96 protein-coding genes and 1 other RNA gene are annotated in these 96,790 nt (G+C 65.9%); 54 read left to right on the top strand and 43 right to left on the bottom strand.

Annotation, left to right across the window (positions count from 1 at the left end):
- The first annotated feature begins 55 nt into the window (after positions 1–55).
- The 3 genes from NLI89_RS11740 to NLI89_RS11730 all read left to right on the top strand — a co-directional run bounded on the left by NLI89_RS11740 (position 56) and on the right by NLI89_RS11730 (position 5,807).
- Complete coding sequence (locus NLI89_RS11740) at positions 56–1,114, top strand: homocysteine S-methyltransferase family protein (RefSeq protein WP_254687241.1); 1,059 nt, start codon at positions 56–58, stop codon at positions 1,112–1,114.
- 133 nt (positions 1,115–1,247) lie between these two features.
- On the top strand, positions 1,248–3,962 hold the full coding sequence (gene metH, locus NLI89_RS11735; protein ID WP_254687240.1) for a methionine synthase: 2,715 nt from the start codon (positions 1,248–1,250) through the stop codon (positions 3,960–3,962).
- 69 nt (positions 3,963–4,031) lie between these two features.
- Positions 4,032–5,807 carry an SLC13 family permease gene (locus NLI89_RS11730; RefSeq protein WP_254687239.1) on the top strand — a complete coding sequence of 592 codons (1,776 nt, stop codon included), beginning with the start codon at positions 4,032–4,034 and terminating at the stop codon, positions 5,805–5,807.
- Positions 5,808–5,976: 169 nt separating this feature from the next.
- On the opposite strand, the gene NLI89_RS11725 is transcribed toward NLI89_RS11730, so the two are convergent.
- Entirely contained in the window at positions 5,977–7,437 is a 1,461-nt protein-coding gene (locus NLI89_RS11725) for an aldehyde dehydrogenase family protein (protein ID WP_254687238.1), read from the bottom strand.
- A gap of 106 nt (positions 7,438–7,543) precedes the next feature.
- On the opposite strand from NLI89_RS11725, the gene NLI89_RS11720 reads away from it, so the two are divergent.
- From NLI89_RS11720 to NLI89_RS11710, 3 genes are all read left to right on the top strand, one after another.
- Complete coding sequence (locus NLI89_RS11720) at positions 7,544–8,518, top strand: quinone oxidoreductase family protein (RefSeq protein ID WP_254687237.1); 975 nt, start codon at positions 7,544–7,546, stop codon at positions 8,516–8,518.
- A 222-nt stretch (positions 8,519–8,740) separates the two neighbouring features.
- Positions 8,741–9,421, top strand: a complete 681-nt coding sequence (locus NLI89_RS11715; protein ID WP_254687236.1) for a response regulator transcription factor — start codon at positions 8,741–8,743, stop codon at positions 9,419–9,421.
- The gene (locus NLI89_RS11710; RefSeq protein WP_254687235.1) at positions 9,421–10,758 is read left to right on the top strand and encodes a sensor histidine kinase; all 1,338 of its coding nucleotides are present in this window, start codon (positions 9,421–9,423) and stop codon (positions 10,756–10,758) included. The genes NLI89_RS11715 and NLI89_RS11710 overlap by 1 nt, the downstream gene beginning before the upstream one ends.
- 143 nt (positions 10,759–10,901) lie before the next feature.
- Here the strand turns inward: NLI89_RS11710 and NLI89_RS11705 are convergent, their stop codons facing one another.
- Positions 10,902–13,460: a TonB-dependent receptor gene (locus NLI89_RS11705; protein WP_254687234.1), complete on the bottom strand. Its 2,559-nt coding sequence runs from the start codon at positions 13,458–13,460 to the stop codon at positions 10,902–10,904.
- Positions 13,461–13,724: 264 nt separating this feature from the next.
- Here NLI89_RS11705 and NLI89_RS11700 point away from each other — a divergent pair, with 264 nt between their 5' ends.
- Positions 13,725–16,811 carry a TonB-dependent receptor gene (locus NLI89_RS11700; RefSeq protein ID WP_254687233.1) on the top strand — a complete coding sequence of 1,029 codons (3,087 nt, stop codon included), beginning with the start codon at positions 13,725–13,727 and terminating at the stop codon, positions 16,809–16,811.
- The gene (locus NLI89_RS11695) at positions 16,811–17,845 is read left to right on the top strand and encodes a phytase (protein WP_254687232.1); all 1,035 of its coding nucleotides are present in this window, start codon (positions 16,811–16,813) and stop codon (positions 17,843–17,845) included. The genes NLI89_RS11700 and NLI89_RS11695 overlap by 1 nt, the downstream gene beginning before the upstream one ends.
- 3 nt (positions 17,846–17,848) lie before the next feature.
- Here the strand turns inward: NLI89_RS11695 and NLI89_RS11690 are convergent, their stop codons facing one another.
- The 7 genes from NLI89_RS11690 to aroQ all read right to left on the bottom strand — a co-directional run bounded on the left by NLI89_RS11690 (position 17,849) and on the right by aroQ (position 24,961).
- Entirely contained in the window at positions 17,849–19,186 is a 1,338-nt protein-coding gene (locus tag NLI89_RS11690; RefSeq protein WP_254687231.1) for an ABC1 kinase family protein, read from the bottom strand.
- 937 nt (positions 19,187–20,123) lie between these two features.
- Complete coding sequence (glnA, locus tag NLI89_RS11685; RefSeq protein ID WP_254687230.1) at positions 20,124–21,536, bottom strand: type I glutamate--ammonia ligase; 1,413 nt, start codon at positions 21,534–21,536, stop codon at positions 20,124–20,126.
- 144 nt (positions 21,537–21,680) lie between these two features.
- On the bottom strand, positions 21,681–22,019 hold the full coding sequence (locus NLI89_RS11680) for a P-II family nitrogen regulator (RefSeq protein WP_055875939.1): 339 nt from the start codon (positions 22,017–22,019) through the stop codon (positions 21,681–21,683).
- Positions 22,020–22,203: 184 nt separating this feature from the next.
- The gene (locus NLI89_RS11675) at positions 22,204–22,539 is read right to left on the bottom strand and encodes an arsenate reductase family protein (RefSeq protein WP_254687229.1); all 336 of its coding nucleotides are present in this window, start codon (positions 22,537–22,539) and stop codon (positions 22,204–22,206) included.
- A gap of 132 nt (positions 22,540–22,671) precedes the next feature.
- Positions 22,672–24,024: an acetyl-CoA carboxylase biotin carboxylase subunit gene (gene accC / locus NLI89_RS11670; RefSeq protein ID WP_254687228.1), complete on the bottom strand. Its 1,353-nt coding sequence runs from the start codon at positions 24,022–24,024 to the stop codon at positions 22,672–22,674.
- Positions 24,024–24,512: an acetyl-CoA carboxylase biotin carboxyl carrier protein gene (accB, locus tag NLI89_RS11665; RefSeq protein WP_254687227.1), complete on the bottom strand. Its 489-nt coding sequence runs from the start codon at positions 24,510–24,512 to the stop codon at positions 24,024–24,026. The genes accC and accB overlap by 1 nt, the downstream gene beginning before the upstream one ends.
- A 14-nt stretch (positions 24,513–24,526) precedes the next feature.
- Positions 24,527–24,961 carry a type II 3-dehydroquinate dehydratase gene (gene aroQ, locus NLI89_RS11660; RefSeq protein WP_254687226.1) on the bottom strand — a complete coding sequence of 145 codons (435 nt, stop codon included), beginning with the start codon at positions 24,959–24,961 and terminating at the stop codon, positions 24,527–24,529.
- A gap of 133 nt (positions 24,962–25,094) precedes the next feature.
- On the opposite strand from aroQ, the gene thiS reads away from it, so the two are divergent.
- The 3 genes from thiS to NLI89_RS11640 all read left to right on the top strand — a co-directional run bounded on the left by thiS (position 25,095) and on the right by NLI89_RS11640 (position 27,356).
- On the top strand, positions 25,095–26,102 hold the full coding sequence (gene thiS, locus NLI89_RS11650) for a sulfur carrier protein ThiS (RefSeq protein WP_302675737.1): 1,008 nt from the start codon (positions 25,095–25,097) through the stop codon (positions 26,100–26,102).
- Between the two features lie 124 nt (positions 26,103–26,226).
- Positions 26,227–26,409 carry a CsbD family protein gene (locus NLI89_RS11645; RefSeq protein ID WP_056050734.1) on the top strand — a complete coding sequence of 61 codons (183 nt, stop codon included), beginning with the start codon at positions 26,227–26,229 and terminating at the stop codon, positions 26,407–26,409.
- 284 nt (positions 26,410–26,693) lie between these two features.
- Complete coding sequence (locus NLI89_RS11640) at positions 26,694–27,356, top strand: HAD-IA family hydrolase (RefSeq protein ID WP_254687225.1); 663 nt, start codon at positions 26,694–26,696, stop codon at positions 27,354–27,356.
- Positions 27,357–27,362: 6 nt separating this feature from the next.
- Here the strand turns inward: NLI89_RS11640 and NLI89_RS11635 are convergent, their stop codons facing one another.
- The 5 genes from NLI89_RS11635 to NLI89_RS11615 form a co-directional block, all read right to left on the bottom strand.
- Entirely contained in the window at positions 27,363–27,590 is a 228-nt protein-coding gene (locus NLI89_RS11635) for a hypothetical protein (protein WP_254687224.1), read from the bottom strand.
- Positions 27,591–27,617: 27 nt separating this feature from the next.
- Positions 27,618–28,622 (bottom strand): alpha/beta hydrolase, encoded by a 1,005-nt coding sequence (locus NLI89_RS11630; protein WP_254687223.1) that lies wholly within the window; start codon positions 28,620–28,622, stop codon positions 27,618–27,620.
- Between the two features lie 75 nt (positions 28,623–28,697).
- Entirely contained in the window at positions 28,698–29,123 is a 426-nt protein-coding gene (locus NLI89_RS11625) for an MAPEG family protein (RefSeq protein WP_254687222.1), read from the bottom strand.
- Between the two features lie 334 nt (positions 29,124–29,457).
- Positions 29,458–30,522, bottom strand: coding sequence for a 1,9-bis(guanidino)-5-aza-nonane synthase (locus NLI89_RS11620; RefSeq protein ID WP_254687221.1), 1,065 nt, complete (start codon positions 30,520–30,522; stop codon positions 29,458–29,460).
- Positions 30,523–30,684: 162 nt separating this feature from the next.
- The gene (locus tag NLI89_RS11615) at positions 30,685–31,920 is read right to left on the bottom strand and encodes a type III PLP-dependent enzyme (RefSeq protein ID WP_254687220.1); all 1,236 of its coding nucleotides are present in this window, start codon (positions 31,918–31,920) and stop codon (positions 30,685–30,687) included.
- Between the two features lie 137 nt (positions 31,921–32,057).
- Between NLI89_RS11615 and NLI89_RS11610 the strand changes: the two genes are divergently transcribed.
- Together NLI89_RS11610 and NLI89_RS11605 are read left to right on the top strand one after the other, a co-directional pair.
- Positions 32,058–33,020, top strand: coding sequence for a threonine ammonia-lyase (locus tag NLI89_RS11610; RefSeq protein WP_254687219.1), 963 nt, complete (start codon positions 32,058–32,060; stop codon positions 33,018–33,020).
- Complete coding sequence (locus NLI89_RS11605; protein WP_254687218.1) at positions 33,017–33,196, top strand: hypothetical protein; 180 nt, start codon at positions 33,017–33,019, stop codon at positions 33,194–33,196. Before NLI89_RS11610 ends, NLI89_RS11605 begins: the two co-directional genes overlap by 4 nt.
- A gap of 146 nt (positions 33,197–33,342) precedes the next feature.
- On the opposite strand, the gene NLI89_RS11600 is transcribed toward NLI89_RS11605, so the two are convergent.
- On the bottom strand, positions 33,343–33,999 hold the full coding sequence (locus NLI89_RS11600) for an alpha/beta hydrolase (protein WP_056048342.1): 657 nt from the start codon (positions 33,997–33,999) through the stop codon (positions 33,343–33,345).
- A 144-nt stretch (positions 34,000–34,143) separates the two neighbouring features.
- Between NLI89_RS11600 and NLI89_RS11595 the strand changes: the two genes are divergently transcribed.
- The 9 genes from NLI89_RS11595 to NLI89_RS11555 all read left to right on the top strand — a co-directional run bounded on the left by NLI89_RS11595 (position 34,144) and on the right by NLI89_RS11555 (position 40,501).
- Entirely contained in the window at positions 34,144–35,169 is a 1,026-nt protein-coding gene (locus tag NLI89_RS11595) for a cysteine desulfurase family protein (RefSeq protein WP_254687217.1), read from the top strand.
- The gene (locus NLI89_RS11590; protein WP_254687216.1) at positions 35,166–36,401 is read left to right on the top strand and encodes a cysteine desulfurase family protein; all 1,236 of its coding nucleotides are present in this window, start codon (positions 35,166–35,168) and stop codon (positions 36,399–36,401) included. The genes NLI89_RS11595 and NLI89_RS11590 overlap by 4 nt, the downstream gene beginning before the upstream one ends.
- Entirely contained in the window at positions 36,398–36,703 is a 306-nt protein-coding gene (locus NLI89_RS11585; protein ID WP_254687215.1) for a 2Fe-2S iron-sulfur cluster-binding protein, read from the top strand. The genes NLI89_RS11590 and NLI89_RS11585 overlap by 4 nt, the downstream gene beginning before the upstream one ends.
- A gap of 124 nt (positions 36,704–36,827) precedes the next feature.
- Complete coding sequence (locus NLI89_RS11580; RefSeq protein ID WP_254687214.1) at positions 36,828–37,142, top strand: hypothetical protein; 315 nt, start codon at positions 36,828–36,830, stop codon at positions 37,140–37,142.
- 121 nt (positions 37,143–37,263) lie between these two features.
- Complete coding sequence (locus tag NLI89_RS11575; RefSeq protein WP_254687213.1) at positions 37,264–37,503, top strand: hypothetical protein; 240 nt, start codon at positions 37,264–37,266, stop codon at positions 37,501–37,503.
- A gap of 56 nt (positions 37,504–37,559) precedes the next feature.
- Positions 37,560–37,653: signal recognition particle sRNA small type (gene ffs / locus NLI89_RS11570), an RNA gene on the top strand.
- A gap of 411 nt (positions 37,654–38,064) precedes the next feature.
- A complete protein-coding gene (locus tag NLI89_RS11565; RefSeq protein ID WP_254687212.1) occupies positions 38,065–39,759 on the top strand; it encodes a DNA polymerase III subunit gamma/tau in 1,695 nt (564 codons plus the stop codon).
- Positions 39,756–40,079: a YbaB/EbfC family nucleoid-associated protein gene (locus NLI89_RS11560; RefSeq protein WP_254687211.1), complete on the top strand. Its 324-nt coding sequence runs from the start codon at positions 39,756–39,758 to the stop codon at positions 40,077–40,079. Before NLI89_RS11565 ends, NLI89_RS11560 begins: the two co-directional genes overlap by 4 nt.
- A 179-nt stretch (positions 40,080–40,258) precedes the next feature.
- Entirely contained in the window at positions 40,259–40,501 is a 243-nt protein-coding gene (locus NLI89_RS11555) for a hypothetical protein (protein ID WP_254687210.1), read from the top strand.
- 191 nt (positions 40,502–40,692) lie between these two features.
- Here the strand turns inward: NLI89_RS11555 and mtgA are convergent, their stop codons facing one another.
- The 4 genes from mtgA to NLI89_RS11535 all read right to left on the bottom strand — a co-directional run bounded on the left by mtgA (position 40,693) and on the right by NLI89_RS11535 (position 44,581).
- The gene (gene mtgA, locus NLI89_RS11550) at positions 40,693–41,370 is read right to left on the bottom strand and encodes a monofunctional biosynthetic peptidoglycan transglycosylase (protein ID WP_254687209.1); all 678 of its coding nucleotides are present in this window, start codon (positions 41,368–41,370) and stop codon (positions 40,693–40,695) included.
- A gap of 9 nt (positions 41,371–41,379) precedes the next feature.
- Positions 41,380–42,648: a flavin monoamine oxidase family protein gene (locus NLI89_RS11545; RefSeq protein WP_254687208.1), complete on the bottom strand. Its 1,269-nt coding sequence runs from the start codon at positions 42,646–42,648 to the stop codon at positions 41,380–41,382.
- A gap of 4 nt (positions 42,649–42,652) precedes the next feature.
- Positions 42,653–43,555, bottom strand: a complete 903-nt coding sequence (rpoH, locus tag NLI89_RS11540) for an RNA polymerase sigma factor RpoH (protein WP_056048373.1) — start codon at positions 43,553–43,555, stop codon at positions 42,653–42,655.
- A gap of 78 nt (positions 43,556–43,633) precedes the next feature.
- Positions 43,634–44,581, bottom strand: coding sequence for an RluA family pseudouridine synthase (locus NLI89_RS11535; protein WP_254687207.1), 948 nt, complete (start codon positions 44,579–44,581; stop codon positions 43,634–43,636).
- Between the two features lie 17 nt (positions 44,582–44,598).
- Between NLI89_RS11535 and NLI89_RS11530 the strand changes: the two genes are divergently transcribed.
- The 7 genes from NLI89_RS11530 (at position 44,599) to NLI89_RS11500 (ending at position 51,264) form a co-directional block, all read left to right on the top strand.
- The gene (locus tag NLI89_RS11530) at positions 44,599–44,994 is read left to right on the top strand and encodes a M67 family metallopeptidase (RefSeq protein WP_254687206.1); all 396 of its coding nucleotides are present in this window, start codon (positions 44,599–44,601) and stop codon (positions 44,992–44,994) included.
- A gap of 271 nt (positions 44,995–45,265) precedes the next feature.
- Positions 45,266–45,910, top strand: coding sequence for a histidine phosphotransferase family protein (locus NLI89_RS11525; RefSeq protein WP_254687205.1), 645 nt, complete (start codon positions 45,266–45,268; stop codon positions 45,908–45,910).
- 228 nt (positions 45,911–46,138) lie between these two features.
- Entirely contained in the window at positions 46,139–48,424 is a 2,286-nt protein-coding gene (locus tag NLI89_RS11520; RefSeq protein ID WP_254687204.1) for a chemotaxis protein CheA, read from the top strand.
- A complete protein-coding gene (locus tag NLI89_RS11515; RefSeq protein WP_254687203.1) occupies positions 48,421–48,849 on the top strand; it encodes a chemotaxis protein CheW in 429 nt (142 codons plus the stop codon). The genes NLI89_RS11520 and NLI89_RS11515 overlap by 4 nt, the downstream gene beginning before the upstream one ends.
- 75 nt (positions 48,850–48,924) lie before the next feature.
- On the top strand, positions 48,925–49,290 hold the full coding sequence (locus tag NLI89_RS11510; protein WP_187504579.1) for a response regulator: 366 nt from the start codon (positions 48,925–48,927) through the stop codon (positions 49,288–49,290).
- Positions 49,291–49,366: 76 nt separating this feature from the next.
- On the top strand, positions 49,367–50,425 hold the full coding sequence (locus tag NLI89_RS11505) for a chemotaxis protein CheB (protein ID WP_254687202.1): 1,059 nt from the start codon (positions 49,367–49,369) through the stop codon (positions 50,423–50,425).
- Entirely contained in the window at positions 50,422–51,264 is an 843-nt protein-coding gene (locus NLI89_RS11500) for a CheR family methyltransferase (protein ID WP_254687201.1), read from the top strand. The genes NLI89_RS11505 and NLI89_RS11500 overlap by 4 nt, the downstream gene beginning before the upstream one ends.
- A gap of 30 nt (positions 51,265–51,294) precedes the next feature.
- Here NLI89_RS11500 and NLI89_RS11495 read toward each other — a convergent pair whose 3' ends face one another.
- Genes NLI89_RS11495 through NLI89_RS11485 form a run of 3 tightly spaced genes read right to left on the bottom strand, consistent with a single transcriptional unit; the run spans position 51,295 to position 52,908 of the window.
- Entirely contained in the window at positions 51,295–51,744 is a 450-nt protein-coding gene (locus NLI89_RS11495; RefSeq protein ID WP_254687200.1) for a cytidine deaminase, read from the bottom strand.
- Positions 51,741–52,418, bottom strand: coding sequence for a glycoside hydrolase family 25 protein (locus NLI89_RS11490; RefSeq protein WP_254687199.1), 678 nt, complete (start codon positions 52,416–52,418; stop codon positions 51,741–51,743). The genes NLI89_RS11495 and NLI89_RS11490 overlap by 4 nt, the downstream gene beginning before the upstream one ends.
- A 7-nt stretch (positions 52,419–52,425) precedes the next feature.
- Positions 52,426–52,908, bottom strand: a complete 483-nt coding sequence (locus tag NLI89_RS11485) for a UPF0262 family protein (protein ID WP_254687198.1) — start codon at positions 52,906–52,908, stop codon at positions 52,426–52,428.
- Between the two features lie 345 nt (positions 52,909–53,253).
- Between NLI89_RS11485 and NLI89_RS11480 the strand changes: the two genes are divergently transcribed.
- On the top strand, positions 53,254–54,744 hold the full coding sequence (locus NLI89_RS11480; RefSeq protein ID WP_055878981.1) for a replicative DNA helicase: 1,491 nt from the start codon (positions 53,254–53,256) through the stop codon (positions 54,742–54,744).
- A gap of 168 nt (positions 54,745–54,912) precedes the next feature.
- Here the strand turns inward: NLI89_RS11480 and NLI89_RS11475 are convergent, their stop codons facing one another.
- From NLI89_RS11475 to NLI89_RS11445, 7 genes are all read right to left on the bottom strand, one after another.
- Positions 54,913–55,665 carry a phosphoadenylyl-sulfate reductase gene (locus tag NLI89_RS11475; protein WP_254687197.1) on the bottom strand — a complete coding sequence of 251 codons (753 nt, stop codon included), beginning with the start codon at positions 55,663–55,665 and terminating at the stop codon, positions 54,913–54,915.
- Positions 55,658–56,098 carry a DUF934 domain-containing protein gene (locus tag NLI89_RS11470; RefSeq protein WP_056050673.1) on the bottom strand — a complete coding sequence of 147 codons (441 nt, stop codon included), beginning with the start codon at positions 56,096–56,098 and terminating at the stop codon, positions 55,658–55,660. Before NLI89_RS11470 ends, NLI89_RS11475 begins: the two co-directional genes overlap by 8 nt.
- Positions 56,091–57,722 carry a nitrite/sulfite reductase gene (locus NLI89_RS11465; RefSeq protein ID WP_254687196.1) on the bottom strand — a complete coding sequence of 544 codons (1,632 nt, stop codon included), beginning with the start codon at positions 57,720–57,722 and terminating at the stop codon, positions 56,091–56,093. The genes NLI89_RS11470 and NLI89_RS11465 overlap by 8 nt, the downstream gene beginning before the upstream one ends.
- Position 57,723: 1 nt before the next feature.
- A complete protein-coding gene (locus tag NLI89_RS11460; protein ID WP_187504587.1) occupies positions 57,724–58,020 on the bottom strand; it encodes a DUF2849 domain-containing protein in 297 nt (98 codons plus the stop codon).
- A complete protein-coding gene (gene cobA, locus NLI89_RS11455; protein ID WP_254687195.1) occupies positions 58,017–58,808 on the bottom strand; it encodes a uroporphyrinogen-III C-methyltransferase in 792 nt (263 codons plus the stop codon). Before cobA ends, NLI89_RS11460 begins: the two co-directional genes overlap by 4 nt.
- A 250-nt stretch (positions 58,809–59,058) precedes the next feature.
- The gene (gene astD, locus NLI89_RS11450) at positions 59,059–60,471 is read right to left on the bottom strand and encodes a succinylglutamate-semialdehyde dehydrogenase (protein ID WP_254687194.1); all 1,413 of its coding nucleotides are present in this window, start codon (positions 60,469–60,471) and stop codon (positions 59,059–59,061) included.
- Positions 60,472–60,641: 170 nt separating this feature from the next.
- Entirely contained in the window at positions 60,642–62,003 is a 1,362-nt protein-coding gene (locus tag NLI89_RS11445; RefSeq protein WP_254687193.1) for a protein adenylyltransferase SelO family protein, read from the bottom strand.
- A 37-nt stretch (positions 62,004–62,040) separates the two neighbouring features.
- Between NLI89_RS11445 and NLI89_RS11440 the strand changes: the two genes are divergently transcribed.
- The 3 genes from NLI89_RS11440 to NLI89_RS11430 all read left to right on the top strand — a co-directional run bounded on the left by NLI89_RS11440 (position 62,041) and on the right by NLI89_RS11430 (position 65,029).
- Complete coding sequence (locus NLI89_RS11440; protein ID WP_254687192.1) at positions 62,041–62,922, top strand: alpha/beta fold hydrolase; 882 nt, start codon at positions 62,041–62,043, stop codon at positions 62,920–62,922.
- A 58-nt stretch (positions 62,923–62,980) separates the two neighbouring features.
- On the top strand, positions 62,981–63,739 hold the full coding sequence (locus tag NLI89_RS11435) for an SDR family oxidoreductase (RefSeq protein ID WP_254687191.1): 759 nt from the start codon (positions 62,981–62,983) through the stop codon (positions 63,737–63,739).
- A 180-nt stretch (positions 63,740–63,919) separates the two neighbouring features.
- Positions 63,920–65,029: a glycosidase gene (locus NLI89_RS11430; RefSeq protein WP_254687190.1), complete on the top strand. Its 1,110-nt coding sequence runs from the start codon at positions 63,920–63,922 to the stop codon at positions 65,027–65,029.
- A 48-nt stretch (positions 65,030–65,077) separates the two neighbouring features.
- Here the strand turns inward: NLI89_RS11430 and NLI89_RS11425 are convergent, their stop codons facing one another.
- On the bottom strand, positions 65,078–65,434 hold the full coding sequence (locus NLI89_RS11425; protein ID WP_254687189.1) for a hypothetical protein: 357 nt from the start codon (positions 65,432–65,434) through the stop codon (positions 65,078–65,080).
- A 291-nt stretch (positions 65,435–65,725) separates the two neighbouring features.
- On the opposite strand from NLI89_RS11425, the gene NLI89_RS11420 reads away from it, so the two are divergent.
- The 4 genes from NLI89_RS11420 to NLI89_RS11405 all read left to right on the top strand — a co-directional run bounded on the left by NLI89_RS11420 (position 65,726) and on the right by NLI89_RS11405 (position 69,682).
- Positions 65,726–66,874, top strand: a complete 1,149-nt coding sequence (locus NLI89_RS11420; protein WP_254687188.1) for a glycosyltransferase — start codon at positions 65,726–65,728, stop codon at positions 66,872–66,874.
- Positions 66,875–66,943: 69 nt separating this feature from the next.
- On the top strand, positions 66,944–68,347 hold the full coding sequence (locus NLI89_RS11415; protein ID WP_254687187.1) for an NAD(P)H-dependent flavin oxidoreductase: 1,404 nt from the start codon (positions 66,944–66,946) through the stop codon (positions 68,345–68,347).
- A gap of 245 nt (positions 68,348–68,592) precedes the next feature.
- On the top strand, positions 68,593–69,219 hold the full coding sequence (locus NLI89_RS11410; RefSeq protein ID WP_254687186.1) for a LysE family translocator: 627 nt from the start codon (positions 68,593–68,595) through the stop codon (positions 69,217–69,219).
- Positions 69,220–69,376: 157 nt separating this feature from the next.
- Positions 69,377–69,682, top strand: coding sequence for a hypothetical protein (locus NLI89_RS11405; protein ID WP_254687185.1), 306 nt, complete (start codon positions 69,377–69,379; stop codon positions 69,680–69,682).
- A 72-nt stretch (positions 69,683–69,754) separates the two neighbouring features.
- On the opposite strand, the gene NLI89_RS11400 is transcribed toward NLI89_RS11405, so the two are convergent.
- Both NLI89_RS11400 and NLI89_RS11395 read right to left on the bottom strand, forming a co-directional pair.
- Complete coding sequence (locus NLI89_RS11400; RefSeq protein ID WP_254687184.1) at positions 69,755–69,946, bottom strand: hypothetical protein; 192 nt, start codon at positions 69,944–69,946, stop codon at positions 69,755–69,757.
- A gap of 88 nt (positions 69,947–70,034) precedes the next feature.
- On the bottom strand, positions 70,035–71,033 hold the full coding sequence (locus tag NLI89_RS11395; RefSeq protein WP_254687183.1) for a 2-hydroxyacid dehydrogenase: 999 nt from the start codon (positions 71,031–71,033) through the stop codon (positions 70,035–70,037).
- Between the two features lie 126 nt (positions 71,034–71,159).
- Between NLI89_RS11395 and NLI89_RS11390 the strand changes: the two genes are divergently transcribed.
- Positions 71,160–71,657 carry an SH3 domain-containing protein gene (locus tag NLI89_RS11390; protein ID WP_254687182.1) on the top strand — a complete coding sequence of 166 codons (498 nt, stop codon included), beginning with the start codon at positions 71,160–71,162 and terminating at the stop codon, positions 71,655–71,657.
- A 166-nt stretch (positions 71,658–71,823) separates the two neighbouring features.
- Here the strand turns inward: NLI89_RS11390 and NLI89_RS11385 are convergent, their stop codons facing one another.
- The gene (locus tag NLI89_RS11385; protein ID WP_254687181.1) at positions 71,824–72,207 is read right to left on the bottom strand and encodes an endonuclease domain-containing protein; all 384 of its coding nucleotides are present in this window, start codon (positions 72,205–72,207) and stop codon (positions 71,824–71,826) included.
- A 75-nt stretch (positions 72,208–72,282) separates the two neighbouring features.
- Entirely contained in the window at positions 72,283–73,476 is a 1,194-nt protein-coding gene (locus tag NLI89_RS11380; protein ID WP_368077274.1) for an acetyl-CoA C-acyltransferase, read from the bottom strand.
- 88 nt (positions 73,477–73,564) lie between these two features.
- Here NLI89_RS11380 and NLI89_RS11375 point away from each other — a divergent pair, with 88 nt between their 5' ends.
- The 9 genes from NLI89_RS11375 (at position 73,565) to NLI89_RS11335 (ending at position 87,974) form a co-directional block, all read left to right on the top strand.
- Positions 73,565–73,816, top strand: a complete 252-nt coding sequence (locus NLI89_RS11375) for a hypothetical protein (protein WP_254687180.1) — start codon at positions 73,565–73,567, stop codon at positions 73,814–73,816.
- The gene (locus NLI89_RS11370) at positions 73,809–74,564 is read left to right on the top strand and encodes a prepilin peptidase (protein WP_254687179.1); all 756 of its coding nucleotides are present in this window, start codon (positions 73,809–73,811) and stop codon (positions 74,562–74,564) included. The genes NLI89_RS11375 and NLI89_RS11370 overlap by 8 nt, the downstream gene beginning before the upstream one ends.
- Positions 74,561–74,995 (top strand): hypothetical protein, encoded by a 435-nt coding sequence (locus NLI89_RS11365; protein WP_254687178.1) that lies wholly within the window; start codon positions 74,561–74,563, stop codon positions 74,993–74,995. Before NLI89_RS11370 ends, NLI89_RS11365 begins: the two co-directional genes overlap by 4 nt.
- Positions 74,996–75,089: 94 nt before the next feature.
- Positions 75,090–77,279, top strand: coding sequence for an autotransporter assembly complex protein TamA (locus tag NLI89_RS11360; RefSeq protein WP_254687177.1), 2,190 nt, complete (start codon positions 75,090–75,092; stop codon positions 77,277–77,279).
- The gene (locus NLI89_RS11355) at positions 77,279–81,547 is read left to right on the top strand and encodes a translocation/assembly module TamB domain-containing protein (RefSeq protein ID WP_254687176.1); all 4,269 of its coding nucleotides are present in this window, start codon (positions 77,279–77,281) and stop codon (positions 81,545–81,547) included. Before NLI89_RS11360 ends, NLI89_RS11355 begins: the two co-directional genes overlap by 1 nt.
- Positions 81,548–81,616: 69 nt before the next feature.
- Positions 81,617–83,107 (top strand): flavin-containing monooxygenase, encoded by a 1,491-nt coding sequence (locus tag NLI89_RS11350; RefSeq protein WP_254687175.1) that lies wholly within the window; start codon positions 81,617–81,619, stop codon positions 83,105–83,107.
- A gap of 568 nt (positions 83,108–83,675) precedes the next feature.
- Positions 83,676–85,034, top strand: coding sequence for an EAL domain-containing protein (locus tag NLI89_RS11345; RefSeq protein ID WP_254687174.1), 1,359 nt, complete (start codon positions 83,676–83,678; stop codon positions 85,032–85,034).
- A 5-nt stretch (positions 85,035–85,039) separates the two neighbouring features.
- On the top strand, positions 85,040–87,517 hold the full coding sequence (locus NLI89_RS11340) for an ATP-binding protein (RefSeq protein ID WP_254687173.1): 2,478 nt from the start codon (positions 85,040–85,042) through the stop codon (positions 87,515–87,517).
- Positions 87,518–87,581: 64 nt separating this feature from the next.
- The gene (locus NLI89_RS11335; protein ID WP_254687172.1) at positions 87,582–87,974 is read left to right on the top strand and encodes a response regulator; all 393 of its coding nucleotides are present in this window, start codon (positions 87,582–87,584) and stop codon (positions 87,972–87,974) included.
- 4 nt (positions 87,975–87,978) lie between these two features.
- On the opposite strand, the gene NLI89_RS11330 is transcribed toward NLI89_RS11335, so the two are convergent.
- Positions 87,979–88,836, bottom strand: coding sequence for a class I SAM-dependent methyltransferase (locus NLI89_RS11330; protein ID WP_254687171.1), 858 nt, complete (start codon positions 88,834–88,836; stop codon positions 87,979–87,981).
- Between the two features lie 119 nt (positions 88,837–88,955).
- Here NLI89_RS11330 and NLI89_RS11325 point away from each other — a divergent pair, with 119 nt between their 5' ends.
- Genes NLI89_RS11325 through NLI89_RS11310 form a run of 4 tightly spaced genes read left to right on the top strand, consistent with a single transcriptional unit; the run spans position 88,956 to position 91,220 of the window.
- Positions 88,956–89,678 carry a ComF family protein gene (locus NLI89_RS11325; protein ID WP_254687170.1) on the top strand — a complete coding sequence of 241 codons (723 nt, stop codon included), beginning with the start codon at positions 88,956–88,958 and terminating at the stop codon, positions 89,676–89,678.
- A 32-nt stretch (positions 89,679–89,710) separates the two neighbouring features.
- Entirely contained in the window at positions 89,711–89,965 is a 255-nt protein-coding gene (grxC, locus tag NLI89_RS11320) for a glutaredoxin 3 (RefSeq protein WP_187502832.1), read from the top strand.
- Positions 89,965–90,792 (top strand): carbon-nitrogen hydrolase family protein, encoded by an 828-nt coding sequence (locus NLI89_RS11315; protein ID WP_254687169.1) that lies wholly within the window; start codon positions 89,965–89,967, stop codon positions 90,790–90,792. The genes grxC and NLI89_RS11315 overlap by 1 nt, the downstream gene beginning before the upstream one ends.
- Positions 90,789–91,220, top strand: coding sequence for a DUF1178 family protein (locus NLI89_RS11310; protein WP_254687168.1), 432 nt, complete (start codon positions 90,789–90,791; stop codon positions 91,218–91,220). The genes NLI89_RS11315 and NLI89_RS11310 overlap by 4 nt, the downstream gene beginning before the upstream one ends.
- Before the next feature lie 126 nt (positions 91,221–91,346).
- Here NLI89_RS11310 and NLI89_RS11305 read toward each other — a convergent pair whose 3' ends face one another.
- From NLI89_RS11305 to NLI89_RS11270, 8 genes are all read right to left on the bottom strand, one after another.
- Positions 91,347–91,610, bottom strand: coding sequence for a helix-turn-helix transcriptional regulator (locus tag NLI89_RS11305; RefSeq protein ID WP_254687167.1), 264 nt, complete (start codon positions 91,608–91,610; stop codon positions 91,347–91,349).
- Positions 91,611–91,674: 64 nt separating this feature from the next.
- Positions 91,675–91,902 carry a hypothetical protein gene (locus NLI89_RS11300; protein ID WP_254687166.1) on the bottom strand — a complete coding sequence of 76 codons (228 nt, stop codon included), beginning with the start codon at positions 91,900–91,902 and terminating at the stop codon, positions 91,675–91,677.
- Between the two features lie 387 nt (positions 91,903–92,289).
- Positions 92,290–92,478 (bottom strand): hypothetical protein, encoded by a 189-nt coding sequence (locus NLI89_RS11295; RefSeq protein WP_254687165.1) that lies wholly within the window; start codon positions 92,476–92,478, stop codon positions 92,290–92,292.
- Complete coding sequence (locus tag NLI89_RS11290; protein ID WP_254687164.1) at positions 92,478–92,630, bottom strand: hypothetical protein; 153 nt, start codon at positions 92,628–92,630, stop codon at positions 92,478–92,480. Before NLI89_RS11290 ends, NLI89_RS11295 begins: the two co-directional genes overlap by 1 nt.
- On the bottom strand, positions 92,627–93,052 hold the full coding sequence (locus NLI89_RS11285) for a hypothetical protein (RefSeq protein ID WP_254687163.1): 426 nt from the start codon (positions 93,050–93,052) through the stop codon (positions 92,627–92,629). Before NLI89_RS11285 ends, NLI89_RS11290 begins: the two co-directional genes overlap by 4 nt.
- Positions 93,053–93,193: 141 nt before the next feature.
- On the bottom strand, positions 93,194–93,520 hold the full coding sequence (locus NLI89_RS11280) for an ogr/Delta-like zinc finger family protein (protein ID WP_254687162.1): 327 nt from the start codon (positions 93,518–93,520) through the stop codon (positions 93,194–93,196).
- Positions 93,517–94,014 (bottom strand): hypothetical protein, encoded by a 498-nt coding sequence (locus tag NLI89_RS11275; protein WP_254687161.1) that lies wholly within the window; start codon positions 94,012–94,014, stop codon positions 93,517–93,519. Before NLI89_RS11275 ends, NLI89_RS11280 begins: the two co-directional genes overlap by 4 nt.
- Positions 94,011–94,298 (bottom strand): transcriptional regulator, encoded by a 288-nt coding sequence (locus NLI89_RS11270; RefSeq protein WP_254687160.1) that lies wholly within the window; start codon positions 94,296–94,298, stop codon positions 94,011–94,013. Before NLI89_RS11270 ends, NLI89_RS11275 begins: the two co-directional genes overlap by 4 nt.
- Before the next feature lie 84 nt (positions 94,299–94,382).
- On the opposite strand from NLI89_RS11270, the gene NLI89_RS11265 reads away from it, so the two are divergent.
- The 3 genes from NLI89_RS11265 (at position 94,383) to NLI89_RS11255 (ending at position 96,622) form a co-directional block, all read left to right on the top strand.
- Positions 94,383–94,868 (top strand): helix-turn-helix domain-containing protein, encoded by a 486-nt coding sequence (locus NLI89_RS11265; protein WP_254687159.1) that lies wholly within the window; start codon positions 94,383–94,385, stop codon positions 94,866–94,868.
- 405 nt (positions 94,869–95,273) lie between these two features.
- Positions 95,274–96,119, top strand: a complete 846-nt coding sequence (locus tag NLI89_RS11260) for a hypothetical protein (RefSeq protein ID WP_254687158.1) — start codon at positions 95,274–95,276, stop codon at positions 96,117–96,119.
- A gap of 119 nt (positions 96,120–96,238) precedes the next feature.
- Entirely contained in the window at positions 96,239–96,622 is a 384-nt protein-coding gene (locus tag NLI89_RS11255; protein WP_254687157.1) for a hypothetical protein, read from the top strand.
- Positions 96,623–96,790: the final 168 nt, after the last annotated feature.

Genomic DNA, 96,790 nt, shown 5'->3' with positions numbered 1-96,790 from the left:
TAGCGGGCGCCCACCCCCGACCCCTCCCGCTTGCGGGAGGGGAGGAGTCCAGTCGATGACACCACGTGAACGTTTCAACGCGGAAGCCGCCAAGCGCATCCTGATCACCGACGGCGCGTTCGGCACCGAGATCCAGAACTGGAAGCTCGACGAAGCAGCCTATGCGGGGTCGCTCGGGCTGAGCCACGACCAGAAGGGCAACAACGACATCCTGGCGATCACCAAGCCGGAAGTCCCCGAGACGATCACGCGCGAATATCTGGAGGCCGGGTCGGACATCGTCTCGACCAACACGTTCAGCGCCAACGTGATCTCGCAGGCCGATTACGGCGCCGAGCATCTGGTGCGCGAGATCAACGTCGAGTCCGCGCGGATCGCGCGCGCGCTCGCCACCGAATATGAGGCGAAGGACGGCCGCCCGCGCTTCGTCGCCGGCGCGATCGGCCCGACCAACAAGACGCTGTCGCTTTCGCCCGACGTCAACGATCCCGGCTTTCGCGAGATTGATTTCGATTACCTCAAGGGCGTGTACCGCGAGCAGATCGACGCATTGCTCGAAGGCGGCGAGGGGGTCGGCGTCGACTTCATCCTGATCGAGACGGTGTTCGACACGCTCAACGCCAAGGCAGGCATCATGGCGGCGATCGAGGCGGGAGACGCGCTCGGCCGCGACGTGCCGATCATGCTGTCGATGACGCTGACCGATCTGTCGGGGCGCAACCTGTCGGGACATACGGTCGAGGCGTTCTGGCACGCGGTGCGGCACGCCAAGCCGATCACGATCGGGCTCAACTGCTCGTTCGGCGCGGAGCAGCTGCGCCCGCATGTGAAGACGCTGAGCGCGATCGCGGATACGCTGATCATGATCTACCCGAATGCGGGCCTGCCCAACGAACTCGGCGAGTATGACGAGCAGCCCGAGACGACGGCGGGGCTGGTCGGCGAGTGGGCGGTGGCCAAGCAGGTCAACGTGCTCGGCGGCTGCTGCGGGTCGACGCCGGCGCATATCAAGGCGATGGCCGATGGCGTGCGCGGGCTCGAACCACGTGCGGTCTCGCGGCCGGAAGTGCGGACCAAGCTCGCCGGCCTAGAACCGTTCACGATGGCGGCATGACTTCTTTCCCCTCCCGCAAGCGGGAGGGGCAGGGGGTGGGCTCGCGCTCTCCTCCAACGATTAAGCCCGCGGATGGCGGGCGCCCACCCCCCGACCCCCTCCCGCTTGCGGGAGGGGGGGAAGAAACGAACCGATGACCACTTCCTCCTCCTCCTTCGTCAACATCGGCGAGCGCACCAACGTCACCGGCTCGGCGCGCTTCAAGAAGCTGATCATGGCGGGCGACTATCCCGCCGCGGTCGAGGTCGCGCGCCAGCAGGTCGAGAGCGGCGCGCAGGTGCTCGACGTCAACATGGACGAGGGGCTGCTCGACGCGCACCACGCGATGACGACGTTCCTGAAGCTGATCGCCGCCGAACCCGACATCGCGCGCATCCCGTTCATGGTCGACAGCTCGAAATGGAGCGTGATCGAGGCCGGGCTGAAGTGCGTCAGCGGCAAGCCGATCGTCAACTCGATCAGCATGAAGGAAGGCGAGGAGCAGTTCCTCGCGCAGGCCAAGAAGTGCATGGCGTACGGCGCGGCGGTGGTCGTGATGGCGTTCGACGAGGTCGGGCAGGCCGACACCAAGGACCGGAAAGTCGAGATCTGCGAGCGCGCCTACAAGCTGCTCGTCGGGATCGGCTTCCCGCCCGAGGACATCATCTTCGATCCCAATGTCTTCGCGGTCGCCACGGGGATCGAGGAGCACAACAACTACGGCGTCGACTTCATCGAGGCGTGCAAGGAGATCAAGGCGCGCTGCCCGCATGTCCACATCTCGGGCGGGCTGTCGAACCTCAGCTTCTCGTTCCGCGGCAACGAGCCCGTACGCCGCGCGATGCACAGCGTGTTCCTGTACTATGCGATCCCCGCGGGCATGGACATGGCGATCGTCAACGCCGGCCAGCTCGATATCTACGACGACATCGATCCCGAATTGCGCCAGGCGGTCGAGGACGTCGTGCTCAACAAGGATCCCGAGGCCGGTGATCGGCTGGTCGCGCTCGCAGAACGTTATCGCGGCACCGACGTGGTCGCCGAGAAGGCGGCGGCGGAATGGCGTTCGCTGGGGGTGAACAAGCGGCTCGAATATGCGCTGGTCAAGGGCATCGACCTCCACGTCGTCGAGGATACCGAGGAAGCGCGGCTGATCATCGCCGGCAATGGCGGACGCCCGATCGAGGTCATCGAGGGCCCGCTGATGGACGGCATGAACGTCGTCGGCGACCTGTTCGGCAGCGGCAAGATGTTCCTGCCGCAGGTGGTGAAGTCGGCGCGCGTGATGAAGAAGGCGGTCGCGCATCTGCTGCCGTATATCGAGGCGGCCAAGGAGCCCGGCGCGCGCGGCAAGGGCAAGATCATCATGGCGACCGTCAAGGGCGACGTGCATGACATCGGCAAGAACATCGTCGGCGTGGTGCTCCAGTGCAACGGCTTCGACGTGGTCGATCTCGGCGTGATGGTGCCGTGGTCGAAGATCCTCGAGGCCGCGAACGAGAACGACGCGGACATGATCGGGCTGTCGGGGCTGATCACGCCGAGCCTCGACGAGATGGTGACGGTCGCCGAGGAGATGAAGCGCGCTGGCATGACGATGCCGCTGCTGATCGGCGGCGCGACGACCTCGAAGGTGCACACCGCGCTCAGGATCGCGCCGGCCTATGACGGCCCGGTGGTGCACGTGCTCGATGCGAGCCGTGCGGTGGGTGTCGCGTCTACTTTGGTGTCGGACACGATCCGCGATGAGTTCGTGGCCAAAACCGCGGACGAGTATGAGGCGGTGCGGATCTCGCGCGCGAACAAGGGGCAGAGCGAGTTGCTGCCCCTGGCGACCGCGCGGGAGCGCAAGTTCGTGGCGGACTTTTCGCTCAAGCCTGCCGCACCGGCCAAGCCCGGCGTGCACGTGTTCGCGGACTGGGATCTGTCCGACCTGCGCGACTATATCGACTGGACGCCGTTCTTCCGCGCGTGGGAGCTGGCGGGGAACTTCCCGGCGATCCTGACCGACGAGGTCGTCGGCGAGAGTGCGAGTGCGCTGTACGCGGATGCGCAGGCGATGCTGGATACGATCGTCGCTGAGAAGTGGCTGACGCCGCGGGGCGTCGCGGGGCTGTGGCCCGCGCGGCGTGAAGGTGATGATGTGGTCGTCACCGCTTCCCCCCTCCCGCAAGCGGGAGGGGCCGGGGGTGGGCACGCGCTCCCCTCCACCGGCACGCCTGCGGATGGCGCGAGCCCACCCCCCAACCCCCTCCCGCAAGCGGGCGGGGGGGAAGAAATCCGCCTCCCCATGCTTCGCCAGCAGATCGCCAAGCGCGAAGGCCGCGCGAACATGTGTCTCGCCGACTTCATCGACACGCAGGACGACTGGTTCGGCGGGTTCGCGGTCGGCATCCACGGGATCGACGAGCACATCGCGCGCTTCAAGGCGGGGCATGACGATTACAACGACATCCTGCTGAAGGCGCTCGCCGACCGCTTCGCCGAAGCCTTCGCCGAGCGTCTCCACAAGCATGTCCGCCAGAAGCTATGGGGCTATGCGCCCGAGGAACAGCTCACCAACGACGCGCTGATCAAGGAGCAGTATCGCGGCATCCGCCCCGCACCGGGTTACCCCGCGTGCCCCGACCACAGCCTCAAGCCGATCCTGTTCGACCTGCTCGACGCCGAAACCGCGACCGGGCTGGAACTGACCGAGAGCTTCGCGATGTTCCCGACCGCCGCGGTCTCGGGCTTCTATTTCGGCCACCCGCAGGCCGAGTATTTCGGCGTCGCGCGCGTCGGCCGCGACCAGCTCGAGGATTACGCCGCACGACGTGGTGCGGATCTGAAGACCGCCGAACGCTGGCTTCGTCCTAATCTCGACTAAGGTCCGGGCTCGCGCGCGGAACAACCGCCGCGAGCCCGCGCTTATTATGGGTCCATATACGGAGACCCGATGACCGTTCCCCAGTATCTCTCGATCGCCACGCTGATCGGCATGATGGCGCTCTTCATCTGGGGCAGGTTCCGCTACGACGTCACCGCGATCCTCGCGCTGCTCGCCAGCATCGCGCTCGGCATCGTCAGCCCGAAGGAGGCGTTCAAGGGCTTCTCCGACGATATCGTCATCATCGTCGGCTCGGCGCTGGTGATCTCGGCGGCGGTGCAGCGCTCAGGGATCATCGAACGCGCGCTCGCCAAGTTCGCCAAGCGGGTGACCCGGGTCCGTTCGCAATTGCTGCTCCTGACCGCGTCGGTCGGGTTCGCCTCCGCGCTGGTCAAGAATATCGGCGCGCTGGCGATGCTGATGCCCGCCGCGTTCCAGATGGCGAAGAAGAACGACACCTCGCCCTCGGTCTTCCTGATGCCGATGGCGTCCGCGTCGCTGCTTGGCGGGCTCATCACGTTGGTCGGCACGTCGCCCAACATCATCGTCAGCCGCGTGCGCGAACAGATGACCGGACACCCGTTCGGGATGTTCGACTATGCCCCGGTCGGGCTCGGGCTGACTCTGATGGGGCTGATCTATCTGCGGTTCGCCTACCGGCTCCTGCCGCGCGATCGGCGGGCGGCGCCGACGATGGGCGAGGCGCTCGACATCAAGGGCTATGTGACCGAGGCGATGATCCCCGACGTCTCGCCCGCGGTCGACGAGACGGTCGACGCATTTCTCGACCGCCATGACCGCGAGGTGACCATCATGCGGATCCTCCGCGCCGGCATGCGCAGCGCGCCGCACGACCACACGCATCTGCGCGCCGGCGACACGCTGATCCTCGGCGGCGATCCCGACGCGCTCGAACGCGTGATCGCGCGCGATCGGCTGAAGCTGGAGGGCGAGGACCGCGAAAAGGCCGACGAGGACGACGACGACGAGGTCGGCGTGATCGAGGCGGTGATCGGGCTCGGCTCGGCGCTGGTCGGCAAGACCGCGGCGCGTCTCGCATTGCAGGCGCGCTACGGCGTCAACCTGATCGCGATCTCGCGGCAGGGCGAGCATCTCTCGCGCCGTCTCGCCAACACCGAACTGCGCGCCGGCGATGTGCTGGTGTTGCAGGGCCCGCTCGAGCAACTGCCGAGCAAACTGCGCGATCTCGGCTGCCTGCCGTTGGCGCAGCGCGAGATGCGGCTCGGCGTGTCGAAGCGGAGCTGGCTGCCGATCGCCATCCTCGCGGTGGCGATGAGTGCGACCGCATTGGGGTTCGTGCCGGTGGCGGTCGCGTTCTTCGCCGCGGCGGGGCTGATCATGGCGACCGGCGTGCTGCCGGTGCGCGAGGCGTACGACCATGTCGAATGGCCGATCCTGATCATGCTCGGCGCGCTGATCCCGGTCAGCGATTCGCTGCGTACCACCGGTGCGTCGGAGGTGATCGCGACCTGGCTGTCGTCGACCGCGGCGACCTTGCCGCCCTGGGGCGCGGTCGCGCTGATCCTGGCGGCGGCGATGGCGGTGACGCCGTTCCTCAACAACGCCGCGACCGTGCTGGTGATGGCGCCGATCGCCGCGACCTTCGCCGGCGATCTCGGGTTTCGGCCCGAGGCGTTCCTGATGGCAACCGCGGTCGGGGCAGGGTGCGATTTCCTCACCCCGATCGGCCACCAGTGCAACACGCTGGTGATGGGGCCGGGCGGGTACAGGTTCAGCGACTACGCGCGTTTGGGCGCACCGCTGTCGCTGCTTGTGTTGCTAATAGGCACCCCGCTGATCGTCGCGGTCTGGCCGATGCACTGAGCCCACCTGAATCCTCCCCCGCCAGGGGGAGGTGGCTGGCCCTTGCCAGTCGGAGGGGGAGGAAAGGGTAACTATTGTTGCGAGTTCCGCCCCCTCCGTCGCCTACGGCGCCACCTCCCCCTTGCGGGGGAGGATCAGAAGAAGATTTCGCCTCCCTCCGAGAAAGGGATTACGCGCCAGCCTCGGCCGGCTTTCCCTCGCGCACGTCACCCGGCAGGCCGGTGATCGTCTTCACCTCCATGAAGTCCGTCAGCCCATAACGCCCATTCTCGCGCCCATTCCCCGACTGCTTATACCCACCGAACGGCGCGCCGATGTCCGGGCTCCACGAGTTGATCGTCACCAGCCCCGCGCGCAACCGCGGCGCGACCTTCGCCGCCTCCGCCGGATCGCCCGAGATCGTCGCCGACAGCCCGTATTCGGTGGCGTTGGCGATGCGGATACCTTCGTCCTGATCGGTATAGGACGTAATCGTAGCGACCGGCCCGAACGTCTCCTCCTGCGCGATCCGCATGTCCGGCCGCACGTCGGTGAACAGCGTCGGCTGGATATAATAGCCGGCGTTGCGCCCGTCCGGCCGCCCCACACCGCCGGTCACCAAGGTCGCACCCTCGTCGATCGCGGACTGGATCAGCCCCTGGATCTTGTCGAACTGCGCCTTGTTGACGACCGGGCCGATATGCTGGCCCATCTCGGCAGGATCGCCGACCTTGGTCTGCTCCATCATCGACTTCACGATCGCGGTCGCCTCCGCGACCTGGCTCGCATGCACCAGCAGCCGCGTCGGCGCGATGCAGCTCTGGCCCGAATTGGCGAGCACGCCGGCCACCGTCGGCGGCAAGACGGCCGCGAGATCCGAGCCCTCCAGCACGAGGTTCGCCGCCTTGCCGCCAAGCTCCTGATGCACGCGCTTGACCGTCGGCGCCGCCGCTAACGCTACGGCGATCCCGGCGCGCGTCGAGCCGGTAAAGCTCACCATGTCGACGTCGCGGTGCGCGCACAGCGCCGCGCCGACGCCCGGCCCGTCGCCGTTGACCAGGTTGAACACCCCCGCCGGCACGCCCGCCGCGTCCATGATCTCCGCCAGGATCACCGCGCACGATGGCGCCTCCTCGGACGGCTTCAGGATCATCGTATCGCCTGCCGCGAGCGCCGGGGCGACCTTCGCGCAGATCTGGTTCAGCGGCCAGTTCCACGGCGTGATCATCGCGACGACGCCGAGCGGCTCGTGCACGACGGTCGCCTTGCCGATGACCTCCGAGAACTCGAACGCCGCCAGCGCCTTCGCGGTCGCCGAGAAATGCGCGAGGCCAGTGGGCGCCTGCGCCATCGACGCGAGCGCCATCGGCGCGCCCATCTCCTGCGACATCGCCTTGGCCAGATCGGGCATCCGCGCCTTGTATTCGGTCATGATCCGGCCGAGCACGTCCAGCCGCTCCTGCACGCTCGTCTGGCTCCAGCTCTCGAACGCCGAGCGTGCCGCGGCGACCGCCTTGTCGACGTCGGCGGCGGTGCCCAGCGTGATCTCCGTACACGGTTGCTCGGTCGACGGGTCGATCACCTGATAGACGGTGCCGCCCTCGCTCTCGACCCACGCGCCATCGATATACTGCTTCAAATAGCTTTTCATCGTGCCTCTCCGCATCTTGTCTCGCCAAGGAATGGGCTCGGCGGAGATCGGTTGCAACCCGAAACGCATGCCGTAGGGTAACCCGGATATTCATCAGGAGGCCGGCATGGCGAGAGTGGCATTCTTCGAACAGACCGGCGGCCCGGAAGTCATCCAGTGGCGCGATATGACGCTGCCGCCGCCGGCCAAGGGCGAGGTCTGGATGCGCAACACCGCGGTCGGGCTGAACTATATCGACACCTATCATCGCAGCGGCGTGTACCCGGTCGACCTGCCCTCCGGTCTCGGCAGCGAGGCGGCGGGCGTCGTGATGGCGGTCGGCGAGGGCGTCACCGACTTCGCGCCCGGCGACCGCGTCGGCACCTTCGGCCCATCGCGCGGCGCCTATGCGACCGAACGCAACGTGCCCGCGAGCCAGCTGTTCAAACTCCCCGACACGCTCGACGACCGCACCGCGGCGGCAATGCTGCTCAAGGGCACCACCGCCGAGTTCCTCGTCGAACGCTGCGCCAAGGTGCAGCCAGGCCAGACCGTCCTCGTCCACGCGGCGGCGGGGGGAGTCGGCCACATCCTCGTCGGCTGGCTGAAGGCGGTCGGCGCGACCGTCATCGCCAGCGTCGGCAGCGAGGACAAGGCGACGCGCACCCGCAAAGCCGGCGCCGACCACGTCATTCTCCACAAGTCCGAGGACATCGCGGCCCGGGTCCGCGAGATCACTGAGGGCAAGGGCGTCCCCATCATCCTCGACGGCGTCGGCGGCGCGACGTGGGCGGCATCGCTCGACAGCGCGGCGCGACGTGGCCTGATCGTCAGCTACGGCAACGCGGGCGGGGTGGTCGACGGCGTCAACCTCGGCGTCCTCGCGCGCAAGGGGTCGCTGTTCGTGACGCGCCCGACGCTGTTCGATTACTACGTCACGCCCGAGGAAAGGCAGGCCGGCATCGCCCGCCTCTTCGCGATGCTCGACAGCGGCGCGATCACCCCCGAGATCGGCCAGACCTTCGCCCTCGAAGACGCTGCCGATGCGCACCGCGCGGTCGAAAGCGGCGAGACTTCTGGCAGCACGCTGCTGCTGCCGTGATCCCTGAGTTAGCGAAGAAGAAGGTTTGTTCGCGCGGAGCCGCGGAGATGTTGTGATGGAGAGGGACCGTTGGTCCCGTAGTCGACACCTCCGCGTCTCCGCGTCTCCGCGCGAACCCATTCTTCTATCCTCTTCGCGCCTTCGCGCCTTCGCGTGAATCCATGCTAGGCTACGGCCTCCGCGCGTTAAGATGGCGCAAGCGCTTCCCCGAGTGAGACGACGATGAGCCTGAACCTGTTGCTGGTCGAGGACGATGCGGTGTTCGCGCAGGCGATGGCGGAGGAGCTGCGCGGGCTCGATCACTGCGTCACGATCGCGGTCGACGGGCGCGAGGCGCTGGCCGCGGTCGACAGCGCGCCGTTCGATGCGGTGGTGCTCGATCGGATGCTGCCCAGGATCGACGGCATGACGGTGCTCGAACGGCTGCGCGGCAGCAACATGACCCTACCAGTGATCATGCTCACCGCCCTCGGCCGCTCGGTCGAGAAGGTCGAGGGACTCGAGGCGGGCGCGGACGATTACGTCGTCAAGCCGGTCGCCGCCGCCGAACTCAGCGCGCGCCTTGCCGCCGTCGTTCGCGGACGCGGCTGGACCGGAGGCAGCGCCGACACGATCCGCGCGGGCGACATTACCGTCAGCCCGACCAAGTTCCGCGCGTGGCGCGACGGCATCGCGCTCGACCTCGGCAAGCTGGAGTTCAAGCTGCTCGCCGAGTTCGTCGCCAATGCCGATGCGGTGCTGACCCGCGCGATGCTGGTCGAGCGCGTCTGGGGGTATGACTTCGCACCGACCACGAACATCGTCGACGTGTATGTCCGCCACCTCCGCGTGAAACTCACCGCGGCGGGGGGCGAGGACCCGATCGTGACGATGCGCGGCGTCGGTTACATGTTGCGCGGCTGATGCGGTTCCGGTCGCTGCGCGCGCTGACGCTGGCGTTCCTGCTCGCGTTTCTCGTCGCGACGATCGGCACCGGCTTCGCGATCCACGGCATCACGCTGCAGACGATCGAGCGGCTGGTCGACCGCCGCATCCTGGTCGTCAGCGACGCCATCGCAGGCGCGCCGGGCGATCGCCGACCGGCCGACGTCTTCCGCCGCATCGACGCGGCGATGCGCGAGCGCGACACCGGCGATATCGGCCTGCTGCTGGTCGACGCGAACGGAAATCGGCTCGGCGGCAATATCGCCCTGTCGCGGCGCCTGCCGCTCGGCTTCTCGACGATCGCCCGTGACGATCGGATCGCCGGACTGTCCGCCGGCCGCGCGCTGGTCCGCGACGTCGGCTGCGGCATGACGCTGACGACCGTCGCCGAGACCGAGCCGTTCGACGACTACAACGCCGCACGCACGCGGATCTACCTGATCGGGTTCGGCTCGATCGTCCTGATCGTGGTCGGCGGCATGGTCTTCTTCGTCGTCACGATCGGCCGGCGGATCGGCGAGACCCGGCGCACGGTCGAGGCGATCATCGACGGCGACATGACGCGACGCGTGCCGATCCACCCGTCGGGCGGCGAGTTCGCGCAGCAGGCGATGGCGTTCAACCGGATGCTCGATCGCATCTCGGACCTGATGGCGAGCATCAGCAACGTCTCCAACGACATCGCCCACGACCTACGCACGCCGCTCGCCCGACTGCGCAGCCAACTCGCGCTGGCGCTGCGCCGGGCCGAGACCGAGGCGCAGCGCGACGATCTCGAGGCCGCGATCGCGATGAGCGACGAGTTGCTCGCGATGTTCGCGGCGATGCTGCGGATCGCCGAGGTCGAGGGTGGCGATCGTCGCGCCGCGTTCACGCAGTTCGATCTCGCCGATCTGGTGCGGGAGGTCGGCGACATGATGCAGCCGGTTGCAGCGGATAGCGGTCGGCAACTCGACATTGCCGTCGATGGACCGACCAGGATAGTCGGCGACCGGCAGTTGCTGGGGCAGGCGATGGTCAACCTGATCGAGAACGCGATTCGCCATACGCCAGCTGGTACGCGGATCGAGATCGGAATCCTCGCGAACGCCGCCGCGACGATCCTGACCGTTACCGACGACGGCCCCGGTATCCCCGCCGACCGGCGCAAGCTGGCGCTTCGCCGTTTCGGACGTCTCGATCCGAGCCGTCACGACGCCGGGCACGGCCTGGGCCTCGCGCTGATCGATGCGATCGTCCGCCTGCACCGCGGCACGTTGTCGCTCGAGGACGCAGTACCCGGGTTACGCGTCGTGATCACGCTGCCACGCAACTGAGCAAACAAGCAATCCTCCCCCGCCAGGGGGAGGTGTCTGGCCCTTGCCAGACGGAGGGGGAGGATAGGGAGAACTGCTGCTCCGTATCCTCCCCCTCCGTCGCCTTCGGCGCCACCTCCCCCTTGCGGGGGAGGATCTTCAGGTCAGAACTTGACCGAAGCCTCCATGCCGTAGGTCCGCGGCGCGTTGAAATTGCCGTAGTCGCCCAGCACGTTGCTGATGCTGCCCGACGTGGTGCTCGTCGTCGGCGAGCCCGGCAGGCTGTTCGACGGATCGCGGCGGAACACATATTGCTTGTCGAACAGGTTACGGACCCAGGCGGAGATCGTCACCGCATTGCTGCCGCCCACCCGGATGTTGGCCAGTGCAAGGCGCGCATTGGCGAGGAACGCCGAGTCGTTCTTGGTCGCATATTGATCGAAGGTCTGCGTGGCCTGTGAATAGTTGCCGTCAAGGTGGAACTTCAGGTCCATGTCACCGATCGGCATCGTATAGTCGATCGCGCCGTTGGCGGCATTGCGCGGCGTGAAGACGATGTAGAAGTTCTGGTACACGCCGGTCGACTCGATCAGCACCGGCGGGATCTTGGTGTAGGTGTAGGCATAGCCCGCGGTCAGCGTCAGGCCGGTGACCGGCTGCACCGTCAGGTCGGCCTCGATGCCGCGGATCTTGGTGATGCCGGGCGCATTGATCGTCACCAGGTTGTTGAAGCTGCCCGTCGAGGTCGTCTGGATCGAGCTGATATCGACCTGGCTGTTCTTGCGATCCATGATGTAGCCAGCCAGGTTCAGGCGGGCGCGGTGATCCCAGAAATCGGTCTTCGCGCCGATCTCGTACGACTTCACGTCCTCGGGGTTGAACGTCTGGTAGTTCGACGTCCGCGAGCTGGCACCGCCGGCGCGGTAGCCGGTCGCGTATTTGGCGTACAGGTGGAGCGAATCGCTGGCGTCATAGGCCAGCGTCGCCATCGGGTTGAACCGGTTCCAGCTCGCGTCGAGCGGCTTGTAGCCCGCCGCCGTCAGCTGCGCGGCGGTTGCCGTGTCGTAGTTCAGGTTGCGCGAATAATGCAGCACGCCCTTCTTGTCGTCGTGCGTGTAGCGGCCACCTGCGGTCAAGTGGATCCGATCGGTCGCGTTCCAGGTGACCTGGCCATAGCCGGCATAGCTCTTCGACCAGACTTCGGACGCCCGATCGATCGAGCGGCAACCCTCCTGCGAGCCGTATCCGCCCGAGCCGGTGCAGGGATCGAGCACGGTGATCGTCGACAGCGTGGAATCGAACGCCAGCGAGTTCGGTGTCGCGGCGTCGTCGCTGACGTGCTCGTTGAAGTAATACAGGCCGGCGACGTAGTCGAACTGGCCGACCGTGCCGACCGCCTGGAATTCCTGGCTGAACTGGTTCTGGTGCAGGTTGGCTAGGCTGTAGCGGCTGAAGTTGCAGGCGGTGCCGGTGCAGCCGGCCGCGACGACGGGCACGCGGTGATAGCCGCCGCTATTGTCGTACTGGGTCGCATTCACGCCGCGCCATGCGGTGATCGAGCGGAGTTCGATCTCGGGCGATACGTCCCAGCGGATGTTCGAGGTGAAGCCGTGCGTCTTGTCGACGCTCGGCTGCTGCGGCACGCCGATGTCGGCGACCTTCGCGCGGCTGGTGCCGTTGACGACGACCTGGCTCGGCAGCGGCTTCACGCTGCCGGTGAGCGTCGTGTAGTTGGTGCCGGGCAGGGTGCAGGCGGACGATGCGGACTGCGCACCCGCCTTGCAGCCATTGGGGTTCACGTTCAGCAGCTGGCTGTAGAACGGGCTGTTCGAGTCATAGCCGTTGTCATAGCTGAAATCGGCGGTCATGCCCGAGATCGGGTGGACCCTCGCGGTCGCTTTGAAGCCGCGGCGATGATAATAGTTGAAGCCCGTCTGGCCTTCGAGCGGGTTCTTGGTGGTCGCATCCTGATGCTGGATGACGCCGTCGAGCTTCAGCGAAACGCCGTAGGTTTCGGGCAGGTCGAGATGCAGCGCGCCGTTATAGCTGCCATAGTTCGCGATCCCGCCGGTCGCGCTCCCGCCCCATTTGCCGCTCGGGCCCTTGGTGACGATGCTCAGCGCGCCGCCCTCGGTGTTGCGGCCGAACAGCGTGCCCTGCGGGCCCTTGAGGACTTCGATCCGGTCGACGTCGAACAGCGCGGCGTTCAGGCCGTGCTGGCGACCGAGGTACACGCCGTCGATATAGACGCCGACGCCCTGCTCACGCGCGGGCTGGTTCGCATCGAGCGGGACGATGCCGCGGATACCGATCGTCAGCGCGGACTGGCGTGCCTCGAACGTCGCGACGCGCAACGACGGCACCGCGCCGTCGGCGAGATCGTACAGGCTCTGCACATGGCGATCGGTCAGCGCCTGGCTGCTGAGCACGCTGATCGCGATCGGCGTCTTCTGGAGGTTGGTCTCGCGCTTGGTCGCGGTCACGACGATCTCGCCCAGACCTGTCTGGTCGGCGGGGGCAGCCGCGGGATCTGTTGGCGCGGGATCAGCCGGCGTGGGGTCGGCAGCGGCAGTCGGTGCCGGGTCCTTGGCGGCGGTCGGCGTAGTGGTGGTCGGCGTGGCAGTCGTCGGCGTGGCGGCGGCGGCGAAGGCGGGCGAGGCGATCGCGACCGTCAGGGCGGCGCCGGCCAGCAGCCGCAAGCGCAGGCTTGCTGAATTCAACATCGAGGGGTTCCCTTTTTCGGCAGTGTTTGCCTTGAGGGGCGCGATAAGCGGCGGTCGTGGCACGTCCGTTACGAATATAAGAATCGCGTGTCCGGCGTTTTTAACGTTGGTTTAATGTGGGATATTCGGCGCGATCGCATGATTGGATTGCCGCCGACGCGGCTGTCACCGCGCTGTCACGCTGACGTAACGGCGCTGCCATGCGCGACCGCTACCGCGCCTCCCAAGCCGGCTGAAGAAGCCGGGATCACCCGGGGGAATACCATGAAATCGAACCTGTCGAACCGCGTCCGCGGTCGCGTCCTCGCGCATGCGCTACTCGCCGGCTGCGCGCTGAGCCCGCTGACCATTGCGAGCGCCCATGCGCGTCCCGACGCGGCAACGCCGGCCGGTGCACCCCGCGCGCCCGGCGCGATCACCGGCACCGTGTCGCAGGCCGGCAGCGGCGACTATCTCGATGGCGCCTCGGTCTCGATCCCCGCACTCGACCAGTCGACGGTCGTCGATCGCACCGGTCGCTTCTCGCTGGTCGGCGTCCCCGCTGGCACGCACGAGCTCGTGATCCGCTATGTCGGCTTTCCCGATGCACGCCGGACCGTGACGGTCGCCGACGTCCCAGTGACGCTCGACGTCGCGATGACCACCGAAGTCGGCGCAGGCACAGGCGAGGGCGCGGAGATCGTCGTCTCCGGCTCGCGCCCGATCGCGGAATCCGAGGCGGCCGCACTCCAGATCCAGCGCACCAGCCCTTCGCTCGTCTCGGTCATCGCCTCGGACTCGATCGGTCGCCTGCCCGATCAGAACGTCGCACAGGCGGTCAGCCGCTTGCCCGGCGTCGGCGTCCAGCGCGACCAGGGCCAGGCGCGCTACATCACGCTGCGCGGCGCCCCGATCAACTGGACCACACTGTCGATCGACGGCATCAACGTCGTCAGCCCCGAAGGCCGCGATGCCCGCTTCGACTCCATCCCATCGGCGATCGCTTCGCAGATCATCGTGCGGAAAGCCGTCACCCCCGACATGACCGGCGAGACGATCGCCGGCAATGTCGACATCATCACCCGCTCGGCGTTCGACTATCCGGGCATGAAGGTCCAGGCCAAGGGCGGCCTCGGCCATGTCGAACTCGGCAAGAAGACGGAATATGAGGGCTCGCTCGTCATCTCCGATCGGATCGACACCGGCATCGGGGAATTCGGCATCGTCTCGTCCGCCAGCCTGTATCGGCGCGGCATGGTCACCGACAATTTCGAGACCGACTTCGAAGCGGTCAAGGAAGACAAGCGCCCCGGCTACCAGACGCGCAACTGGGCGCGCGAGACCGAGAACAAGCTGTATCGCCTGACGCGGAAGAACTACTCGCTGTCGACCCGGCTCGACTGGCGCCCGGCGCCCGGCCACAAGCTGTTCGCGGAAACGATCTACTCGGCGTTCGCGGATGACGAGCAGCGCAACAACTACATCTTCGATCTCGACGATCAGCAGTCGCGTGCGCCGACCGGCAGCGCCAGCTGCACCGTCAACGCACGCCCCGCGTCGGGCACCACCGGCTATGCCGACGTCTGCACCGGCAACACGCCCTTGCTCGGCACCGTCTACGGCGTCGATCTCAACGCGAACTTCACGGTGCGCAAATACAAGCAGTCGGTATTCACCAACACGGTCGGCGGTGACCACGAACTCGGCGAATGGAAGGTCGCATGGCGCGGCAACTTCACCCGCTCGATCGACGACCGGACGCAGCCGGCGCAGCTGAACTACGAGAGCCCCAGCTTCGCGAACGCCACCAACCGGCTGACCGTCGGCTATGACCTGACCGACCCGCAGCTTGCCAAGGTCCAGCTGTTTCGCACGATCCGCAATGCCGACGGGACGTTCTCGCGCGGTGCACAGGTGACCGCGATCGAGGATTTCCCGACGTCGCTGACCCGCCTGCGCTCGCTGAAGGCGCAGGACGTGACCGAGGCCTACACCGCCAAGCTCGACGTCAGCCGCGAGGCGTCGCTGTTCGGCGCGCAGACGGTGTTCACCGCCGGCGTCCGCTACGACGATCGCACCAAGACCGCGAACGAGAATCTGCTCGACATCAACAGCGCGGCGCAGTTCGCCGCCGCGGGGATTTCCACCAACTATTCCGCGATCGCCCAGTCCGGCGGGTTCCAGGGCGAGATCCCGCTCGGCTACACCTTCCAGTATTTCGACCGCGACAAGGTGCTCGGGCTGGTCGACCAGGCCAAGAGCGTCGCCAGCTACCAGCCGGTCGACGCCAATTTCTACGAGGTCGGCGAGCGGGTCTATTCGGCCTATGCGATGGCCACCACGACGACCAACTGGGGCAGCATCGTCGGCGGCGCCCGCGTCGAGCATATCCGCAACGACGCGCGCGCTTTCTCGATCGGGACCGTCGTTATCGACGGGGTGACCAAGACCGTGACTAGCCCACTCGAGGCGAAGTCGAACCAGACGCTCGTCTATCCGAGCCTCCACCTCAACTGGGACGTCAACGATCGGATGAAGGCGCGCCTGTCGTTCAACACCGGCGCCGCACGACCCGATTACGATCAACTGCGCCCGAACCTGACCTATAACGACGCCAACCTGACCGTGTCCGGCGGCAACCCCGATGCGAAGCCCGAAAAGGCCAAGGGCGTCGATCTCTACGTCGAATATTACACGATGCCGCGCGGCTTCCTGTCGATCGGCGCCTATTACAAGGACGTCACCAATGTCCTCTTCGACTCCGTGCAGACCTTCGGCAGCAATATCCTCAACAGCGGCGGCAGCGATCGCTCGCAATATCAGTTCTCGACCGTCCTGAACGGCGGCAAGGGCTACATCATGGGCATCGAGGGCGCGATCCAGCAGCAGCTCGATCCCTTCACCGCCGATCTCGGCCTGCCGGACTGGATGGGCGGCTTCGGTATCCAGCTCAACGCGACGATCAACAAGAGCCGCGCGGACACGCCCGGCACGAGTGATATCCCGTCGCGAAAGGTGCCGCTGCCCGGTGCATCGGACGCGATCTACAATCTGATCGCCTATTACGAGAAATACGGCTTTTCCGCGCGCGTCTCGTATCAGAACCGCTCGGCATGGCTCGACGCGATCGGGTCGGTCGCGAAGGTCGGCGACACCGTCCGCGGCGTCGATGGCGGCGATTTCTACTGGGCGAAGGACAACGAGCTGGACGCATCGGTCCGCTACGCGATCAACGGCAATTTCGAGATATACGCCGATTTCGCCAACCTGCTGAATGGCCCGGGCCGTCGCTATGTCGGGACGTCGACGTACACGATCGAGCATGAGACGTTCGGGCGGCGCTACACCGGCGGTGTGCGGGTGACGTTCTGATGCGGGCGCTTTCCTTTGTGGCGCTGTTGCTGGCGGGCTGCGCGACGACCTCGACCCCGGTGGCGGTCGAGGCGCCGATGGTCGCTGCGACCGCGGAAACCGATCCGGTCGACACCGCCGCCGATGCCGCAGACGATCCCGCGATCTGGCGCAACGCCGTCGATCCGGCGAAGAGCCTCGTCATCGGCACCGACAAGAAGGCAGGCATCCACGTCTACAGCCTGGCGGGCAAACGACTGAGCTTCACCCCCGCCGCACGCCTCAACAACGTCGACCTGCGCGATCTCGGGACCAAATCTGGAGGACGCGTGATCGCAGCCGCGAGCGATCGTGCCGACGTCGATACCGCGCACGTCTCGCTGTTCACGCTCGACACCGCGGCGGCAAAGCTCGTGCCCCTCGGCCGCTTCCCGGTCGGCGCGGGCGAGGCGTACGGCATGTGCCTCTGGACCCGTGCCAGCGACAAGGCGCTGTTCGGCTTCGTCGTGCTGAAGGACGGCCGCATCGACCAGGTCGCGATCGACCTGTCCGGCGCATCGCCAAAGATCACGACGGTGCGTTCTATGAAGCTCGGTACCCAGTCCGAAGGCTGCGTCGTCGACGATCGTACCGGTCAGCTTTACGTCGCGGAAGAGGATGTCGGCCTCTGGCGCTTCGATGCCGACCCATCCGCACCGGTGACCGCAACGCCGATCGCCAAGGTCGACGGCAAGACGCTGGTCGCCGACGCCGAAGGCCTCGCGCTCGCACCGTCGGGCAGGAACGGCGGCTATCTCGTCGTGTCGAGCCAAGGCGACAACGCCTATACGCTCTACCGCCTGCCGGGCGTCACCTATGCCGGCCGCTTCCGGATCGGAAGCGGTGCGATCGACGGCACCAGCGACACCGATGGCATCGACCTGATGCTCGGCGATTTCGGCCCGGCCTATCCACGCGGCCTGTTGGTAGCGCAGGACGGCGACAACGCCCCTGCCACGCAGAACTTCAAATATGTCAGCTGGGACGCGGTCCGAAAGGCGCTCCGGTTGCGATAGGCGTCACGGTCGATCGTCCGCGCAATAGGCGGCAACCATCGTGCGGATATCGACCTGCGCCTTCAACCGCGCGGCGAGCAGCGCGGTGCCGCTGATCTTGCGCTGGACGAACAGCGTGTCGATCGGCGGCAGGTGCCACGTGTCGCGGTCGCGCGCGATCTCGGTGCCCTGTTCGCGCAAGATCCCGACGAACGCGCGGTCGCCGAAGTCGAACGGGCCGGGCTTGGCGAGTTCGACGAGGATGACGTCGATCATCCGGTCGACCAGCGCGCGGTGTTGCAGCACCGCCGCTTCGCCGAGGAACCCGGCGGCGATGGCGGCCTCGCGCACTGCGTCGCGGTCGCCTGCCAGCGCTGCGGTGAGCAGGCGGCGATAGCCTTCACCGGTTTCGGCGGGGAGGGGGCGGGCGGCGCCGAAATCGAGCAGGACGAGCTTCTCGGTCTCGGGCTGCCAGCGATAATTGGCGAAGTTTGGATCGGTCTGCATCAGCCGCCAGTCAAACAGTTCGCGCAGCACGAGCGAAATCAGATCGCGCATCACGCGGTCACGCACTACCTGCGGCGCGGTTTCCAATGTCTCGACCGGAACGCCGGTGACGAAGCTCATCGCGAGGACGCGCGGCGTGGTGAGATCGGAATGAAGCTTGGGGACGACGAACTGCGGCTGGTCGGCGAGCAGGTCGCCGTAGCGCGCGAGCATCTGCGCCTCGCGGAGGTAATCGGCTTCCTCGTGAAGCTGCTTCTTCGCCTCGTCCAGCAATGGCGCGATATCCAGCGATTTGGGCAGCATGCCGGACACGCGGAGCAGCGTCGCGACGTTGTCGACATCCGCGTCGATGCTCTCCTTCACGCCGGGGTACTGGACCTTGATCGCCAGCTCTGTCCCGTCCGGCAATCGAGCACGGTGAACCTGGCCGATCGAGGCGGCGGCAACCGGGTGCGCCTGGAAATGTGCGAAGCGGCGGCGCCAGTCCTTGCCCCATTCGGCGGCCAGCACGCGGTCGAGTTGCTGCGGCGGCATGTGGTGCGCGTTATTGCGCAGCCGCGCGAGGATCGTCGCGAGTTCGGGCGGGAGCATGTCGCCCGCGTCCATCGAGATCATCTGTCCCAGCTTCATCGCCGCGCCGCGGAGGTGGGAGAGCTGGTCGGCGACTCGCGTGGCGTTGGCGGGAGTGAGTAGGAGGTCACCGATTTTGGGGCGTTCGCCGCTGGCGAGCCGACGCGCGCCCTCGGCGACGACTCCGCCGGCGACCCCGCCTGCGAGTTTCCCGAAGACGCCGAGGCGGGCGAGACGGCCGCTCGGGATCGCGCGTCCGGCGCTGTTGCCGCTGTCTTCGGTCACGGGTGTTCCTTGGGTTTTTCGGGGGGAAGTCTCTCTGGAGGGATGTGGGTGGCGGGAGCAGTCGATCAATCCGAGCCCACCCGCGAAGTTAACCGAGGCTACCCTTGTTCTCTCGCAAAGCTTGTTCTCCCGCGAAGGCGGGAGCCCAGGGTTGCGAGCGCTATCGTCTAAGACTCCCGGACTCCCGCGTTCGCCGGAGAACCGGAGAACCGGAGAACCGGAGAACTTACCGAACCCTAGCGCCTTATCGTGTTGCACCATCTCGCCCGCCGCCGCCGCACCCCACGTCATCCCAGCGAAAGCTGGGATCTCACCGTGAGGCAGGCGTCCCGCGCCACGAGGGAGACCCCAGCTTTTGCTGGGGTGACGATTGCGGCTGAACTTGCTCGCCACAGTCTTCTCCCGCCGTCATCTCAGCGAGCGCCGGGATCTCCCGGTGAGGCGGGCGTCGCGCACCACGAGGGAGACCCCAGCTTTTGCTGGGGTAACGATTGCGGCTGAACGTGCTCGCCACAGTCTCCTCCCGCCGTCATCTCAGCGAGCGCCGGGATCTCCCGGTGAGGCAGTCGTCGCGTGCCACGAGGGAGACCCCAGCTTCCGCTGGGGTGACGATCGCGGTCGAACTTGCCCGCAATAGTCTCCACCCCACGTCATCCCAGCGAAAGCTGGGATCTCCCAATGGGGCAGACGTCGCATGCCATGAGGGAGACCCCCGCTTTCGCTGGGTCACGGGATAGCTGGGGTCACGGGATCGTGATCCAGCTGTCACATGGCTCAAGAATCTTGGCGTAACACCAGAAAAAAAGGGCACCCGGATTGCTCCGGGCGCCCTCTTCTCAATCAGCGACGTGGCGAAGCCACGCCGTCGGTCGTCGCTACACGCGACGCCGGCCGACAGCGGCTGTGCGCTCTCGCGCACCGCTGCCGGCCCGGCAGCTCAGCCGCTGTAATACATGTCATATTCAACCGGGCTCGGCGTCATCTCCCAGCGCGCGACCTCGGCGCGCTTGATCTCGACATAGCTCTCGATCTGGTCCTTCGAGAACACGTCGCCCTTCAGCAGGAAGTCGTGATCCGCGAGCAGGCAGTCGAGTGCCTCGCGGAGCGAACCCGCGACGGTCGGAACCTGGGCGAGCTCTGCCGGCGGCAGGTCGTACAGGTTCTTGTCCATCGCTTCGCCCGGATGGATCTTGTTGAGGATGCCGTCCATGCCGGCCATCATCAGTGCCGCATAAGCGAGATACGGGTTGGCGAGCGCATCCGGGAAGCGGACTTCGACGCGCTTCGCCTTGGGGCCGGTGCCGTACGGAATACGGCACGATGCCGAGCGGTTGCGCGCGGAGTATGCGAGCAGCACCGGCGCTTCGTAACCGGGGACGAGGCGCTTGTAGCTGTTGGTCGACGGGTTGGTGAACGCGTTGACCGCCTTGGCGTGCTTGATGATGCCGCCGATGAAATACAGGCACATGTCGGAGAGACCCGCATAGCCGTTGCCGGCGAACAGCGGGGTCTTGCCGTCCCAGATCGAGAAATGCGTGTGCATCCCCGAACCGTTATCCTCCTTGATCGGCTTCGGCATGAACGTCGCCGTCTTGCCGTAAGCGTGCGCGACCTGGTGGACGACATACTTGTAGATCTGCATGCGATCCGCGGTCTGCGTCAGCGTGCCGAAGGTCAGGCCCAGCTCATGCTGTGCGGCCGCGACTTCGTGGTGATGCTTGTCGCACGGCAGGCCCATCTCGATCATCGTCGAGACCATCTCGCCGCGGATGTCGACGGCCGAGTCGACCGGCGCGACCGGGAAATAGCCGCCCTTGGCGCGCGGACGGTGGCCGAGGTTGCCGCCCTCATATTCGCGACCCGAATTGCCCGGCAGCTCGATGTCGTCGATCTTGTAGTAGCTCGTCGAATAGCTGTTCTCGAAGCGAACGTCGTCGAACATGAAGAATTCGGCTTCGGGGCCGACATAGACGGTGTCGCCGACGCCGGTGGTCAGCAGATACGCCTCGGCGCGCTTGGCGGTCGAGCGCGGATCGCGCGCGTACAGCTCGCCGGTCGACGGATCGCTGATGTCGCAGATCAGGATCATCATCGGCGTCGCCGAGAACGGATCGACATAGACCGCGTCGAGATCGGGCTTGAGCGTCATGTCGCTCTCGTTGATCGCCTTCCAGCCCTCGATCGACGAGCCGTCGAACATCAGGCCGTCGGTCAGTTCGTCCTCACCGATCAGGCTGGCGACCATCGTCAGATGCTGCCACTTGCCCTTGGGATCGGTGAACCGCAGATCGACCCACTCGATCTCCTGGTCCTTGATCATCTTGAGAACGTCGGAGGCCGAATTCGCCATGATGCTTGCCCTTCGTTTTTGAGACTTCGCCCGCGTCATGCGGGGAATCTAATTGCGGTATGGATTAGGATTTCCACACAATGTTGCGCTGCGTCAAATGACGATGTCGTTACCTGCCGTCAACGCCCCATGCGTGGGTTTGAACTAGATTGCGTCGTCGTCGCGCTCGCCGGTGCGGATGCGCAATGCACTCTCAACCGGAATGACGAAGATTTTCCCGTCGCCGATCCGGCCGGTCTGGGCGGCCGCGGCGATCGCCTCGACGACGCGCTGCGCCAGCCCGTCCTCGACGACCACCTCGAGCTTCACCTTCGGCAGGAAGTCGACGACATATTCCGCGCCCCGGTACAGCTCGGTATGGCCTTTCTGCCGGCCGAAACCCTTTGCCTCGGTCACGGTGATGCCGCTCACGCCGATCTCGTGCAGCGCTTCCTTCACCTCATCCAGCTTGAACGGCTTGATGATGGCTTCGATCTTTTTCACAGGTACGCCCCCGATTGTCGTTGAAACCCTCGCCCTCGCGAGCGAGCCGTCCGCCCTGAAGGGCGCCTTGCACCAAGCGTGCCAGCCGCAGCGCCCTCGGGCAACCGCGGAATATCGTCGATTTCACTGCCCGAAATTGCGGCACCGTGGAGGTGCATGCGTAATGCGAGGGCAGGGGTGGCGATCACAGGATTTCGTGCAGCCGCGCGATCGGACGACCGAGCCGGACGCCCTTGTCGGTCTCGACCAGCGGGCGTTCGATCAGCAGCGGGTCGATCATCATCGCGTCGAGAATCGCCTCGGCGTCGCCGTGCTTGACCGCCTTGGCGCCGTCCTCGGCCATGCGCAGGCCTTGCCGCGGCGTCATGCCGGCGCGGTCGTAGAGGCGGACGAGCTCGGCGCGGGAGGGTGGGGTCTTCAGATATTCGACGATCGCGACGTCCGCCCCGGCCTCCTGCAGCAGGGCGAGCGCCTCGCAGGACTTGGAGCAACGCGGATTGTGGTAGATCGTCGCCTTCACGAATGCTCCGTCAAAACTCCCCTCCCTGGAAGGGAGGGGTAGGGGGTGGGTCGGTTTCGAGGGAACGTCCGGCCTGCCCCGAGCCGACCCACCCCCGGCCCCTCCCTTCCAGGGAGGGGTGAAGTCAGGCGTTCACGCCCCCTGCTTGGCCAACCACTCTTCCAGCCACTTGATCGTGTACGCGCCTTCTTGGAACTCGGGATCGTCGAGCAACGCGCGGTGCAGGGGAATCGTCGTCGTGACCCCCTCGATCACCATCTCCTCGAGCGCCCGCCGCAACCGGCGCAGCGCACCCTGCCGAGTCGTCCCGTAGACGATCAGCTTGGCGATCATCGAGTCGTAGTAAGGCGGCACGCGATAGCCCGCATACAGCCCGCTATCGACGCGCACATGCATCCCGCCCGGCGCATGATACACCTTCACCAGCCCCGGCGACGGCGCGAACGTGCGCGGGTCCTCGGCGTTGATCCGGCATTCGATCGCATGGCCGCGGAACTGGACGTCTTCCTGGCGGAGCGTCAGCGGATGACCCTCGGCGACGCGGATCTGCTCGCGCACCAGATCCAGCCCGGTGATCATCTCGGTCACCGGATGCTCGACCTGAAGCCGGGTGTTCATCTCGATGAAGTAGAATTCGCCCGCTTCCCACAGGAACTCGATCGTCCCCGCACCGCGATAGCCCATGTCGGCCATCGCCTTGGCGACGATCCCGCCCATCCGCTCGCGCTCTTCGGCGGTGATGATCGGCGAGGGCGCTTCCTCGAGCACCTTCTGGTGGCGGCGCTGCAACGAGCAGTCGCGCTCGCCCAGGTGGATCGCATTGCCGTTGCCGTCGCCGAAGATCTGGAATTCGATATGCCGCGGATTGCCGAGGTATTTTTCCATGTAGACGGTGGCGTCGCCGAACGCGGCCTTCGCCTCGCTGCCGGCCTGCTGCATCTGCGTTTCGAGGTCTTCGGCGTCGTTGACGACCTTCATTCCGCGACCGCCGCCGCCCGACGCCGCCTTGATGATCACCGGATAGCCGATCGATTCGGCGATCGCCTTAGCCTCGGCGATGTCGCTGATCGCGCCGTCCGAGCCGGGGACGAGCGGCAGCCCGAGCGCGCCCGCGGTGCGCTTGGCCTGGACCTTGTCGCCCATCGTGCGGATGTGCTCGGGCTTCGGGCCCACGAACAGGATGTTGTGCAGCTCGACGATCTCCGCGAACTGCGCGTTCTCGCTGAGGAAGCCGTAGCCCGGATGGATCGCGTCCGCGCCCGAGATTTCGGCAGCCGAGATGATGTTCGGGATGTTCAGATAGCTGTCGGTCGCCGACGGCGGTCCGATGCAGATCGCCTCGTCCGCGAGCCGGACGTGCATCGCGTCGGCGTCGGCGGTCGAGTGCACGGCCACCGTCTTGATGCCCATCTCATGGCAGGCACGGTGGATCCGCAGCGCGATCTCGCCGCGATTCGCAATGAGCAGCTTCTTGATTTGCGGCATTATTCGACCACGACGAGGGGCTGGTCGAACTCGACCGGCTGGCCGTTCTCGACCAGGATCGCGGTCACGGTGCCGGCCGAGGGCGCGACGATCGTGTTCATCACCTTCATCGCCTCGATGATCAGCAGCGTGTCGCCCGCCGCGACCTTCTGGCCGACCGTCGAGAACGGCTTCGCCTCGGGGTTGGCGGCGAGATAGACGGTGCCGACCATCGGCGACTTGACCGCGCTCGCGCTGGTCGCTGGAGCGGACGCGCCGACCTCGGCCTGCGGGATCGACAGCGGTGCGGAGACGGGGGCCGGGGCGGGCGCCGGCGCGTAATGCGCGACGGGCGCAGCCTGAGCGGCCTTCCGCGCGACGCGAATCCGGCGCGAGCCGTCCTCGACCTCGATTTCGGTCAGCTGCGTGGTGTCGAGCAGTTCGGCGAGCTGGCGCACCAGGGTCACGTCGACCTGCATTGCACCGGGGTTTTCTGTATTGTCGGTCATGGCGGGGCCTCCTGTCAGAACCGTGCGACGGCTTCAAGCGCGAGCAGATACGAAAGCGCGCCAAAACCCGCGATCGTTCCCTTCGCCGCCTGGCCGACCAGGCTTACGTGCCTGAACGATTCGCGCGTGTGGGGATTGGAAAGATGCACTTCGATCACCGGCGTCTTCACGCCCTTGATCGCGTCGTGGACCGCGACCGAGGTATGCGTGAACGCACCCGCGTTGAGGATCACGGCCTTCGCACCGCGCGCCTGCGCCTCGTGCAGCCAGTCGACGAGGTGCCCCTCGTGATTCGACTGGCGCATGTCGATCGTCAGGTCGAGTTCGCGCGCACGATCCTCCAGCATCCCGGCGATATCGTCGAGCGTCTCGTCGCCATAGATCTCCGGCTCGCGCGTCCCCAGCAGGTTGAGGTTGGGGCCGTTCAGGACGAAAACGGTATCTGGCAAGAGCGATAGCCTTTCGGTTGCAGGTCGGTTGCGGGGCCGGCGAAGCGATCCCTATATGCGCGTCACGGCATTCCTTACAGGCACGGCTCGCGACAAGTCGAGCCGTGCCGTCGCTATAGTGGACCACGCACCCATGCCCCATTCCGACGGCACCGTCTCGATCACCGTCAACGGCGAGCACAAGCGCGTCACCGCGGGGCTGAGCCTCGCCGAGCTCGCGACCGAACTCGGCCTCGTGCCTGAGAAGATCGCGGTCGAGCGGAACATGGAGGTCGTGCCGCGCTCGACGCTGGCTAACGTGATGGTCGAGGACGGCGACGACCTCGAGATCGTGCACTTCGTCGGCGGCGGCGACCATGGGGATAGCGGGCACGAGGACAGCTGGACGGTCGCCGGCAAGACCTTCAAGTCGCGACTGATCGTCGGCACCGGCAAATACAAGGATTTCGCGCAGAACGCCGCTGCGGTCGAGGCGTCGGGCGCCGAGATCGTCACGGTCGCCGTCCGCCGCGTCAACGTATCGGATCGCAACGCGCCGATGCTGACCGACTTCATCGACCCGAAGAAGATCACCTACCTGCCCAACACCGCCGGCTGCTTCGATGCCGAATCGGCGATTCGCACGCTGCGGCTGGCGCGCGAGGCGGGCGGCTGGGAGCTGGTGAAGCTCGAGGTGCTCGGCGAGGCGAAGACGCTCTATCCGGACATGGTCGAGACGCTGCGCGCGACCGAGATCCTCGCCAACGAAGGCTTCAAGCCGATGGTCTATTGCGTCGACGATCCGATCGCCACCAAGCGCCTGGAGAACGCCGGCGCGGTCGCGATCATGCCGCTGGGCGCGCCGATCGGCTCGGGACTCGGTATCCAGAACCGCGTGACGATCCGGCTGATCGTCGAGGGGGCAGGGGTGCCCGTGCTGGTCGATGCCGGCGTCGGCACCGCGTCGGACGCGGCTGTGGCGATGGAGCTCGGGTGCGACGGCGTGCTGATGAACACCGCGATCGCCGAGGCGAAGGACCCGCTGATGATGGCGGCGGCGATGAAGGCCGCGGTCGAATCGGGCCGGCTCGCCTACCGCGCCGGGCGGATGGGCCAGCGCCGCTATGCCGATCCGTCGAGCCCGCTGGCGGGGCTGATCTGATTCGCCCGGTTTCAAACCGCGTCATGACGCAAACGTCACGGAACCCACGGTAAAGACGGCCGTTATACCTTAGCAAGTTCAAGCGGCCCGGTTGGCGGGCCCGCAAAAGCAAGTGGAGGCTCTGATGGGCGAGTTCACCGACAAGGTCGCAGCAGCAGGCAACAAGGTTGCAGGTAACGTCAAGGAAGCCGTCGGCAAGGCGACCGACAACGAGAAGCTGGTAGCCGAAGGCGAGGCGCAGCAGGCCAAGGGCACTGCGCAGAATGTCAAGGGCAGCGTCAAGGGCGCACTCGGCGACGACATCTAAGCTTTAGCTTGATGTAGGAATATTGGCCGCTTCGGGAAACCGGAGCGGCCTTTTCTTTGTGCGACGTTGCCCACCACCACCACCACCACCACCCCGGCGAAGGCCGGGGCCCAATTGGGGGACGACTCTGATTAAGGGCAGCGCGTTGTTACCTCTGACATGCCAATTGGGCCCCGGCCTTCGCCGGGGTGGAAGATTGCCGGGGTGGTAGGTTGCCGGAGTGGTGCGGAGCACTGAACCAAACCGCCTTGCCCAATATCCAAACCTCCCCCACGAGCCTCCGCATGACTCTTCCCACCCGCCGCTACGCCGCGTTCCTGTTCGACATGGACGGCACGATCCTCACCTCGATCGCCTCCGCCGAGCGCACCTGGACCAAATGGGCGATCGCGCATGGCCTCGATGCCGCGACGTTCGTGCCGACGATCCACGGCGTGCAATCGGTCGAGACCGTCCGACGCCTGAACCTGCCCGGCGTCGACCCGGTCGCCGAAGCCGCCGCGATCACCGCTGCCGAGATGGAGGACGTCGACGACATCGAACCGATCGCCGGCGCCGCCGCTTTCCTCGCGAGCCTACCGCCCGAACGCTGGACGATCGTCACCTCGGCCCCCCGCGCGCTGGCCGAGGTCCGCCTCAAGGCGGCCGGCCTGCCGATCCCCGCCACGATGATCGCCGCGGACGACATTCCCAACGGCAAACCCGCACCGGATTGCTTCCTCGTCGCGGCCGAACGGCTCGGCGTCGCGGCCGGTGACTGCCTTGTGTTCGAAGATGCCGCCGCCGGGATCACCGCGGGAGAAGCGGCAGGAGCCGACGTGCTGGTGATTACCGCCACCCACGGCGCAGCCCATGATCTCGCCGCGCGGCATGTACGGATCGTCGACTATCGGGACGTATCCGTCGTGACGCAGCCCAACGGCGAATTGGTCCTCGCGCCCCGCTGAGCGGGCCTAGTTCGAAGCGGCCGACCGCTGCGCCCGCGCGATCAACTCATCGAGCGCCGCTTCATCCAGCCGCCCAGCGGTCCGCAGCGCCGCTTCGGGCGTCATCGCGATGATCTCCCCGTCCGGCCCGTCGATGATCACCTCGCCATTTTCATGGAAGACGTCGCGGGGTTGGGCATGCGGACGGGTCATCGCGCTCTCCTGATTTTTCAGGATCAACGTCAGCCGGCACATATAGGTCCGCGATGCTGGCCTACATCGTCACCCCGAGACCAGTTCGCCCATCCAGCGATCGAACAATTGCGGCCACAAGGATCCCGGCGACCGCGGCGACAGGCGCGTGCCGAAGCCGTGCCCGCCATGCTGGAGAAAATGCGCCTCAGCCGGGATGCCGGCGCGGCGCGCGGCGGCCAGCGTGTCGACGCTGTTCGCGACCGGGACCGTGGTGTCGTCCTCGGCATGGACCAGGAACAGCGGCGGGTCGCCAGCCTTCAACTGCCGGTCGATCGCAAAGCGAGCCTGCACGGCCGGCAGTGGATCGGGGCCCAGCAGGTTCGCGCGCGATCCGCCATGGCTGCGGCCCGGATCCATGTTCGATACCGCATACATGAGCCCGGCCCAGGCAGGGCGCGCCGAATGCCGATCGGCCGCATCGACGGTCCGGTACGCCTTGAAGTCGGGCAATATTGTCAGCGATCCGGCAAGGTGCCCACCGGCGGAAAAGCCCAGCACGCCGAGCTTCTCCGCCCGGATTCCATAGCTGCGGGCATTGGCGCGGATCAGCCGCATCGCACGCTGCGCGTCGGCGAGCGGCACGTCGGCCCGGTCGGCCCAGCCTTCGCCCGGCAGGCGGTAGCTCAAAACGAAGGCGGTGACCCCGAAACCGTTCAGCACGCGCGCGACGTCGATGCCCTCGTTACGCAGCGACGTGATCGAATAGCCGCCACCGGGCACGATCAGCACCGCGCGACCATCGGGCCGAGCAGGCCGGAACACGCCGACCTCGGGACGCACCACGCCGCGCATCTGGAAATCGCGATAGCCGTCGGGGTACCGCGGCATGCGCGGCTGCGGGACCGGCAAAGGGTTCGGCGCGCCTTGCGGGATGCCGGGCCAGAGCGCGAACCGCTCGGCCGGCGGCCAGACCGGCAGCTCCGATGCACGAGGCTGGCCGGCTGTCAGTTGCGCGCCACCCCGCGCGAATACGGCAGGCGCAAGGCCCGCAGCGAGGGGAAGGGCGAGGAGCGAGCGGCGGTCGAAGGTCATGCCGGATTTCTAGACGATCGATCGGGATCGGGGGAGGGGCGTATGACGCGAATGGCGATTATTCGCATCGACGCCTCAAAACACCGCCAAAGCCGCGTGCAGCGTCAGCGCGGCCAGCATCACGCTCGACATCATGAAGACCAGGAAGCGGATGCGGACGCGGTTGCTGGTAGCCTGCACGAGGCTGTGCACGATCCGCAGCCCGACATAGGCCCAGGCGATCCACGCGTTGACGCCGTTGCCCGTGCCGCTCAGCGCGAGTACGGCGCAGACCGCGTAGAACAGCGTCGGCTGTTCCATCAGGTGATTGTAATTGTGCGCCTTCCACTGCGCCTGAGGCGGCAACGACCGGTCGGCGTCGGACGCCTTGGTCCCGACTAGCTTTCCCATGTCGACCCCCGCCGCCTTCATCGCGGGTAGCCGCGTGACGAGCATCCAGACCAACATCACGAGCGTCCAAGCGATCAGCACGACCATCGGCCGCAGGATCTCACTATGCATGAAAAAGCCTCCCCCGGTTATCCGGCGGAGGCTGCAACAATTGCTCGATTGGAGCAACGCTATCTCTAATCCTCCCCCGCCAGGGGGAGGTGGCAGGCACTTGCCTGACGGAGGGGGAGGACACGGAACCGACGGTATCGCCGCCTCCCCCTCCGTCGCTTCGCGCCACCTCCCCCTTGCGGGGGAGGATCATAAAGCGCCCTCGCTACCCGTCACCCCGGACCTGTTCCGGGGTCCACCGTTCCGCGTACTCTCAACTCGGCGAGAATGCGGAGCGGTGGATGCCAGAACAAGGCTCTCCTGAGCTAGTCGAAGAGCCCGGCATGACGGAGGCTCAGTCGAAGCTCGCGCCCCACTTGCGGACCGGACGGTCCTTCCAGAGCCCACGATGATACGCGTCCGACGCCAGCAGCGGCATCACCGAACCGGCTTCCGCGAACACCATCTGCTCGATCCCCGTGTTCACCTTGCCCCACGAAGCCGCCTCCTGCAGCGTCGACGACGAGCACGCACCGTCACGCACGTCGGCAACCGTTATCTGCACCGCATACTTGTGGACCTGCACGTCGTCATGCCCGAGGATCTCGGCGCAAACCACGGTGTCCTGGATGAAGTTCTTCGGCACGCCGCCGCCGATCATGAGAAGCCCGGTGGTGCCCGCCTTGATCTTGATCTCGGTGAGCTCGCGGAAGTCGGCGATCGCGTCGAGGACCATGTACGGCTTGCCCGACTTCACCGCGTCGACCTGATGCTTGACCAGACCGAAGCCCGCCGAGCTGTCGACGAAAGCCGGACAGAAGATCGGCACATCATGCTCATAGGCGAGCTTGACGAGGCTGTTCTCCTTCTTGCCGTGCTCGACGAGATACTTGCCCATCTCGCGGATGAATTCGCGGCTCGAATAGGCGCGCGGCTCGAGCGTCTCGGCGATCTCAAAGATCGTGTGATCGACGTGCTGGAGCTCTTCCTCGTCGATATAGGTGTCGTAGATCCGGTCGATCATCAGCGAGCGCAGCACGTCGTCGTGCGGCACTTCGAGCGCCTGGTAATGCTTGTGGCCGAGGCCCTCGAAGAAATCCATGTCGACGATCGTCGCGCCGGTCGCGACGATGCCGTCGATCATGTTGTTGCGCAGCAGTTCGGCATACAGGTCCATGCACCCGCCGGCGCTCGTCGAGCCCGCGATCACGAGGAAGATCGTGCAGTCCTTGTCGGCCAGCATCTGGTTGTAGATGTCGGTCGCACGGCCGAGATCGCGGCTGGTGAACGACATCTTCTTCATCGCATCGACGATCGGCCGCGCGTCGAAGCTCTTGATGTCGATGTGCTCGACGGTGGTCGAGAGGAGTTCCGCCTTGCGCTGTGCGTCGATGCGGGTGTCGGAGGGGGCTTCGGTCATGTCTAATTTCTCCTGATCCCCCCTCCCGCCTGCGGGAGGGGGCTAGGGGGTGGGCGCGCGCTCACCGCGAACGCGCCGGATGTGGAAAACGCGCGCCCACCCCTCGGTCCCCTCCCGCGAGCGGGAGGGGAAGACGAAGAGCGAGCGATTACTGGGTGTTGGTTACAGCTTGACGACGTTCGACGCGAGGTCCTGGAACCGCTCGTCGTACAGCGAGACCATCGGCTCATCCGTAACGATCACCGTCTCATCCGATCCGAACCCGTTGAACGCGGTCCGCATCGCCGAGCCGTACGCGCCAAGCATGCCGATTTCGATATAATCGCCAGCCTGCGTGTCCGCGGGCAGCATGAACGGGCCGACCATATAGTCCATGTCGTCGCACGTCGGACCATAGAAGCTGAACTCCATGTCCTTCGCACGGCTGTCCGGCTCGCGGAGCAGCTCGGTCGGGAAACGCCAGCCGATATGCGCCGCATCGAACAGCGCGCCATACGCACCGTCGTTGATGTAAAGCTCGGTCCCGCGACGCTTTTCGACGCGCACGATGATCGACGAATATTCCGCACATAGCGCGCGACCCGGCTCGCACCACAGCTCGGACGAATAGCTGACCGGCAGCGATTCGAACGCACGGTGGATCGTCTCGAAGAAATGCTCGAGCGGCGGGGGCTCCATGCCGGGATACGAAGACGGGAAGCCGCCGCCGACGTCGATCACGTCGACCGTGACCGCCGCCTCGACGATCGCCGCACGGACGCGCTCCATCGCGTTCGAATAAGCCTCTGGAGTCATCGCCTGCGAGCCAACATGGAAGCAGATGCCGAGCGCGTCCGCTGCCTGGCGAGCCGCGAACAGCAGCTCCTTGGCTTCATGCGGGGCAGCACCGAACTTCGACGCCAGCGACAGCTTTGAATGCTCGGAAGACACGCGCAACCGAACGCAGAGCGTCAGATCCGAAGCTTCGCGGGTGGCGCGAACGACCTTGTCCAGCTCTTCCAAGCTATCGAGGCTGAAGGTGCGGACGCCGTGCGTGAAATACGCCTCGGCAATCGCTTCCTCGGCCTTGACCGGGTGCATGAAGCACAGGGTCGCCTGCGGCAGCGTCCGTGCGACCAGGCGCACTTCGGCGATCGACGCCACGTCGTAATGCGTGATGCCGTTATCCCACAGGATCTGCAGGAGTTCGGGAGACGGGTTCGCCTTCACCGCATACATCGAGCGGCCCGGGAACTTCTCGACGAAGAACCGAGCGGCGCGCGCAGCAGCGTGCGGACGAACGAGCGTGACCGGGTTGACCGGGCGCCCTTTAGCGATGTCGATGCCGCTCCCGATGCGGGAGGTGTCGGCGGTCGAATGGGCTTTCGCTAACCCCAGCGCGATATGATGCTTGACCAATTCAAGGGACCTCCAATGTCCTGAGACAAATTACGAAAACACTGCCTTGCGGTTGGAAGTCCCATGGGGCAGCGGAAGGGCGATCTACGGTCGCTTGCCCCCCATGTAAATAGGGTTGGGCGCATAGGAGCCAGTGTGTGACGATTTTGCGACAGCCGACGCGGGCGGGGGTACGGGACGCCGCGGAAAAGATCGCGCGGATCCTGCCGCCGACCCCGCTGTTTATAAGTGAAATCAAGGGTGTACCGGTCGCGTTCAAGGCTGAATCGTTGCAACCAATCGGCGCGTTCAAGATTCGCGGCGCATGGCATCGGCTCACCGCACTGGACGAAGCCGCGCGGAAAAAAGGTGTGGTCGCGTTTTCGTCGGGCAATCACGCGCAGGGCGTGGCCTGGGCGGCGAAGCGGCTGGGAGTCGCGGCGACCATCGTGATGCCCTCAGACGCGCCGCGCTTGAAGCGCGAGTCGACCCTGGCGCTGGGCGCGGAGGTAGTGACCTACGACCGCGCCACCGAAAGCCGAGAGGTGATCGCCGCGCAACTCGCCGAAGCGCGGGGCGCAACGCTGGTGCCGAGCTTCGACGACCCCTGGATCATCGAAGGACAGGGGAGCGCGGGCATCGAGGCAGCCGCGCAAATGGCGGCTCTGGGCATGGGCGTGCCAAGCCGGGTCGTGATCCCTTGCGGCGGTGGCGGCCTGTCGGCGGGCATCGCGCTGGCCTTGAAGGACAGCGCGATCACGGTCGTGGAGCCGGAGGGCTGGGACGACATGCGCCGTTCTCTGGAAGCATCGTGGATCGAACCCGTCGGCCCCAACCCGCCCCCGACCGCCTGCGATTCGCTCCAGACCTTGCGCGTGTCCCCGCTGACGTTCGACGTCCTATCCCGCCGCGACGCAACCGGGGTGGAAGTCAGCGAATCGGAGATCGCGGCGGCACAGCGCTGGGCGGCCGAGAAACTGCAGCTGGTGATCGAACCGGGCGGCGCGGTCGGGCTGGCGGCGGTGCTGTCGGGCAAGGTCACGCTCGAACCCGGCCTGCTCGTCATCCTCTCCGGCGGCAACGTCGATCTCGCTGCGTACGCAAAGGCAATGGCCGCATGAACCCCGTACTGACATCGATCGCCGCCGCGGCGCCCGCCATCGCCATGCTGGGGATGTTCGCCTGCCTGATCGGCGGCATCACGCTGATCGTGAAGAAGCGCGACCGCAGGAAAGGCGTGCTGATGCTCGTAATGGCGGCGGTACTGCTGGCCAACGTAGCGATCTGGACGCTCTAACTCCCTCGCCCCTGCGGGGAGAGGGAAGGGGCCCGCCGCACTTGCGGTGGGAAGGGAGAGGGGAGTTGGGACGCGCCAGCCTATCCCCAACTCCCCCTCATCCGACGCTGGCGCGCCACCTTCTCCCCATGGGGAGAAGGACAGGATCACCGGATCGGCGAGTTCGGGTCGAGGCGCATGTCGAGATACTTGTCCACGCTCCCCATCAGCTCCGGCATCTCATGCTCGAAGAAGTGGTTCGCCTTCGGGATCGTGTCGTGATGGATCGTGATGTGCTTCTGCGTGCGGAGCTTATCCACCAGCTTCTGCGTGGCACCCGGCGTCGCGACCTCGTCGGCCTCGCCCTGGATGATGATCCCGCTCGACGGGCACGGCGCCAGGAACGTGAAGTCGTACAGGTTGGCCGGCGGTGCCACCGAGATGAACCCGCGGATTTCCGGCCGGCGCATCAGCAGCTGCATGCCGATCCACGCGCCGAAGCTGACGCCGGCGATCCAGGTCGTCTGCGCCTCGGGATGGAAGCTCTGCACCCAGTCGAGCGCGCTCGCCGCATCGCTCAGTTCGCCGACGCCATTGTCGAACACGCCCTGGCTCTTGCCGACGCCGCGAAAGTTGAATCGCAGCGTCGCGAAGCCCCGCCGCTGGAAGGTCTTGTAGAGCTGCTGCACGATCGCGTTGTTCATCGTGCCACCGGCCGACGGATGAGGGTGCAGGATCATCGCGACGGGCGCGCGCGGACGCGGCCCCGGCGCAAAACGACCTTCGAGACGGCCTTCGGGACCGGGAAAAATGACTTCTGGCATGGGCACTCGCGAGCTGGGATACGCACTCGGGTGGAGTGCGGGATGATCTGCATTATATAGGCGACACGCCCCTTTTCGCAATTGGAACCGACCCTGGCCCGTCACGAGTCCCGTATCTACCTCGATCACGCCGCCACCACGCCGATGCGCCCCGAGGCGACCGCGGCGGTGATGGAGGGCATGGCGCGCTGGGCGAACCCGTCCTCGCCACATGCCGAGGGTCGCGCGGCTCGACGCGCGCTGGAGGATGCGCGAGCGAGGATCAGGTCCGTGTTGGGCTGGACGGGTGAGGTCATTCTGACCAGTGGCGCGAGCGAGGCGCTGGCGATCGGCTTGGGCCGATCTAAGACCCAGCGTCAGCTTGTTTCCGCCGTGGAGCATGACGCCGTATTTCGCGCCGCGCCTCAGGCTGACATTCTGCCGATAGTCGAAGGCGAATCGGATGAGGCCTTCCTTGCGAAGTATTTGGAAACCGGGCCCCCACCAGTCGTCGCGATCCAGGCAATAAATTCGGAGACGGGAACTGCCCTGCTCCCTTACGTTCGCTCGACTGCTATCAAAATGGTTCAGGACGCAGGCGGCTTGGTGCTGGCGGATTGTTCGCAATCGGCCGGAAAAATGCCGCTCCCCGACGCGGATATGGTCGTCGTGTCGGCGCACAAGCTCGGTGGCCCCCCCGGAGTAGGGGCGCTGCTGGTCCGGAATTTCGGGATGCTGGAGCCGACCGGCGGTCACGAGTCCGGATACCGTGCCGGAACCGAGAATCTCCCGGGCGTACTCGGATTTGCTGCCGCATTGGATGTCGCAGGCGCGTGGTCTACAGATGTCGAGCAGCGGTTCGATTTCAAGAATGCGCTATATGACGCGGCCGAAATCAACATGCCGGGCGTCCAGTGCTCGCACATCTTTTCCGTCGCGATGGAGCATCTGCCGTCGGCCGCCCAACTGATCCGCCTGGATGCCATGGGGTTTGCCGTTTCTGCGGGCAGCGCCTGTTCGTCGGGGACGTTGAAGACCAGCCGTTCGCTCGCAGCCTTTGGCGTTCCCGAAGCCGTCGCGGGAAGAACGATCCGTATCAGTCTTGGGTGGTCGACGACGGTCGAAGAACTGGACCTGTTCGCCAGCGCGTTTCGCAACCTTGCGCACGACGCAGCGATGCGCGCCGCATGACCTATCTCGACTACCAGGCGACCACCCCGCTCGCACTCGAAGCGCTCGCCGCGATGCTCCCCTGGCTGGAATCGCAACACGCCAATCCGCACTCCCCCCACCGCGAAGGCCGCCGCGCGAAAGCCGCCGTCGAAATCGCCCGCGACCAGGTTGCCGCGCTGCTCCCCCCCGGCGGCCGCGTCGCCTTCACCAGTGGCGCGACCGAAGCGCTGAACTGGGCGATCAAGGGCACGAGCGGCGCGATCGTCACGCTGGCTACCGAACATGCGGCCGTCCTCGACACTGTGGCAGCCGAATCGGCGAGGCGGCGCCACGTCACGATCCTCCCAGTCGGCGCAGACGGCCTTGGTTGGATCGACTCTTCCTCCCTCCCTGGAAGGGAGGGGTCGGGGGTGGGTCGGCTTCCGTATGATCGAACGTCGGCGGCAAAATCTGGCCAACCCACCCCCAGCCCCTCCCTTCCAGGGAGGGGGGAAGTTCAAAGTCGATCCACCCCAGTCGACCCCGACAAACCCTGCGCCGCGATCCCCCCGGGCACGGGCCTCGTCGCCGCGATGCTCGTCAACAACGAGATCGGCGTCATCCAGCCGATCGCCGCGATCGTCGACGCCGCCCACGCAGCCGGCGCGCTGATGCTGTGCGACGCGGTGCAAGGCTATGGCCGCGTTTCGATCCCCGCTACCGTCGACCTGATCGCGATCTCCGCGCACAAGATCCACGGCCCCAAGGGCATCGGCGCACTCTGGATCCGCGACGGCGTCGACCTCGCCCCGCTGCTGCACGGCGGCGGACAGGAAGCCCCCGGCCGCTCCGGCACGCTGTCGCCAGCCCTCTGCGCAGGCTTCGGCGCCGCCGCGCAGCTCATGGCGGATCGCAAGGACCAGGACGCCGCGCACATCGACCGCCTCTGGTCGCTCGCGCTCGACCGCCTCGGCCCCGGCTGGACGATCAACGGCGCCACCGACCCCCGCTATCACGGCAACCTCAACATCCGCCGCGAAGGCCTCGACGTGAACCGCCTGATGTCCGACCTCCGCGACATCGCTTTTTCCGCCGGCTCGGCCTGCGCGAGTGGATCGGGCCGCTCCAGCCACGTCCTCCGCGCGATCGGTCTCACCGAACCACAGGCACGCTCCAGCATCCGCCTCGGCTTCGGCCGCTGCACCACCGAAACCGAACTCCGCGACGCCATCGACGCGATCGTCGCCGCAGCCGAGGGACAATGGCCATGATCGTCCGCTTCATCGCCCGTGACGGCAGCGCGACCATTGTCGCCGCAAACCCCGGCGACCGGTTCCTGGATGCGGCACAGGCGCATGGCCAACCGCTCGAAGGCACCTGCGAAGGCCAGTTGTCCTGCGCGACCTGCCACGTCATCGTCGATCCCGCCGATTTTCCCCGCCTGCCGCCGGCAAGCGAAGACGAGGAGGACATGCTCGATCTCGCGCCCAACGCGACGCGCACCAGTCGTCTCGCCTGCCAGATCCGCCTGACCGATGCGCTCGACGGCCTGACCGTGCGGATCCCCGGTTAGGCCAATTCCACTAGGTCAGCAAAGCTTACAGGAAGACAACGGCCGGTTCATGGAACGTGCACGGCCGTAAGCGGATTATCCCCTCATCGCCTCAATGTACGAGGTCTTGAGAGGAGTACCGGACATGAAGATCATCGCAATGTTCGCCGCTGGCGCCTTGGCCGCGGGAACCGTTTTCGCCGCGGCCCCTGCCGATGCGCAGCGGCATGGATGGGACGGCCCGCGCGGTGGCCCCGGCTGGCATGGGCCCCGCGGCAACCGCGGCTGGCATGGCCGTCGGGGCTGGGATGGTCCCCGTCACGGCTATCGCGGCTACCGCGGCGGCTATCGTGGCGGCGGCTACGGCTATCGCGGACCGCGCGGCTACGGCCGCTCGCGCGTCGTATGCCGGATCCAGCGTGGCTATTACGGGCCGGTTCGTCGCTGTTTCCGCCGCTAAATCCGGCGTCGTTAAATTCGGGGTCAAATTCTGGGTCTGATACGGAACCGTAACGATCGAGCCTAGTTTATTAACATAGGTTGCAGGACTCAGCGGAGTTCAGACCCAGTAGGAGATTATCATGAAGTTGTTCACCCTCGCCGCCGCCGGTCTCGTCGCACTCACCGGGCTCGCACCGGTCGGCATCGCTGCCGAAGCATCGGCACAGCGCACCGTCGTCCATGAGCGCACCGTCGTGCGTCACAACGCCAACCGCCCCGGTTATCGCCGTCACGTGGTCCGCACGCGCCAGGTCTGCCGCAACGTGTACCGCAACCATCACCGCCAGCGCGTCTGCCGCACCGTCCGCATCCGCCGCTGATTTTAGTGCAGCAAGCTAACGCTTGATCATCCCGCCCGACCCCGCCATATGCGCCGCGGGAGTCGGGCGGACGTGGTCGTCGCCAACTTGGTCAGATCCGGAAGGAAGCAGCCACAACGACTAAGCCACGGGTCGTCCCGGCTCCCACCGCGAACGTTTGCAAGCAAACGTGAGCGCGGCCAGCGGCGCGGGAGCGCCGTCTGACGATGCGGCTGAGCCGCAGCGCACTTCCGCGAACGTTTGCAAGCAAACGTGAGCGCGGCCAGCGGCGTGGGAGCGCCGTCTGACGATGCGGCTGAGCCGCAGCGCACTTCCCTATCTTCTTCGGCAGCCGTGGAACCCCATGATCGGCGACGTACGCACTCAAACGTTCCCGATACGTTCCAAACCATTGTCCTACACGGTCACGCCGTGCCAAGCTCGGCTCATGCCTCACACCCCCGCCAAAACTACCCCGGCCAGCCACCGCGCCGACACAAGTGCAGACCCTTCCCAGCGTCTATACTTTCTATACTTCACTCCCCTTCGACAGCGCTCGCGACACCCGCTATGACGACCGCAATGTCAGATTCCTTCGACCTGGGCGAACCCCCGCAGCCCGCCAAAGCGGCAGACGCCGCCTACCGCGTGCTCGCGCGAAAATACCGTCCGCAGACCTTTTCGGAGCTGATCGGCCAGGATGCGATGGTCCAGACGCTCGGCAACGCGATCAAGCGCGACCGGCTCGCCCACGCCTTCCTGATGACCGGCGTCCGCGGTGTCGGCAAGACGTCGACCGCGCGGCTGATCGCCAAGGCGCTCAATTGCATCGGCCCGGACGGTGACGGCGGCCCGACGATCGACCCCTGCGGCGTCTGCGAGCCGTGCCGCGCGATCGCCGAGGGCCGCCATATCGACGTGATCGAGATGGACGCCGCCAGCCACACCGGCGTCGACGACGTCCGCGAGATCATCGACGCGTCGCGCTATTCGGCGGTCACCGCGCGATTCAAGATCTACATCATCGACGAAGTCCACATGCTGTCGAAGAATGCGTTCAACGCGCTGCTGAAGACGCTGGAGGAGCCACCTCCCCATGTGAAATTCCTGTTTGCGACCACCGAAGTGAACAAGGTGCCGGTGACGGTCCTGTCGCGCTGCCAACGCTTCGACCTCCGCCGCATTTCCGCCGAACAGCTTTCCAAGCATTTCGCGTGGGTCTCGGAGCAGGAGGGCGTGGTCGCCGATCCCGAGGCGCTGATGCTGATCGCGCGCGCCGCGGAAGGCTCCGCGCGCGACGGCCTGTCGATCCTCGACCAGGCGATCGCGCATGCCGGGCTCGAAGGTGGCGGCGTGACGGCGGACGCGGTGCGGCAGATGCTCGGCTTGTCGGACCGCGGTGCGGTCCGCGATCTGCTGACGTTGATCCTGGCCGGCGACGGGGCAGGGGCGCTCGCCTCGATGCGCCGGCAATATGATTACGGCGTCGATCCGCTGTCGGTGCTGCGGTCGCTGCTCGAAACCGTCCACGGCATCACGCTGACCAAGGTCGGCACGCCGCCCGACGCAGCGCAGCCGATGGAAGAGCGCGCGGCGCGCGAGGAATGGGCGGCATCGCTCGGCTATCCTGCGCTGCACCGCTTGTGGCAGCTGTTCCTCAAGGGCCATGACGAGGTCGCCAAAGCCGCGTTGCCGATCGAGGCGGCTGAGATGGCACTGCTACGCGCGATCTACGCCTCGACGCTGCCCGACCCCGGCGAGTTGGCTCGGCAGATTGCTAGTGGTGCAGCGCCCTCGGCCGCACCGACTTCACCGCCGCCGTCGCCTGCACCCCCGTCCGGCGAAGCGCCGCCCTGGAACGCGGGATCCGCCGCGAAGGCGACAGAACCTGTGTCGACCGGTCCGATCCTGCCGCCGACGTTCGAGGCGCTGGTCGATCTGCTCGACGAATCGGGCGGCCTCGCGATCGCCGCGCGGCTCCGCCACGGCGCGCGCGTCGTCAGCTATGCGCCGCCCGAACTCGCGCTCAGCGGCAGTCGCCCGGTCTCGGCCGATACGCTCGCCGAACTCAACACGCTGTTGAAGACGGTGACGCGGACCGCGTGGAAAGTGTCGATTGTCGACGCCCCCGGCGAGCCGACGCTGCGCGAGGCGCAGGATACTGCCGACGCCGCGGTGCGCCAGGCTATTCTCGAATCCCCCATCATGAAGGCCGCGGTGGCTGCGTTTCCGGACGCCCAGCTCGAATCGTGGCCCGGTCAAAGGAGCAACGCATGAAGAATATCGATGAAATCCTCGCCATGGCGCAGAACGTCCAGAGCGAACTCGAAAAGGCGCAGGCCAATCTCGACAACATCGAGGTCGAGGGCGCGTCTGGCGGCGGCCTCGTCAAGGTGAAGGCCTCTGCCAAGGGCCGCATCATCAACATCGCGATCGACGATTCGCTGATGCAGGTGAGCGAGAAGCAGATGCTCGAGGACCTGCTGACCGCCGCATTCAACGACGCGCGGGCGAAGGCGGATGCGGTGTCGGGCAGCGAAATGTCCAAGATGACCAGCGGTTTGCAACTGCCACCGGGCTTCAAGCTGCCGTTTTGAGTCGTAGTGCGCACGCCGCTCCAGCGGCGAGACGCACAAGACCGGCCGGCGTGGCCCCTGCCACGACCGACGCGGGCTTAGCCCGCGGCACCGGCTGATAGGGCGCGGTGGTCGTTTCGGCGTGGGAACAATCGCTCTTCGGCCGGCGTTGCGCTCTTTCAGTAATCAGGGAGAGTGAAATGGCCGAAGAGCGCATCGTCGAAACGCCGACCACGCACACCACGATCATCGAACGCCGCAGTGGCGGCAGCGGCATGCTGATCGGCATCGTCCTGCTGATCGCGGTGCTGATTGGCGGATTTTATCTTTTTAGCCGGTCGGGCGCGCAGAACAGTAAGGACGCCGCCATCACGTCTGCCGCGAAGAGTGTCGGCGGTGCCGCAGAAAAGGCCGGTGATGCAGTCGAGAAGTCGACGCAGTAATCGCGATAAGCGTGTTTTCCCCGCGAAGGCGAGGACCCATCCCGGGCTCCCGCCTTCGCGGGAAAGCAAGTACCGGAGCAGTACTTGGTCGCTGCTCAACCCGTCATCCCAGCGAAAGCTGGGATCTCCCTCAACGGCGCGCACCCTTCGCCACGGTGATACCCCAGCTTTCGCTGGGGTGACGAGGTGGGTCAGGATGCGCGCAAACAGCTATCCAACCCGTCGTTCCTGACGGTCGAAACCCGCCGCGACAGCGTATTCCCGTGCCGCCGCACAAACCCGTGCGGAGCAATCGCAGCCCGCTTCTTCGGCAGAGGCAGCACCGCCGCAATCCGCCCCGCCTCGGTCGGCGACAGCCGCGAAGCGTCATGATTGAAATACCGGATCGCCCCGGCATTCGCGCCGTACGTCCCGATCCCGGTCTCGGCGATGTTGAGATACACCTCCATGATCCGCCTCTTCGGCCACAAGGCCTCGATCAGCACGGTGAAATACGCCTCGAACGCTTTTCGCACATAGCCGCCGCCCTGGAACAGGAACGCGTTCTTCGCGGTCTGCTGGCTGATCGTCGAGCCGCCGCGGATCCGTCCGCCCTGCGCATTGCGCGCTGCCGCTCCCGCGATCGCCTTGAAATCGAAGCCGTGATGCGAGCAGAACCGCGAATCCTCGCCGGCGATCGCGGCGCGCGCCATGTCCGGGTCCATCTCCGACAGTGGCATCCAGTCCTTCGTCACGCCGCGGCCCGCGATCACGTCTCCCATCATCGTCCAGGTGAACGGCACCGGCACGAACCGGTACAGCCCGACCCAGGCGACCGTGACCAGCACGAACAGAAAGAAGATCTTGGCGAAGATGCGGAGGAAGCCCATCGGCGGTCCTTAAGCGATCGTCACGGCCTCGCCAATGACCGCCCGCGCCGCCGCAACGCCCGTTTCGTATGCCCCGTGCGCAGTGGAGAAGTCGAACGCATGGCAAGCCTCGCCGGCGAAATGAATGCGGCCATCGACCGGCGCGGCGAGGACGGCGCGTTGCCCAGCCCGGCCGATGCGCGCGTGGCTATAGCTGCCGCCGATATAGGGTTCGTGACGCCAGAGAGTCGCAGCTAGGGGCGTGAAGCGCTTGCGCCAGTCGCTGCCAAGCAACCCGACAAGTTCGTCGATCGCAAATTGCGCGGCATCGCGATCCTCCAGCATTTCCGCACAATCGCCGCCGAAGAAGCTCTCGACGATCGGCCAGCCGAACGGCGAGAGGCGATGGCTGGCGGTGCACGCGCTGTACGGGTTGCCGATCAAATGGGCATTGGTCGGCCATTCGGGGCGGTCGACGAGAAGGAACACCTTGTCCGCGAGCCCGAGCGGGAGGTCGGCGGCGGCGGCGTGCTTGTCGGGCAGGGGCGGGTCGAACACGAGCTGCGACGTCGCGAGAACGGTCGTGGGGACGCAGACGATGACGTGGTCCGCCTCGATCGTGCCGGCGGGGGTGTCGAGCTTGAGGACGCGGCCGTTATGGTCGATGCGCGTCACCGGGGTCGAGAGGCGGATTTTCAGGCCGGCCGCATGACTGGCAACCAGTGTGCCGTAGCCTTCCTTGACCGTCCAGTTGTCGTCAGTGGCGGCTTCTTCGTAGGCGGCCCAGTCATGGAGCGAGACTTGCGTGAGGTTCGCGCCGTTGGCGTAGCCGGAGATCGCGTCGATCTTCGGGCGCCATTTGTCGTTGGGGGCGATGAAGTCGGAGAGGGGGCGGTCTGGGCCTTCGACGGCGGCGAGGGCGCGCTCGTTCCAGTCTTGGTAAGCTGTGGCAGAGGCGGCCTGGTCTTCGGGGGAGAAGCCGAGGTCGCGCCATTGTGTGCGCCAGTTTGCATCGGAGCGGTCGACGGTGAAGCCGGTGGCCTCTGCTATCGACGTCCACGGATTCCGCCGGGCGGAGTGTAGCCAGCCGCAACCGGCGTCGACATGTTCCCCCGCGAAGGCGGTGGCCCAGTCTGCCCCCCCGCCTTCGCCGAGGAACAACGAGGCGAGGGGCAGGCTGTGGGCTCGGCCACCGAGCCGGTCGCTCGCCTCGACGAGCAACACGTCCTGCCCAGCATCATGCAGCGTTCTGGCCGCAGATATGCCGGCCGCACCGCCGCCGATGACGACGGTGCGCACCAACTTACGCCGCCAGCAGGCGCTTCTCGCCGGCAATCCGCATCATCGCCTTTTGCAGCTTCTCGAACGCCCGAACCTCGATCTGGCGGACGCGCTCGCGCGACACGCCGTAGACCTGCGACAATTCCTCGAGCGTCTTCGGATCATCCGTCAGGCGGCGCTCGGTCAGGATATGCTGCTCGCGCTCGTTGAGGTCGTCCATCGCCGACACCAGCATCGAGTGACGAACATCCGCCTCCTGCGCATCGGCGACGATCTTGTCCTGCAACGGCGCATCGTCCTGCAGCCAATCCTGCCACTGACCCTCCCCATCCTCACGCATCGGCACGTTCAGCGACGTATCGCCGCCCATCGCCATGCGGCGGTTCATGCTGACGACGTCTGTCTCGGCAACGCCCAGGTCGGTAGCGATCTTCGTGACGTGCTCGGGGCGCAGATCGCCATCCTCGAACGCGTCGAGGCGGCTCTTCATACGGCGGAGGTTGAAGAACAGCTTCTTCTGCGCGGCGGTGGTGCCCATCTTCACGAGGCTCCACGAGCGCAGAATGTACTCCTGGATCGACGCGCGAATCCACCACATCGCATAGGTGGCGAGACGGAAGCCACGCTCGGGCTCAAACTTCTTCACGCCCTGCATCAGGCCGATATTGCCCTCGGAGATCAGCTCCGACGTCGGCAGGCCATAGCCGCGATAGCCCATCGCGATCTTCGCCACGAGACGAAGGTGCGAAGTCACCAGCTGCGCCGCAGCCTCGGTATCGCCATGCTCCTGAAAGCGCTTGGCGAGCATGTATTCCTGTTCGGGTTTCAGCAGCGGGAATTTCTTGATCTCGGCGAGATAGCGATTGAGACCCGCCTCGCTGCCGAGCGCAGGTATCGTCGCTGGAACGTTGGAGCGGGCTGCCATGGTCGTAATCCCTTTCTGCTGACCCCGATTGCCGCACTGTGGCCCCCGGTTGCCGCGTTGCGGCATGGTGTCGATTATCTATACGTGAAGTTGGGTGAACAGTTCCTGCATGTCTGCGGGCATTTCGCTTTCGAACGCCAAAGCGACGCTTTTCACCGGATGGATGAACCCCAGATGCGCCGCGTGCAAGGCCTGCCGGCGGAAACCGAGCGTTTCGAGCAGCGACTTCTGAGCTTGCTTTGTTCTACCATAGACCGGGTCGCCCAACAAGGCGTGGCCGATCGACGCCATGTGCACGCGCACCTGATGCGTGCGCCCGGTCTCTAGCCTGCACTCGATCAGTGCGGCGTCGCGGAGGGTAGTGATCGTCGAGAAATGCGTCACCGCGCGCTTGCCGCCCTGCACGATCGCGATCTTCTTGCGGTTCTGCGGACTCCGCGCGAGCGGTGCGTCGACTGTCCCGCTCGGCGGACGCGGGATGCCGCCGACGATCGCTTTGTAGCGGCGGTCGATGCTGTGGTCGTGGAATTGCTTCGCCAAGCCCTCGTGCGCGCGGTCGGTCTTGGCGGCGATCATCAGCCCCGACGTATCCTTGTCGATGCGGTGGACGATGCCGGGCCGGGCGACGCCGCCGATGCCCGACAGATTGCCGGCGCAGTGGTGGAGCAGCGCGTTGACGAGCGTCCCGTCGAAATTGCCCGCGGCGGGATGGACGACAAGGCCCGCGGGCTTGTCGATCACGATCAGGTCGTCGTCCTCATACGCGACGACCAGCGGAATATCCTGCGCTTCGTTGTGCAGCGGCGTCGGCGGCGGGATCGCGACCGCGAACACCTGACCGGTCGCAGCCTTCTTCGCCGAATCGCGCCATTCTCGGCCATTGAGCGTCACTTGCCCCGCGACGATCAGCGCCTTTAATCGCTCGCGCGACATGTCGGGAAGCACTTCGGCGAGCGCACGGTCGAGCCTCCAGCCATCCGTGGCCGGCGTGATCGATGCTTCGACGATGGAAACCCCCCGGTCCATGTCGTAGCGATGTGGCGATGAGCGTGACGATTTCAAGCGAATTGCTGGGGCGATTGTTGGCCGAGGCGGCTGCGTCGCCGGATGTCGAGATTTGCGGGCTGTTGTTCGGGGCGGCGGGGTCGATCGAAGCGGCCGAGGCGTATGCGAATGTAGCGGCGAACCCGGCGCGGACGTTCGAGATCGATCCGAAGGCGTTGTTCGCGGCGCATCGCCGGGCTCGCGGCGGGGGGCTGGCGGTGATCGGACACTATCATTCGCACCCGTCTGGTTCGCCTATCCCGTCTCCGCGCGACGCGGCACAGGCGATGGGGGACGGCGCGGTGTGGATTATTCTCGGCGGCGGCATGGCGAGCGCGTGGCGATCGGTCGAGGTCGGCGCTTTCGTCGAAGAGGCAATCGATCCTATCGGATAGCCGTCCGAGCCTTCCCCCCTCCCTGGAAGGGAGGGGCTGGGGGTGGGTTGGCCGGTTTTATCCACGACGCCGTAAACATGCGGAAACCGACCCACCCCCAACCCCTCCCTTCCAGGGAGGGGGGAAGAAGTATCCTCAACCCTTCCCATCCGAGCAGGGGAAGAAGTTAGAGTCGCTCACCCCAACCATAAGAAGCGTCAAACTAAAGAGATGTGGCATTGCGCACTCGCCGCACCCTCGCCACAAGACGCTCCAGAATTAGGGGATTTTCATGACGGTCAGCCCGGTCGATTTCGCGAGCCTGCTGTGTTCGCGCCTGTGCCACGACCTGCTGTCGCCGGTGGGGGCGCTCAACAACGGGCTGGAGTTGCTCGCCGACGAGACCGATCCGGCGATGCGCGAGCGGGTCATGCAGTTGCTCGCCGACAGTGCGCGTGCGTCCGCCAGCAAGCTCAAATTCTTCCGACTGGCTTTCGGGGCGGCCGGCGGGTTCGGCGAACTGGTCGACACGCACGAGGCACGGAACGCGATCGAGGGGCTGGTCGCGGAGAACAAGCGGATCATTTTCGTCTGGGCGGTCGAGGCCTCGGCGATGCCCAAGTCCGCGGTGAAAGTGCTGCTCAACCTTGTGTTGGTCGCGACCGAATCGCTGGTCCGCGGCGGGACCATGGAGGTCGGCGGCGAGGAGAATGACGGGCAGCTGGAGATCGTCGTGAAGATCGAGGGCGCGCGGATCGTGCTGGACCCCGAAATCCGCCGCACGCTGGTCGAAGGCGAGGGCGCGCATACTGTCACGCCGCGCGCCGCCGCGGCGTACCTGATCAACACGGTCGTGGCGGAGGCGGGCGGCACGGTGATCGTGTCCGAGCCGGCCGAGGGGATCATGATCTTCGGCGCGGTGTTCAACGCGCGGTAAGGCGGAGGTTCGATCCTCCCCCGACAGGGGGAGGTGGCTGGCTCTTGCCAGACGGAGGGGGAGGTCAGCGACCACTTCTGTTCCGTGTCCTCCCCCTCCGTCACCTGCGGTGCCACCTCCCCCTGGCGGGGGAGGATCAGAGAGGCTCGGCCAGAACGTAGATCGCCACCAGAGCTAACGCGCCCTTAACCTCCGCCATGCATGACAGGCCTCGAACGCGGGGCCCGCATGGACGATCTGTTACAGGAATTCATTGCCGAGACGCGCGAAACGCTGGAGGCGATCTCCGGCGAGATCGTCGCGTGGGAAGCCGCACCGGCGGATAGCGGGCGCCTCGATGCGATCTTTCGCTTCGTCCATACCGTCAAGGGAAGCTGCGGCTTTCTCGACCTGCCGCGCCTCGCCCGACTGAGCCACGCAGCAGAGGACGTCCTCGCCGCGGTCCGCGACGGAAAGAGAACTCCCGATACCGCGCTCGTCAACGCGGTGCTCGGCATCGTCGACCGGATCGGCGAGATCGTCGAGGCGATCGACAGCGGCTCGCCGCTCGACGATTCGGGCGAGGACCTGCTGATCGCCGCGCTCGCGCCGGACGCGCAGCCCCGCGCACAGGCGCCGACCACCCCGCACAGTCGCGCCGCCAGCCGCAGCGTACGCCTCAACGTCGATCTGCTCGATCACATGATGAGCGGCATGTCCGAGATGGTGCTCGCGCGCAACGAACTCGCCCGGCGGCTCCGCGACTGTGACGTCGACCCGAAGGTCGAGGCGGCGCTCGAACGCCTGTCGCTGACCGTCGCCGACATGCGCGACACCGTCACGCGGACGCGCATGCAGAAGGTCGACGCGCTGTTCTCGGCGCTGCCCCGGATGGTGCGCGATACCAGTGCCGAGCTCGGCAAGAGCGTCGATCTCGCGATCGAGGGCGCGGATGTCGAGCTTGACCGCGAGATGATCGAGCTGATGCGGGATCCGCTCGTCCACATCATCCGCAATTCGATCGACCACGGTATCGAGGGGCCGGCGGAGCGCCGCGCGCTCGGCAAGCCCAAGAACGGCCGGCTGGTCGTCTCCGCCCGCCAGTCCGGCAACCAGATCCTGATTGAGGTCGCCGACGACGGCAAGGGCATCGACGTCGCGCGGATCGTCGCCAAGGCCGCGGAAAAGGGGCTCCACAGCCTCCCCGAACTCGCGGCGATGACCGACGCGGCCAAGCTCGACCTGATCTTCGCCCCCGGCTTGTCGAGCCGCGATGCGGTGACCGCGATCTCGGGGCGCGGCGTCGGCATGGACGTGGTGCGCGCCAATATCGAGCAGATTGGCGGCCGGATCGTGCTCACCAACGATCCGGGGCGCGGGCTTCGGATCGTCATCCACGTGCCGCTGACGCTGTCGATCCTGTCGACGATCATCGTCGGCGTCGGCACGCAGCGGTTTGCGCTTCCACGCCAGGCGATCGAGGAAATCGTGATGGTTCGCGGCGATGCCGTGCGGATCGACACGATCGGCGACGCGGCGACGGCCACGGTGCGCGGCCGGCGGATGCCGCTGGTATCGCTCGGCCAATTGTTCGACCTGCGCGACGATGCGCCGCCGACGCTGGTGATCGTGTCGACGCGCGAGGGCGATTACGCGCTCGGCGTCGATACCGTGCTGGATACCGAGGAACTGGTGGTGAAGCCCGCCTCGCCTGCGGTGATGGCGACCGGCGTCTATGCGGGCAAGACCTTGCCCGACAACGGCCTGCCGATGCTGCTGCTCGACGCGTCCGGGATCGCCGCGGTCGCCGGGTTGCGCTTTACGCCGGTGGTCGCCGCGTCGACCGAGGTCGAGGACGTCGTGCCGGGCGTCTCCGCTCTGCTGTTCGACGATCTCGACGGTTGCCGCCGTGCGATCGCGCTGGCGGTGATCGACCGTGTCGAGCCGGTAGCGGTGGACGCGATCCGCTGGTCGGGCGGGGCGATGCGGCTGTCGATCGGCGATACGATCATCCCGCTCCACGCGGTTGCCGCGTTCGGCGCGCGCACCGAGGTCGCGGTGCTGCGGCTGACCGACGGCGAAAGCGAGATGGCCTATGCGATTGCCGAGGCGATCGAGATCGTCGCGCTGCCCGCCGAGATGGCACCTGCGCGGGGCATCGGGCCGATCGCCGGCGTGGTCTCGATCGGTGGCGAGCAAGTCGAACTGGTCGATCCGCATGCGCTGTTCGCGGGTCAGCCGGTCACGCTCGCGTCGCTGCCGGTGTGCCTGTTGCAGGTCGACGGGTCGGGCTGGATGGAGACGTTCCTGAAGCCCGCGCTCGAAGCCTCTGGGTATCGCTGCGTCACCGCGCTGGCGGCGGGCGAGACCGCAGCAGTGGCGCTGGCGATGGAGGATACGCCGCTCCGCGAGACGCTGGCGCCGGTGGTGACGCTGCGCCGGACGCGCACCGCCGAGGGTGAGGATGACGCGAGCATCTATCGCTACGACCGGCCGGCGTTGATCGCTGCGCTGGCGGCACGGAGGGCGATGTGAGCGAGCTTTTCCTGGTGGCGCATATCGCCGGGCGCGGCGTCGCGATCGCCGCCGCGCAGGTCGATTCGGTGGTCGATATCGGCGAGGTGATCGCGGTGCCGCGCGCGGACGCGTTCGTGCGCGGTCTCGCGGCGCTGCGCAGTCGCGTGGTGACGGTGATCGACACCGGCACCGCGCTCGGCCTGGAGCCGACGCCCGACACCGTCCGTCGCGCGGTCATCACCGTGGTCGAGGGACATCATTACGCGATTCTGGTCGACTCGGTGGAGGACGTCGCGCCGTTCGCGCGGCTGCCGCTGTCGTCGGGACTGGCGTTGCACCGCGGCTGGGCGACGGCCGGGACCGGGATCGTCGAGCGCGATAGCGAACCGCTGCTGATCCTCGATCTCGCCGCGGTCATCCCCGCGACTATACCCGCCGCCTGACTTTTTCCGTTGCTTAACCCGGCGCTTACGCTTTCCCGCGTAGACCGGCCTCACGATTTCCCCGGAAGGCTGTCCATGAAGACCTGTCTCGTCGTCGATGATTCAAAGGTGATCCGCAAGGTCGCGCGCCACATCCTCGAGACGCTCGATTTCACCGTCACCGAAGCCTGTGACGGTCGGGAAGCGCTAGCATCTTGCATGGCGTCGATCCCGGACGTCATCCTGCTCGACTGGAACATGCCGGTCATGAGCGGCATGGATTTCCTGCGCGCGCTGCGCGAGGCCGACGTACCGCGCCGCCCCAAGGTGGTGTTCTGCACGACCGAAAACGGCATGGCCTATATCCGCGCGGCGATCGAGGCGGGGGCGGACGAATACGTCATGAAGCCGTTCGACCGCGAAACGCTGGAATCGAAGCTCCAGATCGTCGGCATGGCCTGATCCGGGCAGGACGGTGGCGAACCGACCCCTCTCTGTCCCACGCCCGGGGGACCGCGACAGCGCGGACACGGCACGCGTGCTGCTCGTCGACGATTCGGTCGTCGCGCGCGCGGTGATTGCGCGGACGATCGATGCGAGCGATCGGTTCTCGGTCGTCGGTGCGGTCGGCAGCGCGGCGGCGGCGCTGGAGTTTCTCGGCCGCACGACGGTCGAGTTCATCCTGCTCGATATCGAGATGCCGGGGATCGACGGGCTGACGGCCTTGCCCGCGCTGGTCGCCGCCGGAAAGGGAGCCAAGGTTCTGATCGTCTCGTCGAGCGCGGACGAGGGGGGCCCGAAGGCCATGCAGGCGCTCGCATTCGGTGCGGCGGAGACGTTGATCAAGCCCTCCGCCGGCGAGCTTTCCGGGCGGTTCGGCGGCGCGCTGGTCTCCAAGCTCGAAAGGCTGTGCGAGGATTCGCTACATTCGCCACCGGTCGCACTCGTCCGCTCCACCCCGACCAGCACAAGGTCTTTCGCAGCCTCTCCAGCTACACCGCGCGCCGTCTCGCCAAGCGAAGATTACGACATCGTCGCGATCGGCGCCTCGACCGGCGGTATCCACGCGATCAGCCAGATGTTCCGTGCGATTCCCGCCGGGTTCCGCCTGCCGATCGTCATCACCCAGCATCTGCCGGCGTCGTTCATGCCCTATTTCGCGGCGCAGATCGCGTTGCTCGCCGGCCGCCCCTGCGAAGTCGCGACCGACCGGCTGCGGATCCGTCCGGGCCGGATCATCGTCGCACCGGGCGATGCGCATCTCAAATGCGTCAAGCTGCGGGACGGCGGCGCCGCCTTCCGTCTGACGCACGAGCCCGCCGGTAGCGGCTGCATGCCATCGGTCGACCCGATGCTCGCCTCGATCGCGGACGTGTACGGCGCGCGTGTCTTGGCGATCGTGCTCAGCGGGATGGGACGCGATGGCGCGGAGGGCGCGCAGCGGGTGCACGACGCCGGCGGTTGCGTCGTGGCGCAGGACCGCGACAGCTCGGTGGTCTGGGGCATGCCCGGCGCGGTCGCATCATCGGGAGTCGCCGACGCGGTTCTTCCGCCCGCCGCGATCGGCACGCTGATCGCATCGCGACGTCGACCATGACCCCTAGGTCCGCGGCGTCCTCCCCCGCGTCTCCACCAGCATCGCAGACCGCGATCAACGTGCTGACCGCGCTGCTCGAGGCGCGCACCGGGCAACAGATCGCCGCCTATCGCTCCTGGCGGCTCGATACCGCGCTCAAGCCCTTGCTCCGCGATCGCAATCTCGACACGCTCGATCAGCTCGTGACGCAGTTGCTGGAGGGCAATGATCGGCTGATCGGCGACCGGATCGTCGACGCGCTGGTCAACCAGGAAACCTCGTTTTTCCGGGACGCGCAGGTCTTCGAGATGCTCGCCGAGGCGGTCGCGGCGGCTGAGTCCGGGGGGCGTCGCGCCCGTATCTGGTGCGCCGGCTGCTCGACCGGGCAGGAGCCGTTGTCGCTCGCCATGCTGTTCGCCGATCGCCACGAAACGACCGGTGCGCCGGTGCCGGAGATCGTCGCCACCGACGTCTCCGACGCGGCGATCGCCCGCGCGCGCGCCGGCCGGTTCTCGCAATTCGAGATCCAGCGCGGCCTGCCGGTGCGGCGGATGGTCCGCTGGTTCGACACCACTGGCAGCGACTGGATCGCCAAGCCCGACCTGCTCAAGCGCATCGTCTTCCGCCGCATGAACCTGATGGCGGACCCGGCGCCGGTCGGCCGGTTTGACATCGTGCTCTGTCGCAACGTGCTGCTCTACCTGTCCGCGACCACCAAGGAGCAGGTGTTCCCCAAGATCGCCGCCGCGCTGAACCCCGGCGGCGTATTCGTCATGGGCGCAGGCGAGACCGTCATCGGCCAGACCCGCCTGTTCGAGCCGAGCAAGCGCTTCCGCGGCTTCTACGAAACGCCGCGCTGACGGACCGGCGCCGACTAGCCGACTAGCCGACTAGCCGATCCCCAGATCCGCCGGGCCGAACGCGTCCGGCAGCAATTCCGATATCGCATAGGTCCGGATCGCATCGCCCTCCGCCGCGCCACAATGCACCGGAATATCGCGCGTCCCCATTTGCGCTGCTTCGTTGATGACCTGGCGGCATCGTCCGCACGGGCTCACCGGCGAGCTGCCGGTCGCGCGCCCCTCGGCGTCCATCGCCCCGCCGATCACGCCGATCGCGACGATATCGCGCAGCCGCCCCGCCGCGCTCGCGGTGGCGATCGCGACCGTCTCGGCGCACAGCGACAGGCCGTAGCTCGCATTCTCGAAATTCGCGCCGGTGATGACGCTGCCGTCGTCGAGCAGCACCGCCGCCCCGACCGCGAACCGCGAATAGGGCGCATGGGCATTGCGCGCGGCCCCGCGGGCTGCGGCTACGAGTGCGATTGCGTGTTCAGTCATGATGTCACCACGTCCCAGTTCACCGGTCCCTCGATCCCGTCGATGCGCCGAAAATCGCTCGCCCGCCACATCCGCCACGGCCGCGCGGTATAGTCGGGCTTGATCACGTTCGACACCGCCCATAACGGGCGCGGCACCGCGCCGGACAGGGCGTATTTCGCGTCGACGTCCTTGCTGATCCGCAGCATCACCGGTTGCGCGGTATGCGTCTCGACCATCGTCACGAACTGCGCGACGTCGGCGATCAGCGTCGCGCGATCCGGTCGCGCGGTGCAGTCGTCGTGAAAGGCGATGTCCAGCGCGGTCGGCAGCGCATCGGCGGTGCGCGGCACGAAGGTGTTGAACGCGTTCGCCTGCTCGTCCGCACGCTGGCACAGCGAATAGACATGCACCGCGCCGCGTCGCAGGCCGGCCTCGGGCAGCGCGGCCCAATTGGCCTCGAACCCCGGATCGCGGCGGTCGGTGCCGGACGTGGCGATGATATAGGCGAAGTCGGCACCGCTCGCGCGCACCGTGCCCCATTCGACCGGGCCGGCATTCTCGGTCAGGTCGATGCCCTGCAACGGATAGCGTTTCACGTCGGGATGCCAGCCGGTCGCGGCGGTCCAGCCGCAGATGCCGACAAAGCCGGCCGCGGCCAGCGCGCCGGCGAATTTCAAAAGTCCGTAAGCCATGTGTCTTCTAGTTGCGGATGTGGAGGACGCAGATCAGCGTGAACAGTCGCCGCGCGGTGTCGAAATCGACCTCGATCTTGCCGTCGAGGCGTTCTTTCAGCAGCTCTGCCGCCTCGTTGTGGATGCCGCGGCGCGCCATGTCCACCGTCTCGATCTGCGCCGGCGAAGATTGCCGGATCGCCTGGTAATAACTGTCGCAGATCGCGAAATAATCGCGGATCGAGCGGCGGAAGCGACCCAGCGCGAGCACCAGCGTCTCGAGATGCGTGTCGTCCTCGCGGTGGATATGGATGCCGAGGCGTCCTTCCTCCGACTGGAGCTTGATCTTGTACGGGCCGGCGTAGCCATCGGGGTAGGCGCGTTGGGGCGCGAAATGATTGCCCTCGATCAGGTCGAAGATCGCGATCCGCCGCTCCTGCTCGACATCGGGCGAGCGCCAGCCGAGACTGGTCTCGTCGAGTTGCACATCGATGATCCGCGGGTCGGCCATGACGGTGCGATAGCGGCGGTCGTATCGCCTGTCACTTGGTCTGAACGCCAGCCGAGCCAACAGCGCGACGCGCTCCCCTCCCTGAAAGGGAGGGGCAGGGGGGGGGAGGCCACGCTCGCGAGCCAACGCCGCAACGGTCCCCCCTCCCTGGAAGGGAGGGGCTGGGGGTGGGTAGGCTGGCTCTGGCCGCAACTGGTCCACGATCCGGAAACACCCCCAACCCCTCCCTTCCAGGGAGGGGAGAAGCAGAGGGAGAAGCATAGGGGAGAAGAACGAACGACTTATCCCCATCATTCCACCGCACGTTGCTTGGACGCGCGCGCGTCCATCGCGTAGGTGCGGTGCATGGCAACTCTCGCATTCCCCGTCCCGGCCGTGGCCGAGCCGCAGCAGCTTCCCCGCAACGTCGAGGCCGAGGCCGCGATGCTCGGCGCGATGATGATCGACAACCGGCTCGCCGACGATCTCGTCGACAAACTCGAACCCGGCCACTTCTTCGAGCCCGTCCACGGCCGGATCTTCGCCGCGATCAAGACGCTGCGCGGCAACGACATGCTGGTGACGCCGGTGACGCTGCGGCCGATGTTCGATGCGGACGAGGGCATGCGCGAGCTGGGTGGGCCGGCGTATCTGGCGGGGCTTACCGGCAGCGGCGCAGGGCTGATCGGCGCGCGGCAATTCGCGCAGCAGATCTATGATCTTGCGATGCTCCGCGCGCTCGTGTCGGTCGGTCGGACGCTGGTCGATCGCGCGATGGACACCTCCGAGGAGGTCAATCCGCGCGCGCAGATCGAGCTCGCCGAGGAGGAGCTTTTCAAGGTCGCGGCGGATGGTGGTTCGGAGAACACCGTGAAGTCGTTCGCGCAGGCGACCACCGCCGCGGTCAAGATGGCCGAGCGTGCGCTGAACTCGGGTGGCAACCTGTCAGGCGTCACCACCGGCATCGATTCGATCAACGCGAAGATCGGCGGCATGCATCACAGCGATCTGATGATCCTCGCCGGGCGTCCGGGCATGGGCAAGACGTCGCTTGCCACTAACATCGCGTTCAACGCCGCGCGGCGCTGGATGCGCGACATGGCTGACGGGATCGCGCCGAAGGACTCGGTCGGCGCGAAGGTCGCGTTCTTCTCGCTGGAAATGTCCGCGGATCAGCTAGCGACGCGTATTCTCGCCGAGCAGTCGCAGATTTCATCGGAATCGCTCCGCATGGGCAAGATCAGCCGCACCGAGTTCGCGCAGCTCGCCGCCGCCGCCGCTGAATTGGAGAACCTGCCGCTCTTCATCGACGACACCGGCGGCCTCTCGATCGGCGCGCTGCACACGCGCGTGCGCCGGTTGCAGCGCCGACACAACAACGAGATCGGGCTGGTGGTGGTCGACTACCTCCAGCTTCTGTCGGGGTCGGGCAAGAGCAAGGACGGCAACCGCGTCCAGGAAATCTCCGAGATTTCGCGCGGGCTGAAGACGCTGGCGAAGGACCTCAACGTGCCGGTGCTGGCGCTGTCGCAGCTGTCGCGTGCGGTGGAATCGCGCGAGGACAAGACGCCGATGCTCTCGGATCTTCGTGAATCGGGCTCGATCGAGCAGGACGCCGACATGGTCTGGTTCGTGTACCGCGAGGATTATTACGTCGCGTCGAAGGAACCCAAGCGCCCGGCGGAAGGCGACAGCGCGAAGATCTTCGAGGATCACGCGTCGTGGGCGGCGGAGATGGAGCGGGTGTACGGTCTGGCGGAACTGATCATCGCCAAACAGCGTCACGGCGCGACCGGCAAGGTGCGGATGAAGTTCGATCCAACGATCACGAAGTTCTCGGACCTCGCGGAGTATTGATCTTACGAGCTCCCTCTCCCCTGCGGGGAGAGGGAAGGGGCCCGCGGCCCCTTGGCCGTGGGAAGGGAGAGGGGAGTGAGGCTCGGGACGGTTCATCCCAACGCCCCTCTCCCTTCCGTCCCCAAGTGGCTCCTCCCTCCCTCTCCACGAAGGGGCGAGGGAAAGTGGTCAGATCATCGGATCGTAATCGGTCGGCGCGTGAATACCGCACTCGACCTTGTCGAAACTGCGCCACCGCCCCGCACGCGGATCTTCCCCCGGCGCAACCTTCGTGGTGCAAGGCGCACATCCGATCGACAGATACCCTTGCGCCTCCAGTGGATGCCGCGGCAATTCATGCTCGGCGAAATAGGCGTCGAGCTTGGCCTTGTCCCAGTCGGCAAGCGGGTTGATCTTCAACCGTCCCTCATCCTCCTCGAACCGCGGCAGCGCGGTACGAGTCCCCGACTGGAACCCCTTGCGCCCCGAAATCCACGCATCGAACGGCGCCAACGCCCGCCGCAACGGCTCGACCTTGCGCAGATCGCAACACCCATCCGGATCATACGACCACCGCAACCCCGTCTTGTCCTTTATCGCCAGCAACCGGGGATCGGGACGAAATACACGCAGGTCGGTAAGCCCAAGCTTCTCCGAAAGCTCGTCGCGGTACGCCAGTGTCTCGCCGAACATCTTCTGCGTGTTGGTGAAGATCACCGGCACGTCGACATCGACCTGTGCGACCATGTGCAGCAGGACTGCCGACTCCGCACCGAACGACGACACCGAAGCGATCTGCCCGCGCAACTCGCCTACCAGCAACTCGCGCAGCATGTCCTGCGCCGACACGCCTTCGAAGCGCATCTGCATCGCGAGCGCATCCTCACGCGTGAATGCCGGCGTGACGTCGATCATGTCGAGCTTGCGCGCGGGCTCACCCATGGCGCAGCTTCCACACCGGCACAGCGCCGTCCGCCGCCTTCTGGTACGGGGTGTCGTAACGCTCCAGGCTCGCCCGCAGCACGTCGATATCGATCGGCGCCTGCGGTGCGAAGCTGTCGAACCCACACCGCCGCATCAGCGGAATCTGGTCGACCAGCACGTCGCCCTGCGCGCGTAGCTCGCCGGTATAGCCCGCCTCGCGCAGGATTCGCGCCGACGAATAGCCACGCCCGTCGCGGTAGCCCGGAAAGCTCACCTCGATCAGCGCCAGCTGGTCGATCTGCGGCAAGAGCGCGCGTGCATCGTCGCCCGCTTCGAGGCGAACCGCCGCGGCGTTGCTCTGGCCGATGAACGAGTCGAGCGTCACCGCAGGCTCGTCATGCGGCTCGTCGTCGCGGAAGCGGAGCAATGTCTGGTCCGGATACTCAACCATAGATCGCCTCCTTGAACGTCTCAAAGCCGACGCGGCGGTAGGTATCGAGGAAGCGTTCGCCGGGATCGCGGACCTGCAAATACCGGTCGGTGACGCGTTCGATCGCGTCGACCACCCCGTCCTCCGAGAAGCCGGGACCGGTGATCTTGGCGAGGCTCACATCCTCCGCGCCCGAGCCGCCGAGCGAGAGCTGGTAATTCTCGGTGCCCTTCTTGTCGACGCCGAGGATACCGATGTGGCCCGCGTGATGATGCCCGCACGCATTGATGCAGCCGCTGATCTTGAGCTTCAGTTCGCCCAGATCGCGCTGGCGATCGAGGCTGCCGAACCGCGTCGCGATCTTCTGCGCGAGCGGGATCGAGCGCGCATTGGCGAGGCTGCAATAATCCAGACCGGGGCAGGCGATGATGTCGCTGATCAGGTCGAGATTGGCCTCGGCAAGCCCCGCCTCGTTGAGCGCCGACCACACCGCGTGGAGATCGGCGATGCAGACATGCGGCAGGACGATGTTCTGCGCATGCGTGACGCGCAATTCGTCGAAGCTGTAGCGCGTGCCGAGATCGGCCATCACGTCGATCTGGTCCGCCGACGCGTCGCCGGGGATGCCGCCGATCGGCTTCAGGCTGATGTTTACGATCGCATAGCCCGGCTGCTTGTGCGCCTTCACGTTCTGGTCGAGCCAAACCGCGAAGTCGGGATCGCTGCGGTCGATGTCGGTCGGGGCGTTCGCGTCGAACGCGGGCGCGCCGAAATGGTTCGTGATCCGCTCCAGTTCTGCCCGCGGCGGGTCGAGCCCAAGGCCCTTCACCGCGGCGAACTCCTCCTCGACCTGGCGACGATATTCGTCGGGCCCGATCTCGTGGAGCAGGATCTTGATCCGCGCCTTGTAGATGTTGTCGCGCCGGCCATAGCGATTGTAGACGCGCAGGCACGCTTCGAGATAGCTCATCAGGTCGTCGGCACGCACGAAATCGCGGATCTCGTGGCTGATCATCGGCGTGCGACCCATGCCGCCGCCGACATAGATCTTCGCGCCGAGTTCGCCGTCGCGGACGTGCAGCCCGATGCCGATGTCATGCAGTCGCATCGCCGCGCGATCCTCGTCCGCCGCGATCACGCAGATCTTGAATTTCCGCGGGAGGTAGGTGAACTCGGGGTGGAACGTGCTCCACTGACGGATCAGCTCGGCCCAGGGGCGCGGATCGGCGACCTCGTCCGCGGCGGCGCCGGCGAACTGGTCGGAGCTGATGTTGCGGATGCAGTTACCGCTGGTCTGGATGGCATGCATCTCGACCGTCGACAGCTCCTGGAGGATGTCCGGGGTCTGGTCGAGCTGAATCCAGTTGAACTGGATATTCTGCCGCGTGGTGAAGTGGCCATAGCCGCGGTCGTACTTGCGCGCGATATGGCCGAGCATCCGCATCTGGCGGCCGTCGAGCGTCCCGTACGGCACCGCGACGCGCAGCATGTACGCATGAAGCTGGAGGTACAGGCCGTTCATCAGCCGCAGCGGCTTGAACTGGTCCTCGGTCAGCTCGCCCGAGAGGCGGCGGCGGACCTGATCGCGGAATTCATCGACGCGCTGGTCGACGATCGCCTGGTCGTATTCGTCATATTTATACATGTCAGATTACCCAGCTGCCGGCGTTCGGGTCGGCGGGTTTGAGGGTCAGGTCGGGCCGCATCGTCGGGCCGAGCGCGCGGATGCGGTCCTTGATATGGGCGGGGCGGGGGCCTTCGTCTGTCTGCGTTGCCTCGATCAGATAGGGCACGTTGACGCGGCGGGCACCTTCCTCAGCCTGGAGGATCGACTCACCCGCCACGCCGACATCGACCGCGTCCTCGATATGGCGAGACCAGCCGTTGCCGGTCCACCAGACCACGTCGCCGGTGGGAAGATCGTTTCCGGTCAACAGCTTCATACGGCGGCGTCCTCTGCTACGCGGGCCCAGCGGGCAAGTTTGTCTTCGGCATCCGACAGTTCGACGACTTCGCCGACGACGATGATCGCGGGGCTTTTGACGGCCTCGCGCGCCACCATCGCGCCGAGGTCGGCGAGCAGCGTGCGGATCGCCCGGCTCCCTTGCAACGTACCACGTTCCAGGACGGCGACGGGCATATCGGGCGCGACACCATCGGCCATAAGCTTGTCGGCGATATCGGTGGCGGTGGCGATGCCCATGTAGATCACGAGCGTGCGGCCCTGGCCAGCGAGCCCGGACCAGTCCTGCTCGGTGAGGCCCTTGCACTGGCCTGCGACGAAGCTGACCGCGCTGGAATGATCGCGGTGGGTCAGCGGCAGCATGGCCTCCGCTGCACACCCGAGTGCCGCCGAGACGCCGGGGATGACCTCGACGGGCAGGCCGGCGGTGCGGACGGCTTCGACTTCCTCGCCGCCGCGACCGAACACGAACGGGTCGCCGCCCTTGAGGCGAATAACGATCGCGCCGGTCTTCACGTGGGCGATGATCAGCGCGTTGATCGCCTCCTGCGGCAGCGTGTGGCGCGCGCGCTGCTTGGCGACCGAGATGCGCTGTGCCGACGGCGGCGCGATGTCGAGCACACGCGGGTCGATCAGGCCATCATGGACGACGACGTCGGCGGTCTTCAGCGCCTCGACCGCGCGGACGGTCAGGAGACCGGGGTCGCCCGGACCCGCTCCGACGAGAATGACGCGGCCGCGGGCGGTTGGATCTAGGAGGCTTGCCATGTGACCGGAGATGGGCGGACATGCGCTGCATCGCAACCGAATGATGCTTTGGCGGGAGGTAGGATTGCTTTTGCGCTAGGCTGGCTTCGGCGCGCAGTCGTCGAAATTTAGCGATCCTCCCCCGCAAGGGGGAGGTGGCTGGCGCTTGCCAGACGGAGGGGGAGGTGAGCGATGACCGCTGTTCCGTATCCTCCCCCTCCGTCGCTGCGCGCCACCTCCCCCTGGCGGGGGAGGATCAGATCGGCGGCGGTCAGCCGTCGGCCAGGCCAATGCCGATGCTCGCGCGCGCGCTTTCGGACTCGCTGCTGACCACCGGGTAGGCGCAATAGTCCGCAGCATAATACGCGCTGGGGCGGTGGTTGCCCGACCAGCCGATGCCGCCGAACGGCGCTCCGCTCGAGGCGCCGTTGGTGGGCTTGTTCCAGTTGACGATGCCCGCCCGGATGTTCGCCCAGAAGCGGTCGTACAGCGCGGGCGTCTGGCTGATCAGCGACGCGGACAGGCCGTATCGCGTGGCGTTCGCCTCGGCGATCGCGGCGTCGAAATCGTCGACGCGGACGACCTGGAGGATCGGGCCGAACAGTTCGACATCGGGACGGTCGGCGACATCGGTGACGTCGATCAGCGCGGGCTTCAGGAACGGCAGGTCCGCGACCGGGCGCTCGAGATGCCGGATCGGACGACCGCCGCGTGTCATCAGTTCGAGGAAGCTCTCGGTCAGTTGTTCCGCGGCTTCGTTGTCGATCACCGGGCCCATGAATGGGGCGGGGTTGGCGTGCGGTTCGCCGACGATGATCCGCCCTACCATTTTGTCGAGCGTGGTGATCAGCGGGTCGTAGAGCCTGGTGTCGACGATCAGCCGACGCGCGGCCGTGCAGCGCTGACCGGCGGTGGTAAAAGCTGATTGGATGATCAGCACCGCCGCGGTGTGGAGGTCGGGCGTATCCCAGACGACGATCGGGTTGTTTCCGCCCATCTCCAGCGCGAGGATCTTTTCGGGCTTGTCGGCGAACGCACGATTGAGCGCGAGGCCGGTACGCGCGGAACCGGTGAACAAGAGTCCGTCGATATCGGGATGCGCGGCGAGGGCCTTGCCTTCGTTCGGACCGCCGATGACGAGTCGGATGCATTCGGGCGGCACGCCGGCGGCGCGGAAGCATTCGACGAGGAACGCGCCGACGGCGGGGGTCTTTTCCGACGGCTTGAAGACGACCGCGTTGCCGGCGATCAGCGCGGGAACGATATGGCCGTTGGGCAGGTGTGCCGGGAAATTATATGGCCCGAGCACCGCGAGCACGCCATGCGGCTTGTGACGGACGGCGATGCGCGAGCCCATCGTCGCTTCGAGGCGGCGCTGCGCGGTACGATCGGCATAGGCGCTGACCGAGATGTCGACCTTGGCGATGACCGTCTCGACCTCGCCGCGGGCTTCCCAGATCGGTTTGCCGGTTTCGCGCGCGATCAGGTCGGTGAACGCGTCGTTGCGCTGGCGGACGATGTTGGCGAAGCGCCGCATCGTCTCGATCCGGAAGGCGAGCGGTTTCGATGCCCAGCTCGACCAGCCGGCCCGGGCGCAGGCGACTTCGGCATCGACGTCGCCGATCGGATGGCGCCAAAGCACCGCACCGGTGGCCGGCTCGTAGGAGATGATCTCGTCGGACATGGCGCTGCTCTTGCCTTGATTCGCGGCGAGTTTCCACTGGGGGATGTGCCGTTCTGCTCCCCTCCCTGGAAGGGAGGGGTCGGGGGTGGGTCGGGTTCCATGGGTTCAGACGCTTGCGGCTCAGGCCGACCTACCCACCCCCAGCCCCTCCCTTCCAGGGAGGGGAGCAGCTATTCGGCTAGTGCTTCGCCCATCGTGCGGATCGCGGCGACCTTGGCGTTTAGAGCCGTCCAATCGTCTTGTTCGGCGATCGGCGCCCAGATTGCTTCCACTTCGTCGATCAGCATGCTGCACGGTTCGCCCGACCAATAGGAATGCGAGCGGTCTTTTCGCGGTTCGTAGGACATGAGTGCCGCGCGGACTTGGTCCCATTGCGCGTCGTACGTGTCCGGCAGGTTTCCGCCGAACGCGTCGAAGAAGAAGCGGTCGATACCGACGCCCGAGGTACGTAGCGCGCGTTCGGTGGCCTGGACGAGATCGCGGTCGGCGTCCGGATCGCGCGGGCGGACGCCGAGGCGCCAGAGGATCGCCTGCGTGACCTCGGGTTGATAGCGCGGACCGAACTGGTCGAGCGCCGCGACGAGCGGATCGCTATCGGCGATCTGGCGGATCGCGACGGCCAGCTGCATCACGTCCCAGTGGATCGCTTCGGGCTGGCGGCCGAATGCGTACAGCCCTTGGTGATCGAAATAGGCGGCGGTGAACGCAGGGTCCCAGGTCGGCGCGAACCGCCAAGGGCCGTAGTCGAAGCTCTCGCCGGTGACGTTGATGTTGTCGGAATTGAGCACGCCGTGGACGAAGCCCGCTGCCATGTAGCGCGCCGAGAGCGGCGCGGTGCGGCCGACGACGAGGTCGAGCAGGCGAACCGGGTCGTCGCTGTCCTCGTCGTACAGGTTGCGCAACGTGTATCCGACGAGCTTGCGCAACCCCGCCTCGTCGCGTTCGTAGGCGAGCCGCTGGAAGCTGCCGATGCGGACGTGGCTGTGGTTGAGGCGGACCAGGACCGCGGAGCGCGTCGGGCTGGGCTCGTCGCCGCGCTGGAGTTCCTGGCCGGTCTCGATCAGTGATAGCGTGCGCGAGGTTGGGACGTTGAGCGCTTCGAGCATTTCGGTCGCAAGGATTTCGCGGACACCGCCCTTCAGCGTGAGGCGGCCGTCCCCGGCGCGGCTCCACGGGGTCTGGCCCGAGCCCTTGGTGCCGAGGTCCATCAGGCGGTTCCGGTCGTCGCGCATCTGCGCAAACGTGAACCCGCGGCCATCACCGAGATCGGGATTGTAGCTGCGGAACTGGTGGCCGTGATAGCGGAGGGCCAGCGGCTGGGGGAGCGTGTCCGGGAGCGGCGCGAACCGGCCGAAATGGCGAGTCCACTCGTCGTCGGTGAGTGCGTCGAGGCCGATCTGCGCGGCGGCGCGGTCGTTGCGGAAACGCAGCCGTGTCTCCGGAAAGTCGGCGGGCGCGACAGGGTCGAAAAAGCTTTCTCCCAACGTCAGGAGTTTAGCTTCGGGGCGATAGGCTTGCGGGCGGGTGGGCATGCGGCGATATGGTGGCCGCTACCCGAAGGACGCAACCATGGCCGCTTACGAAAACCTCTATTGGTGGTCCAACGACGGGCTGAGACTGCACGCACGGGACTATCCGGGCGGGACGGAAGGCCAGCCGCCGATCCTCTGCATGCCGGGCCTGACACGCAATGCGCGCGATTTCGACGCGTTGGCAGCAAGGCTGGCGGGACGCTGGCGCCTGATCGCGGTGGATTTCCGCGGGCGCGGCGAGAGCGCGTATGCGAAGGACCCGATGTCGTACGTACCCTTGACGTACGTGCAGGACGTCGAGGCGTTGCTGACGGATCGCGGTATCGACCGGTATATCGCGTTCGGCACCTCGCTCGGTGGGATCGTCACGATGTTGATGGCGGGGCCTTCGCGAGGCCGGATGGCCGGGGCGTTGCTCAATGACGTCGGTCCCGAGATCGACGCGCACGGCCTGTCCCGGATTCGCGGGTATGTCGGCAAGGCGAGCGTCTTCCCGACCTGGATGCACGCCGCGCGGTGCGTCGCGGAGAATAACGGCGACGTCTATCCCGACTTCTCGATCGAGGACTGGCTGGCGATGGCCAAGCGGCTGTACCGGCTTAACAGTTCGGGGCGGATCGTGCTGGATTATGACCTGAAGATCGCCGAGCCGTTCCGCGTGCCGGGGAACGAGGCGGGTCCGGACATGTGGCAGGCGCTCGGCTCGTTGCGCGACGTGCCGACGCTGATCGTGCGGGGTGGGCGATCGGACCTGTTGTCGGCGGCGACGGCGGAGCGGATGGCCGCCTCGCTCGACCGGGCCGAGCTGGTGACGGTGCCGGGCGTGGGTCATGCGCCGACGCTGAGCGAGACGATGCTGCAGGATCCGATCGACCGGTTGCTGGCGCGCGCGCTTGAGGGGGCGGCGATCCGCGCTTAGGGACACCCGGCTGGGGCTGCGCGTTAGGCGGAGACTTACTGACAAGCCGGGAAACTTGATGACTGAACTCGCCGACGCCCATACGACCGTCCGCCCTCTAAAAGGCCGCCGCGCGATCATTACCGGGGGGACCACCGGGATCGGCCGGGCGATCGCGGTGCTGCTGGCGGCGGAAGGCGCGAAGGTCTTCATTTGCGGCCGCGACGAGCGCTATCTGCGCGATGCGCTGGCGCGTATCCGCGAGGTCGGTGAGGGCGACGGGATGACCACCGAGCTCGCCGACCCCGACAAGGTCCGCACGTTCTTCGACGCGGGCGAAGCGTATCTCGGCGGCTTCGACATCACCGTCGTCAACGCGGCGGTCGCCGCCGGTGGCCTGACGCAGATGACCGAGGACGAACTTCGCTACGCGATCGCGGTCGACTTCACCGCGTATCTGCTCAGCGCGCATCACGCTGCGCACCGGATGAAGCCGATCAGCGACATCGTCATCATCGGCTCGCTGAGCGCGCATATCCTCGGGCCCAGTTCGACGGTGTATGCCGGCGTGAAGGCGGGGATCGCCGGCTTTTCGGAGGCATTGCGGCGCGAGCTGGGGCCGAAGGGGATCAAGGTCTCGCTGGTCGAGCCGGGCAAGGTCGGGTCGAACATGCAGTATCCGGACGTGCCCGACGACAAGCAGCGCCAGATGATCGAGGCGGAGCAGATGCTGCGCGCCGAGGATATCGCGGTCGGGGTGGAGTTCGTGCTGACCCAGCCGACCCGGACGGTGATCCAGCAGATCGTGATCGTGCCCCGGGCGCTTGAGGGGGAATGACGAGTCGTCGATCCTGATCGGTCTCCCAATTTCCGTTCGTGCTGAGCGAAGTCGAAGCACCGCCGCTTGGGGCACACCCTTCGACTTCGCTCAGGGCGAACGGAAGGGGTGGGGCGGACGGAAACGGGGACGAAGATGGTTGGGACGTAATGTCTGCAACAACGTACCAAGGAGAATAGCATGTTCGACCAGCTCGTCTTCACCCCCGCCGACATCGACCTGTCGCGCTCGCCGCTGGCGGGTAAGGTGGGGGCCGAGACCTATGTGCTCGGCGCGTTCAATCCGGGGATGACCCGGCTGGCGAACGGCAACCTGCTGCTGATGGTGCGCATCGCCGAAGCGCTGAAGCAACCGATCAAGGACGGCAACGTTCACGCGATCCGCTGGCAGGACGGCGCGTATCTGCTCGATGCGTGGCCGTTGCAGATGGTCGATACCAAGGATCCGCGCAAATTCCTGATCCCCGGCGGCGGGTGGAAGGTGATGGCGCTGACGTCGCTGTCGTGGCTGCTGCCGGTCGAACTCGACGCCGAAGGGCGCGCGGTCGTCGCGGTGCATTACGACAAGGCGATCGCGCCGCGGACCTCGTACCAATGCTACGGGGTCGAGGATGCGCGCATCTCGAAGGTCGGCGACCGCTATCTGATGACCACGTGCTCGGTCAGCCCGGAGCGGCATTCGACGACGTTGTACACGTCCGCCGACGCGCTCGACTGGCAGCTCGAGGGGATCGTCCTCGATCACCAGAACAAGGACATGCTGATCTTCGAAGGGCTGATCGACGGGCAATATTGGGCGCAGACGCGGCCGCTCGGCGACCTGTATTTCGCGTATCCGCCGAACAGCGAATGGCGCGCCGGGCCGTCGATCAACCTGTCGCGCTCGCCCGACGCGCTGCACTGGAAGCCGCACGACAAGCCCGGTATCCGCCCCCACGCCGCCACCGTCTTGACCGCACGGATGGGCGGCGGCGCACCGCCGATCCTGACCGATCGCGGCTGGCTGACGCTGTGGCACGGGGTCGAGCCGTCGGGCGTGGTCGGCATCTACCGCACCTATTGGTCGATCCTGGACAAGGACGACCCGTCGATCACCGTCGCGACCGAGCACACCGCGCTGCTGGAGCCGAACCCGGCGCTGACCGAGCCGCTGAAGGACAGCATGTATATCGATAACGTCGTCTTCACGACGGGCATCGCCGACGCGGGCGACTTCTACGTGGTGGCAAGCGGCGAGGCCGACCTGGCATGCAGGATCACGCATATCCCGAAGGACGTGTTCGCGGCGTGAAAGCGGTCCGGTCGGCGCATCCTCGTGCGCCGACCGGACCATCTCAGATCAGCAATAGCCGAACGTCTGCTGGACGATCGTCTTGCCGGCGATGGAAACGGTGACCTTGATCCCGGTCGGGATGCCCCAGGTCGTGCAGATATCGAGGCATGCCTGGCCGGCGGTGCCGCTCGGGAAGATCGACGGGATCGGCAGACAGACCGAGCCGAAGCCGAATGGCAGGTTGAGGCAGACCTTGCCGTTCTCGACGGTTACGCTGATGCAGCTTGCGCTGACGGTAAGCTTGCCGCCGGACGAGATGTCGGTCTGATGATTGATCGCCGAAGATTGAAGTGTGGCGCTATGCCCCTTGGCTGCTTCGAGCGCGCTATCGATTGCTTTGCTGTCAAAATCATAATGTGCCATGTCGAGAGATCCTTCCTAAGTTTTTCTGGGATCTGTCGATTACGATTAATTGAATATCAAAGCGCGCTGATCATGGTCCATATCTGTAGTGTCATGATCCGAAACGAATGCACTTGAAGTTTGCAGTAAGTGTTGGTTGGTTATTTAACTTTTGTTCAATAAAGGGAGTGACCCTATTTCGGTTATCTTTTCGATCGAGTGTGTTCGAATTTAATGCCGCAGTGATGCCGTAGTGACGTGCGTTGGCGCAGGCTCTTGAAAGCCGCTGGAGAAATCGGCATCGCGTCCGCCATGGCCGCTCCCGTGAACATCCTCCACCTCCACTCATCGTTCGACCTCGGCGGCAAGGAGGCGCGGGCGGTTCGGTTGATGAACGCGTTCGGGGATCGGGCGAAGCACACCATCGTATCCGGGGTGCCCGAAGCCCTGAGTGCGCGGGACTCGATCGCGAAGGGTGTTCGCTACGAGATCGCACAGACCCCGCCGCCGTTGACGGGCAAGCCTTCGGTCAAGCGCTACGAGGCGATCGCGCAGTATATGCGACGGTTCGATCTGGTTCTGACCTACAACTGGGGCGCGATCGACGGGGCGATGGCACGGCGGGCGTTCAGCAAGGGCGCGCCGCCGCTCGTCCATCACGAGGACGGGTTCAACGCCGACGAGGCGGGCGGACTCAAGATCGAGCGCAACGTCTATCGGCGGCTCGCGCTGGGCGCGGCGCACGCGCTGGCGGTGCCGTCCGAGGTGCTCGAGGGGATCGCGCTCAAGACCTGGAAACAGCCCCGCGAGCGCGTCCACCGGATCGTCAACGGGATCGGCACCGCCTATTACACACAGAAGCCGGAGCCCAAGGCGATCCCCGGGTTCACGCGCAACGCCAAGGAAGTCGTGATCGGCGCGCTGGCGGGCCTGCGCGAGGTGAAGGACCTGACCGCGCTGGTCCGTGCGGTCGGCGGCGTCTCGGGCCGGGTGCGCCTCGTGATCGTCGGCGAAGGCCCGGAACGCGCGAACATCCTGCAAGCGGCCGCCGCGATGGGGATGGCGGACAAGCTCGTTCTGCCCGGTTTCCTCGATCGGCCCTATCGCTATATCGGCCATTTCGACATGCTCGCGGTATCGTCGCGGAGCGAGCAGTTTCCGATTTCCGTGGTCGAGGCGATGGCGGCGGGCCTGCCGATCGCGAGCTATCCGGTCGGTGATATCAGGCGGATGGTCGCGCCCGAGAACGTGCCGTTCGTCACCGACATCGCCAACGAGGTGCGGCTGCGCGATGCGTTGCAGGCGCTGGTCGCGGATCCGGCCTTGCGGGCGTCGGTCGGTGCCGCGAACCAGGCCAAGGCACGGGCGGAGTACGACGAGGCGGTCATGATCGCCCGTTATCGCGCGCTGTACGAGGATGCGCTCGGTCGCCCTGGCGCACTAGGCGATATACCAACCTAGGTCTTAATATTGCTCGCGCCCCGCGTCCTTGCGATATAGGGGGCCGTATTTTCCGGGAGAGGTGACGTCGTGTTCAAGGGCCTGAAGCCTATCGTCTATAACGGTCGGGAAGTCTGGCCTCTGGTTGAGGGCGGCAAGGGCGTCGCTGCGACCAACCATGCCTCGGCCGGCGCCTGGGCTGCAGCCGGGGGCATCGGCACGGTCTCGGCCGTGAACGCCGACAGCTACGATCCCGACGGCAAGATCATCCCGCAGGTCTATGCGGCGCTGACGCGGCGCGACCGGCACGAGGAACTCGTCCAGTACGCCATCGAAGGCGCGGTGCAGCAGGTCGAGCGCGCATACGAGATCGCCGACGGCAAGGGCGCGATCAACATCAACGTGCTGTGGGAAATGGGTGGCGCGCAGCGGATCCTGCACGGCGTTCTGGAACGCACGCGCGGCAAGGTCGCGGGCGTCACCTGTGGTGCGGGCATGCCGTACAAGCTGTCCGAGATCACCGCATCCTACGGTGTCAGCTATCTGCCGATCGTCAGCTCCGGCCGTGCCTTCCGCGCGCTGTGGAAGCGCGCCTATTCGAAGGCGGCCGAATGGCTGGCTGCGGTGGTGTACGAGGATCCGTGGCTCGCGGGCGGGCATAACGGCCTGTCGAATGCCGAGGACCCTTTGAAGCCGCAGGACCCGTATCCCCGCGTAAAGGAACTGCGCGACGTGATGCGTGAAGGCGGCATCAGCGACGACGTGCCGATCGTGATGGCCGGCGGCGTCTGGTATCTGCGCGACTGGAACGACTGGATCGACAATCCGGAACTGGGGACGATTGCGTTCCAGTTCGGCACGCGGCCTTTGCTCACCCGCGAGAGCCCGATCCCGGAGGGCTGGAAGAACGCCCTGACCCAGATCGAGGAAGGCGACGTGCTGCTGCACAAATTCTCGCCGACGGGGTTCTATTCGTCGGCGGTGCGCAATCCGTTCCTGCGCTCGCTGGAGGCGCGGTCCGAGCGGCAGATCGCGTTCTCGACGCAGGAAGCGGGCGATCACATCTTTCAGCTCGACGTCGGTGTGAAGGGTAAGAACTTCTGGGTCACACGCAACGACCTGTTGCGCGCGCGGCAGTGGTTCGGCGAGGGGTATACCGATGCGCTGAAGACGCCGGACAACACGCTCGTGTTCGTCAGCCCGACCGAGAAGGGCATGATCCGCAAGGACCAGTCCGACTGCATGGGCTGCCTGTCGCAATGCTCGTTCTCGAGCTGGGCGGATACCGAGACCAACTCGACCGGGCGCCTGGCCGACCCGCGCAGCTTCTGCATCCAGAAGACACTCCAGGACATCGCGCATGGCGGCGACATCGACCAGAATTTGATGTTCGCGGGCCATGCCGCGTATAATTTCAAGAAGGACCCGTTCTATTCGAACGGCTTCGTGCCGAGCGTCGGTCAGCTTGTCGATCGGATCCTGACGGGGGATTGAGGCTGGAGGCCGTAGCGAACCGCAGGTTAGCGGCGGCGTTGATATCCCGATACGCCACTTTCTCCGTCATGCCGGGCTGGTTCCGGCATCCACGGTGCCGCATTCTCTAAGGTGTGAGTTTGCCGCACCGTGGACCCCGGAACAGGTCCGGGGTGACGGATCGGTTTTGGCAAGGTTCCGAGCAGGCTGCGGGCGCCGGGAGGCAGCCGGTTTCTCCGTATCCGCAAGAAGGGCAGGGGGCAGACATGACACTCCACGCATGGTGGCTGTTCGTCATCGCGATAGTCCTGCTGTGCGGGACGCCAGGACCCAATATGCTGCACGTCATGACGCGCAGCGTGGCGTTCGGCGCGCGCCGCAGCATCGCGGCGATGGCGGGGTGCCTGACTGCGCTGATACTGGTGCTGGCGGCCTCGGCGGCGGGCGTATCCGCGTTGCTGGCGGCGTGGCCGCGCGTGTTCGACGCGCTGTGCTATGCGGGTGTCGCTTATCTCGTGTTCCGCGGCATCAAGGCATGGCGCGGGGCAGGGTCTCCGATCGACGTCGGCGCGGACGCGCTGCCGGTGACGGTCTCCGCCCGCCGACTGTTCCGCGGCGGGTTCGTCATCGGCATCAGCAACCCCAAGCTGTTACTGTTCGCCGCGGCCTTTCTCCCGCAATTCGTCGATCGCGCATCGCCACAGGCGCCGCAGTTCGCGATCCTGGTGGCGACCTTCGCGGTGGTCGAGAGCATCTGGTACGGCATCTATGCGGCAGGCGGCCGGACGCTCGCCAGATACCTGACGCGACCGGCGCTGCGACGGGCGTTCGACCGGGCAACGGGCGGGATCTTCATCGGCTTCGGACTGGCCTTGCTGCGGGTGCGGACGTAGTGCGGCCATTGCCGTTTCCGGGCATTGCGCGCATAACAGGTTCATCGGGGCGCTTCGTACGGGCATGCTGCGACTGAGAGATGCTTTGCGCTCCCGCTCCGAGCCGGGAATGCCGCATGACGATCTATCCTCACATCGCAACCGGGGCGCTCGCGTCGTGACGACGGGTGCAGACAAGCCGGACGTCAACAAGCCGGCGGTCGACAAGCAGATCGTCGCAAAGCCGGCCGCCGAGACCGTCGTGCCGATCTCGCGGGCGGTGAACGTCAGCGTCGAGCAGCCTCAGGTCGTTGCGATGTGCAAGAAGCACGGTGCGATCATCAGCGCGATCGAGACATTGCCGTCGGGTGGAACGCGGGTCGTGCTGATGAACAGCGCCGATGCGGCGAAGATCATCAAGGCGTTCGGGTCGAAGGTGCTGACCGGGACGGTAGCCCGCACGCATTGGATGCGCGCGGTTTAAGGGTATTGATTTAATCCTCCCCCGCCAGGGGGAGGACACACGGCCGTACACTAAACCTCGATACACGCTCGATCAGTCGGCGACGGTGCCGACCACCGCGCCACCGGCGCCGCCAACCGCCGCACCCTTCTCGATGCTACCACCAGTGGCTGCCGCAATGCCTGCGCCACCGGCGGCACCGATGCCTGCGCCCTTGAGCGTCGAGCAGGCGCTCATCGACACCGCGGATGCGACCAGCAGGGCGGAAATAGCAAACTTCTTCATGGGGATACTCCTGTTCTCCGGGGATATCTGACAAATGCTGCATCGCGGTGTCGGTTCCGCAAAGTTGATGCAGATTTATCCTCCGCCGTCACGCCCAGCCGTCGAGAACCTGATCCGGCGGTCGATGACCGTCCGCCCACATCCGGATATTCTGGATCACGCGCTCGCCCGATGCCATCCGCCCTTCGAGCGTGGCGGACCCCATATGCGGCAGCATCACGACGTTGGGCAGCGCGAGCAGGCGGGGATCGATCACCGGCTCGTGCGCCCAGACGTCGAGCCCAGCCCCTGCGAGGCGACCATTCTCCAGCGCCTCGACCAGCGCCACCTCGTCGACGATCCCGCCGCGCGCCGCATTGATCAGGTACACATGCGGGCGCATCAGTCCGATCCGCCGCGCATCGAGCAGGTTGCGGCTGTCGGGATTGAGCGGCGTGTGGATCGTGACGATGTCGACCGCGGCGAGCATGTCGTCGAGCGATTCGTGGAACGTCGCCGCCAATTGCGCCTCGCGGACCGCGGGCAGGCGGGTGCGGTTGTGGTAATGGATCGTCAGTCCGAACGCGCGCGCTCTAAGCGCGACCGCCTGGCCGATCCGTCCCATCCCGACGATGCCGAGCGCCTTGCCGCCGATCCGGTGGCCGAGCATCCCGCCCGGGCTCCAGCCGTTCCACTGGCCCGAGCGCACCAGCTTCTCGCCCTCGGCTAGCCGCCGCGGGACGGAGAGAATCAGCGCCATCGTCATGTCGGCGGTGTCCTCGGTGAGGACACCGGGCGTGTTGGTGACGATGATCCCGCGCGCACGCGCCGCCTTCAGGTCGATATGGTTCACGCCCGCGCCATAGTTCGCGATCAGTTTCAGGCGGTCGCCGGCGCCGGCGATCAGGGCAGCGTCGATGTCGTCGGTGACGGTCGGGACCAGCACGTCGCAATCGGCCATAGCGGCGGCGAGTTGCTCGCGCGTCAGCTTGGCGTCGGGGCGGTTGTTGTGCGTATCGAATAGCGCCTCCATCCGGTCCATCAGCGTATCCGCCAACTCACGGGTGACGACGACCTTCGGGTTCGGACAGCGGCGTGTGTCGATCATGCGGATGGCTTGGCGAAGGCGCTCGTGCCCGTCAACGTCTCGTCGCCGTCCCATCGACGTCGAGCCTTCAACTTCGGTTGAGCAAAGCGGTTCGTCGCGATAGGACGTCGTCTCGCCAGTTAGGACATGACCATGCGCATTCTCGCCGCCGCGCTTTCCGTTTTCGTTGCCGCCGCGCTGGTGCCGGACCCGGCGGTGGCCGCCGATGCGAAGCGGAGCGTACCCTATTATGCGTCGATCTCGGCGACGCGCGCGCGCATGCGGACCGGGCCTGCGCGGACCTATCCCGCGAGCTGGCTGTATCAACGCCAGGATCTGCCGATCAAGGTCGTCGCGATCTTCAAGGAATGGCGCAAGGTCGCGGATCCCGACGGGACCGAGGGCTGGATGCAGGCGAATTTGCTGAGCGGCACGCGGACCGCGATCGTTCGCGGGGCGGGGCCGGTGGAGCTGCGGGAGAAGCCCAATGCGGGAAGCCGGTTGCTGTGGCGTGCGGCGCCGGGTGTCGTGGGGCGGTTGAGCCAGTGCGGGAATGGCTGGTGCCGGATGGATGTTAAGGGGCAGGCGGGGTTCGTGCAGATCGGGGGGCTTTGGGGTGTGGAGGCTGGGGAGGTTTTGCCTTGAGGGTTTGAGGTTTGGGTTTTGGGTTTTGGGGCGGCGGTGCGTGATGCGGAAGCCGACCCACCCCCAACCCCTCCCTTTCAGGGAGGGGGGAAGAGGGGGGCGGTAGCCGACTACCCTTCCAGCTCCCCCTTCTAGCTCCCTTCCCCTGATCTTCTAGCTTTCCCTTCTAGCTCCCCTCCCTGAAAGGGAGGGGTTGGGGGTGGGTCGGCCGCTGGAGGTCGACGACGCTTGCCAAGATGGCTTCCGCCACGCCGTCAGGGTTTCGAGCGACATCGGAATTCCAGAACCGGATCACCGTCCAGCCGAGCGCTTCCAACCGCCCCGTCCGCTCCTTGTCCCGAGCAGACCCGATATGCTGGCTCCCATCGAACTCCACCGCCAGCCGCACCTCCCGGCACGCCAAATCGACGATGTACCGTTCGATTACCAACTGCCGCGTGAACCGAGGGCGGAAATACGCGACCTTGTGCCAGATCGCGATCTCCGCATCGGTCGGATGATTGCGTAGCTCGCGGGCACGCCGTGTCATCTCGGGAGGAACACGCGGCATCTCTCCAGACTGCGCTCGGGACTCGCGGAGAGCAACCCACCCCCGACCCCTCCCTTTCAGGGAGGGGGAAGAAGGTCAGTTCATCAATTCCACCGCCATCGCGGTCGCTTCGCCGCCACCGATGCAGAGCGAGGCGAGGCCGCGCTTCTGGCCGGTGGTCTCCAGCGCCGATAGCAGGGTCGCAAGGATGCGAGCACCACTCGCGCCGATCGGATGGCCGAGCGCGCAGGCGCCGCCGTGAATGTTCACCTTGTCATGCGGCAGCCCGAGGTCGCGCATTGCGATCATCGCGACGACGGCGAAGGCTTCGTTCACCTCGAACAGGTCGATGTCCGACGCCGACCAGCCGGCCTTCTCCATCGCCTTGCGCATGGCGAAAACCGGCGCGGTCGTGAACAGCGAGGGCGCGTGGGCATGTGCGGCATGCGCGACGACCCGCGCGATCGGCGTGATCCCGAGCCGTTCGGCGACGCTCGCGCGCGTCATCACCAGCGCGGCGGCACCGTCGGAAATCGACGAGGCGTTGGCGGCGGTGATCGTGCCGTCCTTCGAGAAGGCGGGCTTCAGCGTCGGAATCTTGGCGACGTCACCCTTGGCCGGCTGTTCGTCGAGCGACACCGTGGTCGTACCCTTGCGGCCTGCAATATCGACGGAGACGATCTCGCGGTCGAACGCGCCGGACTTCTGCGCAGCCTGCGCACGGTGGAGCGACTCGATCGCGTAATCGTCCATCTGCGCGCGCGTGAACTGATAGTCGTGCGCGGTGTCCTCGGCGAAATTGCCCATCAGCTTGCCGGGTTCGTACGCATCCTCGAGCCCGTCGAGATACATGTGGTCGTACATCCGGTCATGGCCGATCCGCGCGCCGCTCCGGTGGCTTTTCGAGAGATACGGCGCGTTCGTCATGCTCTCCATGCCGCCCGCGACAAGCAGGTCGACCGAGCCGGCCGCGAGCGCATCCGCCGCGAGGATCGCCGCCTGCATCCCCGATCCGCACATCTTGTTGACGGTCGTCGCCTCGACGTGATCGCCGAGCCCGGCATTGATCGCCGCCTGTCGCGCCGGCGCCTGGCCGAGCCCGGCGGGGAGCACGCAGCCCATGTAGATCCGCTCGATCTCGGCAGCCGACACGCCCGACCGTTCCACCGCGCCGCGCACCGCATCGGCGCCAAGCTGCGTCGCGGTCGCGCCCGACAATGCGCCCTGGAACGATCCCATCGGCGTACGTGCGTAGGACAGGATGACGATGGGATCTCGATCGGCGGCCACTTCAGCTCTCCATGTGTTTTTCTGCCCCGTATCTGGGGTTGATGTGCGGCAATACAAAGCACGACGGGACGCGCCTAGACCCGTCGGCATGGAAACCCTCGTCACGACGCTCAAATGGTGTGCCGCCGCGTCGGGGGTGATCGCCGCCTTCATGGTCTCGCTCGATTTCGGGCGGCGCGTGACGGGGTGGGGATTCGTGCTGTTCGTCGGCTCGTCGATCGCGTGGCTGAGCGGTGCGGCCTTGACCGGGGACTGGGCGCTGGGCACGCAGAACATCGTGTTGTTCGGGATCAATCTCCTCGGCGTGTATCGCTACCTGGTGCGGAAAACGGGTGTCTGAGGCGGCATTCTGGGCGGTGTCGCTGGGCGTGCTCGGCGCGATCGTCGGCAGCTTCGTCGCGGCGCTGGTGACGCGCTGGCCCGACGGGCGGTCGGTGATGCAGGGGCGGTCGGCCTGCGATGCCTGCGGAAGAACGCTCCGCGCGACCGACCTCGTGCCACTGCTCAGCGCTCTCATCCTGCGGGGACGCTGCCGTTCGTGCCGCTCACCGATCAGCCCCGTCCACTGGCGGATCGAGCTGGCTGGTCTCGCGATCGGCGTCGCGGCGGGGCTCGTCGTGCCGGGGCCGGTCGGACTTGCGGGCGCGGTCTTCGGCTGGCTGCTCCTCGCGCTCGCCAGCCTCGATCTCGTTGCATTCTGGCTGCCCGATCGACTGACCCTTCTGCTTGCCGCCACCGGATTGGCGAGCGGGGCGCTCGGCATCGATCCGCCGATGTCGGAGCGATTGATCGGCGGCATCGCGGGGTTCGGCACGCTGTGGCTGGTCGCATTCGGCTATCGACGCATCCGCGGCCGCGACGGGATGGGCGGCGGCGATCCGAAGCTGTTCGGCGCGATCGGGCTGTGGCTCGGATGGCAGATGTTGCCCGCCGTCCTGCTGATCGCGAGCATGATCGGACTCGGCGTCGTCCTTGCCGCGCACCTCAAGGGACGCAGCATGGCGGCGGACACCGCGCTTCCGTTCGGCGCGTTGCTGGCGATCGCGGGTTATCCCGCGTGGCTGTTCATGATAGGCCTGACGCCATGATATCGCTCGCTCTTATGCTCGCGCTGCAAGCCGCGGCTCCTTCTGCTGCGACCAATACAGGTCCCGGCCCCCTCGGCGCGATCGGCAAGCAGAAGCTCCCCGCCAAGGGATGCGCCGCGTATCTGTGGAGCATGGATGCCGCCCGGCAACTCGTCGCGATGGCAACCGCCGACCCCGCGCAGATCCGCCTGACGGTCGACGGCAAGACGACCGACTATGCAATGGCGACCCAGTCGCCCGCGATCGGTTTCGGCTTCGGCGGCGTCACCGTGTATCGCGGCGGCGACGTCACCGCGACGCTCGACATGGCGGTCGCCGTCCGCGCCGATATCTCCGCGGGGGCGACCGTGACGTCCGCGACGCTACGGATCGACCGCCCCGGGCACGACACCGTCGTCATGCCGGTCGGTGGCCTTATCGGCTGTGTCTGATCTGAATTCTGGTGAAACCAAGCCGTCCTCCGTGCGTTACGGGGACGAAGATGGGGGTGAATCGTACACGATTGCCGTCCGTAAAGGGGATCGTGTGACAGCTTCGAACAGCCGGCATCATTGGCTCGCTCTGGCGTTGGTAGCGTCGACAACGGGGTTCGCGGGTATCGGTTCCGCACAGCTTGCCAAGCCGGGCACTGCCCCGGCCAAAGGTCCCGACGCGCCCAAGCCGAGCGATCAGCCGCAGTCCACCGATCCGCGCGCTGACGCGCCGATCGTTCCCGATTCCGAGTTCGACAGCGCGCTGCCGCCTTTGAGCGGTGACCTGAATGCGCCGTTGGAGGCGATGGCGCCGCTGCCCGCCCCGTCGAGCCAGACGCCCGCCACCGCGACGTCGCCCGCAACCACGCTCGCCGGCGACGTGCTGCCACCGACCGGGCCGAGCGATCCGCAACTGGCCCAACCGCTGACCCCGCTGTCGAGCTTCGACACGACCCCGCTCCAGACCGCCGCGGATATCAAGGACAAGGACGCGCCGGAGATCCGCTACGAGACCGCGACCAAGGGTCTCGACAAGGCCGGCGACGGGCTCGAGGGCGAATACAAGGCGCTGTCGGCGCTTGCCGAGGGCAAGGGCAAGGCGGCGAACGCCACGCAGGTCGCAGCCCGTGCGCGCGAGGACGAGGCGCTGGCGGTGCGACTGTTGAAGTCGCTCGGCTATTACGACGCCACCGCGATCTCGACGATCGAGACGATCCCGGACGCCGACACGACCAAGCCTGCGCGGCTGAAGGCGACGGTCAGCGCGCAACCCGGCCGGCTCTACTCGCTGTCGTCGATCACCGTGAAGGCGGATCCGACCACGCCCCCGGATCTGGTACGGACACAATTGCCGCTGAAGGTCGGCGATCCGATCGAGGCGGCGCGTATCCAGGGCGCGGAGGCGAATGTCAGCCTGACGCTGCCTCAACGCGGCTATCCGTTCGTCAAGGTCGGCGAGCGCGACATCCTGCTCGACGACCAGACCCCGACCGGCGCGTACACGCTGCCGGTCGATACCGGCCCGCGCTCTTCGTTCGGACAGTTGCGTACCGAAGGCGATCCGGTCTTCAATCTCGAGCATCTGAGCCTGTTTCCGCGGTTCAAGGCGGGCGAGCTCTACGACAACCGGATGACCGACGACCTGCGCGATGCGCTGGTCGCGACGTCGCAGTTCTCGACCGTGTCGGTGGAGCCGGTCCGCACCGGCACGATCGCTCCCGACGGCACCGAACAGGTCGACCTGCTGGTTCGCCAGAGCGCAGGCAAGCCGCGCTCGCTCGGCGGCAATGTCGGTTTCTCGACCGGGCAGGGCTTCCGCGCGGAAGGCACTTGGCAGCACCGCAACCTGTTCCCGTACGAGGGCGCGCTGATCGCCTCGGTGATCGCGGGCACGCAGGAGCAGGGCGTGTCGGGCACGTTCCGCCGCGCCAACGCCGGCAAGCGCGACAAGACGTTCAGCCTGACCGCCGGCGCGAACCATTCGAATTACGACGCCTATGACGCGTTCACGACCAGCGTCGGCGTCCGCTGGAGCTATGATTCGACGCCGATCTGGCAGAAGCCACTGACCTATTATTACGGCGGCGAACTCGTCGGCACGAACGAAAGCGTCTACGACTTCACGCAAGGCAAGGACGTCCGCCGCACCTACGGCATCGTCGCGCTGCCGGGGCAGGTGCGGTTCGATCGCTCGGACAATCTGCTCAACCCGACCAAGGGCTATCGCCTGACGCTGAACCTCAGCCCCGAAACATCGGTGCAGGGGTCGGTGAAGCCGTACATCCGGACGATGATCGAGGGGACGTTCTACTACCCCGTCTCCAGCAGCATCGTGATCGCCGGACGCGCCAAGGCCGGCTCGATCCAGGGCGTCGACCGCGACGACCTCGCGCCATCGCGGCGCTATTATGGCGGCGGCGGCGGATCGGTGCGCGGCTATGGCTATCAGCGGCTCGGGCCGTTCGACCCCAACGGAAACCCGGTGGGCGGGCGCTCGCTCAACGAATTCGCGCTCGAAGCCCGCTACCGGTTCGGCGATTTCGGCATCGTGCCGTTCATCGATGCCGGCAACAGCTACGAGAGCAGCACGCCGGACATGTCGTCGCTGCGCTACGGCGCGGGCATTGGCGGGCGTTTCTATACCAGCTTCGGCCCGATGCGCATCGACGTCGCGACTCCGCTGAACCCACGAGAGGGCGACGGCAAGATCGCCCTCTACATCTCGATCGGGCAGGCATTCTGATGGCCGAAAACGGCACTCCCGCTGGTGAACGGGGCCCTGCTGAGCGGGACCCGTTCGAGCAGTCCGAAACTGTGATCGTCGAGCGGCGCCCGCTGTGGCAGCGCATCCTGAAATGGCTGGCGATCCTGGTCGTGAGCCTCGTCGCGCTCGTGCTGATCGTGCTGTTCGGGATCAACACCGATCCCGGCCGTCGCCTCGTCGCGGACCAGATCGGCGGCTACACCACCGCATCGGGGCTGAACATCAAGGTCGGCCGGATCGACGGGTCGATCTACGGCGCGATGACACTCAGCGACGTGCGCGTGTCCGATCCCAAGGGGGTGTTCCTGACCAGCCCGAAGCTCGCCGTCGACTGGCGTCCGTTCGCGTTCGCCAACAACCATGTCGACGTGCGCTCTCTGACCACGCCGCTCGTCACGTTGCAGCGCCGCCCGGTGCTGAACGCGACGCCGAGCGATCCGAATGCGCCACTGCTGCCGGATCTCGATATCGACGTGAACCGGCTGGCGATCGACCGTTTCGTCATCGCCAAGCCGGTGACCGGCCAGACGCATATCGTGAAGATCGACGGCGCGGTCCACATCGCCGACAAACGTGCGCAGCTGACCACTAACGCGACCGCACTGACCGGCCGCGGTATCGCCGGCGGCGACCGCCTCGTGCTGAAACTCGATGCGGTGCCCGAGCAGAACAAGCTCGACGTCAATGTGAAGCTGACCGCCCCCGTCGGTGGCGTCGTCTCGACGATGGGGTCGTTCAAGGCGCCGTTGACGGCAAGCGTCGATGGGCGCGGTAGCTGGGCCGCGTGGCAGGGTCGCGCGGTTGCTACGCTCGGCGGCGGGCAGCTGGCGAACCTTGGTCTGACCGCCAAGAACGGCCACATCGAATTGCGCGGCTCGACGCGTCCCGGCCTGTATCTCGAAGGGCCGGTGGAGCGGCTGACTGCGCCACAGCTCGACGTCGCGATCGACACGACGCTGAACGACCGCAAGGCCGACACGCGGATGACGCTGAAGTCGGACGCGCTCGCGGTCGACGCCGGCGGCCTGATCGATCTCGCCAACAGCCGCTTCGGCAATTTCGCGGTCAACGCGAAGCTGCTGACGCCGGGCGCGATCCTGCCGAACCTGCGCGGTCGCGACGTCACGGCGCGTGTCGTTCTCGACGGTGCGTTCGCGACGCCGACGGTCGATTACAAGGTCCGCGCGGCGACGATCGCATTCGGCGACATGGGGGTGGAGAACCTCTACGCCGAAGGGCTCGCACGCGTGAACTCGGACCGCATCCTGGTGCCGGTGAAGGCAGGTGCGCGCCGCGTGACGGGGCTCAATGCCGCGGTCGGCGGGCTCGCCACGAACGTTGCGATCGACGGCGATTTCGCGATCTCCGGCGTCAACGTCCTCTCCGACAATCTCAAGATCCGCTCGGACAAGATCGACGCGACCGCGGTGGTCGTCGCGAACATGTCGACCGGGCGCTACACCGGGGCGCTGAAGGGCCGGGTCAACAACTACCGCGTCGACGGCATCGGCATCGTCAACCTGACGACCGACGCCAAGCTGGTGCCGGGGCCCAATGGCGGCTTCGGCATCACCGGCCGTGTCGTCGCGCAGACCGCGCAGATCTTCAACGAAGGCGCACGCAGCTTCCTCGGCGGCAACGCGATCGTCCGCTCGGACATCGGCTATAGCCCTGAAGGCATCGTCACCTTCCGCAATCTCCGGATGAACGCGCCACAATTCCGTGTGACGCGCGGCGAGGGCCGGTTCGATCCGGCGACCGGCGCCGTGCTGGTCAATGCGGATGCCTATTCCACCGTCTACGGCCCGCTGTCCGCCCGCGTAACAGGTAGCGCGACGGCACCGGTCGTCGTCCTGCGTGCACCACGTCCGGGCGTCGGCGTCGGCCTCGTCAACCTGAACGCGCGGATCGTCGGCCGCGGTGGCGCGTATGCCGTCACCGCGAGCGGCGGCACCAATTACGGCCCGTTCACCGCCGACGTGCTGGTCACGCCGGGCACGCAGCTCGCGGTCGACGTGCGCCGCGTTGTATTCGCCGGAATCACCGGTCGCGGCAGGATCGTGCAGACTGCGGCGGGTCCGTTCGCGGGTGCGCTCCAGTTCGCCGGGCAGGGCCTGACGGGCAATGTCCGCCTTGCCAACCAGGGCGGCTACCAGCGCGCCGACGTCGCCGCGCGCGCCAACGGTGCCAAGATCCCGGGCATGGTCGACTTCACCATCGGCCGCGCGATCGTCAACGCCACCGCGGTCATGACGCCGACGCCGCAGATCGTCGCCGATGCGCAGATCGCCGACATGCGCTACGGCGCGATCGTCCTGTCCGCAGCACGTGCGAAGGTGAATTACGTCGGCGGCAACGGCACTGCGCAAGCGGTGCTGACGGGCTCGAACGGCGTTCCCTTCCGGCTTGCGGTCAACGCCAAGCTCAGCCCGAACAACTACCTCGTCGCAGCCCAAGGCCAGGCCAACGGCATCGACTTCCGCACCGTCAACCCGGCGCGCATCCAGGCGGTGAAGGGCGAATACCGCCTGTCGCCGACCCGGATCGACTTCGGTGGCGCAGGCGGCGGTTCGGCACGTCTCGCCGGCAGCTATGGCCGCAGCACGAACGCGCAGGTCCGGCTCGATCGCCTCGATCTCTCGACGCTCTCCGCATTGGTCCCGAACCTCGGCATCGGCGGCAAGGCGACCGGCAGCCTCGATTTCTCGCAGGCGAACTCGGCCGCGCTGCCGACCGCGGACGCCCGCGTGACTGTCACCAACTTCACGCGTTCCGGCCTCGCCGCCGTCTCCGAGCCCGTCGACATCGTGTTCGCCGGCACACTCGGCGGCGACGGCGCGACCGGTCGCGCGCTGGTCCGTCGCGGCACCTCCGTCATCGGCCGCATGGTCGCGAACCTGCGGCCGCTACCGGCCGGCACCGGGTCGTGGAGCACGCGCCTGATGGCCGCACCGCTCTCGGGCGGGATCCGCTATAACGGCCCATCGGCGGTGCTGTTCAGCTTTGCGGCGATCCCGAACCAGCAGCTCTCGGGGCCGATCGCGGTCGCCGCCGACTTCTCCGGGCGTCTACAGGCACCGCAGCTCAACGGCGTCGTCCGCGCCGACAACCTCACCTACGACAACGAGACCTATGGCACGCGCCTTTCGCAGATGCGGATCGCCGGGCGGTTCTCGAACACCGACCTGCAACTGACCCAGCTCAACGCGAAGGCCGGCGACGGCACCGTGCAGGCGCAGGGCAGGATCGGCTTCGCGGCGGACAGCGGCTTCCCGATCGACATCCGCGCGACGCTGAACAATGCGCAGCTTGCGAAGAGCGACGCGATAAGCGCGACCACGACCGGCACGGTCCGCCTCACGCACGATCGCAACGGCGGGCTGATCCAGGGCGATCTCCAGATCCCCGAGGCGCGCTATCAGATCATCCGCCAGGGTCAGGCCGAAGTCCCCGAACTGACCGGGGTACGGCGCAAGGGCGATGTGCGTACGCCGGTGTCGACCGACCGGTCGGAGGTGCCGAATGCCGGCTCGTTCAAGCTCGACCTCCGCGTCCGCGCGCCGAACCAGCTGTTCGTATCGGGCATGGGCCTCGAGTCCGAATGGGAGATGGACATGCGGATCGGCGGCACGTCCGCCGCGCCGATCGTCACCGGCGGTCTGGATATCGTCCGCGGCACCTATTCGTTCTCGGGCAAGCGGTTCGAAGTCACCAAGGGCCAGATCCGTTTCCGTGGCGGCGCGCTGACCGATCCGGACATCAACATCGAGGCGTCCACCACGACCAGCGACATCACCGTGACGATCAACGTGACGGGTACCGGCCAGCGTCCGCAGATCGCGTTCACTTCGACGCCGACGCTGCCGCAGGACGAGGTGCTCAGCCGCCTGCTGTTCGGGTCCAGCCCGGCCAATCTGTCGGCGACCGAGGCGATCCAGCTGGCGTCCGCGCTGAACTCGCTGCGCGGGTCGGGCGGCGGTGGGCTCAACCCGCTCGGCAAGCTGCGCTCGGCGACCGGGTTCGACCGGTTGCGCGTGCTGGGCGCCGACGAGGCGAGCGGTCGCGGCACCAGCCTCGCGGCGGGCAAGTACATCACGAAGAACATCTATGTGGAGATCGTGACCGACGCGAAGGGCTTCACCTCGACGCAGCTCGAGATCGCACTGACCAGGGCTTTGAGCCTGTTGTCGGCGGCGGGATCGAGCGGCGGGCAAAGCGCGAGCGTCAAATACACGAAGGACTATTGAGTAAATATCACAACAGGATAGGTTCGGTTATGAAACCTACGGCGTAACGCCGAGGCGAGGGGATGCAGCATGACCGAGCATGTCGACGTGATCGTGGTGGGCGCCGGCATTTCCGGGATCGGCACCGGCTACCACCTCCAGACGCGTTGCCCCGACCGGACCTACGTGATCCTGGAGGGCCGTCAGTCGATGGGCGGGACGTGGGACCTGTTCCGCTATCCCGGCATCCGCTCCGATTCGGACATGCACACGCTGGGGTTCGTCTTTCACCCCTGGACCGCGGCCAAATCGATCGCCGACGGCCCCTCGATCCGCGCCTATGTTGAGGAGACGGCGCAAGCGTACGGCATCGACCGGAAGATCCGCTACGGCCACCACGTCAAGTCGGCCGCGTGGTCGACCGAGGACGCGCGCTGGACGGTCGAAGCTACGGGCCCCGATGGCGCACCGGTCACGCTGACCTGCAACTTCCTGTCGATGTGCGCGGGCTATTACAATTACGCCAAGGCCTATTCGCCCGAGTTCGAGGGTGCGGAGAGCTTTGCCGGGCAGATCGTCCACCCGCAATTCTGGCCCGAGGACCTCGACTATAGCGGCAAGCGGGTCGTCGTGATCGGCAGCGGCGCGACCGCCGTGACGCTGGTCCCGTCGATGGCGAAGACAGCGGCGCACGTGACGATGCTCCAGCGCTCGCCGACCTACATCGTCGCGCGCCCGGGCGAGGACGGCGTCGCCAACTGGCTGCGCGGCAAGCTTCCGGCCAAGGCGGCCTACGGCATCACGCGGTGGAAGAACGTGCTGATGGGCATGGTCTTCTACCGTCTCGCGCGGAAGAAGCCGGCCAAGGTGAAGGAGCGGATGATCGGCATGGTCCGCGATCAGCTCGGCCCGGACTATGACGTCGCGACGCATTTCACGCCGCGCTACAACCCTTGGGACCAGCGCGTCTGCCTGGTGCCCGACGGCGACCTGTTCACCGCGATCAACGCTGGCACCGCCTCGATCGTCACCGACACGATCGCGCGGATCACGCCCGAGGGCATCCATCTCGATTCGGGGAAGGACCTGCCCGCCGACGTGATCGTCACCGCCACCGGCCTCGAACTGCAATTGATGAGCGGTGTCGCGTTTAGCCTCGACGGCAAGCCGATCGAGCTTGCTGGGCGGCTCCAGTACAAGGGCATGATGTTCGACGGCGTGCCGAACCTGTCCTCGACCTTCGGCTATACAAACGCGTCCTGGACGCTGAAGGCGGACCTGACCGCGGTGTATGTCTGCCGCCTGCTCAACACGATGAAGAAGCGCGGCCTGCGCCAGGCGACGCCGCGCAACGACGATCCGACGATGAAGAGCGAGGCGTTCCTCGACTTCACCTCCGGCTACGTCCAGCGCGCCGCCGCCTCGCTACCTGCGCAGGGCGAGCGCAAGCCGTGGAAGCTCAACCAGAACTACGCGCTCGATCTGATGGCGTTGAAGTTCGGATCCGTCGATGATGCGATGGTGTTTTCGAACCCGGTGCGCGCCGAGCCGCGGCTCAAGGCTCAAGCGGACCGTCGCTGACACCACGACGTGCGTTCCGAGGGGGCGGGAAGGGCGACGCGGTCGTCAGCGCCGCCTCGGGCCTGTCGAGGCCTCCCTCAAGAGCAGTGGCGGCCTGAGGTGGTGGATCTGCGAATCGAGAGCGCCGTCCCGCAAATGCCAGCATCGGTTTATCAAGACGAGCAGGCCGACCGACTGGGCCCTGTCCGACCGAGTTCTGCTTAAACGCACACGGGCGGGGAAATCGCGATTCGCGTCCCGACTATCGCAGCCGCCGCACCAGAAATTACCAGTTAATACCGTGATTTAAGTGTCGGCCCGATCACCGAAACGCATCTGGATTCGATACGTTCACGATATTCGGGCCGACCGAGACATTCACCAGGGGCGAATGCTCTCGCCGTAGATGAGTGCGATGAGGAACTTCAGCATTTTTATGCTCCCTTGTTGACACCTTCAAGGTGTTCGATCGGCATAGTGGTTAACAAGTCGTTAAACAATAACATTTGTGATTTGTTAACCATCTTCCCGTCGGCTCGATGCTGCATGCTTAAGGGTATGTTTATGCGAGGTCGGTATCCCGTGTGGAATGAGGGACATTCCGCATGCGCAGTTCGAGAACAGCACGCCGCTCAGCGATACGCGGCTGATCGATCTCGATCCGTCGGTCGGTCGGGCCCACGACGCCTTTTCCCAAGCCTCCCAAGCGGGTTGGCGGTTTCTCATCCTGGCGGAAATAGCGAATTTCACGGCGCTCCGTCGGCACCTCGGCAGGCTGAGGGCCGATACGCTGATCGTCGATGTGGTCACCCGGATCGGCAATGCGCTCCCCGATGCCCGCGTGATGATCGCCGGTCGCGATGTCGCCGAGATCGCGTTCGAAAGCGAAGCCAGGCTGGCGCTGGATGTTGCGATCGCGGCGTTGGAAGTCGCGTTCGAGCAGCCGTTCGACGTCGATGGCGAAACCTATGTGATCCATATCCAACTGGGTGCCGCCGCGGCCGCCGTGGCTGGCCACCGCGACGACGTTCACCTGATCGAAGAGGCCGAGCATGCGCTGATCGAGGCGCGGAGCGAACGTATCGCGATCGCCCGCGACGTCACCGGCAATTCCGCGGCGATCGACCGTGCCGAACTGGCGCAAGACCTCGCGCTTGCGATCCAGCGGGAGGAGCTGTTTCTTCAATATCAACCGAAGGTCCACCTGCGCCGGCAACAGATCACGAGCGTCGAGGCGCTGGTTCGCTGGAACCATCCGACGCGCGGGCTGGTGCTGCCCAACGACTTCATCCCGCTTGCCGAGGAATCGCGGGACATCGTCGCGCTGACCTTGTGGACGATCCGCCGGTCGATCGCCGACCAGAAGGCGCTGGCCGCCAACGGGCATGACCTGCGCATCTTCATCAACATCGCCGGCGCCTTGCTGGCGGACAAGCGGTTCGTTCGGCGCGCGTGCGCGCTGGTCGAGGCGTCCGGCGCGCAACTCGGGTTCGAGATCACCGAAACCTCGGTCATTCGCGATCCGGAAAGCGCGATCGCCAACCTGAAGGTGTTCGCCGAGATCGGGATCGTCATCGCGATCGACGATTACGGCGCCGGGCTGTCCTCGCTCGCCTATCTGAAGCAGCTGCCCGCGCGCGAACTGAAGATCGACAAGCTGTTCGTCACGCAGTTGACGAGCTCCAATCGCGATCCGCTGATCGTGCGCTCGACGATCGACCTGGCGCACGCTCTGGAGATGGAAGTGGTTGCCGAGGGTGTCGAGACGCAGGCTGCGATGGCGCTCCTGTCGGTGATGGGCTGCGACATGATCCAGGGTTTCCTGATCAGTCGACCGATCAACCTCGAGGCGCTGATGCATTTCCTGGAGGACGGTAAATACCAGGCGATGACGGCAGACATCAGGGCGCCGTTCAATCGGCTCGCGACCGTCTGGAAGCGCGGCTGACGCCGGTGATCCGCATATTCACCGCCGCAGTGGTCGCAGTGATGATCATTGCCGCAGGTTCGCCTTCGCCGAACGACGTGCAGTCGACCGGGGTCGCGACCAAGGTTGCCGCGGACAGATACGAAGCGTCGGCCGCCGACGCCAAGGCAACCATGTTGATCGATCCGGCCAAGGCGTTGCCAAAGGCGATCGCGGCCGAACGTCTTGGCGGCGAGATATCGGACGAACGTGCTCGCGGGATAGCGGTGGCGACGGCGCAATGGCTCCAGGGCGAAGCGTATCTGCGGGTCAACGAGTCGACCAAGGCCGATGCGCCGGTGCGGAGCGCGATCGCCACGGTCAACCGCTTCCAGCCCCGATCCAAGCTTCACGCAGACCTGCTCATCTCGCTCGGATGGTTGGATAGCAATCAAGGCCGGGTTGCGAATGCCTTGGCGGATTATCAGCAGGCGTTCCGGATATACCGGACGTTACGCGATCCACGTGGCCAGTCGCGTACGCTCGTCTTCATCGCAGTGCTGTATGTCCAGGCGAAGGACAACGCGACGGCGGAGAAATATTACAAGCAAGCGCTCGATATCTATCCGTCGGACGTCAATATATCCGTATCCATACATAACAACAGGGCACTGGGGTTCGGCGAGAGCCGGCAATATGCGGAAGCGCAGAAGCAGTTCGACAAGGCGCTCGTACTGGCCAAGCAGCTCGGCAGCCGAAACCTGCTCGAACAGATCTATATGAACATCGCCCGCGTCAATCTGGACATGGGCAACCTGCCACGCGCGGATCGCGCGATCGCCAATGGCCGGGCCGTCGCCGACCCGTCCGATGCCAGCCTGTTCGGACGCCTGATGGCGACCGCTGCGCAGGCCGCGCTCCAGCACGGCGATCTGCCCAGGGCCAAGCAGTTGATCGCAAAGGCGCTGATCGGTGTCGACCCGAAGACCACCGGCACGTCCTACCGCGATTTTCATCAGACCGCGTACAATGTGTTCATCGCGGCAAACGATACGAAAGCGGCCTTGGTGCATCTCCAGGCGCTCAAGCGGCTCGACGACGATGCGACCAAGCTGGCGACCAGTACCAAGACCGCGCTGATGGCCGCACGGTTCGATTTCGCGAACCAGGAACTGAAGATCAGCCAGTTGAAGGCCAGCGAATTGCAACGCAGCATCGCGTTCGAACGGGCGCGGGCGAAGACGCAGCGTTACGTCTTCCTGGGCGCCTCGGCCGCAGTTGCGATCGTCATCGCGTTGCTGGCGTTCGGCATCGTCACACTCCGTCGCAGTCGTGATCAGGTCCGCGCGGCCAATGACGATCTCGCCGTCACCAACGACGCACTGGGCAAGGCGCTTGCGGCCAAGACCGAGTTCCTCGCCACGACCAGTCACGAGATCCGGACACCGCTGAACGGCATCCTGGGCATGAGCGAGGTCATGCTTGCCGATGAGCGGATCGAGCCGGCGCTGCGCGAGCGGATCGGCGTGGTGCATGATGCAGGCGTTCGGATGCGCGCGCTGGTCGACGATATTCTCGACGTCGCCAAGATGGAGACGGGAAACCTGGCAATCGAGTCTGCGCCGTTCGACGTCTGCGCGACGATCACGGACGCCGCCCGCATGTGGGAGGATCAGGCCCGGGCGAAGGGATTGTCGTTCGCGATCGAACGCGCGGAATGCCCGGCGATGATTCTGGGCGACGCCGCGCGCGTGCGCCAGATCGTCTTCAACCTGCTGTCCAACGCATTGAAGTTCACCAAGTCCGGCCGCGTGACGCTGCGTATCGAGGTCGACAAGGACGACCGCCTCCGTGTCGCAGTGACCGATTCCGGCATCGGCATTCCCGCCGACAAGCTGGAGGACATTTTCGAATCGTTCCGTCAGGCCGATGCCGGGACCACGCGGCAGTTCGGCGGAACCGGGCTTGGCCTCGCAATCTGTCGCAACCTGGCGCGCGCGATGGGCGGCGACGTCTCGGTCAGCAGCATCGTGGGGCAGGGGACTACCTTCACGCTCGTCCTGCCGGTGGTTCGTGCACCGGAGACGGCGGTCGAACCGGTCGCGCCGACCGCCGACACGGTCACGCTGGTCGTCGATCGCAATCCGATCACGCGCAGCATGTTCAAGACGCTGCTCGCGCCCGATTGCGGGACGACCGCCTTCGCCGGGTCCGTCGAGGAAGCGGTCGCGCGCCTGAAGGCCGGCGATGTGGTGCGCGTGTTGATCGACGACATGACGATCCGAGCCTCTGGGGATGCCCATGCGGCGCTGTCGCGGATCGCCGCAGCCGCGCTCCGATCGGGGGCGGAAACGTCGCTGCTATGGCCGGTTTCGGCGGATGCGGAACGGCAGGAATTGCTCGCCACCGGCATCACCCAGGTGATCTCCAGACCGGTCAGCGGCGGCGAACTCGTTTCGCGTTTATTACATGGATCAGTTTCAATAAAAAACCCAAATCCGAACCTTGTATCGCACGCTGCTTGACGCGTAGATGCTACGATATGATACCGATTTTACCTCCGCTAATTGATCCTCTGCGGGGGCGGAAGTGAACGTTCTGTTCATCGAAGACGACCGGATGAATCGACGTGTTGTCAAAGACATGCTCGACGTCGCGGGCGTGACGATGGTCGAGGCGGAGAGCGCCGAACGCGGCCTCGAGATCCTCGACGAGGAGGATTTCGTGATGGTCCTGGTCGACCTGCGGATGCCCGGCATGGACGGCATCACCGCGATCGAACACATCCGCGCCCGGCCCGACGCGAAGGCCAAGGTTCCGATCATCGTCGTGACCGCCGACATCGCCCCGGACCTTCGCGAACGCTGCATGGTCGCGGGCGCCGACGACGTGATCTTCAAACCCGTCGCGATGGACGCGTTGTTCGACGCGATGGGTACTATCCTCGCCCGCGCTGCCGCCGGCGACGGGATGATCGACTAGCCTCTCAGCTGCGGGGCTTCAGCGCCTCGCCCAGCGACGCGGTCGCGCTGCCACGCCGCGCGGGCTTGGGTTGCGAGGGATCGGGCGACCAGCCGGTCAGGAAGACGATCCGGAATGTCTCGTGGGTGCGTCCGCCTGCATCCGCCGAGTCTGCGAAGGCGGCGAACGTGCGTCCGACCACGGCCGAGGTCAGCGGCTGGCGCTGTGCCAGGATATTGCCCGCCGCCATGCCACGAAGGTCGCCGAACAGCCGGCCGAGATCGCGGTAGCCGACATCGAGCGTCTCGACATCGGCCACCGGCAACGCGAACCCGGCCCGCATGAGCAGGTCGCCGGCGGATCGCACGTCGATCTGCGGATGGAGCCGCGCGGCCGGGCGATCGCCCTCCGCGGTTCGAAGCGCATTGCGCAGCGCCGCCAGGCTCCCCGCGCCGACGAACGCGCCGAGGAACAAGCCATCGGGACGCAGCACGCGGCGGATCAGTGCCAGCGCACCCGGCAGGTCGGCGACCTGATCGAGTACGCCCGCGCTCACCACCAGATCGAACGAGGAATCGGCAAAGGGCAGCCGGTCCTCGTCCGCTTGCACGCCGCCGGACCGCGCGGCAAAGGCATATCCCGGATCGCAGCGCGCGACGCGGGCACCTGGCGGGGCGACGAAGCTTCCGTCGAAACAGCCGAGATCGAGAACGTCCGCGAAATCGCGTGTCACCGCGTCGAGGCGTTCGGCGATGCCGTCGAGCATCGTCGCGCGCAGGAAATCATGCTCGGCATAGCCGGGCGCGGCCCTGTTACGGCGCAGGCGGCGGGCGGCCCGGTCGAAGATTTCGGGGGCGGCATTTTCTGAAACGATATCGGACACGTCTGCGCTTGTGCCGTGGTCGCGCCGCGCCGACAAGCTCTGAGGTCGTACGGCTCTGAGGTCGTACGCGGGGTCTGTGCTCGCACGCGGGGGCCGCAGTCGCGTGGCGGGAGGTCTGCATGAGGATACGCGACCCTTTCCGTCACATCCTCGGGTTCGCCCTGCCACCGCGCTGCCCCGGTTGCGGCGTGCCCGTCGCGGAGGATCATCGGTTCTGCGCGATCTGCTGGACCGGGCTGCGGTTTCTCGGTCCGCCATGGTGCGCGCGCTGCAACCGACCCTTCGCGTTCGACCGCGGCGAGGGCGCGTGCTGCGCGGCCTGCCTTGCCGCACCGCCGCGTCACGCCGGCGTCCGCGCTGCCGTCGCTTACGGACCGATCGCGCGCACGCTGGCGCTGCGGCTGAAATATGGCGGTCGGATCGCCTTTGCCGAGACGATGGCGCGACAGATGCGGCGATTGCTGCCCCCCGACACCGACCTGCTCGTCCCCGTGCCGCTGCACCGCTGGCGAATCTGGTCGCGCGGCTTCAACCAAGCCGCGTTGATCGCCGACGCCGTCGCGCTGTTGTCGGGCGTGCGCCATGACCGCAACGTCCTGATCCGCACGCGCCGCACCATCCTGTTGCGCGGCCTGGGCGGTCGGCAGCGTGCAAAGGCGGTGGCCGGCGCGTTCGGCGTGGTCGCACCCGATCGCGTGCGGGGCAGGGCGATCGCGCTGGTCGACGACGTCTACACCAGCGGCGCGACCGCCGACGCGTGCACGCGCGCGCTGTTGAAGGCAGGCGCGCGATCGGTGACGATTCTATGCTGGGCCCGCGTCCTCTCGTCGCCGGACGATTGACAAGCGCAGGGCGAAACCACACCTCCGCCTGCATGGCTAAAGTCGAAATCTACACCAAAGCGTTCTGCCCGTACTGCACGCGCGCGCTGAAACTCCTCGCATCGAAGGGTGTCGAGCCCGAGCAGTTCGACGTCACCATGGGTGGCCCGAAAAAGGCCGAGATGGTCGAGCGGTCGGGCGGTCGCAACACGATGCCACAGGTGTTTATCGACGGTAAGCATATCGGCGGGTCCGACGATCTCGCCGCGCTCGACGCCAAGGGTGGGCTCGACCCCCTCCTCGCCTGATGACCAGGATCGGCGTTCTCCAGATGACGAGCGGGATCGATCCCGCCGTCAACGCCGCAACATTGGTCGATGCGATCGGTGAGGCTGGAGCGGCCGGCGCAGCGATGTTGTTCACCCCCGAGATGTCGGGGCTGATCGACCGCGATCGTACGCGGGGCGCGGCGTCGATCGTCACCGAAGACGCCGATCCGGTGCTGGCGGCGGTGCGCGCCGCCGCCGCGAATGCCGGTATATGGGTGCATCTCGGCTCGCTCGCGGTCCGCCGCCCGGATGGCAAGTTCGCCAATCGCGGTTTCGTCATCGATCCTGCCGGGGCTATCCATGCCCGCTACGACAAGCTGCACCTGTTCGACGTCGATCTTCCGACCGGCGAAAGCTGGCGGGAGTCCGCGGCCTATGTCGGCGGCGAGACCGCGGTCGTCGTCGATACGCCGGCCGGTAGATTGGGCGCGTCGATCTGCTACGACCTCCGCTTCGCCGATCTCTACCGGGCGCTGAGCAATGCCGGCGCGACGATGCTCTCCGTTCCCGCCGCCTTCACCCGACCGACCGGCGCCGCGCACTGGCACGTCCTGCTGCGCGCACGCGCGATCGAAGCCGGCGCGTTCGTCGTGGCGGCGGCCCAGACCGGCGTGCATCAGGACGGGCGCGAGACATACGGCCATTCGCTCGTCGTCGATCCATGGGGCGAGGTGATTCTCGACATGGGCGAGGCGGCCGGGCTGGGGTTCGCGGAGATCGACCTCGAACGGGTCGAGCAGGTCCGCGCGCGCATCCCGGCGATCGCGCATCGTCGGGCCATTCCTCCCGTCACGACCGTGGCATGATCGTCTTCGACCTCAAATGCGGTGGCGAGCACGTGTTCGAGGCATGGTTCGCCTCGAGCGACGCCTATGAAGCGCAACGTGCCGCCGGCCATGTCCGCTGCCCGCTCTGCGACGACGGCGACATCGTCAAGGCGCCGATGGCACCCTCGATTCCGTCCAAGGGGAACGCCAGGCCGTCGCCGCCCAGTCCGGCAATGGTGAAGGCCGCGATGACGCTGATCGCCAAGCAACAGGCCAAGGCGCTGGAGTCCTCGGAATGGGTCGGCACCGCCTTTGCCGATCGGGCCCGCGCCATGCATCTCGGCGAAGAGAAACACGCCACCATTCACGGTCAGGCAAGCCTCGCCGAAGCAAAGGCCCTTGTCGACGAAGGCGTACCCGTCGCCCCGCTACCGATGCCCGTGATCCCGCCGAACAAGGCGAATTGACGCACGATCGACGGGTGCTGGCGGAAGAGGTGGCTGCTGCGTAAACCATCATAACATCCCGAAATTAATGTGTTTTTTTGGATAGGTATTTTGCCGGTGCCCCCTGCGGTGACCCCAACCGAGGGGTCACTGCGTACGGGGTGACCCCGCGCGCCGGGCATTCACCCAGTCGCAGACTTCGCCTTCCCACCAACCGACGCACCGTTTCGTCAGCGCTGTGCTGGTTGGGAAATCGCCCGCATCGATCAGCCGGTAGATCGTTGCGCGGCTGAGACCGACGGTGGCGATTACGTCGTTGATGCGCAGGAACCGGCCGCTGTCGCTCGGCCGACCGTCGAGCTTCGCCGCCGCAAGGTTGCGGCGCGATAACTCGGTGGAGATCATGTTCATGAAGCCGCCTTCAGGCGCTGTTCGTCGACCAGTTCTGCGATTAGCTCGCGGTGCGAACACGGGCTCACGACTTCGCATCCCCATCGGCCAGCACCACGCGGAGCTTGGCGGCATGCTCCAGCATCTTGTTCCCGCGCGCTTCCAGCGCCTTTGCAGTCCATGTCAGGTCGAGATTTGAAACGCCGCGATCTGCGTTTAACTTGTAGTTCAGCGCGCGGACGGTGATGCCGAGAACACCCGCCAGTTGGCCCTTACCGCCGAGGATCTCGAACGCGGTTTCCAGTCCCACCATTCTCCGGATCTCAATCGGGAGGCCCTTCTGTTCCCGCTTTCGGGAACAGATTACCCGCTGCGTCGACGATGGTGTCTGGCTGGCTTCGAGGGGAGCGGCGCTGATCATCATGGAGATCCTGTTGGTGCGAGGGGATCGAGCGGTCGCGCCAGCGGCCGTTCTTGTAGAAAGCGTTTCGCCAAGAGCGGCGAGCGGGTCGGAAACATGGGCGGCGGGCGTCGCTGGATCGGGTGCAGATCCCTGGCGAGGCAGCGGACGGCCTGTCCGTCGTCGAAGCGGACCGAGGCGAAAGCCTTGCGGACGGCGAGGACGTCGCACTGCTTTCCGGTGCGGCCGAGCCCTTGGAAGAGGGCACGGTCGCCGCCACAGACTGCGACGTCGCCCACGTCACGAGCGGACCGCTTCGGCGAACGGCGTCGCGGGCGGGACTTCGAATGCGGGCTCGACGTTGCCGAGTGCCAGCTGGCAGATCCGGCTCCACTGCGGGGCTACCGTCGCGGCGATCACACCGATCGCCGTCGCGCCCGCGCTGCCGAATACGGTCAGCGCTACGCCCATGAGGACATCGTGCAGCATCAGCGACGCCGATCCGATGTGCCGACGACGAGCATGACGATCGCGACAGGTATCCAGATGACCGCGAACAGGATCGCGAGGATGATCTTGGCGATGCGACGACGGCGCATGGCGCGCTCGAGCTGCGTGGCGCTAGTTGCGACGGCGATCACTGGCAGCACTCCACCGGCGCGGTGTCGGGCAGGCAGGCCGTGCAGGCGGTATCGGTTACCCAGGCGCATGCGGCATGCTCGTCGCTGGTGCAGGGATCCCAGTGGCTACAACCGCAGCCACGACAGATGCGGGGGTGGCTGTCGGCCGGATCGCTCGTGAGCTGGCGGTAGACGTCCGGATCTAACGGGAAGATACTCCGCAGGGCTTCCAGCGTCTCGGGGCGGCGTGCGGTGTTGCCGAGGGTTTCCAGTGCGTTGATCAGGTCGAAGGCGACGACGGCATCGGTCGCGTTGCGCGTCAGCATGCCGGCGACGGTGCGAACCGACAGGCCGGCAGCTTCGCGGCGCAGGCGAATGTAACCGGCGGGCGTCAGAGGTGCGGCGCTGGCGGTCGCGGCGCGCTCGCCTCGCTGCATGGGCATCGTGAATGTACGCGGGAAAGCGTGCATCATTGGGCATTCCTTTAGGCAAGGGCGTCGCGGTGCCGGAAGCGGGTGCTTCCGGATGGCGGGGGGATGGTTCAGGACGTTCGCGGCCGAGGCCGCGGGGATCAGATCAGGGGATCAGCCGGGCGCGGGCGCGACCTCCGCAGCGTCGGGCTGATCATCGTTGGCTGGTACCCGCTGATCATCGTTGGCGGGCTTCGAGCGCCAATCGCCTCTGGGCAGCTTGGCATCGATCAGGGGGTTTGGCTTCATGCTCGGCCGAACGGTGCGGAAGATACCGAGCTGCGCCACGAAGGTGTGGCCGCAATCGGCGTCCTGGCAGACGTAGCGAATCTCGCGGGTGAACACGTCGAGCTGGACGGAGTCGTATGCGATCGAGCGCGTCAGGCAGTGCGGGCACACCGTCGCGGGAACGCGGGGCGTGTAGTTTCTCTTCTTCGTCACTGATGGGTCCCCCCGGCATTCCCCGGCCCCGTCGACATGGCGGGACGAAGGAAATTTGGCAGCCGCCGGCGGATGCGGCGCAGAACGCCGTCAACCTGCTGTGCCTCGACCAGCGCGCGATGATGATCGAGCGGGGAGGCGCCGGGCTGAGAGGCGCCGAATAGGGCGGAGGTCAGTTCACCTGCCTCACGGACGAAGTCGATCGAGTCCGCGACCAGCTGGCGGCGGCAGGCATCCTCCTGTTCGACCTTGATCCCGAGCTGGTGGCTGAACGCGTCGCGGAACGGCGCGCCCTCGCCGCCGGCAAGCCGGTGCGCGGTGTCGAGCAAAAGAGCTTCGAGAAGAGAGGGCAGTGTGTCGCTGTTCGGGTTAGACCACTCGTAAACTGTGCTTACGGCTTTGCCGACTGCGGCAGCGGCGCCTTCCCCTTTGATCTGCGCGAGAATCTTGATCATCGCGTCGGGAAAGCTGTCGGGGATGCGGGGTTTGGTCACAGCGAAGCCTTTCTCTGGAAAACCGCGGATCGATTACAATCGACGGCGGCAGCCTCCGCGATTACTTCTTCAGTCTCGGGGTAGATGTCGGGACGAAGAAGATGCTTGGAAACGCCAGTCGCCCGCTCAACCTTGAGCACATGCTCAGCTGGCAGGCGGTTTGCGGATTGCAGCCATTTCCAGACGGCGGTCTGCGAAACGCCACACAGTCGGGCGAACGCGGATTGCGAACCTGATTTGAGAACCGCCGTTTTCAGCGACGCGGAAGGGGATGCGATCTCCATAACCGCCAACTACACATATGGTTGTAGATTAATCAACACTTATTCGTCCGTATGCAACTACACCATTGGTTGTAGCTTGCCCGCATGATTGACGGTGAACGATTAGCTGAGCGGCTGAAAGCCAATGGACTGTCGCAGTCCGAACTGGCGCGACGCGTGGGTATCAGCCAGCAGACCATACACAAGCTGGTCGTCGGGCAATCCCGTGGCTCGACGCACATCGCCGCCATCGCGAGAGAACTGGCAACGTCGCCCGCGTATCTCACGGGTGACGTTGATGATCCCCATGAGGGTGCCGCTCCGCCGCGGCCTAGGCCGACCGTGCAGGTCGCCACCATGCAGGTACTGCTGCCCGATCAGCGGGCGTTGGCCCGAATGTTTCTCGGTATTCTGAAAGCGTCTGAGGGGATGTCTCAGGATGCGCTTTCTGATGAGCTCGCACGGATGCTGCCCAAAGGGCTCGGGCTTCTGCAAGGGCCACTTGTGTTCGAGGACTCGGACGACGCCGATGCGACTCCAGCCGAACCTGAAGACGGTCACGACGATCGTCCCGCACGACAGCGAGCATAGCGCAGGCGGTTTCACACCAAGCGCATCCACGCTCACATTGGGGTTGAGACTGGAACACTGACACCATAACGCCGACTCATATCGTTCTCATTATGTTCCGTTCCGTAGGCCGCGTTTTCCTACAAAAACAGGTATTTTTTTGCATTGAACGTCACCGAGTGGGTGAGAATTCGGGTGATCAAAAGCCGATCATTTTCGACCAATCTTGTAAAGTCTTGATATCTAACGATGCTATCGCGCATCGATCGCAGGACGAATCTGAGGCATCAGAAAGCGTATTGAATGTATCGCACTTGAAGATGCGGACGGGGTTGAGAAATAAAGGTGCAGCGGTTTGTCTTCGGTAAGGGCGCGGTCGCCCAATCCGCCAGGCAAATTGTCGTAAAGCAGATACATGGAGGATGCATGCCGCGTGCGATGAGCGTTCGTTTTTACGATGTCAGAAAGGTACACCCGCGGGGTATGTCTTTGCGAGACGCACTCTCTCATATAGCTGCGCTCGGGCAGCCCGGCACTCGAGAATTGCAGCTCGGACCCGGTGTACGTGTACGGCTAGAAGAATTTACGCCGACGGCCGGTTTTCTTGAGGGCGAAATTACCAGAGTTCGCGCTGACGACCATCCGTCTGAAGTGCACCCCCACGGTACAGTTCAACTGAATGTCGCCGGCCCAATTGGGGAAGGGGTGGCCTTCAAGTTTCGAGAGCGGGACCATGTGCTAGCGATTCAGTATGACAATCGGATTGTAGCTCCCTCACGCTTTTTCGAATATGTGATGCAGATGGGGCAGCCCGCACAGTTTGAAGCAGACGCGAAAGCGGACGCAAGGGCGTTGGCGCATTTCAGGCGGCATCCAATGAAGAAGGTCAAAATCCGGCTGGCACAGCCGCAGGACTTAGCAGGCGTCGAAGCGCCGATGCAGTCAGCCGCTCGAGCCTTCCGTGGACTGGCTCGAGATTACGCCGCGCCTATGATCACGCTTGAATTGGGTGTTGGCCACGAGGATGGGGCGTTAGGTGCTGACGCGAAGCGTATGGTAGAGGGATTTGTTCGGCGATCTGGCATAGATCCCAATGTAAAAAGTGTTAAAATAACTCCTGACAATGGTGCTGGCATTGAGAATGCAGAAATAAATCTATTAGACGCACTACTTTCTTTTAGAACTAATATTCCAACCCTGCCTAATGACCCAGCCGCCAATTACGCCGCTAGGCAGCGAGTAGTCAGCCGCGCACTAGCTAATCACACATAGATCCCGCAATGTCATCCCGCTCAGCATCCTTATACATAGAACAATATGCGCCTCTCGCGGTAAGCATCGTTAGTTTTTGCGCCCTGATATCGTTCCAAGATCAGCTTTGCGCAATGATAGTGGCCAAGCAGCTTCAAATGTCGAACGTTTATTCAGCTGTTCTAAGCTGGGCATCTATCCAAGTAGGATTTGCATTTGCCGTGTATGGATTTGTCGTTGGCAAAACGCAGGGCTTCGTCGAGGCTGCGCGTGAGACGGTGGCAATGCGAAGATTCTTAAGTTACGTTAAGAGGGCCAACATCGGTGGATTTTTGCTGACCGCAACATCTCTTCCATTAACAGCGCTTTCCCCCAGCCCGGAAAAATCTGGATCAGTTATGTTTTGGGGTATCGCTGTATGGGTATGTCTATTCATTTGGACATTTAGCGCATTTTTGCGGATAGCTTATATATTTGGGCACCTATCAAGTGTGCGAGATCAAGCACCCCGGTTTGGTGCATAAGCGTCGCGTCCACTGACCGTTTCTGTACACTCGAGGCTTATCTGTGACGTGAAGCCTCGGTCCCCCACCAAGTGTGAAACCTCAGATATACGCCATCTCAATCTATCGATTACCGCCTTATACCCGATCGCCGCAGCCTGCATCTCTACGTGCATTTCGGGCCGGCCA

This window comes from Sphingomonas faeni, from assembly GCF_024273235.1.
In the GTDB taxonomy this organism is placed as follows: domain Bacteria; phylum Pseudomonadota; class Alphaproteobacteria; order Sphingomonadales; family Sphingomonadaceae; genus Sphingomonas; species Sphingomonas faeni_A.
This window is presented reverse-complemented; position numbering and strand designations above follow the sequence as displayed.

Bases quoted from the DNA above. Each gene is read 5' to 3' on its own strand.
- NLI89_RS11535 (WP_254687207.1), bottom strand. From the start codon at position 44,581: ATGGACCGGGGGGTTTCCATCGTCGAAGCATCGATCACGCCGGCCACG.
- astD (WP_254687194.1), bottom strand. From the start codon at position 60,471: ATGTCCGACGAGATCATCTCCTACGAGCCGGCCACCGGTGCGGTGCTT.
- NLI89_RS11695 (WP_254687232.1), top strand. From the start codon at position 16,811: ATGCGGGCGCTTTCCTTTGTGGCGCTGTTGCTGGCGGGCTGCGCGACG.
- NLI89_RS11420 (WP_254687188.1), top strand. From the start codon at position 65,726: ATGGCCGCTCCCGTGAACATCCTCCACCTCCACTCATCGTTCGACCTC.
- NLI89_RS11740 (WP_254687241.1), top strand. From the start codon at position 56: ATGACACCACGTGAACGTTTCAACGCGGAAGCCGCCAAGCGCATCCTG.
- accC (WP_254687228.1), bottom strand. From the start codon at position 24,024: ATGCCGCAAATCAAGAAGCTGCTCATTGCGAATCGCGGCGAGATCGCG.
- glnA (WP_254687230.1), bottom strand. From the start codon at position 21,536: ATGGCGAATTCGGCCTCCGACGTTCTCAAGATGATCAAGGACCAGGAG.
- NLI89_RS11345 (WP_254687174.1), top strand. From the start codon at position 83,676: ATGAGGGACATTCCGCATGCGCAGTTCGAGAACAGCACGCCGCTCAGC.
- NLI89_RS11720 (WP_254687237.1), top strand. From the start codon at position 7,544: ATGGCGAGAGTGGCATTCTTCGAACAGACCGGCGGCCCGGAAGTCATC.
- NLI89_RS11460 (WP_187504587.1), bottom strand. From the start codon at position 58,020: ATGAAGCTGTTGACCGGAAACGATCTTCCCACCGGCGACGTGGTCTGG.
- NLI89_RS11555 (WP_254687210.1), top strand. From the start codon at position 40,259: ATGGCCGAAGAGCGCATCGTCGAAACGCCGACCACGCACACCACGATC.
- NLI89_RS11575 (WP_254687213.1), top strand. From the start codon at position 37,264: ATGAAGTTGTTCACCCTCGCCGCCGCCGGTCTCGTCGCACTCACCGGG.
- NLI89_RS11470 (WP_056050673.1), bottom strand. From the start codon at position 56,098: ATGGTTGAGTATCCGGACCAGACATTGCTCCGCTTCCGCGACGACGAG.
- NLI89_RS11375 (WP_254687180.1), top strand. From the start codon at position 73,565: ATGGAAACCCTCGTCACGACGCTCAAATGGTGTGCCGCCGCGTCGGGG.
- NLI89_RS11565 (WP_254687212.1), top strand. From the start codon at position 38,065: ATGTCAGATTCCTTCGACCTGGGCGAACCCCCGCAGCCCGCCAAAGCG.
- NLI89_RS11580 (WP_254687214.1), top strand. From the start codon at position 36,828: ATGAAGATCATCGCAATGTTCGCCGCTGGCGCCTTGGCCGCGGGAACC.
- NLI89_RS11440 (WP_254687192.1), top strand. From the start codon at position 62,041: ATGGCCGCTTACGAAAACCTCTATTGGTGGTCCAACGACGGGCTGAGA.
- NLI89_RS11300 (WP_254687166.1), bottom strand. From the start codon at position 91,902: ATGGTGGGACTGGAAACCGCGTTCGAGATCCTCGGCGGTAAGGGCCAA.
- NLI89_RS11725 (WP_254687238.1), bottom strand. From the start codon at position 7,437: ATGAAAAGCTATTTGAAGCAGTATATCGATGGCGCGTGGGTCGAGAGC.
- NLI89_RS11305 (WP_254687167.1), bottom strand. From the start codon at position 91,610: ATGAACATGATCTCCACCGAGTTATCGCGCCGCAACCTTGCGGCGGCG.
- NLI89_RS11730 (WP_254687239.1), top strand. From the start codon at position 4,032: ATGACCGTTCCCCAGTATCTCTCGATCGCCACGCTGATCGGCATGATG.
- accB (WP_254687227.1), bottom strand. From the start codon at position 24,512: ATGACCGACAATACAGAAAACCCCGGTGCAATGCAGGTCGACGTGACC.
- grxC (WP_187502832.1), top strand. From the start codon at position 89,711: ATGGCTAAAGTCGAAATCTACACCAAAGCGTTCTGCCCGTACTGCACG.
- NLI89_RS11425 (WP_254687189.1), bottom strand. From the start codon at position 65,434: ATGGCACATTATGATTTTGACAGCAAAGCAATCGATAGCGCGCTCGAA.
- NLI89_RS11485 (WP_254687198.1), bottom strand. From the start codon at position 52,908: ATGGCCGACCCGCGGATCATCGATGTGCAACTCGACGAGACCAGTCTC.
- NLI89_RS11715 (WP_254687236.1), top strand. From the start codon at position 8,741: ATGAGCCTGAACCTGTTGCTGGTCGAGGACGATGCGGTGTTCGCGCAG.
- NLI89_RS11260 (WP_254687158.1), top strand. From the start codon at position 95,274: ATGCCGCGTGCGATGAGCGTTCGTTTTTACGATGTCAGAAAGGTACAC.
- NLI89_RS11400 (WP_254687184.1), bottom strand. From the start codon at position 69,946: ATGAAGAAGTTTGCTATTTCCGCCCTGCTGGTCGCATCCGCGGTGTCG.
- metH (WP_254687240.1), top strand. From the start codon at position 1,248: ATGACCACTTCCTCCTCCTCCTTCGTCAACATCGGCGAGCGCACCAAC.
- NLI89_RS11490 (WP_254687199.1), bottom strand. From the start codon at position 52,418: ATGGCTTACGGACTTTTGAAATTCGCCGGCGCGCTGGCCGCGGCCGGC.
- mtgA (WP_254687209.1), bottom strand. From the start codon at position 41,370: ATGGGCTTCCTCCGCATCTTCGCCAAGATCTTCTTTCTGTTCGTGCTG.
- NLI89_RS11640 (WP_254687225.1), top strand. From the start codon at position 26,694: ATGACTCTTCCCACCCGCCGCTACGCCGCGTTCCTGTTCGACATGGAC.
- NLI89_RS11325 (WP_254687170.1), top strand. From the start codon at position 88,956: ATGAGGATACGCGACCCTTTCCGTCACATCCTCGGGTTCGCCCTGCCA.
- NLI89_RS11635 (WP_254687224.1), bottom strand. From the start codon at position 27,590: ATGTGCCGGCTGACGTTGATCCTGAAAAATCAGGAGAGCGCGATGACC.
- NLI89_RS11350 (WP_254687175.1), top strand. From the start codon at position 81,617: ATGACCGAGCATGTCGACGTGATCGTGGTGGGCGCCGGCATTTCCGGG.
- NLI89_RS11605 (WP_254687218.1), top strand. From the start codon at position 33,017: ATGAACCCCGTACTGACATCGATCGCCGCCGCGGCGCCCGCCATCGCC.
- cobA (WP_254687195.1), bottom strand. From the start codon at position 58,808: ATGGCAAGCCTCCTAGATCCAACCGCCCGCGGCCGCGTCATTCTCGTC.
- NLI89_RS11495 (WP_254687200.1), bottom strand. From the start codon at position 51,744: ATGACTGAACACGCAATCGCACTCGTAGCCGCAGCCCGCGGGGCCGCG.
- NLI89_RS11285 (WP_254687163.1), bottom strand. From the start codon at position 93,052: ATGCCCATGCAGCGAGGCGAGCGCGCCGCGACCGCCAGCGCCGCACCT.
- NLI89_RS11585 (WP_254687215.1), top strand. From the start codon at position 36,398: ATGATCGTCCGCTTCATCGCCCGTGACGGCAGCGCGACCATTGTCGCC.
- NLI89_RS11385 (WP_254687181.1), bottom strand. From the start codon at position 72,207: ATGCCGCGTGTTCCTCCCGAGATGACACGGCGTGCCCGCGAGCTACGC.
- NLI89_RS11710 (WP_254687235.1), top strand. From the start codon at position 9,421: ATGCGGTTCCGGTCGCTGCGCGCGCTGACGCTGGCGTTCCTGCTCGCG.
- NLI89_RS11560 (WP_254687211.1), top strand. From the start codon at position 39,756: ATGAAGAATATCGATGAAATCCTCGCCATGGCGCAGAACGTCCAGAGC.
- NLI89_RS11705 (WP_254687234.1), bottom strand. From the start codon at position 13,460: ATGTTGAATTCAGCAAGCCTGCGCTTGCGGCTGCTGGCCGGCGCCGCC.
- NLI89_RS11530 (WP_254687206.1), top strand. From the start codon at position 44,599: ATGAGCGTGACGATTTCAAGCGAATTGCTGGGGCGATTGTTGGCCGAG.
- NLI89_RS11595 (WP_254687217.1), top strand. From the start codon at position 34,144: ATGCGCCCCGAGGCGACCGCGGCGGTGATGGAGGGCATGGCGCGCTGG.
- NLI89_RS11620 (WP_254687221.1), bottom strand. From the start codon at position 30,522: ATGACCGAAGCCCCCTCCGACACCCGCATCGACGCACAGCGCAAGGCG.
- NLI89_RS11700 (WP_254687233.1), top strand. From the start codon at position 13,725: ATGAAATCGAACCTGTCGAACCGCGTCCGCGGTCGCGTCCTCGCGCAT.
- NLI89_RS11395 (WP_254687183.1), bottom strand. From the start codon at position 71,033: ATGATCGACACACGCCGCTGTCCGAACCCGAAGGTCGTCGTCACCCGT.
- NLI89_RS11520 (WP_254687204.1), top strand. From the start codon at position 46,139: ATGGACGATCTGTTACAGGAATTCATTGCCGAGACGCGCGAAACGCTG.
- NLI89_RS11390 (WP_254687182.1), top strand. From the start codon at position 71,160: ATGACCATGCGCATTCTCGCCGCCGCGCTTTCCGTTTTCGTTGCCGCC.
- NLI89_RS11465 (WP_254687196.1), bottom strand. From the start codon at position 57,722: ATGTATAAATATGACGAATACGACCAGGCGATCGTCGACCAGCGCGTC.
- NLI89_RS11410 (WP_254687186.1), top strand. From the start codon at position 68,593: ATGACACTCCACGCATGGTGGCTGTTCGTCATCGCGATAGTCCTGCTG.
- NLI89_RS11625 (WP_254687222.1), bottom strand. From the start codon at position 29,123: ATGCATAGTGAGATCCTGCGGCCGATGGTCGTGCTGATCGCTTGGACG.
- NLI89_RS11630 (WP_254687223.1), bottom strand. From the start codon at position 28,622: ATGACCTTCGACCGCCGCTCGCTCCTCGCCCTTCCCCTCGCTGCGGGC.
- NLI89_RS11525 (WP_254687205.1), top strand. From the start codon at position 45,266: ATGACGGTCAGCCCGGTCGATTTCGCGAGCCTGCTGTGTTCGCGCCTG.
- NLI89_RS11475 (WP_254687197.1), bottom strand. From the start codon at position 55,665: ATGGGTGAGCCCGCGCGCAAGCTCGACATGATCGACGTCACGCCGGCA.
- rpoH (WP_056048373.1), bottom strand. From the start codon at position 43,555: ATGGCAGCCCGCTCCAACGTTCCAGCGACGATACCTGCGCTCGGCAGC.
- NLI89_RS11310 (WP_254687168.1), top strand. From the start codon at position 90,789: ATGATCGTCTTCGACCTCAAATGCGGTGGCGAGCACGTGTTCGAGGCA.
- NLI89_RS11480 (WP_055878981.1), top strand. From the start codon at position 53,254: ATGGCAACTCTCGCATTCCCCGTCCCGGCCGTGGCCGAGCCGCAGCAG.
- NLI89_RS11445 (WP_254687193.1), bottom strand. From the start codon at position 62,003: ATGCCCACCCGCCCGCAAGCCTATCGCCCCGAAGCTAAACTCCTGACG.
- NLI89_RS11365 (WP_254687178.1), top strand. From the start codon at position 74,561: ATGATATCGCTCGCTCTTATGCTCGCGCTGCAAGCCGCGGCTCCTTCT.
- NLI89_RS11295 (WP_254687165.1), bottom strand. From the start codon at position 92,478: ATGCTGCACGATGTCCTCATGGGCGTAGCGCTGACCGTATTCGGCAGC.
- NLI89_RS11645 (WP_056050734.1), top strand. From the start codon at position 26,227: ATGGGCGAGTTCACCGACAAGGTCGCAGCAGCAGGCAACAAGGTTGCA.
- thiS (WP_302675737.1), top strand. From the start codon at position 25,095: ATGCCCCATTCCGACGGCACCGTCTCGATCACCGTCAACGGCGAGCAC.
- NLI89_RS11435 (WP_254687191.1), top strand. From the start codon at position 62,981: ATGACTGAACTCGCCGACGCCCATACGACCGTCCGCCCTCTAAAAGGC.
- NLI89_RS11590 (WP_254687216.1), top strand. From the start codon at position 35,166: ATGACCTATCTCGACTACCAGGCGACCACCCCGCTCGCACTCGAAGCG.
- NLI89_RS11315 (WP_254687169.1), top strand. From the start codon at position 89,965: ATGACCAGGATCGGCGTTCTCCAGATGACGAGCGGGATCGATCCCGCC.
- NLI89_RS11510 (WP_187504579.1), top strand. From the start codon at position 48,925: ATGAAGACCTGTCTCGTCGTCGATGATTCAAAGGTGATCCGCAAGGTC.
- NLI89_RS11500 (WP_254687201.1), top strand. From the start codon at position 50,422: ATGACCCCTAGGTCCGCGGCGTCCTCCCCCGCGTCTCCACCAGCATCG.
- NLI89_RS11600 (WP_056048342.1), bottom strand. From the start codon at position 33,999: ATGCCAGAAGTCATTTTTCCCGGTCCCGAAGGCCGTCTCGAAGGTCGT.
- NLI89_RS11265 (WP_254687159.1), top strand. From the start codon at position 94,383: ATGATTGACGGTGAACGATTAGCTGAGCGGCTGAAAGCCAATGGACTG.
- NLI89_RS11355 (WP_254687176.1), top strand. From the start codon at position 77,279: ATGGCCGAAAACGGCACTCCCGCTGGTGAACGGGGCCCTGCTGAGCGG.
- NLI89_RS11430 (WP_254687190.1), top strand. From the start codon at position 63,920: ATGTTCGACCAGCTCGTCTTCACCCCCGCCGACATCGACCTGTCGCGC.
- NLI89_RS11270 (WP_254687160.1), bottom strand. From the start codon at position 94,298: ATGGAGATCGCATCCCCTTCCGCGTCGCTGAAAACGGCGGTTCTCAAA.